This is a genomic window from Gordonia oleivorans, from assembly GCF_040044975.1.
Taxonomy (GTDB): domain Bacteria; phylum Actinomycetota; class Actinomycetes; order Mycobacteriales; family Mycobacteriaceae; genus Gordonia; species Gordonia oleivorans.
Map to the genome: position 1 here is coordinate 1 of NZ_JBDZDI010000010.1, position 115,343 is coordinate 115,343.

The 115,343-nt window shown below is 67.5% G+C and carries 86 protein-coding genes and 5 pseudogenes (1 of these 91 running past the window's edge); 51 read left to right on the forward strand and 40 right to left on the reverse strand.

What is annotated here, in order from left to right:
- The first annotated feature begins 149 nt into the window (after nucleotides 1–149).
- Both ABLE92_RS15260 and ABLE92_RS15265 read left to right on the forward strand, forming a co-directional pair.
- The gene (locus ABLE92_RS15260; protein WP_496560814.1) at nucleotides 150–431 is read left to right on the forward strand and encodes a hypothetical protein; all 282 of its coding nucleotides are present in this window, start codon (nucleotides 150–152) and stop codon (nucleotides 429–431) included.
- A gap of 119 nt (nucleotides 432–550) precedes the next feature.
- Nucleotides 551–937 carry a DUF4189 domain-containing protein gene (locus ABLE92_RS15265; protein WP_348805653.1) on the forward strand — a complete coding sequence of 129 codons (387 nt, stop codon included), beginning with the start codon at nucleotides 551–553 and terminating at the stop codon, nucleotides 935–937.
- Nucleotides 938–1,048: 111 nt separating this feature from the next.
- On the opposite strand, the gene ABLE92_RS15270 is transcribed toward ABLE92_RS15265, so the two are convergent.
- Nucleotides 1,049–3,205 carry a DUF2254 family protein gene (locus tag ABLE92_RS15270; protein ID WP_348805654.1) on the reverse strand — a complete coding sequence of 719 codons (2,157 nt, stop codon included), beginning with the start codon at nucleotides 3,203–3,205 and terminating at the stop codon, nucleotides 1,049–1,051.
- A gap of 119 nt (nucleotides 3,206–3,324) precedes the next feature.
- Nucleotides 3,325–5,037, reverse strand: a complete 1,713-nt coding sequence (locus tag ABLE92_RS15275; RefSeq protein WP_348805655.1) for a flavin-containing monooxygenase — start codon at nucleotides 5,035–5,037, stop codon at nucleotides 3,325–3,327.
- A 119-nt stretch (nucleotides 5,038–5,156) separates the two neighbouring features.
- Here ABLE92_RS15275 and ABLE92_RS15280 point away from each other — a divergent pair, with 119 nt between their 5' ends.
- The 6 genes and pseudogenes from ABLE92_RS15280 (at nucleotide 5,157) to ABLE92_RS15305 (ending at nucleotide 10,607) form a co-directional block, all read left to right on the forward strand.
- On the forward strand, nucleotides 5,157–6,143 hold the full coding sequence (locus tag ABLE92_RS15280) for an alpha/beta hydrolase (protein ID WP_496560816.1): 987 nt from the start codon (nucleotides 5,157–5,159) through the stop codon (nucleotides 6,141–6,143).
- 305 nt (nucleotides 6,144–6,448) lie between these two features.
- A pseudogene (locus ABLE92_RS15285) lies at nucleotides 6,449–7,606 on the forward strand (AMP-binding protein); the annotation flags it as partial.
- A gap of 84 nt (nucleotides 7,607–7,690) precedes the next feature.
- A complete protein-coding gene (locus ABLE92_RS15290) occupies nucleotides 7,691–8,743 on the forward strand; it encodes an alpha/beta fold hydrolase (RefSeq protein ID WP_348805767.1) in 1,053 nt (350 codons plus the stop codon).
- Nucleotides 8,740–9,831 (forward strand): annotated as a pseudogene (locus tag ABLE92_RS15295) (glycosyltransferase); the annotation flags it as partial. The gene ABLE92_RS15290 and the pseudogene ABLE92_RS15295, both read left to right, overlap by 4 nt.
- A gap of 167 nt (nucleotides 9,832–9,998) precedes the next feature.
- Nucleotides 9,999–10,046: pseudogene (locus tag ABLE92_RS15300) on the forward strand (hypothetical protein); the annotation flags it as partial.
- A gap of 6 nt (nucleotides 10,047–10,052) precedes the next feature.
- Nucleotides 10,053–10,607, forward strand: coding sequence for a glycosyltransferase family 2 protein (locus tag ABLE92_RS15305; protein WP_348805657.1), 555 nt, complete (start codon nucleotides 10,053–10,055; stop codon nucleotides 10,605–10,607).
- Nucleotides 10,608–10,629: 22 nt separating this feature from the next.
- On the opposite strand, the gene ABLE92_RS15310 is transcribed toward ABLE92_RS15305, so the two are convergent.
- Genes ABLE92_RS15310 through ABLE92_RS15320 form a run of 3 tightly spaced genes read right to left on the reverse strand, consistent with a single transcriptional unit; the run spans nucleotide 10,630 to nucleotide 13,300 of the window.
- A complete protein-coding gene (locus ABLE92_RS15310) occupies nucleotides 10,630–11,481 on the reverse strand; it encodes an ABC transporter permease (protein ID WP_348805658.1) in 852 nt (283 codons plus the stop codon).
- Nucleotides 11,478–12,311, reverse strand: coding sequence for an ABC transporter permease (locus tag ABLE92_RS15315; RefSeq protein ID WP_348805659.1), 834 nt, complete (start codon nucleotides 12,309–12,311; stop codon nucleotides 11,478–11,480). The genes ABLE92_RS15310 and ABLE92_RS15315 overlap by 4 nt, the downstream gene beginning before the upstream one ends.
- Nucleotides 12,308–13,300 carry an ATP-binding cassette domain-containing protein gene (locus tag ABLE92_RS15320; protein ID WP_348805660.1) on the reverse strand — a complete coding sequence of 331 codons (993 nt, stop codon included), beginning with the start codon at nucleotides 13,298–13,300 and terminating at the stop codon, nucleotides 12,308–12,310. The genes ABLE92_RS15315 and ABLE92_RS15320 overlap by 4 nt, the downstream gene beginning before the upstream one ends.
- Before the next feature lie 394 nt (nucleotides 13,301–13,694).
- On the opposite strand from ABLE92_RS15320, the pseudogene ABLE92_RS15325 reads away from it, so the two are divergent.
- From ABLE92_RS15325 to ABLE92_RS15350, 6 genes and pseudogenes are all read left to right on the forward strand, one after another.
- Nucleotides 13,695–31,145, forward strand: a pseudogene (locus ABLE92_RS15325) (amino acid adenylation domain-containing protein); the annotation flags it as partial.
- The gene (locus tag ABLE92_RS15330) at nucleotides 31,145–32,008 is read left to right on the forward strand and encodes a glycosyltransferase family 2 protein (protein WP_348805661.1); all 864 of its coding nucleotides are present in this window, start codon (nucleotides 31,145–31,147) and stop codon (nucleotides 32,006–32,008) included. The pseudogene ABLE92_RS15325 and the gene ABLE92_RS15330, both read left to right, overlap by 1 nt.
- Before the next feature lie 121 nt (nucleotides 32,009–32,129).
- A complete protein-coding gene (locus ABLE92_RS15335) occupies nucleotides 32,130–32,768 on the forward strand; it encodes a response regulator (protein WP_348805662.1) in 639 nt (212 codons plus the stop codon).
- Nucleotides 32,765–34,039, forward strand: a complete 1,275-nt coding sequence (locus tag ABLE92_RS15340; RefSeq protein ID WP_348805663.1) for a sensor histidine kinase — start codon at nucleotides 32,765–32,767, stop codon at nucleotides 34,037–34,039. The genes ABLE92_RS15335 and ABLE92_RS15340 overlap by 4 nt, the downstream gene beginning before the upstream one ends.
- A 190-nt stretch (nucleotides 34,040–34,229) precedes the next feature.
- Entirely contained in the window at nucleotides 34,230–34,715 is a 486-nt protein-coding gene (locus ABLE92_RS15345) for a hypothetical protein (protein ID WP_348805664.1), read from the forward strand.
- Nucleotides 34,716–34,879: 164 nt separating this feature from the next.
- On the forward strand, nucleotides 34,880–35,704 hold the full coding sequence (locus ABLE92_RS15350; RefSeq protein WP_348805665.1) for a PIG-L deacetylase family protein: 825 nt from the start codon (nucleotides 34,880–34,882) through the stop codon (nucleotides 35,702–35,704).
- A gap of 24 nt (nucleotides 35,705–35,728) precedes the next feature.
- On the opposite strand, the gene ABLE92_RS15355 is transcribed toward ABLE92_RS15350, so the two are convergent.
- Entirely contained in the window at nucleotides 35,729–36,154 is a 426-nt protein-coding gene (locus ABLE92_RS15355) for a DUF779 domain-containing protein (protein WP_348805666.1), read from the reverse strand.
- Between the two features lie 15 nt (nucleotides 36,155–36,169).
- Nucleotides 36,170–37,693, reverse strand: coding sequence for an acetaldehyde dehydrogenase ExaC (gene exaC, locus ABLE92_RS15360; RefSeq protein WP_348805667.1), 1,524 nt, complete (start codon nucleotides 37,691–37,693; stop codon nucleotides 36,170–36,172).
- Nucleotides 37,694–38,176: 483 nt separating this feature from the next.
- Here exaC and ABLE92_RS15365 point away from each other — a divergent pair, with 483 nt between their 5' ends.
- Nucleotides 38,177–38,386, forward strand: coding sequence for a hypothetical protein (locus tag ABLE92_RS15365; RefSeq protein ID WP_348805668.1), 210 nt, complete (start codon nucleotides 38,177–38,179; stop codon nucleotides 38,384–38,386).
- 4 nt (nucleotides 38,387–38,390) lie between these two features.
- On the opposite strand, the gene ABLE92_RS15370 is transcribed toward ABLE92_RS15365, so the two are convergent.
- Entirely contained in the window at nucleotides 38,391–39,674 is a 1,284-nt protein-coding gene (locus ABLE92_RS15370; RefSeq protein ID WP_348805669.1) for a GAF domain-containing protein, read from the reverse strand.
- A 90-nt stretch (nucleotides 39,675–39,764) separates the two neighbouring features.
- Nucleotides 39,765–40,022: a hypothetical protein gene (locus tag ABLE92_RS15375; protein WP_348805670.1), complete on the reverse strand. Its 258-nt coding sequence runs from the start codon at nucleotides 40,020–40,022 to the stop codon at nucleotides 39,765–39,767.
- A 115-nt stretch (nucleotides 40,023–40,137) separates the two neighbouring features.
- On the opposite strand from ABLE92_RS15375, the gene ABLE92_RS15380 reads away from it, so the two are divergent.
- From ABLE92_RS15380 to ABLE92_RS15430, 11 genes are all read left to right on the forward strand, one after another.
- Nucleotides 40,138–40,560, forward strand: a complete 423-nt coding sequence (locus ABLE92_RS15380) for a YccF domain-containing protein (RefSeq protein ID WP_348805671.1) — start codon at nucleotides 40,138–40,140, stop codon at nucleotides 40,558–40,560.
- Nucleotides 40,561–40,665: 105 nt separating this feature from the next.
- Nucleotides 40,666–42,210, forward strand: coding sequence for an NAD(P)/FAD-dependent oxidoreductase (locus tag ABLE92_RS15385; protein WP_348805672.1), 1,545 nt, complete (start codon nucleotides 40,666–40,668; stop codon nucleotides 42,208–42,210).
- A complete protein-coding gene (locus tag ABLE92_RS15390) occupies nucleotides 42,207–42,992 on the forward strand; it encodes a DUF1365 domain-containing protein (RefSeq protein WP_348805673.1) in 786 nt (261 codons plus the stop codon). The genes ABLE92_RS15385 and ABLE92_RS15390 overlap by 4 nt, the downstream gene beginning before the upstream one ends.
- Nucleotides 42,989–44,317, forward strand: a complete 1,329-nt coding sequence (locus ABLE92_RS15395; RefSeq protein WP_348805674.1) for a class I SAM-dependent methyltransferase — start codon at nucleotides 42,989–42,991, stop codon at nucleotides 44,315–44,317. Before ABLE92_RS15390 ends, ABLE92_RS15395 begins: the two co-directional genes overlap by 4 nt.
- Nucleotides 44,314–45,180: a DUF1295 domain-containing protein gene (locus ABLE92_RS15400; RefSeq protein ID WP_348805675.1), complete on the forward strand. Its 867-nt coding sequence runs from the start codon at nucleotides 44,314–44,316 to the stop codon at nucleotides 45,178–45,180. Before ABLE92_RS15395 ends, ABLE92_RS15400 begins: the two co-directional genes overlap by 4 nt.
- A 158-nt stretch (nucleotides 45,181–45,338) precedes the next feature.
- Nucleotides 45,339–45,911, forward strand: coding sequence for an ECF RNA polymerase sigma factor SigK (gene sigK / locus ABLE92_RS15405; RefSeq protein WP_348805676.1), 573 nt, complete (start codon nucleotides 45,339–45,341; stop codon nucleotides 45,909–45,911).
- Complete coding sequence (locus ABLE92_RS15410) at nucleotides 45,904–46,674, forward strand: anti-sigma factor (protein ID WP_348805677.1); 771 nt, start codon at nucleotides 45,904–45,906, stop codon at nucleotides 46,672–46,674. Before sigK ends, ABLE92_RS15410 begins: the two co-directional genes overlap by 8 nt.
- Nucleotides 46,675–47,249: 575 nt before the next feature.
- Complete coding sequence (locus ABLE92_RS15415; RefSeq protein ID WP_348805768.1) at nucleotides 47,250–48,746, forward strand: aldehyde dehydrogenase family protein; 1,497 nt, start codon at nucleotides 47,250–47,252, stop codon at nucleotides 48,744–48,746.
- The gene (locus tag ABLE92_RS15420; protein WP_348805678.1) at nucleotides 48,743–50,347 is read left to right on the forward strand and encodes an APC family permease; all 1,605 of its coding nucleotides are present in this window, start codon (nucleotides 48,743–48,745) and stop codon (nucleotides 50,345–50,347) included. Before ABLE92_RS15415 ends, ABLE92_RS15420 begins: the two co-directional genes overlap by 4 nt.
- Before the next feature lie 8 nt (nucleotides 50,348–50,355).
- The gene (locus ABLE92_RS15425; protein WP_348805769.1) at nucleotides 50,356–51,921 is read left to right on the forward strand and encodes a GMC family oxidoreductase; all 1,566 of its coding nucleotides are present in this window, start codon (nucleotides 50,356–50,358) and stop codon (nucleotides 51,919–51,921) included.
- A gap of 4 nt (nucleotides 51,922–51,925) precedes the next feature.
- Nucleotides 51,926–53,791: a putative nucleotidyltransferase substrate binding domain-containing protein gene (locus tag ABLE92_RS15430; RefSeq protein WP_348805679.1), complete on the forward strand. Its 1,866-nt coding sequence runs from the start codon at nucleotides 51,926–51,928 to the stop codon at nucleotides 53,789–53,791.
- 8 nt (nucleotides 53,792–53,799) lie between these two features.
- Here the strand turns inward: ABLE92_RS15430 and ABLE92_RS15435 are convergent, their stop codons facing one another.
- Nucleotides 53,800–55,326 carry an ATP-dependent DNA ligase gene (locus tag ABLE92_RS15435; RefSeq protein WP_348805680.1) on the reverse strand — a complete coding sequence of 509 codons (1,527 nt, stop codon included), beginning with the start codon at nucleotides 55,324–55,326 and terminating at the stop codon, nucleotides 53,800–53,802.
- Nucleotides 55,323–57,077: a SulP family inorganic anion transporter gene (locus ABLE92_RS15440; protein ID WP_348805681.1), complete on the reverse strand. Its 1,755-nt coding sequence runs from the start codon at nucleotides 57,075–57,077 to the stop codon at nucleotides 55,323–55,325. The genes ABLE92_RS15435 and ABLE92_RS15440 overlap by 4 nt, the downstream gene beginning before the upstream one ends.
- A gap of 508 nt (nucleotides 57,078–57,585) precedes the next feature.
- Here ABLE92_RS15440 and ABLE92_RS15445 point away from each other — a divergent pair.
- A complete protein-coding gene (locus ABLE92_RS15445; RefSeq protein ID WP_348805683.1) occupies nucleotides 57,586–58,848 on the forward strand; it encodes an HNH endonuclease in 1,263 nt (420 codons plus the stop codon).
- Between the two features lie 355 nt (nucleotides 58,849–59,203).
- Here the strand turns inward: ABLE92_RS15445 and ABLE92_RS15450 are convergent, their stop codons facing one another.
- Nucleotides 59,204–60,586, reverse strand: a complete 1,383-nt coding sequence (locus ABLE92_RS15450; RefSeq protein ID WP_348805684.1) for an L-serine ammonia-lyase — start codon at nucleotides 60,584–60,586, stop codon at nucleotides 59,204–59,206.
- 424 nt (nucleotides 60,587–61,010) lie between these two features.
- On the opposite strand from ABLE92_RS15450, the gene ABLE92_RS15455 reads away from it, so the two are divergent.
- From ABLE92_RS15455 to ABLE92_RS15500, 10 genes are all read left to right on the forward strand, one after another.
- Entirely contained in the window at nucleotides 61,011–62,342 is a 1,332-nt protein-coding gene (locus tag ABLE92_RS15455; RefSeq protein ID WP_348805685.1) for an aromatic ring-hydroxylating oxygenase subunit alpha, read from the forward strand.
- The gene (locus ABLE92_RS15460; protein WP_348805770.1) at nucleotides 62,339–63,385 is read left to right on the forward strand and encodes an FAD-binding oxidoreductase; all 1,047 of its coding nucleotides are present in this window, start codon (nucleotides 62,339–62,341) and stop codon (nucleotides 63,383–63,385) included. The genes ABLE92_RS15455 and ABLE92_RS15460 overlap by 4 nt, the downstream gene beginning before the upstream one ends.
- Before the next feature lie 10 nt (nucleotides 63,386–63,395).
- Complete coding sequence (locus ABLE92_RS15465; protein WP_348805686.1) at nucleotides 63,396–64,730, forward strand: sarcosine oxidase subunit beta family protein; 1,335 nt, start codon at nucleotides 63,396–63,398, stop codon at nucleotides 64,728–64,730.
- 36 nt (nucleotides 64,731–64,766) lie between these two features.
- A complete protein-coding gene (locus ABLE92_RS15470; protein ID WP_348805687.1) occupies nucleotides 64,767–65,048 on the forward strand; it encodes a sarcosine oxidase subunit delta in 282 nt (93 codons plus the stop codon).
- Nucleotides 65,045–67,861, forward strand: a complete 2,817-nt coding sequence (locus tag ABLE92_RS15475; RefSeq protein ID WP_348805688.1) for an FAD-dependent oxidoreductase — start codon at nucleotides 65,045–65,047, stop codon at nucleotides 67,859–67,861. The genes ABLE92_RS15470 and ABLE92_RS15475 overlap by 4 nt, the downstream gene beginning before the upstream one ends.
- The gene (locus ABLE92_RS15480) at nucleotides 67,854–68,459 is read left to right on the forward strand and encodes a sarcosine oxidase subunit gamma (RefSeq protein ID WP_348805689.1); all 606 of its coding nucleotides are present in this window, start codon (nucleotides 67,854–67,856) and stop codon (nucleotides 68,457–68,459) included. Before ABLE92_RS15475 ends, ABLE92_RS15480 begins: the two co-directional genes overlap by 8 nt.
- Nucleotides 68,456–69,304 (forward strand): formyltetrahydrofolate deformylase, encoded by an 849-nt coding sequence (gene purU, locus ABLE92_RS15485; RefSeq protein WP_348805690.1) that lies wholly within the window; start codon nucleotides 68,456–68,458, stop codon nucleotides 69,302–69,304. Before ABLE92_RS15480 ends, purU begins: the two co-directional genes overlap by 4 nt.
- A gap of 235 nt (nucleotides 69,305–69,539) precedes the next feature.
- On the forward strand, nucleotides 69,540–71,996 hold the full coding sequence (locus ABLE92_RS15490) for a GcvT family protein (protein WP_348805691.1): 2,457 nt from the start codon (nucleotides 69,540–69,542) through the stop codon (nucleotides 71,994–71,996).
- Nucleotides 71,997–72,004: 8 nt separating this feature from the next.
- A complete protein-coding gene (locus ABLE92_RS15495; protein ID WP_348805692.1) occupies nucleotides 72,005–73,702 on the forward strand; it encodes a BCCT family transporter in 1,698 nt (565 codons plus the stop codon).
- 83 nt (nucleotides 73,703–73,785) lie between these two features.
- Nucleotides 73,786–74,601, forward strand: a complete 816-nt coding sequence (locus tag ABLE92_RS15500; RefSeq protein WP_425476224.1) for an IclR family transcriptional regulator — start codon at nucleotides 73,786–73,788, stop codon at nucleotides 74,599–74,601.
- A 170-nt stretch (nucleotides 74,602–74,771) separates the two neighbouring features.
- Here the strand turns inward: ABLE92_RS15500 and ABLE92_RS15505 are convergent, their stop codons facing one another.
- From ABLE92_RS15505 to ABLE92_RS15540, 8 genes are all read right to left on the reverse strand, one after another.
- Nucleotides 74,772–75,227: a DoxX family protein gene (locus ABLE92_RS15505; RefSeq protein ID WP_348805694.1), complete on the reverse strand. Its 456-nt coding sequence runs from the start codon at nucleotides 75,225–75,227 to the stop codon at nucleotides 74,772–74,774.
- An 85-nt stretch (nucleotides 75,228–75,312) separates the two neighbouring features.
- Nucleotides 75,313–75,942, reverse strand: a complete 630-nt coding sequence (locus ABLE92_RS15510) for an MBL fold metallo-hydrolase (protein ID WP_348805695.1) — start codon at nucleotides 75,940–75,942, stop codon at nucleotides 75,313–75,315.
- Entirely contained in the window at nucleotides 75,939–77,033 is a 1,095-nt protein-coding gene (locus ABLE92_RS15515) for an S-(hydroxymethyl)mycothiol dehydrogenase (RefSeq protein WP_348805696.1), read from the reverse strand. The genes ABLE92_RS15510 and ABLE92_RS15515 overlap by 4 nt, the downstream gene beginning before the upstream one ends.
- Before the next feature lie 177 nt (nucleotides 77,034–77,210).
- The gene (locus tag ABLE92_RS15520; protein ID WP_425476223.1) at nucleotides 77,211–78,479 is read right to left on the reverse strand and encodes a helix-turn-helix transcriptional regulator; all 1,269 of its coding nucleotides are present in this window, start codon (nucleotides 78,477–78,479) and stop codon (nucleotides 77,211–77,213) included.
- A gap of 74 nt (nucleotides 78,480–78,553) precedes the next feature.
- Nucleotides 78,554–79,429 (reverse strand): Rho termination factor N-terminal domain-containing protein, encoded by an 876-nt coding sequence (locus ABLE92_RS15525; protein WP_348805698.1) that lies wholly within the window; start codon nucleotides 79,427–79,429, stop codon nucleotides 78,554–78,556.
- A gap of 185 nt (nucleotides 79,430–79,614) precedes the next feature.
- The gene (locus ABLE92_RS15530) at nucleotides 79,615–80,538 is read right to left on the reverse strand and encodes an ABC-2 transporter permease (protein ID WP_348805699.1); all 924 of its coding nucleotides are present in this window, start codon (nucleotides 80,536–80,538) and stop codon (nucleotides 79,615–79,617) included.
- A 36-nt stretch (nucleotides 80,539–80,574) separates the two neighbouring features.
- Complete coding sequence (locus ABLE92_RS15535) at nucleotides 80,575–80,928, reverse strand: DUF2218 domain-containing protein (RefSeq protein WP_348805700.1); 354 nt, start codon at nucleotides 80,926–80,928, stop codon at nucleotides 80,575–80,577.
- Nucleotides 80,929–80,942: 14 nt separating this feature from the next.
- The gene (locus ABLE92_RS15540) at nucleotides 80,943–81,116 is read right to left on the reverse strand and encodes a hypothetical protein (RefSeq protein WP_348805701.1); all 174 of its coding nucleotides are present in this window, start codon (nucleotides 81,114–81,116) and stop codon (nucleotides 80,943–80,945) included.
- Between the two features lie 205 nt (nucleotides 81,117–81,321).
- On the opposite strand from ABLE92_RS15540, the gene ABLE92_RS15545 reads away from it, so the two are divergent.
- Nucleotides 81,322–83,034 (forward strand): subtype B tannase, encoded by a 1,713-nt coding sequence (locus tag ABLE92_RS15545; protein ID WP_348805702.1) that lies wholly within the window; start codon nucleotides 81,322–81,324, stop codon nucleotides 83,032–83,034.
- Nucleotides 83,035–83,238: 204 nt separating this feature from the next.
- Entirely contained in the window at nucleotides 83,239–83,523 is a 285-nt protein-coding gene (locus ABLE92_RS15550) for a DUF7218 family protein (protein ID WP_348805703.1), read from the forward strand.
- On the opposite strand, the gene ABLE92_RS15555 is transcribed toward ABLE92_RS15550, so the two are convergent.
- Genes ABLE92_RS15555 through ABLE92_RS15565 form a run of 3 tightly spaced genes read right to left on the reverse strand, consistent with a single transcriptional unit; the run spans nucleotide 83,498 to nucleotide 85,518 of the window.
- On the reverse strand, nucleotides 83,498–83,824 hold the full coding sequence (locus ABLE92_RS15555; protein WP_348805704.1) for a hypothetical protein: 327 nt from the start codon (nucleotides 83,822–83,824) through the stop codon (nucleotides 83,498–83,500). The two genes, ABLE92_RS15550 and ABLE92_RS15555, sit on opposite strands and share 26 nt — an antisense overlap.
- Complete coding sequence (locus ABLE92_RS15560; protein WP_348805705.1) at nucleotides 83,821–84,318, reverse strand: flavin reductase family protein; 498 nt, start codon at nucleotides 84,316–84,318, stop codon at nucleotides 83,821–83,823. The genes ABLE92_RS15555 and ABLE92_RS15560 overlap by 4 nt, the downstream gene beginning before the upstream one ends.
- 33 nt (nucleotides 84,319–84,351) lie before the next feature.
- Nucleotides 84,352–85,518, reverse strand: coding sequence for an LLM class flavin-dependent oxidoreductase (locus ABLE92_RS15565; protein WP_348805706.1), 1,167 nt, complete (start codon nucleotides 85,516–85,518; stop codon nucleotides 84,352–84,354).
- Nucleotides 85,519–85,709: 191 nt separating this feature from the next.
- On the opposite strand from ABLE92_RS15565, the gene ABLE92_RS15570 reads away from it, so the two are divergent.
- Nucleotides 85,710–86,468, forward strand: coding sequence for a helix-turn-helix transcriptional regulator (locus ABLE92_RS15570; RefSeq protein WP_348805707.1), 759 nt, complete (start codon nucleotides 85,710–85,712; stop codon nucleotides 86,466–86,468).
- A 150-nt stretch (nucleotides 86,469–86,618) separates the two neighbouring features.
- Here the strand turns inward: ABLE92_RS15570 and ABLE92_RS15575 are convergent, their stop codons facing one another.
- Nucleotides 86,619–87,425 (reverse strand): LuxR C-terminal-related transcriptional regulator, encoded by an 807-nt coding sequence (locus ABLE92_RS15575; protein ID WP_348805708.1) that lies wholly within the window; start codon nucleotides 87,423–87,425, stop codon nucleotides 86,619–86,621.
- 354 nt (nucleotides 87,426–87,779) lie between these two features.
- Nucleotides 87,780–88,430 carry a pyridoxamine 5'-phosphate oxidase family protein gene (locus tag ABLE92_RS15580; RefSeq protein ID WP_348805709.1) on the reverse strand — a complete coding sequence of 217 codons (651 nt, stop codon included), beginning with the start codon at nucleotides 88,428–88,430 and terminating at the stop codon, nucleotides 87,780–87,782.
- A gap of 142 nt (nucleotides 88,431–88,572) precedes the next feature.
- Here ABLE92_RS15580 and ABLE92_RS15585 point away from each other — a divergent pair, with 142 nt between their 5' ends.
- On the forward strand, nucleotides 88,573–89,124 hold the full coding sequence (locus tag ABLE92_RS15585) for a DinB family protein (protein WP_348805710.1): 552 nt from the start codon (nucleotides 88,573–88,575) through the stop codon (nucleotides 89,122–89,124).
- A gap of 226 nt (nucleotides 89,125–89,350) precedes the next feature.
- Nucleotides 89,351–90,988: a DUF6777 domain-containing protein gene (locus tag ABLE92_RS15590; protein WP_348805711.1), complete on the forward strand. Its 1,638-nt coding sequence runs from the start codon at nucleotides 89,351–89,353 to the stop codon at nucleotides 90,986–90,988.
- 63 nt (nucleotides 90,989–91,051) lie between these two features.
- On the opposite strand, the gene ABLE92_RS15595 is transcribed toward ABLE92_RS15590, so the two are convergent.
- The 4 genes from ABLE92_RS15595 to ABLE92_RS15610 all read right to left on the reverse strand — a co-directional run bounded on the left by ABLE92_RS15595 (nucleotide 91,052) and on the right by ABLE92_RS15610 (nucleotide 95,730).
- Entirely contained in the window at nucleotides 91,052–92,218 is a 1,167-nt protein-coding gene (locus ABLE92_RS15595) for an N-acetylglucosamine-6-phosphate deacetylase (RefSeq protein WP_496560815.1), read from the reverse strand.
- A gap of 11 nt (nucleotides 92,219–92,229) precedes the next feature.
- The gene (locus ABLE92_RS15600) at nucleotides 92,230–93,249 is read right to left on the reverse strand and encodes an SIS domain-containing protein (protein ID WP_348805772.1); all 1,020 of its coding nucleotides are present in this window, start codon (nucleotides 93,247–93,249) and stop codon (nucleotides 92,230–92,232) included.
- Nucleotides 93,250–93,367: 118 nt separating this feature from the next.
- The gene (locus ABLE92_RS15605; RefSeq protein WP_348805712.1) at nucleotides 93,368–94,315 is read right to left on the reverse strand and encodes an N-acetylglucosamine kinase; all 948 of its coding nucleotides are present in this window, start codon (nucleotides 94,313–94,315) and stop codon (nucleotides 93,368–93,370) included.
- Entirely contained in the window at nucleotides 94,312–95,730 is a 1,419-nt protein-coding gene (locus tag ABLE92_RS15610) for a sugar porter family MFS transporter (RefSeq protein WP_348805713.1), read from the reverse strand. The genes ABLE92_RS15605 and ABLE92_RS15610 overlap by 4 nt, the downstream gene beginning before the upstream one ends.
- Before the next feature lie 106 nt (nucleotides 95,731–95,836).
- Here ABLE92_RS15610 and ABLE92_RS15615 point away from each other — a divergent pair, with 106 nt between their 5' ends.
- Nucleotides 95,837–96,577 carry a GntR family transcriptional regulator gene (locus ABLE92_RS15615; protein ID WP_348805714.1) on the forward strand — a complete coding sequence of 247 codons (741 nt, stop codon included), beginning with the start codon at nucleotides 95,837–95,839 and terminating at the stop codon, nucleotides 96,575–96,577.
- A 309-nt stretch (nucleotides 96,578–96,886) separates the two neighbouring features.
- On the opposite strand, the gene ABLE92_RS15620 is transcribed toward ABLE92_RS15615, so the two are convergent.
- Nucleotides 96,887–98,449 carry a flavin-containing monooxygenase gene (locus ABLE92_RS15620; RefSeq protein WP_348805715.1) on the reverse strand — a complete coding sequence of 521 codons (1,563 nt, stop codon included), beginning with the start codon at nucleotides 98,447–98,449 and terminating at the stop codon, nucleotides 96,887–96,889.
- Nucleotides 98,450–98,579: 130 nt separating this feature from the next.
- On the opposite strand from ABLE92_RS15620, the gene ABLE92_RS15625 reads away from it, so the two are divergent.
- Entirely contained in the window at nucleotides 98,580–99,785 is a 1,206-nt protein-coding gene (locus tag ABLE92_RS15625) for a PucR family transcriptional regulator (RefSeq protein WP_348805716.1), read from the forward strand.
- Nucleotides 99,786–99,918: 133 nt separating this feature from the next.
- Here the strand turns inward: ABLE92_RS15625 and ABLE92_RS15630 are convergent, their stop codons facing one another.
- Entirely contained in the window at nucleotides 99,919–101,106 is a 1,188-nt protein-coding gene (locus ABLE92_RS15630; RefSeq protein ID WP_348805773.1) for a lipase family protein, read from the reverse strand.
- 137 nt (nucleotides 101,107–101,243) lie between these two features.
- On the opposite strand from ABLE92_RS15630, the gene ABLE92_RS15635 reads away from it, so the two are divergent.
- A complete protein-coding gene (locus tag ABLE92_RS15635) occupies nucleotides 101,244–102,041 on the forward strand; it encodes a M15 family metallopeptidase (protein ID WP_348805717.1) in 798 nt (265 codons plus the stop codon).
- A gap of 86 nt (nucleotides 102,042–102,127) precedes the next feature.
- On the opposite strand, the gene ABLE92_RS15640 is transcribed toward ABLE92_RS15635, so the two are convergent.
- The 4 genes and pseudogenes from ABLE92_RS15640 to ABLE92_RS26180 form a co-directional block, all read right to left on the reverse strand.
- The gene (locus ABLE92_RS15640) at nucleotides 102,128–102,403 is read right to left on the reverse strand and encodes a WhiB family transcriptional regulator (RefSeq protein ID WP_348805718.1); all 276 of its coding nucleotides are present in this window, start codon (nucleotides 102,401–102,403) and stop codon (nucleotides 102,128–102,130) included.
- A gap of 33 nt (nucleotides 102,404–102,436) precedes the next feature.
- The gene (locus ABLE92_RS15645) at nucleotides 102,437–102,937 is read right to left on the reverse strand and encodes an HNH endonuclease (RefSeq protein ID WP_348805719.1); all 501 of its coding nucleotides are present in this window, start codon (nucleotides 102,935–102,937) and stop codon (nucleotides 102,437–102,439) included.
- Nucleotides 102,938–103,310: 373 nt separating this feature from the next.
- Entirely contained in the window at nucleotides 103,311–103,532 is a 222-nt protein-coding gene (locus ABLE92_RS15650; RefSeq protein ID WP_348805720.1) for a GNAT family N-acetyltransferase, read from the reverse strand.
- A gap of 24 nt (nucleotides 103,533–103,556) precedes the next feature.
- Nucleotides 103,557–103,800: pseudogene (locus ABLE92_RS26180) on the reverse strand (hypothetical protein); the annotation flags it as partial.
- Nucleotides 103,801–103,861: 61 nt separating this feature from the next.
- Here ABLE92_RS26180 and ABLE92_RS15660 point away from each other — a divergent pair.
- The 4 genes from ABLE92_RS15660 to ABLE92_RS15675 all read left to right on the forward strand — a co-directional run bounded on the left by ABLE92_RS15660 (nucleotide 103,862) and on the right by ABLE92_RS15675 (nucleotide 108,369).
- A complete protein-coding gene (locus ABLE92_RS15660; protein ID WP_348805722.1) occupies nucleotides 103,862–104,686 on the forward strand; it encodes a class I SAM-dependent methyltransferase in 825 nt (274 codons plus the stop codon).
- A gap of 129 nt (nucleotides 104,687–104,815) precedes the next feature.
- Nucleotides 104,816–105,220, forward strand: coding sequence for a hypothetical protein (locus ABLE92_RS15665; protein WP_348805723.1), 405 nt, complete (start codon nucleotides 104,816–104,818; stop codon nucleotides 105,218–105,220).
- Between the two features lie 82 nt (nucleotides 105,221–105,302).
- On the forward strand, nucleotides 105,303–106,808 hold the full coding sequence (locus ABLE92_RS15670; RefSeq protein ID WP_348805724.1) for a flavin-containing monooxygenase: 1,506 nt from the start codon (nucleotides 105,303–105,305) through the stop codon (nucleotides 106,806–106,808).
- A gap of 160 nt (nucleotides 106,809–106,968) precedes the next feature.
- Nucleotides 106,969–108,369: a cytochrome P450 gene (locus ABLE92_RS15675; protein ID WP_348805774.1), complete on the forward strand. Its 1,401-nt coding sequence runs from the start codon at nucleotides 106,969–106,971 to the stop codon at nucleotides 108,367–108,369.
- A 26-nt stretch (nucleotides 108,370–108,395) separates the two neighbouring features.
- On the opposite strand, the gene ABLE92_RS15680 is transcribed toward ABLE92_RS15675, so the two are convergent.
- From ABLE92_RS15680 to ABLE92_RS15690, 3 genes are read right to left on the reverse strand one after another with little or no spacing between them, the layout of a single operon-like run.
- Nucleotides 108,396–109,094 carry a glycosyltransferase family 2 protein gene (locus ABLE92_RS15680; protein ID WP_348805725.1) on the reverse strand — a complete coding sequence of 233 codons (699 nt, stop codon included), beginning with the start codon at nucleotides 109,092–109,094 and terminating at the stop codon, nucleotides 108,396–108,398.
- A complete protein-coding gene (locus ABLE92_RS15685; protein ID WP_348805727.1) occupies nucleotides 109,091–110,446 on the reverse strand; it encodes a PIG-L family deacetylase in 1,356 nt (451 codons plus the stop codon). Before ABLE92_RS15685 ends, ABLE92_RS15680 begins: the two co-directional genes overlap by 4 nt.
- A complete protein-coding gene (locus tag ABLE92_RS15690; protein ID WP_348805728.1) occupies nucleotides 110,443–111,483 on the reverse strand; it encodes an acyl-CoA dehydrogenase family protein in 1,041 nt (346 codons plus the stop codon). Before ABLE92_RS15690 ends, ABLE92_RS15685 begins: the two co-directional genes overlap by 4 nt.
- Nucleotides 111,484–112,094: 611 nt before the next feature.
- Between ABLE92_RS15690 and ABLE92_RS15695 the strand changes: the two genes are divergently transcribed.
- Nucleotides 112,095–113,657: a class I adenylate-forming enzyme family protein gene (locus ABLE92_RS15695; RefSeq protein WP_348805729.1), complete on the forward strand. Its 1,563-nt coding sequence runs from the start codon at nucleotides 112,095–112,097 to the stop codon at nucleotides 113,655–113,657.
- Between the two features lie 54 nt (nucleotides 113,658–113,711).
- On the opposite strand, the gene ABLE92_RS15700 is transcribed toward ABLE92_RS15695, so the two are convergent.
- Both ABLE92_RS15700 and ABLE92_RS15705 read right to left on the reverse strand, forming a co-directional pair.
- Nucleotides 113,712–114,248 (reverse strand): hypothetical protein, encoded by a 537-nt coding sequence (locus ABLE92_RS15700; protein WP_348805730.1) that lies wholly within the window; start codon nucleotides 114,246–114,248, stop codon nucleotides 113,712–113,714.
- Nucleotides 114,245–114,955, reverse strand: coding sequence for an NUDIX hydrolase (locus tag ABLE92_RS15705; RefSeq protein ID WP_348805731.1), 711 nt, complete (start codon nucleotides 114,953–114,955; stop codon nucleotides 114,245–114,247). The genes ABLE92_RS15700 and ABLE92_RS15705 overlap by 4 nt, the downstream gene beginning before the upstream one ends.
- A 97-nt stretch (nucleotides 114,956–115,052) precedes the next feature.
- Between ABLE92_RS15705 and ABLE92_RS15710 the strand changes: the two genes are divergently transcribed.
- Nucleotides 115,053–115,343: the start of a vWA domain-containing protein gene (locus tag ABLE92_RS15710; protein WP_348805732.1), read on the forward strand. 981 nt of this gene lie beyond the right edge of the window; only the first 291 of its 1,272 coding nucleotides appear in the window; the start codon lies at nucleotides 115,053–115,055; its stop codon lies off the right edge, out of view.

Below are 115,343 nucleotides of genomic sequence, written 5' to 3' on the forward strand. Positions count from 1 at the left end.
TCCCCGCCATGCTCGGCCAACATCCGCAACGCACGCGCCTTGACCTCCGGATCAATCTTCTTGGGCATACCGCTCATCCTTCCTGACTCAAAAGGAAGCGGCACGAAACCCGGGGGGATTCACTGAGCGATCAGGTCCCCGCCGCCGCGGTGGATCAGGGCCTCATCAAGAAGCTGCTGCCCATCCTCGCCCCCATCGTCATGAGTTTCCTGGCGTCGAAGATCCTCAACAAGGGTGGCGCATCGTCCACCACCGCGTCCGGCGGTGCCGGAGACCTCGGCTCCATCCTCGGCGGCGCCCTCGGTGGCGGCGCGGGCGGCGGGCTCGGATCCATTCTCGGCGGTGTTCTCGGTGGTGGCTCGAGTGGCGGCTCGGGCGGTGGCGGTGGCCTCGGGGATCTGCTCGGCAGCATCCTCGGCGGCCGCAAGTAGCGCTGGGCACCAGGACGTCTCGGACGGCGGCACCCGACCGGCTCGACGCGTCGCTCGGGCAAATGACACGCGCCGCTCGCGATGAGAAACACCTGAGGATTCGTTGTTAACCTCCCGGCATGTTCGCACGACGCATCCTCGCCGCCCTGACGCTGACCGTTTCCCTCACCGGCGTCGGCCTGGCCCTGTCTCCGGCCGCGCCGGCCGCAGCCTACGACTACAACTTCGGCGCCATCGCCTACGACAACTACGGCGGAACCGCCGCCGCCTGGAACTACCCGACGGCTCAGGCGGCGGCCGACGTGGTCGAGGCGCAGTGCGGCGAGGAGTGCGGCTACTTCACCTTCTACAACTCCTGCGGTGCGGTCGCCTACTCCAACGACGGTGAGTCCGTCGCCTGGGCCCGCGGTTACGACACCCACGAAGGGGCGCGTCGCGCAGCGTTGCGCAAGCTCGGCGCCGGCGTCCCCGGCCACATCGCACGGTCGGTCTGCACCGACCGCTGACACACGCGTCGATCCGTCAATCATCAAGCACCCCAGCCCGTCACGGGTCTGGGGCGCTTGATGTCTGCCCGCTCGGTGTCTACTCGCGCGGTGTCTGCTCACTCGTGGCGGCTACAGTGCCGTACCCCGTTCGGAGCCGTATCCCTGCCGGTCGGGGTCGGCGGCGAGCCGACGGTCGAGCGGCACCGTCCATTCCTGGGCGAGTTGCACATCGAGGGCCTCGAGTCGTTCGAGAATCGGCGATTGCTGATCGTCGGCGCACTGCGCGGCGAGCGTTTCATAGAGGGCGCGTAGCCGACGGTGTACCTGCGCCTGGCCATGGCTGTGGCGGCGGATCTCGTCGGTGCCGATGGCCACGTAATCGGCCCAGCTGCGCCGATAGCCACGCACGAACCGCGACTGGCGGGCGGCGCGTACCCGTGGTGCCAGCATCAGCAACAGATCCTCGATGTGATCGAGGGCCAGGACCGCACTGCTCGGATCATTGCCCGCGGTGGAGATCGCCTTGAGCGCGATGTCGGTGATCGCCTGCAGCGCCGCCGCCGGACTCACCGACGGCTGATGGGTGTCGCCGAAGAGAAGGCAGGCCAGCACTTTACGCTGGAACTCCGCGTCGCCTCCAGGCTCGCCGCCGGTGCTCGGCCCGATGACGGCGATCACCCCGACGTTGTGGGAGACGTTGTCGCCCACCCGGACCAGCAGGTCGAATCGCACCTGCCGCGACGCGGCGTACCGCTCCAGCATCGGCACGTTGACGGCCAGGAGTATCCGGCCGCGGGCACCGAGTTCCGGAAGTGTGATGGTGGTGCGCGATTCAGTTGCGGCACTGGCCCATTCGTCGAGTTCGGAGCCGTGGTCCGTGGTCTGCCCACCGACGACGGGATACTGCCGCCGGATCGCCGAACGACCGTCGGCGGCAATCCACCGCAGCAACTGGGCGGAGTTGAGTACCGAGCCGACCTTGGTCACCAGGGCGATGAACAGGATCGCCGACACCACGGTGAGGAAGGCCGCGATGGCGGTCGACGCGCCGGGGGTGCCGTCGTCGGGCCCCGACAACGCCAGGTCCATCGCGATGATCACGCTGAACACGAAGGTCGCCAGGAAGAAGCCGATGGACCAGCGCATCACCGGTTCGCGCTGCAGCATCGGGATCACCCGCACCGAGATCTGCGACGCCCCGAACTGCATCGCGAGGGTCACGGCGGTGAAGACCAGACCGGTGAGTGTCGCAGTCGCACCGGCGATCACCCCGAGCACGGTCGCCAGGGTGCCGGAATCGACGTCGAGACCCAGGTTTTCGTCGATGGTCACGCACGCGATCGCCGCGATGATGGCCAGCATCACCAGGATCACCGGAAGCCGCCAGGTCGGCACCACCGCCAACTCCCGTCGGATGCGGCGCCAGCGGATGGCGGTGGCGATCCGGTTGGGCATCTGCACGGACGGGGATTGCGCGATCGGGGCGGGCATCGGCACGACCGGTTGCGATGCCGGCGGGGCGTCGGGCACCCCGAATCTGCCGGCGAGCGCCTCCTGCACGACGATCTTCCACCGGATCATCGGTTCACGCAGTCGTCGCTCACGCCGGATGGCCTTCTGGTGCTTGGCGTCTCGACCGCCGTAGAACCATCGCGCCCACGGGGAGGCCGGTCGCGCCACCCGGATCGCACCGACGATCAGCAGGACCGGGATGAACATCCCGATGAGCCCGGTCCACAACTTGCCCTTCACCAACGTGATGATGGCGAGGACGACATTGACGGCGATACCCGCCACCAGGGTGATGCGACCGACGACATTCGGATCGTCACGGAATTCGCCCACCGCCGAGGAGAAGTCGAGTGGACGAAACCCCATCAGGAACAGCAGCCCGATGGCGATGGCGACGAACACCGCGTCCACCGACGCGCGTCCTTCCTTCTCCCAGTAGACGTCCCGCAGATGCAGGATCAACGCGAACTCGTCGAGCACCAGCGCACATCCGACGCCGAACAACGACGCGAGCACAGCGTCGGCGATCGGGGTGTCGAACCGTGACACGGAGATCAGCCCGAACCCGGACAGCGTCATCACGATGACGCCGAAGAACTCATGATGCAGATGCAGACCACCGGGGGTCACGTTGCCCGGCCACCACCGGACCTGCGCCCGAATCATCCGGACACTGAATCGGATGAACAGGAAGGTGAGGATGAACGCGACCAGGAAGACGAACAGCGGCAACCGCCCCGGATCGACGATGGTGCGGGTGAACCACGAGGTCACCGCGCCGACCTCGGATGCACGATGGGGCGTCGGCAGTTCATGGCGGTGAGTCTAATTCGCCCGCCGACCGGCCACCGACCGTTTGGCACCCCCGGCCCCCGATTCCGGGCGCAGCCGCCTCACATCATGTGTTTGGGATGCACGTTCTTCGGCATCAGTTGCAGCAGCGACATGTCCCACACCGCGTTCCGGAGTCGGCCGACCGGCTCGGCGTAGAGATCCTCGAGGGCGGCCTTCCCCAGATTGTGGGGGCCGACGATCCGGTAGCACGACTGGTTGAAACTGCCGAACCACAACTGCTTGAACAGCTTCGGGTTGATCAGCATCCGCCACATCGGGACCAGGACACCCATCTCCTTCGCGATCGAGTCCAGGTAGACCACCTGCGAGGGAATCGATTCGGTGTGCCGGGGACTCAGCGCGGTCCAGTACTCCTCCCACTGCTTCTCGCGCAGGATGCGATCGGCCACGTCCGCCGGGAGCTTCTGCTTTCCGCTGCACAGTCGCGCGAAGTAGCGGGCCTGCATCTCCGCGCAGATCGGGATACCGCCGGAGAAGGGCCGCACGAACCCGATGAACGCGGCGGTCCCGTCGTGCTCCGGCGGAATCGAATGCTTGTAGAGGTTGCGGACATTGCCGTCACGGACCGTCAGGTCGCCGATCGCGAGTCGTTCGGTGGTGAATCCGGTGCACAGCACGACGGTGTCGAAGTCGGCGGCCGTCGCATCCTTGAAGAAGACCTTCTTGCCGTCGGACCGATCGATCCCGGCGTCGTTGAGCGTGACCTTCCCGGACACGAGGCTCGGGATGAAGGTGACGTTCTTGCAGAAGATTCCCCGCTGGGTCCAACTCCCGTCGGGATGCGAACGTCGGTTCCAGGTCCGCAGCATCTCCCAATTCGCCTCGTCCTCAACCGTTCCCAGATCCATCTTGAACGGGCGGACCGGCTCGCCCATGGGATTGAGGGCGGGTTCGTCCGGTTTCCGTCCGGTCCGGCGGGCGAGTTCACCGCGCAACCCGCCGACGCCGGCCGTGATGAACCCGAGGATCACCGAGGCTGCGAGGAACACCGCCTTGGCGAACCTGTTGCGTCCCCAGAACGTCTGCAGCGGGAACGGGTAATCCGTTGAGCGACGCAGCATCTCATGGTGGTGGGAGCGGACCGTACCGTAGTCGGTGGTCTTGTCGCCTTCGAACACCCGGGGCAGCAACCACGTGTAGGAACGGATCGACAGCGTGGCGGACTCGGCGACGTCGCCGATCTCGCGGACGATGTCGGCGCCGGATTCGGCGAGGCCGACGATCAGGACGCGCTTACCCCGGAAGCGTTCGTTGTTGCGGTACTGGGCGGAGTGCACGATCTCACCGTCGAAACCCTCGAGGCCGGCGATGGCACGGTTGGGAGTCTTGAACGGGCCGGAGCAGATCGCGACGGCGCCGAACTCCTCGCTCGACTCGACACCGTCACGGCGCACCGACACCATCCACGACCCGCCGGTCTTGCGGACGTCGGTGACCTCGCTGCCGAACCGGATGTGATCGCGCAGCCGGAAGCGGTCGGCGTAGTCGCGCAGGTAGCCGTAATACTGCTTGCGTGAGTAGAAGACCCGGCCGCCCTTGAACGGATGGTCGGAGTAGGCCATCAGTTTCATCGAGATGGTGAGCATCAGGTTGTCGAAGGCCTTCATCTCGTCATCGTCGCCGGCGTGCCGGAGCCAGATCCCGCCGATGTCGGCGTTCTTGTCGAAGCAGACGACCTCATGTCCTTCGTCGCGGAGTTGCTTGATGGTCGTCAGGCCGCAGGGGCCCGCTCCGACGACACAGACCTTCATGGACTACCTCCGCCTGACTCACGCGCATGCTGTACCGCCGACCACGGACAGTTTCCGCAGTGTAGGCTTACCTTACTATGCGTTCTTCCGTGTCGACCGGCCCAGGCGGCTTCCGCACCATGATCGGGACCTTGGTCCTGGCCGTCGTGTCCGCCTTCGCGATGGCGCCGTGGGCCACCGCCGCGCCGCAGCCGAGCACCGGGTCGACCGGTGGGTTGACATTCGTGGAGCAACTCGACGACAACCTGTGGCTGGCCACCGCCCATTCGGCGGCGATGAACGCCGACATCCCGCTCCAGGTGATCCGACCGGCGGGCAATCCGGCCGACGCACCGACGCTGTATCTGCTCAACGGCGCGGGCGGCGGGGAGGACGGCGCCAACTGGCTCGCCCAGACCGATGCCCGGACGTTCTTCGCCGACAAGCTCGTCAACGTCGTCATCCCGATGAAGGGCATCGGCAGCTACTACACCGACTGGGTGGCCGACGACCCGAAGATCGGCCGCCCGATGTGGGAGACCTTCCTGACGCGGGAACTACCGTCGGCCGTCGACGCGACGTTGAAGACCAACGGACGCAACGCGATCGCGGGCCTATCCATGTCGGCGACATCGGTCCTCACCCTCGCCGGCGAGACCGGTGACCTCTACCGGTCGGTCGCGTCCTACAGCGGTTGCGCACGGACGAGCACTCCCGAGGGCGCGGCCGCGGTTCGGGGCATCGTCTACACCGCCGCCGGCGCCAATGTCGACAACATGTGGGGACCCACCGGCTCCGCCGACTGGATTCGTCACGATCCGTACATCAATGCGGCCAAACTCCGCGGCCGGACGCTCTATCTCTCCGCCGGCAGCGGCCTCGCCGGGCGCTACGACACACCCGAACACCAGGCCCCGGGCGCTCCGCCGGTGGCCAATCAGATCGTCGTCGGCGGGGCACTGGAGGCCGCGGCCCGTCAGTGCACCGAGCAGATGGCGCAACGACTCCGTGATCTGAACATCCCTGCGACGGTGAATCTCCCTGCCACCGGCACACATTCGTGGATGTACTGGCAGGACCAACTGCATCGATCCTGGCCGACGATCGCCGCCGGCCTGAACTCATGACCCACTGCGCCCACGGTGCCGACGACGACTCGCCGCCGGTCGACCTCGACACCGTCCGCCGCGGGCTACCGGAAACGGCCGTGGCGCACTGGCGGGCCGTCGCCGCGGCCCGCGCCGACGAGATCGCGATCCTCACCCCCGAGGCGTCCATCGGCTTCGCGGAGGCGTTGGCGCACACCGAGGATCGCGCACGGGCGATCGCCGCGGTCACCGACGCGGGCCGCCCGGTGGCCGTCGACACCGAATCCGACGTCGACTCGGTGCTCGCCCTGCTGTCGGTACTGATGTCGGGACGCCCGGTCATCATGCTCGACCCGCTACTGCCCGACGACCGCCGCGAACACATCCTGCAGCTGTCCGGTGCAATCCCGATGAGTCCCGCGCGGATCAACGAATTGCCTTCCAGTGCAGAACCATTGGCAGATCCGGCACCCGATGACCCGGCCGTCGTCATCTTCACCTCCGGTTCCACCGGAAAGCCGAAGGGCGTCATCTATTCTCAGCGCGGCTGGGTCAACCAGGCGGTCGACGCACACGAGTTCATGGGCCTCGGACTGGCCGACCGCGCCGCGGTCCTGCTGCCACTGAGTTTCGGAGCCGGATTCGACTGCCTGATCATGACGCTGCTCAACGGCGCCACCATGATGCTGTAGGATGTCCGGCGCCGCACCACCACCGGCCTGCGAGACTGGCTGGACACCACCGACGCCACCACCCTGCACTGCACTCCGTCGCTGCTGCGTTCCTGGCTGCCCGATCTCGACGACCCCGACCTCGACGACACCTCGCTGCACTCGCTGCGACTGGCCTCCACCTGCGGCGAGCCGGTCACCGCCGCCGACGTGGCACTGCTGCGGCGAACGGTTCTGCGCCACGGCGTCTTCTGCAGCTGGTCGGGTTCGTCGGAGATGGGCGATCTCGCCTTCAATCGCTTTCCGCCGGAACGGGATCTGCCCAGCGGTCCCATCCCCGTCGGCACCCCCGCATCGAATAAGCAGGTTCGGATCGTCGGTGAGGACGGAGGTGACCTCCCCGCCGGGACCGCGGGTGAGATCGTCGTCGAATCCGCTTATCTCGCACTCGGTTACCTCAATGATGCCGATCTGACCGCCCGCCGGTTCGTCGCACTCGACGACGGCCGGACACGGCTGCACACCGGCGATCTCGGCCGTTTCGACGACGCCGGTCACCTCCATCTGCTCGGTCGCCGTGATGACGCGGTCAAGATCCGCGGATACCTCGTCGAACCGATCGAGGTGGAGGCGGCGCTGCGGGCTTTGCCCTGGACCGTCGACGCCGTGGTCACCGGCGACCGTGACGCCGGCCGGCTCATCGCCCACGTGGCGGTGGACCGGGAGAAGTGGTCGCCGTCGCCGGCCGAGATCCGCATCGCGTTGGCAAAGACGTTGGCCCCGTGGATGATTCCACGTGACGTCGTGGTGATGACCGAGTTGCCACGCACCGAACGAGGCAAGGTGGATCGTGCGGCGCTGCCGCCGGTTCCCGAGCGCGGCGATGTCGTCGGACCGCACGGCCCGACGGAGGCGATGCTCACCCTGCTGTGGCAGGACACGCTCGGTATGAACCCCGTCGGACGGGACGAGGACTTCATCTCCCTCGGCGGCGATTCCCTCGCCGCGCGCACCATGCTGGCCGACCTCGAGCACCGCTTCGGGGTGCGGCTGGACACGGCGATGCTCTCGGCCGCCCCCACCATCGCCGAGTTCGCCCGCGTCCTCGACGCCGCCAACGATGAACGAGCCCGCACGGCAACCGGAAACACCATGGTGCAGTTGCGGACCGGTGCCAGTGAGCCGATCTTCGTCATCGCCGGAGCGGGGTCCCTCGCCACATCACTGACCCCGCTCGCCCGCGCCCTCGACACCGAACGTCCGGTGTACGGAATCCAGGCCCGCGGCATCGAGGGCCGTGGCCGCACCGACCATTCGATCGCGGCCGCCGCACGCCGCGCCATCGCCGACATCCGTTCGGTCCGGCCCCGCGGCCCCTACCGCATCTGCGGATACTCGATGGGCGGCTTCATCGCGATCGAGGCGGCGGCCGCCCTGACCCGGGCCGGACACGCATGCGAGCAGGTGATCGTCCTCGACCCACTCATCGACCCGATCCTGGCCGATCGGCTCGTCGGTCGCGAGATCGGTGGCCTCCGCCGCCTCCGAGCCGAATTCGCCGCATTGACAGCCGATCACGCCGTCCTTCCGGACCGTTCCGCGACGGCGGCGGCCTCCACCCGGACTCGGTTCCAGCAGGCCTGGAATCTGCTCGCGATGAACGTCCTGATGATCACCGCTGGGCTGGTCCGGTTGCCGACCACCCTGCAGTGGACGGTCTTCTTCGACCTCGGCACCCGGATGATCCGGCGCTACCGCCCCAGCGGTTACGGCGGTCCGATCCACATCATCCGGGCCCGCACCAATCACGACGACCCGGCCCTGTGGACGCATGTGACCTCCGGTGAGGTGACGTTCACCGATGTCGCCGGCGACCACCACTCGATGGTGCGCGCGCCGTACGTCTCCGAGACCGCGACGGCCTTCGACGAGGCGTTGTCCGACGTGCCGGCGGGTGCGCCGTCATGACCATCGCCCCCACCGGCGTCGCCGCCGTGATCAGTGCGTTCGAACCCGACGAGGCCCTGGTGGCCACCGTCGACTCGGTTCGCGATCAGGCCGGCCAGGTGATCATCGTCGACGACGGATCACCCTCTTTGTCAACCGATCCCGACGGTGCGGTCGCACAGATCCTGGAGAAGTGCGCCGCCGCCGGCGCGACCGTCCTGCGCTCCGGTGACAACCGCGGCATCGAACTCGCCCTGCAGGAGGGCGCCGAGGCGGTCCTCACCCTCGATCAGGACACCGACCTGCCCACCGACTACGTCTCCCGCATGCTCGATCACCTCGCGTTGACCCGGTCACTCGACATCGACCTGGTGATGCTGTCGCCGAGCCTGATCAACGACGACGTCGCACCATTCTGGTTCGCCCACAAGGGTGTGACGTTGGCATTCGAACCGATCCAATCAGGCATGATGTTCCCGCGGGCGCTGCTGGAGCGGGTCGGTCTCTTCGACGAGGGACTCTTCATCGACTGCGTGGAGACGGAGTTCTATCTGCGGGCCCGCGCGCTCGGAGCCCACGCGGTGATCGTGCCGGGTACGCGCATCACCCACCGGCTGGGCCGGGCGGCGCAATGGACACCGCCGCGCCCGCTCCGCTGGATCCTGCGGGGCCGTGCCGCGGGCGCCATCGAGTTCACCGAGGACGCACCGTTCCGGCATTACTACATCGCGCGCAACCGGCTCACGCTGTATCGCAGATATGCACGCAGCGAGGCGCTGTGGAGCGCGGCATCGATATCCAAGGACGTGTTCCTCCGCTGCCGTGCAATGGCGATCGGAACGGATCGACTCTCCCGGATCTATCTCACCGGCAGCGGACTACGCGCATCCCGACGTGGCGAGATGGGACGCATCCCACCCACCGTCCTCCGGCGTGCAGAACGGCTCCGTCGCGGCGGCAAGTCGCCGACGGCACCGCGTGAGCGACATTCGAATCGATCGCGGCAGTTGCCCGAGCTCGTATCGGTGGTGATCCCGGTGTTCAACGCCCGCAACGTCATCGATCTGCAGCTCGACGCGCTGGCCGATCAGACCTACCAACGCCCCTTCGAGGTGATCGTCGCCGACAACGGCTCCACCGATGGGTTGCGTGACCACCTGTCGGATCATCCGCTCCGAGATCGGCTGCGGCTCAGTGGGTCGATGCCGGCGCGACGAAGGGCAGCGCGCACGCCCGCAACGCCGGGGTCGCCGCGTCCGATGGGGACTTCGTCGCCTTCTGCGACGGGGATGATCGCGTCGATCCGGCGTGGCTCACCGAGTTGACGAGGGTGGCAACCTCCTACGATGCGGTCGGCGGAGCGGTGGAGACATCGACTCTCAATTCCGTTCGCGCCCAGAGCTGGCGGGGCATGCTCCCGCCGGAACAACCGTACGAGTTCCCCGGATTCCTGCGCGTCTCACCGACCTGCAACCTCGGGGTCTGGCGCGACACCTTCGACCGGGCCGGCGGATTCGACATCGCGTATGACCGCGGCGGTGAGGATTCCGACTTCACCATCAGGGTCCAGCTGACCGGCGGAGCGCTGGGCCACGCGCCCCGAGCGCTGGTCGCGTACCGACTGCGCGATACCTTGGCGGGCATCTGGGATCAGTCGGTGATGTGCGGCGAGGGCGACGCCCGCCTGTACTCCGACTACCGTCACTACGGAATGCCGCGGCGCCCCTGGTACGCGACGCTCGACGTGATCGCCTACCTCCTTCTGCGGAATCCCCTTCTACCGACCCGTCTGACCCGTGTTCCGCTGGGTCGCTGGCTCTTTCATGCCGGGAACCTCCTCGGCAGGGCGAAGGGCAGCATCCGACACCGCAGCCTCTACATCTGAACCGATCCGCCACCGTCGAGAGCTACCGACGGGTGGCGGCCACCCGGTAGCCGACGACCGCAGGGCCTGCGCAGATGACTGCCACACCGACCGACCACGCGAGGGTCGGCAGCAGCGGCCCGACGATCGGGCCGCCGTCGGCGAACGCGCGGATGGCGTCCACCGCGCAACTGAGCGGCTGGTATCGAACGATGGGCTGCAGCCATTGCGGATACGCGTCGGCGGGTACGAATCCGGTGTTGAAGAACATCGCCAGATTGGTTCCGATGGCGGTCCACTCGACGATGTGCGAGTCGCGGCTCAGCAGCGCCATCGCAGTCACCATCATCGAGAACGACAGCCCGAACAACAGCGCCACGCCGATGATCGCCGCGTAGCCGAGTACGCCTGTGCTGATGCGGAATCCGATGATCGTGCCGACCAGCAACACGGCGCTGACGGTGACGACGATCCGGACCGTCTCGGCCGCCAGCCGGCCCACCATGGCCGAGGCACGATGGACCGGCAGCGTCCACGTCTTGGTCAGCAACCCGGATTGGACCTCGCGTCGCAGACCCAGCCCGCTGATCGACGCACCCGACATCGCGCCGATCAGGGCCACCATCGGCACCATGCCGAAGACACTGGACGATCCGGCGTGGTCGGTCACCGAACGGTCGAGTACCAGCCAGAACAACAGCACCATGAGCGCGGGGAACAACAACGATTGCAGCAGGGTCACCGGGTCCTTGACCCACTTCACCAGGATCCGTTCGCACTGAATCCGAGAACACCGCACCAGTGCCCGCACAGTGGCTTCGGGAGCCCACGCGTGGCGGTCCGGGAACGGCATTCGCACGCCCACCACCACACCGTCGTCGATCCGAGAGCTCACGGTTCCAACCGCCGATGCGTCTCGACGTAGTAGGCGGTGATCACGAAGACCCCCGCGAGAGCACCGAGCCAGATCAGCGCAGGCATTGCGGCCTGCCACGTCGGATCACCGGCGGCCAACTCCCGCATCGTGGTGGCGAAGTGCGAGATCGGCTGATTCCGCGCGAAAGGTTGTGCCCAGTCCGGGAAACCGGATTCCGGGACGAATCCGGTCGACAGCAACCCGAGGACGAGCTGGGGCAGCACCAACAGTTGCGACGTCGCCTCCGGCCCGCGCGCGACCAGACCGAGGGAGTCCGCACCGAGGGCGAAGACGAGGCCCACGGCAAGTGCGAACGCCACGAAGGCCACCGTGTCGAGCACACCGCCGTCGAACGAGAAGCCCAGCATCGCACCGAAGATCAGGGCGGCCACCACCGACACGGTCGACCGTGCCAGCGATGTCGACATCCGCGACAACAGCGGCACCAGCGGACGCAACGGCATCGACGCGAGCCGCCGGGTCATTCCACGGATTCTGTCCAGGCTCGCGCGTTGTGCCGCGGCAACCGCCGTGAATGTCACCGCCTGCAGCACGATGATCGGCATCAGGAACTGCGCGTAGTCGATCCCCTGTTCGGCCATGATGAGCCGCAGCGGCAGATAGAAGCCGAGCGCGAAGACGAGCGGCATCACGATGGCGATCGTGAACTCGCCCTCCTTGTGCGCCGACCGAATGGCCCTGGCGGTCATCGTCTTCCACTGCCGAAGGAAGACCCAGCGGGTTGTCACGACGGCCGGATCGTCGCGATCCGGCCAGGTCAACCGGGGTTGCGGGACCTGTGTGGTCACGGCTCGTCTCCGGTGCGTGCGTTGTTGCCGGTGAGGATGAGAAAGGCATCGTCGAGTGACGGACTGCGCAACGACACATCGTCGAGACCCACCCCGGCCGTACGGGCGATCTCGATGACCGCGGCCATCGTGTCGACGCCGTGCGGAGCGGTCAGGGTCACCGCGGAGTCGTCATCCACCGCGACCCGGTATTCCGGACCGAGGTGCCGGGCGAGCGTTGCGGAGAAGTCGGCCGCCACCACCAGGTCGGACATCACAACCCGGCAATGGGTGCCACCCACCTTGCGTTTGAGGGATTCCGCGGTCCCCTCGGCGATGACCTCACCACCGTCGACGACGATGATGTTGTCGCTGAGGCGATCCGCCTCGTCCAGGTACTGCGTGGTCAGCAACGTGGTGATGCCGTCGGCCTTCAACTCCTCGATCAACGACCAGACGTCCTGCCTGCTGCGGGGATCGAGGCCGGTGGTGGGTTCGTCCAGGAACACCACCGACGGCCGCACCACCAGTCCGCAGGCGATGTCGAGGCGTCGGCGCATCCCGCCGGAGTAACCCGAGACCGGCCGGTCGGCGGCGGCGGTCAGATCGAATCTCTCCAGCAGGTAGTCGGCGCGCTCACGAGCCGACCGACGACGCAGACCACGCATGCGGCCGAAGAAGATGAGGTTGTCGCGACCGTCGAGCGTCTCGTCCAGTGCGGAATACTGCCTGGTCATCGAGATCAGCTCACGTACCGCCGCACCGTCGGTGACCACATCATGTCCGGCGACACTGGCCGAACCCGAGTCCGGCGCGAGCAGGGTGCACAGGATGTCGACGAGCGTCGTCTTACCCGCGCCGTTGGGTCCGAGAACGCCGAGCACGCTGCCCGGCGGCGCCTCGAACGAAATACCTCGCAGGGCATGAACATCGTCAAAGGATTTGGTGACCGCGTCCACTTTCAGCGCGGGCAGATAGCCGGCGGAGTCGTCGAGGATCCCGGCCATCATCGATCACCTGGCTTTCCCGTCGAACTCGAACGGCGACTTTGCACCGACTGACATCATGTTAAGGTTAGCCTGTGCTAATTCATACGTGCGAGTCCACCCCGGAATGGGCAGCCGGACTCACCACCGATGATGCCGCACCGGACGAGGCACCGATGTAACGCCCCCGTCCACCAACCGTCGACGACGAACCCCGCCGCGGCGATGTGCGCCAGGAAAGGCACCTCACACCACGGGCCGCAGAGCCCGCCATGTGGCGTGCCCACATAGTCCAGAAGAGTTGACACAGCGTGACCATCAACGACATTCGCGAGTCATCGCGAACGGATGAGGCCCCGGAGGAGCCCCGTCCACACGGCGATCTCGTCGTACCCCTGTCAGCTGCACAGCGCAGCATCTGGTTCGCGCAACAGCTCACGCCCCACGTCCCGTTCTCCATCGCCCAATACGTCGACATTCACGGTGATGTGGACACCGACCTGTTCACCGACGTCGGACGGCGGGTGATTCGGGAATTCGGCACGGCAATGGTCCGATTGATACCGGATGCCGACGGTTCCGGCGAACCTGTGCAATTCCTGGACGATTCCTTACGGGACGAAATGGTGCACATCGATTTTCGTGATCGACCCGATCCGGAGGCCGCCGCACATGAATGGATGAATGCGGAATTCCGCCGCCCCCTCGACCTCTTCACCGATCGTCTGATCGAGTCGGCAACGCTGCGCGTCGCCGATCACCGCTACTTCTGGTACACCCGCGTCCACCACATCCTGCTCGACGGCTATGGCGCCGCCGCCTTCGCCGAACGCGCCGCCGCGGTCTACACCGCCCGCGCCACCGGGACGGAGATACCGCCGAACCGGGCCGGGACGCTCACCGATCTGCATGCCGACGACGTCGCCTACCGGTCCTCGACCCGCTTCGACCGCGATCGCCGGCATTGGGACGAGCGACTTGCCGAACTCCCCGATCCCATCCGCCTCGCCGATCCGGTGACCGGCAGCCGAACCGACGTTCCGGCAGCCCAATCACATACCGCCGGTGGCTCACTCGATCCCGCATTGCGCACCGCGATCGATGCCTTCTGCACGGCGCGCAACTCCACCGTCGCGGCGGTCGTCGCCACGGCGGCGTCGGTGTTCATGGCCCGGATGTCCGGCAGCGACGACGTGGTGCTGAGTCTGCCGGTCTCGGCACGCACCAACGCACTGCTCCGCCGATCCGGTGGCATGGTGTCCAACGTCGTTCCGGTCCGCACCCACATCGACGCGCACACCACCATCGGTGACCTGCTGGCCGCGGTGACCACCGAACTCAGTGGGGCACTGCGTCATCAGCGTTATCGCTTCGAGGACATGCGGCGAGCCCTGCCACGATCGGCCGCCGACACCGCGGGCCGCGGATTCTTCGGACCCGCGATCAACGTGATGATGTTCCGCAACGAACTCACCCTCGGCACCAACACGGGGCGCAGCCACATCCTGAGCACCGGCCCGACCGAAGACCTCGCCTTCACCGTCCACACCGGCACGGGCGAACTGCTCATCGACCTCGAGGGCAACGCGGCGGCCTATCCCGCCGAGGATCTCGCGGCCCTTCGCACCCGGTTCCTCACCGTGCTCGCCGCGCTGGTCGACGCAGATCCGGCCGCCCCGGTGTCCACGCTCAAGGTGCTCACATCGGCCGAGAGCAGCCGCGTCGTCCCGGCCCGAGGTGCCATCCCCGCCGTGCCCGAGATCCTCCCGGATCTCCTCGCCCGGGTGGCCGAGACCAACTCGTCGGTCACCGCCCTCGTCGCGGGCGACACCGATCTGCGCTACGACGAACTCTGGAACCGCGTGTACCGCATCGCGCGGGTCCTCATCGCCCACGGCGCCGGACCGGGATCGATTGTGGCGGTGCTTCTCCCGCGGGGCACCGCGTCGATCGCCACCGAACTCGCCGTGCTCACCGCCGGTGCCGCCTTCGTTCCCATCGACCCGTCCCTGCCCGAGGAGCGCATCGCCTATCTGCTCGCCGACAGTGGCGCCGGCCTCGGTATCGCGTCATCGAAGGCGGATCGCCGTCTCGACGGGATCGACGGTCCCGCAACATGGTTGCATCTCGACGACGACCGCGTCCGGATGGCCTACCGGCACGCCCCGGCCGAGCCGATCACCGACGCCGACCGCATCCGGCCCCTGCACCTCGACGATCCCGCCTACCTGATCTACACCTCCGGGTCGACCGGCACACCCAAGGGCGTCCTGGTGCCCCACCGCGGTCTGACGTCGTTCATCGCCGAACAGCGACGCCGATACCGGGTCGCTCCCGGGGAGCGCACCCTGCACTTCGCCTCTCCCAGCTTCGACGCCTCGATTCTCGAACTGCTGCTCGCCGCCGCGTCGGGCGCCACGTTGGTGATCGTCGATCCCGAGATCTACGGCGGCGCCGAACTGGCGCGGCTGCTCCGCGTCGAACGCATCACGCACGCCTTCCTCACCCCCGCCGCGCTGGCGTCGGTACCCGACGGCGACTTCGACGATCTGCGTACCGTGATCGTCGGCGGTGAGGCGTGCCCGCCGGATGTGGTGGCCCGATGGGCTTGCGGGCGTGCGATGTTCAACGCCTACGGCCCCACCGAGACCACCATCATGGCCTCCCTCGCCGGCCCGCTCGACCCGCATGCCCCGGTGACGATCGGCTCGCCGATCACCGGCACCACCGCCGTCGTCCTCGATCACCGCCTGCAGCCCGTGCCCCTCGGCGCCACCGGCGAACTCTATGTCGGCGGCGTCGGCGTCGCGCTCGGATATCACCGCCGGATGCCGCTCACCGCGTCACGCTTTGTGGCCGATCCTCACGGCCCCAGTGGTTCTCGGCTCTATCGCACCGGCGACCTGGCGCGCTGGTCACCCTCCGGCGAACTCGAGTACCGGGGTCGCGCGGACCGCCAGGTCAAGATCCACGGATTCCGAATCGAACTCGGCGAGGTGGATGCGGCGATCGGCGGGGTACCCGGCGTCGACTTCGCGGTCACCGAGCCGCAGGTCATGCCCGGCGGGCAGCGGGTTCTCGTCGGCTATCACGTCGGCACCGCCGATTCCGACGACATCCGTGACCGGCTGCGCGCCACCCTGCCCTCCCACATGGTGCCGGCGGCGATCGTCGCCCTCGACGAGCTGCCGATGACCAGTTCCGGAAAGCTGGATCGTCGGGCGCTACCGATCCCGGTCATCCGCACCGCACCGTATGTGGCTCCCCGCGGAGAGACCGAAGAGATTGTCGCGCAGGCGTTCGCGGAATCCACCGGCACCGACCGGGTGGGCCGCGACGACGACTTCTTCGCCATCGGCGGCAACTCGCTGGTCGCCACCGCACTGGTCGGCACCCTGGCCGCCCGGCTCGGCATCGACGTCCCGGTGAGACTGGTCTTCGAGGCGCCGACGGTCGCCGCCCTCGCCGCCCGGCTCGCCACCTCACCCCGGCGTAGCACCCCGCTCCTGCAACGCAGCGCCGACACCGACACCGACGCCGACACCGTGACGGTCTCTCCGCAGCAGAAGCGGATGTGGATCATCAACCAGCTCGACCATCGGTCGGCGATCTTCAACATCCCACTGGCACTGCGCCTTCGGGGAGAGCTCGACACCGCTGCACTGGCCGCCGCCATCACCGACGTCATCGGACGCCACGAACCCCTCCGCACCGTCTACCCCGACAGCCCCGACGGTCCGGTGCAGCAGGTACTCGACGCCGCACCCGTGAACCTCCTCGGTGACATCGAACAGGTCACCGCCGCTGCCGTCGACGAGCGACTGGCCCAGTTGGCCACCATCGGTTTCGACGTCGCCGCCGAGGTACCGCTCGCGGTCCGGCTGCTCCGACTCGACACCGACCACCACATCCTGGTGTGCATCGCCCACCACATCGCCGTCGACGGATCGTCGACCGCGCCCCTCGCCCGGGATCTCGCCGTCGCGTATCACGCTCGTCGGCAAGGACTTTCACCGCAATGGGCACCACTGCCGGTCACCTACCGGGATTACACGCGCTGGCATCACCAGCTCATGGGCGCCGAACGCGACGAGAACTCCCTCGAGTCACGTCAACTCGACTTCTGGCGGCACCACCTCGACGGACTGCCCGAGTTGCTCGCGCTGCCCACCGATCGCCCGCGCCCCGCAACGGCCGGCGGCCGGGGCGGCGAGGTCCACCGCGAAATCGATCCCGCAGTCGCCGAACAACTTCGGGCGCTGGCCGCCGAGTCGGGAACCACCCCGTTCATGGTCGCCCATGCCGCGCTGGCCATCACACTGGCCCGGCTGGCCGACACCGCCGACATCGCGGTCGGCACCCCGGTGGCCGGGCGTGGGCACCCCGATCTCACCGAACTCGTCGGAATGTTCGTCGGAACGGTGGTGCTGCGCACCCGCATCGCGCCCGAATCAACCGTCCCCGAACTGCTCCGGCAGATCCGGGAGACAGACCTCGCAGCATTCGAGAACGCCGACATCCCCTTCGACCGGCTGGTCGACCTGATGCGGCCACGCCGCTCACCGGCCCATCATCCGCTGTTCCAGGTCGGCTTCTCCTATCAGAACATCGCGCTGTCCGGCTTCTCCCTCGACGGGCTCGACGTCGAACTCCTCGCACCGTCGCTGGGTGTGGCGAAGTCGGATCTGCATCTCACCCTGGTCGAATCGAGCGGGCCGGACCCCGCCACCGGTACCGCCGCCGACCGGCTTCGGGTGCAATGGGATTACGACCGGGATCTGTTCGACCACAGCACCATCGAACGCTGGCATGAGTTCTTCGTCGACGTTCTCACCGCCGTCGTCACCTCCGGGGACACCCCCGTCGGCGACCTGGCCACCGGTGGACCCGCGTCGGCCGGTTCCGGTGTGCTCACCGGTCCGGTCTCGGGACGCGTCGAGACCACCCTGACCGCGCTCCTGCAGGCAAGCGCGGCACGGCATCCGGACGCCATCGCCACCCTCGACGATCGGGATGGCCGAGCCGCCACGTACCGGGAGACCTTCGGCCGGGTGAACCGGTTGGCCCGCAGGCTCATCGCCACCGGGGTGGGTCCCGAGACACGCGTCGCCGTGGCCATCGGACGCTCCCGCGAACTCGTCGAGGCGATACTCGCGGTGCTGATCGCCGGCGGCGCGTACGTCCCCGTCGATCCGTCGGCGCCCCGGGAGCGGACCCGACTGATTCTCGATTCCGCCCGTCCGACACTGATTCTCACCTGTGGCACGATCTCCGCCGACGAGGTGGACCCCGCCGGACTCCCGGTGATCGACCTCGCCGACATCATCCCGGAGTCCGGGTTCTCCGACGCGCCGGTCACCGACGCCGACCGTCGACGCCCGCTGCGGCCGGACAACACGGCCTACGTCATCTACACCTCCGGATCCACCGGGACCCCGAAGGGCGTCGCCGTCGAGCACCGGGCCATCGCCGCCCAGTTGCGGTGGAAATCGGAGACGTTCCCGGTCGGTCCCGACGACACGCTGCCCCTCAAGACGCCGGTCACCTTCGACCTGTCGGTGTGGGAGTTGTTCTGGCCGTTGATCAACGGCGCGCGATTGGCGATCGCCACGCCGGACGGTCATCGGGATCCCCGCTATCTGGCCGGATTCTTCGCCCGCGCCGGGGTGACGTCGGCGCACTTCGTTCCGTCCCTGCTCGACGCCCATCTCGACGCGATCGGCGACGGCGCGGCACCCGCGCACCCGCTCGCCGAGATCCTGTGCATCGGCGAGGCACTGAACCCCACCACCGCACACCGTGCCGCCGATGTTCTGCGTGGGCGGGCGATCAATCTCTACGGTCCGACGGAGGCGGCCGTCGGGATCACCTACACGCCGGTGGTCTCGGAGACGGTGGCATCGAAGACTGTGGCATCGGAGACTGTGGCATCGGAGACGCCGGCATCGGGGAGAGCTGTGTCTGCCGTGCCTATCGGCGTCCCCGTCGACGACGCCGCCGTGTCGATTCGCGACCGCCGATTGCACCGCGTACCACCGGGGGTCGTCGGTGAGATGTATCTGCACGGACCGCAACTGGCCCGCGCATACGAGGGACGGCCCGATCTCAGCGCCGAACGCTTCGTGGCCGATCCCGATGCCGACGGCCGGCGCATGTACCGGACCGGCGACCTCGCCCGCATCGACGGCGACGGGCACCTCGACTATCGGGGCCGCAATGACTTCCAGGTCAAGATCCGCGGTCAACGGATCGAACTCGGTGAGATCGAGGCGGCCCTGTCCGTCGATCCCCGGCTGGCCGCCGCCGCCGTCATCGTCCACCGCGACACCCTCGTCGCGTACCTGGTGCCCGCCGGCCCCGACAGCGATCCCGACACCGATCCCGACGAATCCCCGGCACCACAGCTGGATTCCGATGCCGTCCTCACCGATCTCCGGCTACGCCTGCCCGCCTACATGGTGCCGTCGGCGGCCATGGTGCTCACGACGCTGCCGCTCAGCGCACACGGCAAGATCGATCGCGCGGCGCTGCCCGTTCCCGAACACGTCGAGCGGGCCCATGTCGCGCCGCGCACCGCCACCGAGCACGCGCTCGTCGACATCCTCACCGCGCTCATCGAGCCCGAACCCGGCCGTCGGATCGGCTGCGACGACGACTTCTTCGATCTCGGCGGCAACTCGCTGCTGGCAGCCCGGCTCGTCGGCCGCATCTCCGACGTCCTCGGCGTCACCGTGCCGGTTCGCGAGGTGTTCGAGGCACCGTCGGTCGGCGACCTCGCCGCCCGCATCGACACCTGCGCGGGCGACAACCGCCCGGCCATCGTGCCCACTGATCGGAGCACTCCGATCCCACTGTCCCGAGCGCAGCGACGTATGTGGCTGCTCGATCAACTCGATCCGGGTAGTGGTGTCTACAATCTGCCGCTGGCCCTGCGTGTTCGCGGCCTGAGTGCCGAGCGACTGCACCTCGCGCTCCGGGCCCTCCTCACCCGGCACGAGGTGCTCCGCACCACCTATCCCGCCGCCGACGATGTACCCCACCAGCGGATCCACGACGTCGACGACGCGCTCGCCTTGCTCGAGCTCGACGACAGCGGTTTCGACACCACGGACTTCCTCGCCGAGGACGCCGCAACCGACCACCTGACCGCCACCGCGGCCCGCGGCTTCGACCTGACCGAACGACTCCCGCTGCGTGTCACCGTCTCCCGGACCGGGCCCGACGAGCACCTTCTGCTGCTGGTGATCCATCACATCGCCGCCGACGGCTGGTCGCTTCGTCTACTGCTCGCCGAACTCCTCACCGGCACACCCCCGGAGTCCGAATCTGGCACCGGCACGGTGCAATACGCCGACTACGCGCGGTGGCAGGCCCGCATGCTCGGCGATGACGGCCACCCGCGCCACCCCGCGGTGGCCCGCCAGGACGATTTCTGGGCCGCCCGGCTCGCCGATCTTCCGGCACCACTCGACCTCTCGCCCGACCGGAAACGACCGGTGGATCCCACCCACCTCGGTGGCACGGTCGACATCGAGGTGCCGCCCGAGCTCACCGGATCGCTCGTGTCCTTCGCACGCGGACAACGTATCTCGCTGTTCCATCTGGTCCACGCCGCTCTCGCGGTGGTCCTCGCACGTCTGTCCGGGTCGACCGACATCGTGATCGGTACCCCGGTGGCCGGGCGGCCGAGCGCCGTCCTCGACGACGTCGTCGGGATGTTCGTCGAAACCCTCGTCCTGCGTACCCGGATCGACGAGTCCCTTCCGATCACCGACTTTCTCGGCTCGGTGCGCGACGGGGATCTGGCGGCGCAGGCCAATTCGGAGATCCCGTTCGACGAACTCGTCGATCGATTCGAACCCGACCGCGCCGGCGGGCACCATCCGATCTTCCAGGTGATGCTCGCGTTCGGCGATCCCGCACCCGGACCGATCCGCACCGAATCGCTGGCCGTCGACGTCGTCGAGGTGGAGCTGCCGCTCTCACGCTTCGATCTGCACCTGACGGTGGATGTCCCGGCAGATCCGTCCACCCGGAACACCCCCATCCGCACGCGATGGACCTACTCGCGGGACCTCTTCGATCACTCGACCGTGTCGAAGGTGGCCGCGGGACTGCTCCGGGTGCTGCGGGGAATCGTCGACCGCCCCGACCGGCGGGTTCAGGACATCGACGTGATCGACCCGGCCACCCTCACCACCATCGAACGGTGGTCGGGCGCCGCCACACTGGCAGCGGGCATCCGGGAACCGGCCACGCTGCCGGATCTGCTCACCCGGCGTCCGGTCGGCGACGCCTCCTTCACCTCTGCCCCCGTCACCTGTGCAACCGTCACCGATGCGACCGGGTCCATCGACGCCGCGGAGTTCGACCGCCGCGTCGTACGCGCCGCCCGAGCTCTCATCGCCGCCGGCGCCGGTCCCGAAACCACGGTGGCCGTGCTGATTCCGCGGTCGATCGACATGCTGGTCGCCATCCACGCGACCGTCACCGCCGGCGCCGCGTACGTGCCGGTCGATCCGACCGTGCCCCTCGCCCGGATCGAGACGATGCTCACCATCACCGATCCGGTCGCCATCTGCGCGAGCGCCTCGAGCCGGGCGGCGATCCCGGCGGCATTCGCCGACCGCCTCGTCGATCTCGAAACGGCCGGCCGGGCACATCCCTCACATCCGGTCACCGACTCCGACCGCCGCTCACCGTTGCGTCCGGACCATCCCGCCTACGTCCTGTTCACCTCCGGCTCCACCGGGGTACCCAAGGCGGTCAGTGTGCCGCACGCCGCCATCGTGAATCGGCTGGGGTGGATGCAGGACCGGTACCCCATCGGCGGTGATGACGTCGTCGCCCAGAAGACCCCGATCACCTTCGACGTGTCGGTCTGGGAATTGTTCTGGCCGTTGGTATCCGGGGCTCACCTGGTCTGGCCGCACCGGCCGCCCACCGCGACCCACTCGAACTGTCGACCTTGATCGCCGAACACCGCATCTCGGTGATCCATTTCGTCCCGGCGATGCTCGACGTGTTCGTGACCGCGGCGATCGACGACGCCGACCTGCGTTCGCTGCGTCTGGTGTTCACCAGCGGTGAGGCACTCGGATCACATTCGGCGACAGCGATCCTGGAGCGCACCGACGCCGGCCTGCACAATCTCTACGGCCCCACCGAGGCCGCCGTCGACGTGACCGCCGCGGAGATCACCACCGAGCTGCTGAAGGTCGGGCCGGTACCGATCGGGCGCCCCACCGACGGCAACACCACCCACGTGCTCGACGCCCGGCTGCGCCCGGTCCCGCCCGGTGTCGCCGGCGAGCTGTATCTCGGCGGCGTGCAACTCGCCCGCGGGTATCACGGACGTGCCGACCTCACGGCGACCCGCTTCGTCGCGGCCCCCTGGGGAACGGGTGAACGTCTCTATCGCACCGGCGATCTGGTGCGGTGGCGGCGGGTCGCCGACACCGACTCGCCGACGCTGGAGTACCTCGGCCGCACCGACTTCCAGGTCAAGATCCGTGGTCAACGCGTCGAACTCGGCGAGATCGAGACCACGCTGCTCACCCATCCCGGCATCGCCGCCGCCGTCGTGATCCGGCACGACGACGACCGGTCGGGCCCGCAGCTCGTCGCCCACATCGTCCTGTCCTCGCCGCGTCCCGATCCGGGAAGCGCGTCCGTCGACGTGCGCGCATATCTGCGCGAACGACTCCCCGACCACATGGTGCCTGCCCATGTGCAGATCGCCGACCGGTTGCCGGTCACCGCCAGCGGCAAGATCGATCGCCGGGCGCTGCCCATCCCCGCCCTCCCGTCGCTCGGCAACGGAGTCGAGGCCCGAACCCGCACGGAAGCAACGGTTCTCCGGATCATCCGGGATCTCCTGGGCGACGAGGTCGGTGTCGACGACGACTTCTTCACGGTCGGGGGCAACTCGCTGATGGCGACCCAGGTGGTCGCCAGAGTCGCCGACCACCTCGGTGTGCGGATACCGGTGCGATCGGTGTTCGACGCACGGTCGGCGGCGGGTATCGCGGCCGTCGCCGATCGGGCGGAGCGTATCGCCCCGCGCCGCGCGGTGGTGCGTCCGGACCGAATCCCGTTGAGCCCGTCTCAGCTTCAGATGTGGCTGCACAATCGGATCGATCCCGGCTCGACCGCCTTCGTGATCGTGGCCCCGATCCGGGTACCCGGCACCCTGGATGCCGACGTCATGGCCGCAGCCATGACCGATGTCGCGGTCCGCCACGAGGTGCTGCGCACGATCTACCCGGAAAGCCCGGCGGGACCGTATCAGCAGGTCCTCTCCGTCGACGACGATCGTCTGCAGCGGATCGTCACCTTCCTCGACGACGCGGTGGCGCAAAGTGTTTCGCCGGTCCAGGCCGCCGTGGACGCCGCACTCGCGTCGGGGCTGGACCTCACACGCGACCTACCCGTCCGGGTGTTCTGCCGCCCGGCCGACGACGAGACGGTCCTGGTACTCGCCATCCATCTCGTCGCCGCCGACGGGTGGTCCCTGCGGGTTCTCGCCCGCGATCTCGACCGGGCATATGCCGCACGCACCGCCGGTCACGCACCGGACTGGGCACCGCTGCCCCTCCAGTACATCGATCACGTCCTCGAGAGCGAGCGGCGTCGCGGTGACGCCGACGATGCCGATTCCCTACTGGCACAGCATCTGTCGTACTGGGGGCAGGTGCTGTCGGAAGCGCCGGCCCAGTCCGGACCGCAGTTCGATGGCGATGAGCACACCCCCGGCGAGGTCCATCACCACCGTCTCGATCCCGCGCTGACCGCGGCCATCCACACCCTGGCCACCGAACATCGGAGCACCGCCTTCGGCGTCCTGCATGCCGCACTGGCGTACACGCTGAGCCGATTCGGCACCAACTCGGACATCATCGTGGGCACACCGCTGGCCGGTCGTACCGATCCCGCCGTCGCCGACCTCGTCGGCATGTTCGTGACGGTGGTCCCGCTGCGGAGCCAGGTCGATCCACTGCGCGGGTTCGGTGCACTCGTCGACGCCTCCCGCGACGTGATCGTCGGCGCGCTTGACCACGACGAACTCGACGTCGAGGAGATCGTCGAGCGGCTCGGGATTCCGGGTGACGGTTCCCGGCATCCGCTGATCTCGGTGACCCTGACCGTCGACGGCGACGAGCACCCCGCGATGGGCAACGCGCCGGCCGATCCGTCTCGGACCGCGGAACGCCCGGACATCCCGGTCGCCCGATTCGACCTCGAGTTCACCGCCACCACCACACCCGACGGCGGTCTCGACATCACCCTCGTGCATCGTGGTGCGTCCTACCGTCCGGAAACCGCCGCCCGGCTGCTCGATCACCTGGGTCGGGTCCTGCGCGTCGCGGTCGCCGATCCCACCACCGCGCTACGACACCTGGACACCCTGTCGCCGGCCGACCACGACGTCCTCGGACGCCTCGAGCGCTCCGCGTCGACGACACCTCCCCCGGCCACGCTGGCCGACATCCTCACCACCCCCGGACACCGGCTGGTGGCCACCACCGCCACCGGGCAGCGCAGCGAGCTGTCCGCCGAGGAACTGGACGCACAGGCCAACCGCCTGGCGCGCCTGCTCATCGCGCACGGGACGGGACCGGAAACCGTTGTCGCGCTCTGTCTGTCGCGATCGATGTCGTCGGTGACGGCGATCCGTGCGGTCGCGGTCACCGGGGCCGCGTTCGTGCCGGTCGACCCGTCGTATCCGGCCGACCGCATCGCCTACATGCTGGCCGATTCCGGCGCACCCATCATCGTGACCACGACCGCCGATCGCGCCCGCATGCGCACTGCGGAGATGGCCGCGACGGTGATCGTTCTCGACGATCCGTCGGTCGCCGGTGACCTGGCCGCCCTGCCACCGAAGCCGGTCGGCGACGCCGAACTGCTCGGCACCCGCCACCTCGATCACCTCGCGTATCTGATCTACACTTCGGGATCGACAGGCCGCCCCAAGGCGGTGTCCGTCACGCATCGGGGTCTGGCCTCCTTCGTCGCCGAGCAACGTCGGCACGGCGTCGAATCTGCCAGTCGTGTCCTGCATTTCGCGTCGCCGAGTTTCGACGCCGCCATCCTGGAGATCCTGCTGGCCGCGGCCGCAGGCGCCACCACGGTGATCGCCGCACCCGACATCTACGGGTCCGCCGATCTCGCCGAGGTGATGATCCGTGAGGAGATCACCCACGCCTTCCTCACGCCGGGCGTCCTCGAATCGATCTCGCCCGCATCCTCCGATGGCCATCCGTTCCCGGCGCTGCAGACCCTCATCGTCGGTGGTGACGCCTGCGCCCCGGAGACCGCCCGACGCGCAATCGGCTGGGGCACGGCGTTGTTCAACGCCTACGGGCCCACCGAGACCACCATCATGGCGACCATGTCGGGTCCGGTCGGCATCGCGCAGACCGATCCGATGACCATCGGCGGCGCCATCACCGGCACCGGATTGCGTGTCCTCGATCCCGCCCTGACGCCGACACCGCCCGGCGTCGACGGCGAATTGTATGTTGCCGGAGCAGGTCTGGCCCGCGGATACCATGGTCGCGCCGGACTCACCGCGGCCACCTTCGTGGCCGACCCCGACGGGCCGCCCGGTTCGCGGCGGTACCGCACCGGAGACCGGGTCCGCGCAGTGGTGGGCGACGAACCCGCACTGACCCACCACGGCCGGCTCGATCAGCAGCTCAAGATCCGTGGCATCCGGATCGAGACCGGTGAGATCGAGGCCGCCCTGCGCTCGCATGCGCAGGTGACCGGCGCGGTGGTCGTCGGTCAGCGCCGACCCGACGGTAACGTCGCGTTGGTCGCCCAGGTGACCGTCGCCGGCGACACACCTCTCGATCGCGACTCACTGCACGCCCATCTGCGGGCCGCGCTACCCACCCACGCCATCCCCACGGCCATCGTCACCACCCATGCCCTGCCCCTCACGCCGTCCGGCAAGGTCGACCGTGCCGCGCTGCCCGACGCCGAATTCACCTCCGCCGCATACACCGCGCCGCAAACTCCCGAGGAAGTGCTGATCGCGCACGCCTTTTCCGAGGTGCTCGGCACCGAGCGCGTCGGCGCCCACGACGACTTCTTCGCCGCGGGCGGCAACTCGCTGTCGGCGGCCCGGGCGGTCGCCCGCATCCGGGAGGTCAGCGGACGTGACCTCGGTGTCGGTGAGCTCTTCGACGCGCCGACACCGGCCGCTCTCGCCGCACGCCTGGCGACCTCCGCCGACCACACTGGACCAGTTCTGGGTGAACTCGCTCGCCCCGAACGCATTCCGCTGTCGCCGGCGCAGGAACGCATGTGGTTCCTCAATCGGTTCGATCCGGATGCGCTCACCGAGAACATCCCGCTCGTCGTCCGGATGCGGGGGACACTGGATCCCGACGCACTGACCACCGCCCTCGCCGGGGTGCTCGAGCGGCACGAGGCGTTGCGCACCTTCTACCCGGATTCCGACTCGGGACCGCATCAGGTGATCGTGGCGACCACCGACATCCCACCGGTCCTCGAACGCCATTCAGTGTCGGCCGAGGATCTACCCGCCGCCGTTGCGTCGATCACCCGCACCCGCTTCGACGTGACCGCCGCGCCACCGGTCCGGGCGGCATTGTTACGCATCGCTTCTGACGACGCCCTGGTCGAGGAGCACATCGTCGTGTTCACCGCCCACCACATCTGTCTCGACGGCACGTCGGTGGTGATCCTCGCCGAGGAACTGTCGCGGCGCTACGCCGCGGCACGGGCGGACCGGCCGGTCGACATCGAGCCGCTGTCGGTGCATTACGCCGACTTCGCGGTGTGGCAGCGCGCCCGGCTCGACGACGCCACCGGCACCTCGGGTGTGCTGCTCGACGCCTGGCGTGACCGCCTCGCCGACGCCCCGGCGGTCATCGATCTGCCGCATGATCATCCTCGCCCGCAGGCCCCCACCCATCGCGGTGCCCGGGTCGACTTCACCATCGACACCGAGTTGCACTCGCAGATGGCGGCTTTCGCCGAACAGCACGGCGCGACGGTCTTCATGGTGGCCCACACCGCCCTTGCGGTCCTGCTCGGCCGGTTGGGTGACAACCGTGACGTGGTGATCGGTACCCCGGTCGCCGGACGTGGTGACCCACGCCTCGACCTGGTGGTGGGCATGTTCGTCAACATGCTCGCCCTGCGCACCGTGATCGACGCGGGGACGACCGGCGAATCGGCACTGGCCGCCACCCGCAGCGCCGCGCTGCACGGCTTCGCGCACTCGGAGGTTCCGTTCGACCGCATCGTCGAGGCGCTCGACCTGCCGCGCACGACCGCCCATCACCCGGTGTTCCAGGTGGCCTTCTCGTTCCAGAACATCGGACCGCTGCAGCTGTCGATGCCCGGACTGGACGTCGAGGCGATCGACGACGACCAACACATAGCCGAGTTCGATCTGCATCTGTCCCTTGCCGATTCGTGGGATCTCGGCGGCACACCCGCCGGCATCACCGGCCAGTTGGTCTATGCGACCGACGTGTTCGAGGCCGCGACCGCGAAGATCATGGCGCAACGCTACCTTCGGGTCATCACGGCACTGCTCGCCTCACCCGGAACACCGGTCGGTGACCTCGACGTCCTCACCCCGGCGGAACGGACCGCGCTCACCGCCACCGCACCGACGCCGCCCACGCTCTCGAGGGACCTGGCCGCGGGCTTCCACGCGCAGGCGGCACGGACGCCCGACGCCGACGCGGTGATCTCCGCGGATCGGACCCTCAGCTATGCGGAGATGGCGCGACGGGTGCTGCGACTCGCAACAGTGCTGTCTCGCAGCGGAATCGGTGTCGAAGACCGGGTGGCCGTCACCGCACCCCGCGGCCTGGCCCAGCTGACCGCGCTGTACGCGGTGGCGACGGTCGCCGCGGCGTATGTGCCGGTCGACACCACCGCATCCGCCCGGGCCGAGGTCATCCTCGACACCGCGGCACCGACGCTGGTTCTCGGGATCGGCACCGCGGGACCCGTCGGGGACCTGCCGTATCTCGACCTCGACGACCTTGATCTCGATGACCCGGTCGGCGGCGCCGAAAGCCCCACCGACATCGAGTCCTTCGCTGCCATCGGCCATCCCGATCAGCTCGCCTACGTACTGTTCACCTCCGGCTCCACCGGAACCCCGAAGGGTGTGGGCGTCTCCGTCGCCGCCGTCGGTGAACAGCTGCGCTGGATGGCCGAGCATCATCCGATGGGGACGGGCGACACCGTCCTGGTGCGTACCGCGGCCGGTTTCGACCTGTCGGTCTGGGAGTACTGGTGGCCATTGCAGACCGGGGCCCGCATCGTGCTGGGCGAGAACGGAATCGAACGCGATGGCCGTGCCCTTCTCGATTCCCTGCATCGCCATGCGGTCACGACGCTGCCGACCGTCCCGTCGGCGTTGTCGATGCTGCTCGACGTGGGTGCGCTGCCCGCGTCCCTGCACACGGTGCTGTGCATCGGCGAGGAGTTGCCCGCCGACCTCGCCACACGCGTGCGGCAGTTCCTCGGTGACACCGTCTCCTCGACCACCGGCCTGTACAACCTCTACGGCCCGACCGAGGCCGCGGTCAGTGTCACCGGATACCGCGTCACCACCGACGAGCACCGGCGGGTGGCCATCGGCGCACCCCAACCGTCGGTCACCATCCGCATCCTCGACGAGCGTCTGCGGCCGGTGGCACCCGGCACGGCCGGCGAACTGTATCTCGGCGGCGTTCAACTGGCCCGCGGCTATCACGGCGAATCGGCACGAACCGCAACCGCATTCGTTGCCGATCCATTCGGCCCGGCCCACGGCTCGGGCGCCCGGATGTACCGGACCGGCGACCGGGTCCGACTTCGTCACGACGGCAACCTGGAGTACCTCGGCCGCACCGACCGGCAGCTGAAGATCCACGGATTCCGCATCGAACCCGGCGAGGTCGAGGCCGCATTGCGCGGCTGCACCGGTGTCGTCGACGCGGTGGTGACCGCCCTTCCCGGACCCGACGGCAATGCTCGTCTGGTCGGCTTCGTCACCGGAGAATCGCTGTCACTCAACGCGGTCCGGCGCGACGCCTCGCGACTGCTTCCCGCCTACCTGCGTCCGGAACTCCACACCATCGACGCGGTGCCCTACACCTCCAACGGCAAGGTGGATCGCGCCCGACTCCCCCACCCCGAACCGGCCGAACGGTCCTACGTCGCACCCCGGACCGACCTGCAACACCGGGTGGCCGATGCCATCGCCGAGGTGACCGGAGCGGACCGAGTCGGTCTGTCCGACAACTTCTTCGCCGTCGGCGGCACCTCCCTGTCGGCGACCCGGGTGGCGGTGGCGCTGGAATCCGCACTCGGCGTGCCGGTTCCGGTGCGACTGTTGTTCGACAGTATCGATGTCGAGGACCTCGCCGACGCCATCACGGCCGGCACACCGGAGGAGTCCGCGGAAGGGCCCGCACTGGTCCGGACCGACGACCGGTCACCGGTGCCGTTGGCGCCGGCGCAACGTCGGATCTGGGAAGCCGTACGGGCCGGCGCCGGCCACGACTGGAATGTGCCGATCGCCCTGCGATTCACCGGCCCCATCGACGTCGACGCCCTGCGGTGGGCGGTTCTCGACATCGTCGAGCATCACGAGGCCCTGCGAACCGGTCACCGCGACAACGGGAACGGCCCCGAACTGCATGTCCTTCCGACGTCGGCGGTCACCGGCATCATCGACGACGGCGTGGTGCCCCGGGACATCACCGAGGCCGACCTCCCCGGTGTCACCGCCGAACTGGCCTGGGCTCCGCTGGATGTGGTGTCCGCCGCGCCGATCCGGGTGCAGCTGTTACGCCTCACCCCGCAGACCCATGTGCTGGTGTTGGTGATACATCACCTGAGTGCCGACGGTCAGTCGATGGCGACATTGGCGCGCGACATGCTCATCGCCTTCACCGCACGCAGCGGCGGCCACGTGCCCGAGTTGGCCTCGGCGGCCGTGCGATTCACCGACTACGCACGGTGGCGGTCGGAGGTGCTCGGCCGACCCGGCGCCCGCACGCCCGAGTACGCGCGTCAACTCACCCACTGGGCGCACGTGTTCGGTGACCGCGTGCCGGCGCCTGGGACCACGGCCGGGACAGCCCCGTCGTTCCACCGAGCACCGTTGTCGGAATGGGAGTCACGCGGCGCGACCGTGCAATTCGAGATCGATGGCGATCTGCACGCCGCCCTGGAGCGATGTGCCCGCTCGGCCCGCGTCGGGCTGTTCTCGGTCCTGCAGGCGGCATTCGCGGTGATCCTCGCCGAACGCACCGGTTCCACCGACGTGCACGTCGCCACCGCGAACGCCAATCGGCCACATCCGGCGCTGGACGGGGTGGTCGGCAACTTCGCCGAGGACCTCCCGATGCGCCTCGACGTCGACGACGCGATGCCCGTGGTCGACCTGATGCGGGCGGTCGCCCGGCAACTCGCGGACGGTCTGGCCCATCCCGACATCTCGGTGCCCGATCTGATCGACGAGTGGGACCTGCGACGCGACCCGGCCGGACCGTCCGGTGATCCGTTCTTCGCCGCGACCCTCATCCTGCAGCAGGCCGAGCTCGGGCAGACCGACACGGCCGCCATCGACCTCGGTGGCATCCTGGTCGCGCGGGAACCAGTGGACGACACCGTCGCCAAACACGATCTGGAGTTCACCCTGGTGGAACTCCGCGACGGTGACCGACCGGCAGGCATCACCGGCACGTTGCTGTATCCGCTTGCCCGCCACGATGACGCCACCACGGCGGCGGTCGTCGACGGACTGCTCACCATTCTGCGGGCAGTGGCCGCATCCGGCGCCGACGACCTGCGCGTCGGCATCCTGCGGGAGTTGCTGCGATGAGCGTGTCGGTCGTCATCGCCTGTTATCAGGGGCTGCCGGACCTCGACGTCCAGTTGTGGGCGCTGGCGCGTCAGGATTACACCGGGGACTTCGAGGTGATCATCAGCGACAACGAGGGCAGCGCCGCGTTACGCCGGCACGTCGACACCCATCCCCTGCGGGAGCGGCTGTCGCTGCGGTGGGTCGACTCGTCCGACGTCGCCGGCACCTCGCACGCCCGCAATGTCGGAACACGCTGCGCCGTATACGACTTCATCGCCTACTGCGATCAGGACGACGCGGTGCACTCCACGTGGCTGCGCGCCCTCTCCGATGTGGGCCGCAACGCCGATCTCGTCGGCGGGCCGCTGGAACGCGACACCCTCAACGATCCGGTGGTGGCGGCCTGGCGCGCCCTGCCCGACCCGTCGGAGCCGGTCGTGCTCGGACGTCATCTGCCGATGACCTTCGGCTGCAACCTGGGTGTGCGGCGCGCGGTGTTCGACGCGGTCGGCGGCTGGGACGAGACCTACCCGACGGCCGGCAGCGACATCGAATTCTGTTGGCGTATCCAGGAAGCCGGATTCCGATTCGGCTTCGCCCCCGACGCGATGGTGGCCTACCGGTACCGCACCGACATCGTCGACACCTGGCATCAGGTGATCGACTACGGCCGCGAGGAGGCCCGGGTGGCCAAACAGTACGGCGCACCCGGCCGGCAGTGGTGGTGGCTGCCGATCCACGCCGGTGTCGTCATCGCGTTGTGTCCGCTGTGGCCGTGGGCGTGGTCACGCCGCCGCCGAGGCGAATGGGCCTGGGTCACCGGCAATCTCGTCGGCCGTATCCGGGGCAGCATCCGCTATCGGATCTTCTATCCCTGACGCCGGGAGCCACAGAAACCGCGCACAGTATGGTCCGGAGCGTCGCCCGCCCGCGATCGTTTCACCGCCGGATTTCGCGCGACGGCCCGTCTCGGGTGCCCCGGGCGAATACCCTGGGCAAATGGATCCCCTGGTGACGGCCGTCGTGATCGATGATCACCCGTTCTTCCGCGACGGCGTGGCCCGCGGGCTGACGCAGAGCGGACGCATCCGCGTGCTGGGGGAGGCGTCCGACGGCGAGACCGGGCTCGCCCTGATCAAACGGGAGCTGCCCGACGTGGCCGTCGTCGACTATCAGATGCCCGGCATGACCGGTGTAGACGTCGCGCATGCGGTCACCCGCGACGGACTGGCCACCAAGGTGTTGCTGCTCTCGGCGGTCACCGACTCACCCATCGTCTTCCGGGCGCTCGAGCAGGGCGCATCGGGATATCTCGCCAAGGACGCCGACCGCGACGAGATCGTCGGCGCCGTCACGCGGGTGGCCAAGGGTGAGACGGTCGTTCCACCGGAGTTGGCCGCCGGTCTGGTGGGCGAGATCCGGTCCCGGGCGACCTCGGACGCCCCGATCCTCAGCGAACGTGAACGCCAGGTGCTCGACGGCTTCGCGCGCGGCCTGTCCATTCCGCAGCTCGCCGCCGAGCTGTACATCGGCGCGTCGACGGTCAAGACCCACACCCAGCGTCTCTACGAGAAACTCGGCGTCTCCGACCGCGCGGCCGCGGTCGCCGAGGGCATGCGACGCGGGCTCCTCGAGTGACATCGGCCGACGGACCGGCCGACGCGGCACCACTCCTGGGCCTCGCCGAGCTCGCCGACGAACGCCGCATCTCCCGCATCCTGCTGGACAACGCCCGGCGCGGGGTCCGCATCCAGGTGACGTTGCGTCTACTGCTCGCGATCTTCGTCCTGCTCACCGTCACCGTCGACGCCCCCGCCGAGCATGCGGCGGCCTGCATCGCGATCGCAGTCGCGTATGCGGCGTGGGCGGTGGTGGGTGTCGTCCTCGCACCGCGCGGCGGCATGGACGTCATCCGCTGGTCGTGGACGGCGTTGTTCGTCGACCTCGCGGTACTGGTCGCGGTCACCCTGATCGCGGGCGCATCCGATGAGACCAGTTGGACCGCGGACATTCTCGTCGCCGGATTCTTCGTGGTGCCGATGATCGCGGCGGTCGGGTTGCGGCCGGGGGTCTGTGCGGCGGTGATGATCCCGACCGTCGTGGTCTTCTTCGTCGCCAGTGCGCTGGCCAAGGACCCCAACGGCCGGCCGTGGTCGTACATCCTGCTGAGCACCCTGGCCCTGGCGACCCTGGCCGTCGGCGCCGTGGCCCTCTCGCGTCTGCAACGCTCCCGGGTGGTGACGATCGGTTCGCTCGCCGCGGCACGGGCACGTCTTCTCGACGACGTGATCCAGATCGAGCAACGCGAACGCCGCGACCTGGCCGAACACCTGCACGACGGCGCGCTGCAGTACGTCCTCGGGGCACGGCAGGAGTTGGCGACCCTCCGCGACGGTCCCGCCGACCCGGAGACGGTCGCCCGCATCGACGAGGCGCTACGCGAGTCGGGGCAACTCCTGCGCTCCACCCTCGGGGAGCTCCACCCGGCCGTGCTGGAGCAGTCCGGGCTCGCGGTCGCACTGACCGACCTGGCCCGCTCGATAGAGCATCGCTCCGGCATGCACGTCGCCGTCGACACCGCCGGCTGGCCCGCCCGCACCACCACTCCCGCCGACTCGGTGCTCTTCTCGACCGCCCGTGAACTGCTCACCAACGTCGTCAAACATGCGCGTGCGAGCACCGTGGAGGTGACCGCCGAACTCGACGACGGCCGGGCACGACTCGTCGTCCTCGACGACGGCATCGGCATCGACGACGCCGCGGCCGCCCGGCGGATCTCCGACGGCCACATCGGATTGGCTTCTCGTCGAGCACGTCTGGAGGGTCAGGGCGGCAGCCTGGAGATCATCCGCCGCCCCGACGGTGGCACCGTGGCGATCGCCGTCCTCCCGGTGACCTCGCAGAGGTGAGCCGCCGGGGGACGAGTCGGTCCCCCGATCGGTGGAGGGCGGTTTCCACCATCGCATCCCCCGGTCGGCCGAAACCCGGAGCAGACGATCCACGGCAGAGTCATCGGTGTCAGCAGGACACGGGCCACACCACCGAGGCCCAGACCGAAAATCCGCACGGGACACCGTGATTCACTATCAGGAGACATTCATGACCAGCACCGCCCACCTCAGCACCGCACGCCTCGCCGCCGCCGGAGTCGGCGTCGCCTGCCTCACCGCCGGCGCCCTCGCACTCACGGCACCCGCCGCGCACGCCGGCACCCTGCCGGTCACCCACCCCGGCGAGCCGACCATCGCGATGACGATCACCAACCACACCGACAAGACCGAACACCTCCTCAACGACGGCACCAGCCCCAACGGCATCTGGGTCAACGCTCCCCGCCAGACCCTCGCCCCGGGTGCCACCGAGACCGTCACCGCCGTCGCACCGCACGGCACCACCCTCGACATGCACGTCGCCTACCGCGTCGGACTCGCCGGACCCACCGCGACCTACGAGGTCAGCAACAACCAGCACAACGCGAACATCGCCAACACCGGGGTGACCGGTCCGTTCGCGAAGAACTACTGGATCAACCACACCTTCTCGAGCCACTACCCCAACACCAACATCGGTTTCGATCTCTGGTGAGGACATCACCGACGACTCCGCTCACGCGAGCGTTCCGCATCCACGCGGCACGCCCGCGTTCGCGCGCTCAGTGCAATGACCGCGCAAGTGAACAGGTGCCGCGCCGAGCAGAGCACCCGCGTCCACCAGAGTCGCCCGCGTCAGTCAGGTGACATGATCGACCGGTGAGCACCATCGTCTTCGTCCACGCCCACCCCGACGACGAGGGAACCGGCACCGCGGGCAGCATGATCCGCGCCTCCCGTGAGGGGCACCGGGTGGTCGTCGTCTACTGCACCGACGGCGATCCGGGCGACGTGCCCGACGATCTCGCCCCCGGCGAGACGGTGGCGAGCCGACGACGCGGCGAGGCCGAGGCATCCGCGGCCATCACCGGAACCGAACGGATCGTGTGGCTGGGTTACGCCGACTCCGGGATGACCGGATGGGCGCAGAACGAGGCCGACGGCGTGTTCTCCCGCGCCGATCTCTCCGAGGCGGCGCGGCGGCTGGCCGACATCCTCGACGAGGAGAGCGCCGACGTCGTCGTCGGGTATGACTGGCACGGCGGCTACGGCCATCCCGATCACATCATGTTGCACAAGGCGACTCGCGCCGCGGCCGATCTCGCGGCGACGACGCCCCGCTATCTCGAGGTCACCATGAACCGCGACCTGATGCGGGAGTTGTTCGTCCTCGCGACCGCGGCGGGCATGGACGGGTTCGACCCGGACACCGCGGGCGACGACGGCAACCCGATCGGAACGCCTGAGGCAGAACTGCATTGGGCCGTCGACCTCGGTGACGACGTGATCGCCAAACGCGAGGCGCTGGCGTGTCACGCCAGTCAGACCGACGTCAGACAACTCCTGGAGATACCGGTCGAGATGTTCCCGTTCGCCTTCGGTACCGAGCACTACCTGGAACCGGGCCGACCGACCGGCATGGTCCGCGCCTGGTGGCTCGACGAGACGGCCACCGACGCCGACACCGACGCGCCGACCGGGTGACCGGCCGGCGCGTCGCAGGTGGATTCAGACGCCGACCGCAGCCCCGGTCAACGGCGGATTCTGCTCGAGGACGACATTCTCGTCCTCGGTGAATGCCCGTGCCCGGGAAAGGAATCGGACGCCCTCGGGTGATTCGAGACTGAATCCGGCGCCGCGTCCCTTGACCACGTCGAGGATGAGCTGGGTGTGCTTCCAGAGTTCGAACTGGTCGCCGTTGATCCAGACCCGCACCGCCGGTAGCGGTTCCGGGAGCGTGATCTCGCCGACCAACACATCACGTTGTCCCACACGGTATTCCCCGACCGGATAACACATCGGGGCCGAGCCGTCACAGCATCCACCACTTTGGTGGATCATGAGTCCGCCGTGCAGCTCCGACAATTTCGTCAGGAGCTGCACGGCGGCGTCTGTGGCGACCACCCGATCAGGCACTTGCTGTTCGGTGGTCATCGATTACCTCACTTCTCAGAAGAATCCCTTGGCATTCTGAGCGTAACCAACCAAGAGGTTCTTGGTCTGCTGGTAGTGCTCCAGCATCATCAGGTGGGTTTCGCGGCCGATACCGGACTGCTTGTACCCGCCGAAGGCGGCGTGTGCCGGGTAATCGTGGTAGGTGTTCGTCCACACGCGACCGGCCTGGATCTCGCGGCCCGCGCGGTAGGCGGTGGCACCGTCACGGCTCCACACACCGGCACCGAGGCCGTAGAGGGTGTCGTTGGCGATGTGGATGGCGTCGGCGTAGTCCTTGAAGGTCGTCACGGCCAGCACCGGGCCGAAGATCTCCTCCTGGAAGATGCGCATCTTGTTGTGGCCGTCGAAGACGGTCGGCTTGATGTAGTAACCGTCGGACAGATCGCCACCGAGGTCGGCGGCCTCGCCACCGATGAGCACCTTGGCACCCTCTTCCTGACCGATGGCCAGGTACGACTGGATCTTCTCGTACTGGTCGTTGGACGCCTGCGCACCCATCATGGTCTCGGTGTCGAGCGGGTTGCCCTGCTTGATCTTGCTGACGCGCTCGACGGCCTTGGCGATGAAGTCGTCGTAGATGTTCTCCTGGATCAGCGCGCGGCTCGGGCAGGTGCAGACCTCACCCTGGTTGAGGGCGAACATCGAGAAGCCCTCGAGGGCGCGATCGAGGAAGCCGTCGTCGGCGCTCATCACATCGTTGAAGAAGATGTTCGGGCTCTTGCCACCGAGTTCCAGGGTGACCGGGATCAGGTTCTCCGAGGCGTACTGCATGATCAGGCGGCCGGTGGTGGTCTCACCGGTGAAGGCGATCTTGCGGATGCGGTTGCTCGAGGCGAGCGGCTTGCCGGCCTCGACGCCGAAGCCGTTGACGATGTTGATGACACCGGCGGGCAGCAGGTCGGCGATGAGGCTCATCAGGTAGAGGATCGACGCCGGGGTCTGCTCGGCGGGCTTGAGGACGACGGCGTTGCCTGCGGCCAGCGCCGGGGCCAGCTTCCACACGGCCATCAGGATCGGGAAGTTCCACGGGATGATCTGGCCGACGACGCCGAGCGGCTCGTGGAAGTGGTAGGCGACGGTGTCCTCGTCGACCTCGGAGATCGAGCCCTCCTGGGCGCGCAGGGCGCCGGCGAAGTAGCGGAAGTGATCGATGGCCAGCGGGATGTCGGCGGCCAGGGTCTCACGGACGGCCTTGCCGTTGTCCCAGGTCTCGGCGACGGCGATCTTCTCGAGGTTCTCCTCGAGGCGGTCGGCGATGCGCAGCAGCACCAGCGAACGCTCGGCCACCGACACCTTGCCCCACTGCGGGGCGGCCTTGTGGGCGGCGTCGAGCGCGAGGTCGATGTCCTCGGCGGTGGAGCGGGCGACCTCGCAGAAGACCTTGCCGTCGACCGGTGAGGGATTCTCGAAGTACTGACCCTTGACCGGCGGGGTCCACTGGCCGCCGATCCAGTTGTCGTAGCGCGACTCAAAGCTCATCACCGATCCATCGGTTCCCGGCTTCGCGTAAACAGTCATGTGTCTCCAGCTCCTCAGTGCCAGTGTCGGGGTGTCACACGGCCGCTTGCCGCGGTGTGTGTGATCTGTTGCACAGAGTAGGAGGCCTGTGGTTGCAGCCACGTTGCAGCGGCGTTCGCAACGTTGCATACCCTCATTTCCGCTGTTCACAGCCACCGCCGGAGGGCAATCCCGGGGTGTGGTCGCCGGCGTCGGCGACGACGTTGCAACGTTGCGGCACGAAGAATCGATCGGACGGGGCCGCGGGCCGGGCATGGCATGCGCGGCGGGTGGCGAACGGGGGACGACGACGTCCCCTGAGGAACTGAAATCCCTCTACCGAAGAGATGAACTTTCCGGTCCGGACAACTACTCCATCGCCGTGAGCTGCAACGATGGCAGCGATCATCCCAGAGCTGTTCGCGATGGCGCATGTTCTTGCGTCAGATGAAAGATGTCCGTGTACGAGAACATCCGCGTCAGGTATCCCGAGAGGTTTCCGCCATGAGCACCCCCCGCTCGTCGACCGATCGATCCGCGTCGCCGCTCGTCGGCGTACTGCTCGTTCTCGCATGCGTGGTGGCGGCGACGCTGATGGCCGTCATGCTGATCACCGCGGTCGACACGGAGATGACCCCCGACCGGCCGATCGTCCCGACGATGAATGCCGATCCGCAGCAGCCGGGTGACCCGGCGGCGACTCAGACCCCGTGACGACTCAGGCCCCGTAGCGCCGATCCAGCAGCCGGATCCGGCCGCCGACCACCGCGCGATCCGGGTGTCCCACCGGAAGCCGGTGCTCGAGCCGACGCCACGCGACCAGATCATCGCGACCATGCGTCGACGACGTCCACGTCCGCAGCGCACCCACCTCGCCCTCGGCGATCACCCGCGAACGCACGTCCTCGCGGATCTCCTCGAAGATCTCGGTGATGCCGGGGGCGGTCGATTCGACGAGCAGTCCGCCGCGGCCGAGGGCCTCGACGACGGCGCTCAGATCCCCACCGTCGGCGATCCGCCGGCGGATGTCACCGATGTCGGAGGTCATGTCGACGGTCAGACGGTACGGCCGCGACGACACCACATCGGTGCCCAGGTCACGCCGCAGCCGGGAGATCTCCGCGCGCACCGTCACCGGGTCGATCCCGTCACCGGCCAGCTGTATGGCCAGTTGTTCGGTGTTGAGCCCCTCCGGGTAGGCCTGCAGCAGGATCAGGATCTCGGCATGGCGTCGTGACAGGGTGCGCTCACCGGCGGCGTCGCCGTCCCGTCGCCATCGGTAGGTGTTGTCGCCGAGGACGGTCAGCCGCGCGCCCCCGCTCTCGGCCGGTGCGGCAAAGGTCGCCGGGTCGGCCAGGTTCACCGCACGCGACTGCAGTTCACGCTCCACCGCGGCGACGACGGAACGCACCGCCGCCAGCGCGAACGGTGCGGCCACCTCCCGGCCGCCGGTCACGTCGATGACGCCGATCACGTGCCCGGTCAGCGGGTCGTGCACCGGGGCCGCCGCACAGCTGTAGTCCTGCACCGCATCGGAGAAGTGTTCCGGCCCGATCACCTGCACACCCTTGTCGACGGCCAGGGCCAGACCGGGCGCGTTGGTCCCCACCACGTCCTCGCTCCACACCGAACCCTCGACGAAGTTGATCGTGGCGGCCCGGTCGCGGGCCTCGGTGCTGCCCTCCACCCACAGCAAGCGGCCGACCTGGTCGGTCAACGCCACCACGACGCCGGAATCGGCGATGTCGTCGAGCATCAGGTTCTGCACGAGCGGACGCACCGAGGTGATCGGATGGTCCTGGCGGTAGCGGGAGAACTCGGCCATCGTCATGGTGGCGCTGTCGTCGTCCTCGGGGAGAGGATCGACCGGATCGATGCCGCGATCACGGGACCGCGACCAGGATTCACGCACCACCGAACGCACCGCGTCCGTGGGCGGCGTGATCCCCGACAGAAAATCCTCGTAGGCACGCCGGATACGCGACGTCCCGAGTTCCGTCATAGTTCTTCTCTCGCTAGCACCTCTGTCGCCCCGATTATGCCAACTTCGCTGTGAGGTGGGCTACACACCACGGTTTCAGCCACCGATATGTCACGGAAGCCAACCGTTCCGGCGCGGATATCGGGCCCGGAGATGACTGTAAAGATAGGTGCTGACCAGCAATGCGGCAGCACATCCGACCGCGGGCCAGAGGAAACCGTTGTTCATCGACGACGATCCCATGGCCGCCACCGCCCATCCGATCACCAGCAGGATGGTGGCGATGGTGGCGAGCAGTCGCACGACGAGCACGAAGGTCGTGATGATCCACCAGAGCGTGACACGGGCGGACTCCGCGGCGGGTGCCATGGCAGCAGCGTACCGAGGTCGCGGTACGCAGCCCCATCTCTCGGAGAACCTGCGGCCCGCCCCGGCCCGGGTTCGGGGCTGCCCGATATGCCCTCTTGTCGAGCACAATGGGGATATGCGCACCCTCCTGAACATCATCTGGCTGCTCTTCTGTGGCATCTGGATGGCCCTCGGCTACGTCGTCGCCGGCATCATCTGCTGCATCCTCATCATCACGATCCCCTTCGGAATCGCGTCCTTCCGCATCGCCAACTACGCCCTCTGGCCGTTCGGCCGCACCGTGGTCCGCAAGCCGACCGCCGGTGCGGCGTCGACGATCGGCAACATCATCTGGATCGTGTTCGCCGGACTGTGGCTGGCCATCGGCCACATCACCAGCGGTATCGCCATGTGCCTGACCATCATCGGCATCCCGCTGGGCATCGCCAGCTTCAAGATGGTGCCCGTCTCACTGCTACCGCTCGGCGCCGAGATCGTCCCCGCCGACCAGGCGACACCCGGCTACATCGCACCACCCCCGCCGCCCGTCCGGTACTGACCCGGGCGGTTTGCGCACCGAACCCTCCCACTCGAGGGCACGACCGCCGGGCACCGACCGCCCGTCACGACCCATCCGAACGTGCTCCGGGTCCGAACATCGGGCATGACCACCTTCGGTTCCGACGGGTCCCCGGCGACCCGCGTCCCGCACCACCGCCCACGCGTCGCCGTGGTCGGGAGTGGCGTCGCCGGACTCACCGCCGCCTACCGACTGTCCGCCCACGCGGCGGTCACCCTGTTCGAGGCCGATGACCGGCTCGGCGGGCACGCGCACACCCACCTCGTCGATGTCCCGGCCACGGCCGAGAGCCCCGCCGGCACCCTGGCCGTCGACTCCGGATTCATCGTCCACAACGACCGCACCTACCCCACGCTGCAGGCGATGTTCGCCGAACTGGGTGTCGCGACCCAGGAGACCGACATGTCGATGTCGGTGCGCTCGGAGATCACCGGCCTCGAATATGCGGGCGCACTGGGCGTATCGGGCCTGTTCCCCACCATGCGCACCCTGACCCGTGGCCGCTACCTGCGGATGCTCGGTGAGGTGGTCCGCTTTCATCGGGCGGCCCGCAAACTCCTCGACGATTCCGCTGCCGACGATTCCGCTGCCGACGGTTCGGCGGACGTGGCGCTCGCGGATTTCGTACGCCGCGAACGCTTCTCCGACTACTTCGTCGAGAACTTCCTGCTGCCGCTGGTCGCCGCGGTGTGGTCGTGTGATGCGCAGACCGCGGCGGAGTACCCGGCACGCTACCTGTTCACCTTCCTCGACCACCACGGCATGCTGACGGTGTTCGGCTCACCCACCTGGCGCACCGTCGTCGGCGGATCGGTCACCTACGTGAACGCGATCGCCGACCGGGTCGTCGCCCGTGGCGGACAGATCCGGCTCAACACCCCGGTGCGACGCATCGACGACCTCGCCGCGTCGATCGCCATCGCCACCGACGACGGCGAGTTGGAGATGTTCGACGCCGCCGTCGTCGCCACACATCCGCATCAGGCCCTGCGCGCTCTCGCCGCTCCCACACCGGACCAGCACAGCGTCCTCTCGGCGATCACCTACGACCCCAAACCGGCCGTGCTGCACACCGACATCTCGCTGCTTCCGCGCGCCCGGCGTGCGTGGGCGTCCTGGAACTACCAGATCCGCCCAGACTCGGTCAGCCCAGACTCGAGCAACCGAGACTCGAGCAACCCGGGCTCGAGCAACGCCGACTCGATCAGCGCTGCCCCGAACCCCACCCCGGACACCGTCGAACGCGCCGCGACCACCGTCCACGGCGACGCGCTCGATGGGTCCGGGGTGGCCGTCACCTACGATCTGACCCGGCTGATGCGGTTGCCGACCACCGCGCCGCGCATGCTGGTGACCCTCGGCCGCACCGATCTCGTCGACCCGGCGTCGGTGATCGCGGAGATGACGTACGAGCATCCGGTGTACACCACCGAATCGGTTGCCGCGCAGCGTCGTCTGGCGCAGATCAACACCGACCGGCTCGTGTTCGCCGGCGCCTACCACGGGTGGGGTTTCCACGAGGACGGTGCCGCATCCGGCGCGGGCGCCGCCGAACTCCTCATCGCCACGCTCGGCGAGAATGACCGTCGGGAAGCGAATCATCGCATGCTGCAACAGGACCCGACGTGAACGCCTATGCGGCCGCGCACGGGGCCCGGATCGTGGAAACCCGGATCACCCACACCCGCCGATCACCCCTGCACCATTCCTTCACCTATCGATCCTCGTCCTGGCTCATCGACGTCGACCGGCCACCCCGGTTCGACGGCCCCGGGGCATGGTTCGCCGAGTTCCGTCCGGCCGACCACTTTCCCGAACCGGTCGCCGACGGAGAATCGTTGCGCGAGAGGCTCAATGGTCATCTGTCCGGCGCCGGGGTCACCCCCGCCGACGGATCGGTGCTCGCACTGTTGTCGCCGCGGGTGGCGGGCTACGTGTTCAACCCGTTGAGCGTGTTCTGGTGTCACCGCGGCGACGGCAGCCTCGCGTATGTGGTGGCCGAGGTGCACAACACCTACGGCGAACGGCACTGCTACGTCGTCACACCCGACGACCACGGACGAGCCATGGTGGACAAGGAGTTCTATGTCTCACCGTTCCACGACGTGTCGGGCCACTACCGACTGCGGCTCCCCGAGCCCGATCCGTCCGGCCGGGTCGCCGTCTCGATCACGCTCGACCGCCCCGGCGCCGAGCCCTTCGTCGCCTCGTTGACCGGCCACGCCGTCCCGGTGACGCGGCGGACATTCCTTGCCGCACAACTGCGCACACCGTTGTCCCCGCTGGTGGTCTCGGCGCGGATCCGGTGGCAGGGCATCCGGCTCTGGGCGCGACGCCTGCCGATCAGGCCACGACCCGACCATGACCACACTTCGACCATCGCATCGACCGTGACGGAAGGACGCCGATGAGCACGCACATCCCGAACACCGATCACACCCACACTCACGATCTGACCCCCGAGGACGCCCACCGCTGGCCCGATGTGGCAGCGGTGCCGACCGGCCGGGCGGCCCGCCTGCGCGGACTGGCCGCGGGCCGGTTGTTCCGGTACGCCGCAGCCGATCTCGACGTCCGGATCGAGTATCCGGACGGCAGCCGCAACGGACGGTACGCCCAGTCGGTGCAGCCCCGGATGATCCTGCGTCGACCTGACGATTTCGCGCGCCGGGTGGGCAGCGGCGGGCTCATCGGTTTCGGTGAATCATTCATGGCCGGCGACTGGAGCACCGACGACCTCGTCGGCGTGCTGACCCCCTTCGCGTCGCGGGTCGCGCGCCTGGTGCCGCGCCCGCTGCAGGCCCTGCGGCCGCTGGTGCTGCCGAAACACCCTGCCGAGGAAGAGAACACGACCGCCAACACCCGGTCCAACATCGCCCGGCACTATGACCTGTCCAACGAGTTGTTCGCCACCTTCCTCGACGAGACGATGACGTACTCGAGTGCCCTGTTCGCCGATCCTGCAACCACCGATATCGACGATCTGCCCGCACCGGATTGGGCCGATCTGGCCGACGCCCAACGCCGCAAGGTGGACCGTCTCCTCGATCTCGCCGGCGTGCGTGAGGGCACCCGGCTCCTCGAGATCGGTACCGGCTGGGGTGAATTGTGTCTGCGCGCGGCTGCTCGCGGCGCCACCGTACGTTCGGTGACGCTGTCCTCCGAACAACGCGATCTCGCGCTGCGTCGCGTCGCCGAGGCCGGAGTGGCCGACCGCGTGCAGATCGATCTGCTCGATTACCGCCTCGTCGAGGGCACCTACGACGCGGTCGTGTCGGTGGAGATGATCGAGGCGGTCGGCGAAAAGTATTGGCCCACATATTTTTCTACCATCGACCGGTTACTGGCACCGGGGGGTCGGGTGGCCATCCAGGCGATCACCATGCCGCACGACCGGATGCGCGCCTCACGCCACACCTACACATGGGTGCACAAGTACATCTTCCCGGGCGGACAACTGACCTCCCTGAAGGCGTTGCGGTCGGTGACCGCCCAGCACACGTCGTTGCGGCTGACCGACACCATGGCGATGGGCACGCACTACGCGGAGACATTGCGGCTGTGGCGGGAACGCTTCACCGCCCGGCGACGTGAGGTCGCCGAACTCGGCTTCGACGCCACCTTCATGCGGATGTGGCAGTTCTATCTCGCCTACTCCGAGGCCGGTTTTCGGGCCGGGTATCTCGATGTGCATCAGCTGGTCTTCGCCCGGCCGGACCGGGGTGAACCGCGGTGACCGGCTGGGCGGGCTTCGGGATTCTCACCGCCTGTGCGCTGCTGCTCGTGGTGGTCCTGCAGGCGGTGACCTTCGCCATCGGCCATCGGATCGGGCGGTTCAACGTCGTCGACGTCACGTGGGGCCTCGGTTTCGTCGGGGTGGCCTGGCTGTCGCTGATCCTCGGTGGCGGCGACCCGGTCCGCCGATGGTTGCTGGCCGTCGGCGTGAGCGTATGGGGTCTGCGCCTGGCCTGGCACATGGTGGGCAAGTCCAAGGGCAAGGGGGAGGATCCCCGGTACCAGGAGATGCTGGAACGCTCCGGCGGCAACGGGCTGTGGGTGGTCGCCCGCAAGATCTTCGCCACCCAGGGTGCGGCGCAATGGTTTGTCTCCCTACCCATTCAGGTGTCGGCCGTCGCAGGTCCCACACCCGCCCCGGCCTGGATCGTGGCGGCGCTGGGCATCGTGGTCTTCCTCGTCGGACTGGGCTTCGAGGCGGTCGGCGACGCCCAGCTGCGGGCCTTCAAGGCCGATCCCGCCAACAAGGGCGCGATCATGGATCGCGGTCTGTGGGCGTGGACCCGTCACCCCAACTACTTCGGCGACGCATCGGTGTGGTGGGGCATCTGGCTGGTCGCCGCGAGTTCGGGTGCCATGACCACCGGAGCGACGGTGATCGGATGCCCGGGTGTGCTCACCGTGTTGTCACCGGTGGTGATGACCTACTTCCTGGTGTACGCGACCGGCGCCCGGCTCCTGGAGAAGTCGATGAGCCGCCGGCCCGGCTATCCCGAGTATCAAGCCCGCACGTCGTACTTCCTTCCCCGCCCACCGAGATCGCGGGGCGACGCATCCACCACGGCGACCCGGCCACGGCCATGATCTTCGGGGTACCGGCCACCGCGCCCGGACTGTGGGCGCCGAGCGGACCGGATTCGTTGAGGCGGCGACGGACACCCACTAGGGTGAGCCTCGATGAGCACAGACGCGAACGGCACCGGCGCGCGCTGCACCGGAGTCAACGGCCCCGGGGCACGGATGTGACCGCCCGCGACACCGACGGTGTGGCCGTGCTGTCGGATCTGCTGGCGCGCATCGCCGACGGTGACACCGCCGCCTTCGCCGAGTTCTACGACCTCACCGCGCGGCGGGTCTACGGCATGGTGCGGCGGGTGCTCCGGGATGCGGGATACAGCGAGGAGACCACGCAGGAGGTCTATCTGCAGGTGTGGCGTTCCGCGCACACCTTCGATCCCGCCGCCGGGTCGGCATTGAGCTGGCTGATCACCCTGGCCCATCGGCGGGCGGTCGACCGGGTCCGGTCGGAGACCGCCGCCACCCGACGCGACACCGACTACTCCGCGGCGGACTTCGTGCGGTCCTTCGACGTCGTCAGCGACGAGGTCGCCGGCCGGGAGACGCGCGAACGCGTGCAGGGTTGCCTGGACGGCCTGACCGACCGCCAGCGGGAATCCGTGGCCCTGGCCTACTACAACGGTCTGACCTACCGCGAGGTGGCGGAGCTTCTTTCGGTGGCCCTGCCGACCATCAAGAGTCGTATCCGCGACGGCTTGACGCGTCTCCGCAACTGCTTGGGGGACAACGATGTCTGACGACGAACTCCTCGATCTGGCGCCGTTGCTCGGCCTCGACGCGCTTTCCCCCGCGGAGGTGGATTCGGTCCACCGCCGCCGCGCGCGGGCCGATGCCGCCACCCGCGCCGAGTTCGACCGTCGAGTCCGCGACACCCGGGAGGCGATGGCCTCGGTCAGTTCGGTCACCGAGACCGCCCCGCCCGCGGCGTTGCGCGAGCAGATCCTGGCCGCGACGCGGGCCGAGATGACCGTCGTGCGTCGCCCTGCCGAACCGGTCGCGGCCGAGGACACCGCGGACGTGCCGGCGTCCGAGGCGCGGGTGTACTCGCTGACCCGGCGCCGCTGGGCATATGCGGCCGCCGCCGCTGCGGTGGCCGTCGCGGTCGGTGGGCTCGGATGGGCGATCGGCTCGGGCCTGTCCTCGGACACCACCCCGCAAACGCCCACGGCCGAAAAGGTCTTCACCTCCGAGGACGTCCGCACCTCCTCGGGGGCGGTCGCCGGCGGAAGGGCAACCATCACGTTCTCCGAATCCGCGGACGCCGGAGTTCTCGTGATGAACGATGTTCCGCCACCCCAGCCGGGTACGGTCTATCAGATGTGGCTGTTGAGTCCGGACGGTGCAACGTCGGCGGGCACCATGACGCAGGACGACGTCGCGCCGTCGACCACCGCCGTGATCCCACACCTCGGCGACGCCACATCGCTGGCCTTCACCGTGTCCCCACCCGGCGGCTCCACCGCGCCCGGCGACATCGTCGCCCAGTTGCCGCTGGGCTGACCATGCCCGGCGCGCAGGTGTTCCCGCTGGTCGAGCACATCCCGCCCATCCCTGCGGTCGAGCCGGTGAGGAGCGCTGGCCGCCGCGTCGGGCTCCGTCGAAACGACGAGCCGAGTCGAGAGCTCTCGTCGGTCGAGCCGGTCCGGAGCGCTAGCCGCCGCGTTGAGCTCCGTCGAAACGGAGGACCGAGTCGAGACCTCTCGTCGGTCGAGCCGGTCCGAAGCGCCGGCCGCCGCGTTGAGCTCCGTCGAAACGGAGGACCGAGTCGAGACCAGGTGAGGTCAGGCTGGAACACAACACCACGCCCCGCCGATCACGGCCCCACGCTTGACAGGTCACCGCCCATTCCGCACACTTGTTGCATTGGATGCAGCGGGTTGCGCAATACGCAACAGCCATTCGAGGGCGGCCCGCATCCCCGCTCGACAGCACGACGCAGCGTCGCGTCATCTCTCCCCATCGCCAGTTCTCCCCAGTCCCCTTTCCGCGCCGGTCCCACCGCCGGCGCAGAGATCAGGTGCCCTGTGACCGCATCCGGCTCGACATCCCTTCCCACCGCCTTCGACTCACCGCTCCTGCCCGACGCCCACCTCCACATCGCCGGCCGATGGCGTCACGCCGCCGACGCCGGCACCCGCGACGTCGTCAATCCGGCCACCGGATCGGTGTTCACCCGCGTCGACGAGGCGACGCCCGCCGACGCCACCGCCGCGATCGCCTCCGCCCGAGCCACTTTCGACGACGGGGCGTGGCCGGGCACGCCGGTCACCGAACGAGCGGCCCTGTTGCGCCGCATCGCCGACCTGCTCGTCCTCAACAAGGCCGAGATGGCCCGCATCGAAACCCTCGACACCGGGAAGACGGTGGCGGAGAGCGAGATCGACATGGACGATGTCGAGTCCGTGCTCCGCTATTACGCCGCACTCATCGAAACCGAATCCGATCGCGTCGTCGATGTCGGCGTCCCCGGCGTCATCAGCCGCGTCGTGCGCGAACCCATCGGCGTGTGCGTGATGATCGCACCCTGGAACTACCCACTGCTGCAGATCTCCTGGAAGATCGCACCCGCGCTGGCCGCCGGCTGCACCATGGTCGCCAAACCCAGTGAGGTGACCCCGCTGAGCACCATCGCCTTCGTCGAACTGTGTTCGCGCGCCGGGGTTCCACCCGGGGTGCTCAACCTCGTCCAGGGTGCGGGCTCCACGCTCGGCGACGCCCTCACCGACACCGACGACGTCGACTTCATCTCCTTCACCGGCGGACTGGCCACCGGCCGCATCATCTCCGAGGTCGCCGCCCGCCACGTCACCAAGGTGGCCGTCGAACTCGGCGGCAAGAATCCGCACATCGTCTTCCCCGACGCCGACTGGGAATCCTCGGTCGATCAGGTGCTGACCGGGGTGTTCCTGCACTCCGGCCAGGTGTGCTCGTCGGGCACCCGACTCATCGTGCACGCCTCGATCGCCGACGACTTCGTCGACGCACTCGTCGCCGGCGCCGAGCAGATCGTCATGGGTGACGGCCTCGACCCGGCCAGCAAGACCGGACCGCTCGTGTCGGCCGCGCAGCTGGCCAAGATGGAAGAGTTCGTCGAATCCGCGAAAGCCGAAGGCGCCGTGCTCCGCACCGGCGGTGGGCGACCCGACCGCGACGGGCTCGACCCGGCCGGATACTACTTCGCGCCCACGATCTTCGATCACTGCGACGCGACGATGCGCATCGTCCGCGACGAGACCTTCGGACCGATCCTCACCGTCGAGCGATTCGACACCGAGGAGCAGGCCCTGGCACTCGGCAACGACACCGACTACGGCCTGGCCGCCGGTGTGCGCACCTCCGATGCGGCGCTCGGCGAACGCATGGTGCGGGGTCTGCGTCATGGCACGGTGTGGCTCAACGACTTCGGCTACTACACCCCCGCCGCCGAATGGGGCGGCTTCGGCAAATCCGGCAACGGACGTGAACTCGGACCCACCGGGCTCGCGGAATATCAAGAAACCAAACACATCTGGCACAACACCGCGCCGGCGCCGTCGCGGTGGTTCACTTCGACCGAGGACGGCGTCCAATGAGCACCTCCCCCACCACCCCCGGTTCCAGCGGCCTCGAGGACTTCGGCTACAAGGAATCCCTCGACCGCAGCATCGGCAAGTTCGCCAGCTTCGCCGCCGGTGTCAGCTACATCTCCATCCTGACCGGCACCTTCCAGCTGTTCTACTTCGGTTTCGGCACCGCCGGCCCCGCCTACCTGTGGTCGTGGCCGATGGTCTTCGTCGGACAGCTGTGTGTCGCTTTGTGTTTCATGGAACTTGCGGCCAAGTACCCGGTCGCCGGATCGGTCTACAACTGGGCCAAACGACTCGGCAGCCAAGGCGTCGGCTGGAGTTCGGGATGGCTGATGTTCACCGCGTCGGTCGTCACCCTCGCCGCCGTCGTCCTGGCCCTGCAACTCAACCTGCCGCGACTGTGGAGCGGCTTCCAGATCTACGGCAGCGGAGACGATCCCACCGACTACGCGGTGAACGCCGTCATCCTCGGCGCCATCATGATCGGCATCACCACCGCCATCAACGCGTGGAGCGTACGGCTGATGTCGTTGATCAACAGCATCGGCGTGTTCGTCGAGTTGATCGCCGCGGTCCTCATCGCCATCATCCTCGCGTTCAACATCACCCGCGGACCGCAGGTCTTCTTCTCCACCAACGGATACGGGGCCGGTGAGAGCGGCGGCTATCTCGGCGCATTCCTCGTCGCGTCCCTCGCGTCGGGCTATGTAATGTACGGCTTCGACACCGCCAGCTCACTCGGCGAGGAGACCGTCGAACCCCGCCGCACCGCACCCAAGGCGATCCTGCGGGCCATTCTCGCCTCCTTCGTCATCGGCGGCGCCATCCTGGTGTTCGCCATCATGAGCGCCCCCGACCTCGACGATGCGAAACTCGGTGAACCCGAGGGCGGTCTGCAGTACATCGTCGAGCAGGTCATGTGGGGCCCGGCCGGCAAGGTGTTCCTGTGCGCCATCGTCGTCGCGGTCATCGTCTGCTCACTGGCCGTGCACACCGCCGCCATCCGGCTGATGTTCGCGATGGCCCGCGACAACGCGCTGCCCTTCGGTGAGCGCCTGGCCACCGTCAACCCCAAACGACAGACGCCGGTGGTGCCGGCCATCGTGATCGGCATCGTCGCGATCGCGATCCTGGTGATCAACATCGGTCAGGCACAGATCTTCACGGTGCTCACCTCGATCGCGATCATCATGATCTACCTGGCCTACCTGCTGGTGACCGGACCCCTTCTGGTCAAACGGTTCCGCGGCGAGTGGCCGCCGGCCGACCTCGCCGAGGGCGGCTACTTCACCATGGGCCGCTGGGGCATGCTCGTCAACATCGTCGCCGTCGTCTGGGGGATCGGCATGGCCATCAACCTGGCCTGGCCGCAGTCGGAGGTGTACGGCACACCCTGGTACAACACCTGGGGTGCCTTCGTCTACATCGGCATCATCTTCGGCGCCGGCTTCCTCTGGTATCTGACCATCGGACACCGCAGTGTGGGTGTGCTGCAATCACATTCGAGCACACCGGGTGATCCCCTGGTCCCCGACACCCCGATCCCCGACACCCCGGCCACCGACACGTCTCCGACCACCGACCCCACTTCGACCGAGAAAGCGTGACCACCGCCATGCCAACGTTCGACTATGTGATCGCCGGCGGCGGCACCGCCGGTTGTGTTCTGGCAGCACGACTGTCGGAGAACCCGGACACCACCGTCTGTCTCATCGAGGCCGGACCGTCCGACGTGGACGACCCCAACATCCTGGTGCTCAAGGAGTGGATGCATCTTCTGGACTCCGGATACGACTGGGACTACCCGGTCGAACCGCAGGCCAGCGGCAACAGCTTCCTGCGGCACGCCCGGGCCAAGGTCCTCGGCGGCTGTTCGTCACACAACTCGTGCATCGCGTTCTGGCCACTGGCGCAAGGGCTTCGGGATTGGGAGGCGATGGGAGCCACCGGCTGGGGACCCGAGGGTGTGCTGCCCTTCGTGTCGCGGGTGGAGAACAATGTCGCCGACGGCGACTACCAGGGGTATCCCCACGGCCACGCCGGACCGGTCCGGTTGCGCGATGTGCCGCCGGCCGATCCGTGCGGGCAGGCGGTTCTCGACGCGGCCGCCGCCGTGGGCTTGCCGACCGTCGCATTCAACCGTGACGACTGGCATCTCAACGGCGCCGGATGGTTGCAGATCAACGCCAACGAGGCCGGCGAACGTATGTCGTCGTCGCACGCCTACCTGCATCCGATCCTCGCCAAACGCGAGAACCTGACCGTCCTCACCGACAGCTGGATCTCGGAGATCCTCATCGACGACGAGTTGCGCGCCACCGGCGTCCGATACCTGCGACCGGATCTGACCGGCTACGACGAGGTCACCGCCGCCCGCGAGGTGATCGTCACCGCCGGCGCCATCGACACCCCGAAGCTGTTGATGCTCAGCGGTATCGGACCCGCCGATCATCTGCGGGAGATGGGGGTGACCGTTCGGGTGGACTCACCGGGGGTCGGTGAGAATCTCGACGATCACGTCGAGGGACTGGTGTTCTGGGACGCGAACCGGCCGATGGTCGCCGACTCCACCCAGTGGTGGGAGATCGGCCTGTTCGCCACCACCGTCGACGGTCTGGATCACTCGGACCTGATGATGCACTACGGCAGTGTCCCGTTCGACATGAACACACTTCGGTGGGGTTACCCGACCACCGAGAACGGCTTCTGTCTGACCCCCAATGTGACACAGGGACTTTCCCGCGGGACGGTGCGGTTGCGGTCGCGCGACTTCCGGGACCGGCCCAGGGTCGACCCACGCTACTTCACCGATCCGGACGGTCACGACGAGCAGGTGATGCTCGCCGGGGTGAAACTCGCGCGCCGCATCGCCGAACAGCAACCCCTGAAGGACTGGGTGGCCCGTGAACTCGCACCCGGTCCCGACGCCGTCACCGACGACGACCTCATCGACTACATCCACAAGACCCACAACACCGTCTACCACCCTGCCGGAACCGCCCGGATGGGTGCCCTCGACGATCCGCTCGCCGTCCTCGATCCGACGCTGAAGGTCAAAGGTGTTCGGGGACTGCGGGTCGTGGACGCCTCGGCGATGCCGAAGCTGCCGGTGGTCAACCCGAATATCACCGTCATGACCATGGCGGAGAAGTGTGCCGACCTGATCGCCTCCGGGACGTGAGGTGATGGCCGACGCCGGCGACGTCGACATCGCGGCGTTCCTGGCCGATCGGTCGCCGTTTCAGGAGCAGACCGAATCCGAGGTGGCGCGGATCGCCGCGCACGCCCGGGTGGTGGCGGTGGCAGCCGGTGAGGTCGTCGCGGAGTACGGCGACCACGCCGCCGACGCGATGTGGATGGTGCTGCGTGGACGGGTGGATCTGTCTGCGCCGGAGGATGATCCGGTCGGACCGTTCGAGACCGTCGGTCCCGGCGACCTGTTCGGGTACATCCCGCTGATCATCGGTCCCGGCGTCCGATTCATCGCCCGCGCCGCCGGCCCCGCGACGCTCATCCGGCTGCCCGCCGATCAGGTGCGCGACATCTTCGAGAAGCGGGCCGGGGTGGCGTTCGTCGCCGAGTCCGCGTGGCAGACCATCTCCGGGCACTCGGTCACCGGTCGTCCTCCGCGCAAACCGGTGTGGTCGGCCGCCACCCGCGTGGGCGAACTCGTCGTGGCACCTCCGGTTGTCGTCGATGCGGACACCTCGGTGGCGGACGCGGTGCAGGCGATGTCGGACGCCGGACAGTCCTGTGTGGTGATCCAGATGCCCGATGGTTCCCTCGGCATCGTGACCGAAAGCGATGTGGCGCACCGGGTTGTGGGTGCCGGGTTGGGTGGCGGCGTGCCGGTGTCCGCGGTGATGACGGTACCGGCCCGCGCCGTCGACGCCGATCGGTATGCGTTGACCACCTGGCTGGAGATGCTGGAGGCCGGTGTCCGCCACATGCCGGTGCTCTCCACCCGCGGCCGTGCCATCGGCGTCCTCACCGAGACCGATCTGCTGGTGGCCGCCAGTCGGGGTGGCTCGGCGCAACGGGCCATCGCCGAGGCCACCGACATCTCCGCTCTGCGCACCGCCACCGCGGTTCTGCCGCGTCTGGCCGACGAGCTGTTCGGTTCCGGCCTGGACGCCGAATCCACCTGCGGTGTCCTGTCTCTGGTGGTGGACACGACCGCACGACGTGCGGTGGAACTCGCCGCGCAGAAGGTACCCGGCGTCGACCTCACCGGCGGCGGTTTCTCGTGGATCTCGCTGGGCAGCGTCGCACGTCGTGAGGCGATGCCCTCCTCCGACGTGGACTCGGCGCTGAGCTGGTCGGTCGACAACGACGGTGACGCCGACACCTACCGCGCACTGGCTCGGGACACCCACGCCATTCTCGACGCCTGCGGCCTTCCGGGCGACAGCAACGGCGCCCTTGCCCACACGACCCGTTTCTCGCGCTCGGCCGACGACTGGCGGCGCGCAGCGCGGCAGTGGCTCGACGCACCTCTCGACGATCACGGACTCATCATGTCGTCGCTGCTCATCGACGGTCGGGTCATCGTCGGGCCGTCGTCACTGCACACCGCACCGGCCGTCTATGCGGCGATGCGCGCGGAGCATCCCGAGGCGCTGCGTCTGCAACTCCTCGACGCGCTGTCCCGACGGCCCCGCATCCGCGGTCTGCGTGACATCCTGTCGCGGCGGGGCGGCACCGTCGATCTCAAGAAGCACGTCGTGACACCCATCGTGAATCTGGCGCGCTGGGCCGGCCTCACCGCCGGAATCACCTGCGCCCCCACCCCGTCCCGGCTGCACAGTGCCGTGGACGTGGGCACCCTCGCCGCCGCCGACGCCACCATCCTGCACGACGTCTTCGCCCTCACCCAGCGTCTGCGCCTACGCCATCAGATCGAGCAGATCCGCGCCGGCCACTCCCCCACCGACGTCATCGTGATGAGCGCTCTGAGCCCTCTCGATCGCAGCATGCTCGCCGAGGGGGTGCGGGAGGTGGTCGGCATTCAACGCCGGGTGCGCACCCACGAAAGCCTCACCAACGGCTGATCTTTCACCTACCGCAGCAGTCCACGCACCGTATCGATGTCGTCGCCCTCGGCGGCCGTCTTGTCCGGCCGATAGCGCAGGACGCGGGCGAACCGCAACGCCACACCGCCCGGATATCGCGAACTGCGTTGCACCCCATCGAGTTCGATTTCCACGACGATCTCCGGGCGCAGGTATACGGTGTGCGAATCCCGGTGCGCCTCGTGCCTGGGGAACTCCTCGGTCTGCCACCGCAGCAACGCGTCGGTGAGTCCCTTGAAGGTCTTGCCGACCATCACCGGGTCGCCGCCGTCCGGATCACGGGCGCCCAGATGCAGATTGGACAGGTACCCGGTGCGTCGCCCCGATCCCCACTCGGCGCCCAGTACGACGAGATCCAGCGTGTGTACGGGTTTGACCTTCTGCCAGGACTTTCCGCGTCGGCCGGCGGCGTACGGACCTGTCAGCGATTTCACCATCACGCCCTCGTGGCCGGCCGCCAGTGCCGCGTCCAGGACCGCCTTGGCCGCCTCGGGTGTCGGATGTCGCTGTGAGGTGATTCGGAGCTGGGCCGCAACCGAATCCAGGGCGTCGAGCCGATGGGCGAGTGGCTCGTCGATCAGGTCCTCGCCGTCGAGGTGCAGGCAGTCGAAGAAGAACGGGCGCAGCAGTCGGGGTTCGTCGGCGACGTCCGGATCGGTGTGGACCATCGATCCGAAGCGGCTCATCGTCTCCTGGAACGGTCGCGGCCGCCCGTCGTCGTGCAGGGTCAGTGTCTCGCCGTCGAGAATGGCCGACGTGAGCGGCAGTTCACGCACCACCGCAACAAGATCCGGCACCCGTGACGTCACGTCGTTGAGGGTGCGGGTGAACACCGCGACGTCGTCGCCGTCCCGGTGAACCTGGATGCGCGCCCCGTCCAACTTGTGGTCGACGACGAGATCCGGCCCGAGGTCGGCCAGTGCGGCATCCAGGCCGTCTGCGGGGGTCGCCAGCATCGGCGACACCGCACGGCCCACCTGCAGGCCGACGTCAGCGAGCGCCTGCGCGCCGCCGTCGATGGCCAGGGTGGCCGTGTCGGGGAGTGATCCGGTGAGCATGTGGGCGCGTCGGACCAGGGCCGCCGGTTGACCGGACACCGCGATGATCGCCTCGACCATCACGCCGGTCAACGCACCCTGGCGCAGTTCGCCGGTCAGTAGTCGGAAGAGGAATCCCTGCTCGGCGTCGGTGGCGCGGCCGAACAGTCCGCGCAGCAACTCGGCGCGTGCGGCCACCGATCCGGTTCCGGTCGTTCCGGCCAATCGGGTGAGGGTGGCGTCGACCTCCTCGACCGTCAGGATCGACGCCGCCACCGGCGGCACCTGCAGATCGCGCAGGGTCCGCCAACCGATCCCCAGTCGCCCCTGGGGGATGTCTCCGGACAGCCACGCGACCACCACGGGGACCTCTGGGCCGGCGGCCGACAACAGCTCTCGCAATGCGGCGGACTTGGCGTTGCGTGATCGGGTCGCGCCCACCGTCGTCGACGTGGCCACCACATCGGCAAACCTCACGCCGGTTCCTCGGGGTGATCACTGTCCAGGTGCGGGAGTACACCGTCGGGTGGTGCGGCGTCCGGGAACTTCGCCACGTAGGCGCGCAGCGCCGCCCCGACCGTAGAGAAGACGTGGTCGGGGTTGAGGACGGCGAGGATGCCCTCCGCCCGCAGCGTCTCCTGCAACTCGGGATCGACGCCGGCGAGGACGAAATGCGCCCCGGCGGAGTGGATGTACCGGATCAGGTCCTCCAGGACGGTGGATGCCGAGTAGTCGACGTCGGTCATCACCGTCGTGTCGAGCACCAGCCACCGAACGGGTTCGGGTGCGCCTTTCACCAGTTCCATCACGTCGTCGGCGAATCGTCCGGCGTTGGCGTAGAACAGGTCCGCGTCGTACCGGAAGACGATGAGGCCGGGCAGCGACTGGCGGCCGGGTTCTGCGGTCTCGTAGCGTCGGCTGCCGCGCGCCCCGACCCCGATGACGAATCGCTGCGGACTGTACTGACGTCGAACGAGTTCGAGCAGCGACACCGCCATGGCCGCCACGATACCGACCTGCACGCCGAAGACGATGACGATCACCGCGGTCAGGATCGCGATGCCGAACTCGATACGGCGGACATGCCAGACCCGTCGGAACCGGTGCACGTCGATCAGCCGGAGCGCGATGAGGAACACGATCGCCGACAGCACGGCGTGCGGTAGGTCGGCGAGTGCGCCGTCGAAGAACACCACCACGGCCAAGGTGATGGCGGCCATGGTCAGATTCGCCACCTGGGTGCGGCCATGCTGCTCGTCGAGCAGTTGGGTCTTGGTGGGACTTCCGTTGACGACGAACGTCCCACTGAACCCCGCGATCAGATTGGCACCCGAGAGCCCGAGGATGTCCCGGTTGATGTCGGCGTTCTGACCGTGCCGTTGCGCGAAACTTCGCGCGGTCGCCGCACTTTGGGTGAGGACGACGAGCGCGCACCCCAGGGCCACCGTCGTCGCCGTGACCACGTCGCCCAGCTCCATCCCGTCGGGCCACCCGAAGCTCGGCAATCCCGCATGCACCGTGCCGATCACCGGGATGTGTTCCGACCACCCGAACACGGCCACCGCCACGATGGAACAGATGACGACCACGACCGCCACCGGGAATCGCGGCACGAATCGCACACCGCCGATGAGGAGCGCGAGGGTGACGCCCGCGAATGCCGCAGCACCCCAGTTGATGTCACCGAGATGGCGAACAATGTTCCACCAACGCTGCCAGATTCGGTCGCCGTACGCCTCGAACCCGAGCATTCCGGGTATCTGACCGGTCATGACCGTGATCCCTGTTCCGGCGAGGAACCCGATGAGCACCGCGGTCGACAGGAAGTCGCCGAGGAAGCCGAGCCTCAGCAACCGCGCGATGGCGAGCAGGCCCCCGGTCACGATGGCGATCAGGCACGCCCACTGCAGCCACGCCGTGGAGTTCGGCACGAGGCCCACCACACCGATTCCCGCGATACCGGACGCCAGCAGGGCGGCGGTCGCCGAGTCCGCACCGACCACCAGGAGCCGCGACGATCCGACGAAGGCGAACACGACCGCCGGCAGGATGATCGTATAGAGCCCCGCCACCACCGGTACCTGCGCAATCGAGCTGTAGCCCATGCACTCCGGAATGGCGATCGCCGCGAGGGTGATCCCCGCCAGGATGTCGGCGCGGAGCCACTGTCGCCGATACCCGGCAAACGCAGGCGGCGCCAGCCGCGACAGGACAGTCCTTCCGCTCATTGTCACAGGCTATCCCCAACGAGTCCCTTCTCAGCGCAAACAGCGCCACCACCTCACCGCCCGGTTGACAGCGCTCTCGGCACCGTTGACAGCGCCCGCCACCTCACTGACAGCGCCCTGTTCTACGTTGACAGCGCTCGCCGCACCGTTGACAGCGCCCGCCACCTCACTGACAGCGCTCTGCACCTCATTGACAGCGCTTTGGATTCCGTTGACATAACTTCGATTTCGCTCGCGTCGACCTCTTCCCGCCGGTCGAGCCGACCCATCCCCCGCCGGTCGAGCCGACCCGGAGCGCCAGCGGAGGGTCGTGTCGAGACCACGCAACACGACGCTGGAACACCCACCACCACAACATCTCCCGACAGAACCGCAGCGCATACCACACCCCACCGACAAGAAGATTCCGCCACGAACAAGTTATCCACAGGCGAAACGTTATGCACAGCAACAGGATTCACGAAATCTGCCCTTGCGCCGACCGCCAACCGGGCGTACTGTGGTGGACATGACATCGGGGGAACTTGACACCACCATCGACTTCTTATCCGAACTCGACTACACCAACAGCAGCCTCACCCGCGACGACGCAAAGAGCGCACTGCACGCCATCCTGCTCATCCGCAACCTCGTCGATCACCACGCCAGCATCCTTGTCGGACTCTGTGATCACCTCAAGGTCGCAGAGAACGAAGGCCGCAAACTGCAAGAGCTCCTGCACGAGTTTGGTGTCGCGCCCGCGTCCGCATCTCGCATGATCCGTCTGGGCACCACCGCCGACATCGAGCGAGTGCACCGCCACACCTCACTGGGCACACTGTCCGCCGAACACGCCGACGCCATTGTCCGAGGAGTGACGCACATCGAGAAACGTTCCGGCGAGCCTGTCGCCGCTGAAGAACGCGACGCACACAGCATCGCCCTCCTCGGCCACGCCACCGCCGGATTCACCCCCGCCGAAATCCGTGACTACGCAAAAAGCCGAGGAAATCAGCAGGCCGACGACACCGACGGTCTACCCGCCGCTGAGGACCGTTCCATCAACACCCTGGACTTCCACGATTCCGATGACGGACGCCTCACCGTCACCGGCGACCTCCATGCCGTACTCGGGGAGAAACTGAGGACCGCGATCGAAGTACTGTCAGCGCCACGACCCCAACCCGACGGATCCCGCGATCCGCGCACCGCAGGTCAGATGCGAGCCGACGCTTTGGAGATCATCCTCGACACCGCCGCCCGCGCTGCCGCAGGCGAACACAGCGACGACGGACCACGCATGCCCACCGAACTGGTCAACCTCACCATCCCCACCGGCACACCATCATTGGCGTCGCTGCAGTTCATGGGATCGGTCACCGAAGCCACCGCCCGAAAACTCTGCTGCGACGCCACCGTCGGCGTCATGATCGTCAGCACAGACGAAGTACCACTGTCACTCGGACGCACCATCCGACTGTTCAACCGGGCCCAACGACGAGCCCTGGCGCACCGCGACAAAGGGTGCATCAAGTGTGGAGCGCCGCCCTCACGAACCCAGGCGCACCACATCGTCCACTGGATCGACGGCGGCGAAACCTGTTTGGAGAACGGCGCTTTGCTCTGCACGGCATGTCATGACGACGTCCACCATAACGGATGGGACGTCGTCATGGGAGCCGACCACCACCCCTGGTTGATCCCACCGGAAACGGTTGACCCGCAACGACGATGGTTGCGGTCCTATCACCGCAGGACCATGACGTTGGATGGATTGCCGGGTGCGGCATGATAATTCGGGTTCCAGCGTCGGCGAAAGAGGTCTCGACACGGACTTCGTTTCGACGGAGCTCAACGCGGCGGCTAGCGCTCCGTCCGGCTCGACCGGCGGATGGGGACACGACCGGCGGGGTAGGCCGCGGGGCAAGGGATCGACCGGCGAGATAGGGGCTCGCATCGAGCAGCTGGATAAGGGAACTACCAGCGCCCGATCAAGCCCACAGATAGATAACAGACCAACCAACCCGCACCCGGCTCTGGCCGGGACCGCATCTGTTCCTTGACAACTCCACAGTGAACTCTTTACGGCACCAACAGGTGTCGCATGTTCGACGGCTGCCTCATCGGCGGTGCGGAACGTGCGGCACCTAGCATTCGACCACACTCAACGGCACGTGGATGGCCAATCCGCCCGTGGCGGTTTCCTTGTACTTGGCATGCATGTCGTGACCGGTGGCGCGCATGGTGGCGATCACCTGGTCCAGGCTGACGTGATGACTGCCGTTTCCGCGCAACGCCATTCGCGCCGCACTGATCGCCTTTCCGGCGGAGATCGCATTGCGTTCGATGCACGGGATCTGCACCAAACCACCGATCGGATCGCAGGTCAGGCCGAGGCTGTGTTCCATCGCGATCTCGGCCGCGTTCTCCACCTGGGCGGGCGTGCCACCGAGCACTTCGGCGAGCCCGGCGGCGGCCATGGCGGCCGCCGACCCGACCTCCCCCTGACAGCCCACGTCGGCTCCGGATATCGAGGCCCGCTCCTTGATCAGCCCACCGATCGCCCCGGCCGTCAGCAGAAATCGAACGGTCACATCGTCACGATCGCCTCGTCCGGCCTTCGTGTAGTTGCGCGCATAGTGCAGGACCGCCGGAATGATCCCGGCCGCACCGTTCGTCGGCGCGGTGACCACCCGCCCACCGGCCGCATTCTCCTCGTTCACGGCAAGCGCCACCAGGTTCACCCAGTCCTCGGCGAACTCGGCCGATCTGCATGGATCGTCGGCGACGAGCCGATCGTGCCAGTGCCGCGCACGTCGTGCCACACGAAGTCCGCCGGGCAACGTTCCGTGCGTGCGCATTCCACGTTCGACGCAGTCGTCCATCACCGCAGCGATATCCAGGAGGCCCGCGTACACATCGTCGGCGGAACGGTCCCGTGCCTCGTTGGCCCAGACCACCTCGCTGATGGCCAGGTGCTCCCGGGTGCAGATGTCCAACAGTTCCTCGGCACTGCGGTACGCGTACTCCGGTTCGCCGGCGCCGGCGCCGATGTCCGAATCGCTCTCGGCGAGAACGAATCCACCCCCGACCGAGTAGAACACCTCCCGAGCCAACACATCGCCATCCGCACCGAGTGCCCGCAACTCCATGGCGTTGGGATGGCGTGGCAGGCATCGGTCACCGTGAAGTCCGATGTCCGCCACGGTGAACGGCAGGTCGACCGACCCCGCGACCAGCACGCGACCCGTCGCGGCGATGCGGGCCAGCGCGTGATCCTTGACCTCGGAGGTGATCGACTCGGGTCGGTGACCCTCCAACCCCAGAAGCACCGCGGTGAACGTCCCGTGGCCCGCGCCGGTCGCGGCCAACGACCCGAACAGGTCCACCTCGACATCGGCCAACTCGAGGAGCAGGCCACGCTCGGCGACCTCGGCAACAAACCGCGCCGCCGCCCGCATCGGACCCACCGTGTGCGAACTCGACGGTCCTATCCCCACCGAGTACAGATCGAAAACACTGACACACATGGACGTCACATCTCCAAACAGGGCGGATGGCGGTGGTAGGGAACTCCGACGACGCAACTCCTGCTTCGTCGGGGACCTGAACGGGACGGATAACAACGTGGGTGGTTGCTCCGTCGGCTGCGCGCGTGGCGACAGCTCCCGCGCACTCGATGGCATATGACCTCGCCTGATGCGAGGTGTCGTTGTCGTCGGGAACTCCGTCGTCGCTGCGTCGGCTCCCACCAAAAAGGTGACACACCGCGGTTGACATCGCAAGCCCCAACCCCCACACTTGTTGCATATCGTGCGCAGCGTTGCGCACTACGCAACATAGATTCTCCGCTCGAGAGTCACTCCACACATCCGGTCGCCGACGATCCGGTTGTGGCCACATCACACATCACCACATGCGAAATACGCTGGCCAAGAGAGGCTTTCCACGCCGATGACCGCACACTTCATCGCCGGCTCCGCCGACCGGGCAACACCCGCCGACTCTCTCGACCCCGACACCCGTGACCTGATCGTCGGACGTGTCGCCGACGAGAGTCTGCCCGCCGCGTTCTACACCTCACCGGAGTTCTTCGACCGCGACATCGACGAGATCTTCTCCAAACAATGGATCTTCGTCGCCGCCGAGGCAGAGATCGCCGAACCCGGCGACTACGTCACCATCAACTTCGGCCGCCGCTCGGTGATCGTGACCCGGGACGACAACGACGTGGTCCGCGCCCACCACAACGTCTGTCGCCACCGCGGTGCGCGCCTGCTCACCGACCCCAACGGCTCCACCGGAACCATCGTCTGCGCCTACCACTCGTGGACCTACGGCATGGACGGGCGGCTGATGTTCGCCGACGCCCAGGCCCCCGAGTTCGACAAGACCTGCTTCTCCCTCCGATCCGTGGCGGTCCGCGTCATCGCCGGCCTCGTCTTCATCTGCCTCGCCGAGCAACCGCCCACCGACATCGACGACGTCGCAGCCATCGTCGAGCCCTACCTCGCCCCCCACCGGATCGCCGAGGCCAAGGTCGCCGAGCAGACCGACCTCATCGAGAACGGCAACTGGAAACTCGCCATGGAGAACAACCGCGAGTGCTACCACTGCGGCGGCCACCCCGAACTGCTCAACGTCTTCTTCCCCGTCTGGGGATACAGCGACACCGACGCCGTCCCCGACCGCCTCGGACCGGTCACCGAACGCTACCGCCAGGCCACCGCCGAGATGATCCAGACATGGGACCGACTCGGACTTCCCTACCCGAGAATCCAGCAACTCGACACGCGCCCAACCGGTTTCCACATCGAACGCGAAGCGATGGACCTCGCCGGCGAATCGTTCACCCTCGACGGCACCATCGCCTGCACCCGCCCCCTCACCGACGATCTCCCGGACCGCCGGCTCGGCCGACTCTCGATGCACCTGCAGCCCAACATGTGGTTACACATCACCAGCGACCACGCACTGCTGTTCTCGGTGATCCCCGTGGCACCCGACCACACCCTCGTCCGCACCACCTGGCTGGTCCACGCTGACGCCGTCGAAGGCGTCGACTACGACCTCGACCACCTCACCAGCGTCTGGGAGATCACCAACCAGCAGGACGCCGACCTCGTCGCCCTCGCCCACCAGGGCATCGCCGACCCCGCCTACGTACCCGGCCCCTACGGACCGTCGGAGTTCCAGGTCGAAGCCTTCATCAACTGGTACATCACCACCCTGCGCACCAATCTCGGACTCCCCCAACCGGTTACCGGCATCGCGGAGAGCGCCTGATGCGTGAGCACCTGCTGATCTGCATCGACCGCGTCCCCCTGACCCGAGACATGGCCACCTTCACCTTCCGCACGGTCGAACCCCACACCTTCGTGTTCAACCCCGGCCAATTCCTGACCATCGCCGTCACCATCGACGGCCGGACCGTCCAACGCTGCTACAGCATCTCCTCACCCCCCACCCGACCCGACACCCTGTCCATCTCCGTCAAACGCAAAGCCGGCGGGCACGTGTCGAACTGGTTGCACGACAACATGACCCCCGGAATGACCATGACCGCCAGCGGCCCCGTCGGCCGGTTCAGCTACATGGGCAAAGGCGCACAACGCTACCTGTTCATCTCCGCGGGCAGCGGCATCACCCCCGTCATGTCGATGGTGCGCGCCGCCACCGACCCCACCACCGATCACCCCTACCGCTCCGGCGACGAAACCGACATCGTCTTCATCCACAGCGCCCGCACCCTCGACGACATCCCGTTCCGCGCCGAACTCGAAGAACTGTCCATCGCCCACCCCGGCCTCGACGTCGCCTTCGCCCTCACCCGCCTCTCCAACGACGACACCACCGCCGCCTGGTCCGGGCACCGCGGCCGACTCGACGCCGACACCCTCCTGCGGATGTGCCCCGACCTCGCCGCCCGCGAGGTCTTCCTCTGCGGCCCTGGGCAATTCCGCAGCGGCGTACGCTCCGCACTCGTCGCCTCCGGGGCGAGTCTCGCCCACATCCACGAGGAGAGTTTCGGCTTCGTCCTCCCCACCCCCGGCGCCGACGACGCCGACGGAGTCACCGTCGACTTCACCCGACGCGCCCGCCGCGTCACCGTCACCGCCGGAAGCACCATCCTGGCCGCCGCGGCCGCCGCAGGCGTCACCCTTCCCTCCTCCTGCGGCGTCGGCCTCTGCGGCTCCTGCAAGGTCACCAAGGTCTCCGGCGACGTCGTCATGAACCACCAGGGCGGCATCCGCCGACGCGAAATCGAACAGGGGAAGATCCTGCTCTGCTGCTCCGAACCCATCTCCCCCGTCGTGATCGACTACTGAGGACCACACCATGAACACCCAGCAGACCCAGCAGACCCGGCCCGCTCGCTCCGCTCCCGGCGCCGCACCCATCCGGCCCGCTCGCTCCGCTCCCGGCGCCGCACCCACCCGGCCCGCTCGCTCCGCTCCCGGCGCCGACCTCCCCGAGCACCCCGACTTCCTCTGGCGCAACCCCGATCCCCGACCCAGCTACGACGTCGTCATCGTCGGTGGCGGCGGACACGGCCTGGCCACCGCCCACTACCTGGCCCGCAATCACGGCATCACCAATGTCGCCGTGCTGGAACGTGGTTGGCTGGCCGGCGGCAACATGGCCCGCAACACCACCCTCATCCGGTCCAACTACCTGTGGGACGAGAGCGCCGGGATCTACGAGCACTCCCTGAAACTGTGGGAGGGACTCGAGAACGAACTCGGCTACCCGATCCTGTTCAGCCAGCGCGGCGTACTCAACCTCGCCCACACCGAACAGGACGTCCGCGACTCCATCCGTCGCGTCGAGGCCAACCGGCTCAACGGAATCGACGCCGAATGGCTCGATCCCAAACAGGTCGCCGAGGTCTGCCCCATCGTCAACACCGCCGACAGCATCCGCTACCCGGTGATGGGTGCCACCTTCCAGCCCCGCGGCGGGATCGCCAAACACGACTGGGTCGCCTGGGGTTTCGCCCGCAGCGCCAGTGACGCCGGCATCGACATCATCCAGAACTGCGAGGTCACCGGCTTCGAAACCACCGACGGCACCGTCACCGCCGTCAACACCACCCGCGGACGCATCGGCGCGGGCACCGTCGCACTCTGCGCCGCCGGCCACACCTCCACCCTCACCGACCAACTCGGCTTCGGCCTCCCCCTGCAAAGTCACCCGCTGCAGGCCCTTGTCTCCGAACTCCTCGAGCCCATCCACCCGACGGTCGTCATGTCGAATGCGGTGCACGTCTACGTGTCCCAGGCCCACAAGGGTGAGCTGGTGATGGGCGCAGGCGTCGACTCCTACAACGGTTACGGCCAGCGCGGCGCCTTCCACATCATCGAACGGCAGATGGCCGCGGCCGTGGAACTCTTCCCGATCTTCGCCCGCGCCCGACTGCTCCGCACCTGGGGCGGCATCGTCGACGTCACCCCCGACGCCTCCCCCATCCTCGGCGCCACCCCGTACGACAACCTGTTCGTCAACTGTGGCTGGGGCACCGGAGGTTTCAAGGCCACACCGGCGGTCGGCTGGTGCCTGGCCCACACCATCGCCACCGGCACGCCGCATCCGATCAACGCCCCGTTCACCATCGAACGGTTCACCACCGGCGAACTCATCGACGAACACGGCGCCGCAGCGGTCGCCCACTAGCCAACTCCCTCAGCCCATCCCAGCCCGGAGAACCTCATGCAAATGATCCCCTGCCCCCACTGCGGGCCGCGTGAAGAGACCGAATTCCACTACGGTGCCGCCGCCGGTATCGCCTACCCGGCACAGCCGGAGTCCCTCGACGACACCGACTGGGGTGCCTACCTCTTCTACCGCCCCAACCCGAAAGGTGCACTCGCCGAACGCTGGTGCCACAGTGCCGGATGCCGCCAATGGTTCACCATCACCCGCGACACCGTGACCTACGCCTTCACCAGCAGCCCCACCGCATCAGCCACCAGCCCCGAGGCCCACTCATGACCCGCTCACTCACCGGCATGCGCACCCCCACCGGCGGGCGCATCGACCGCACCCGGCCGATCGACTTCGTCTTCGACGGCGTCACCTACTCCGGATACGCCGGCGACACCCTCGCCTCCGCGTTGCTCGCCAACGGTATTCACACCATCACCAGCAGCGTCAACCTCGGACGCGTCCGCGGCGTCACCGGTTCCTGGTCCGAGGACGCCACCGCACAGGTCGGCATCGACGCCCCGTACAGCGAACCGATGGTGCCCGCCACCACCGTCGAACTGTGCCCCGGACTGGTGGCGCACGGTGTCCCCGGATGGGGCAAGCTCTCCGCCGACATCGACACCGCCCGTTACGATTCCCTGCACCACCATCCGGACGTGCTCGTCGTCGGCGCGGGTGCCGCCGGTCTGATGGCGGCACTCATGGCCGGCCGCGCCGGAGCACGCGTCATGCTCGTCGACGAACGCCCCGAGGCCGGCGGCGTGACCCCCGCCGCACCGTGGGTGGCCGACGCTCTCGCCGAACTCGATGCACTACCCACCGTCACCCGCCTGCAGCGCACCACCGCCTTCGGCGCCTACGACGACGGTTTCATCCTCGCGGTCGAGCGCCGCACCGACCACCTGCAGCGTGCCGACGACGCCCCGCAGATATCCCGCCAACGCATCCACCGCATCCGGGCCCGCCGCATCGTCGTCGCTGCCGGTGCCCATGAACGTCCGATCGTGTTCGCCGACAACGATCTTCCCGGCGTCATGCTCGCCGGCGCCGCCGCCGACTATCTGCACCGCCACGGCGTGCTGGTCGGACACCGCGCCGTCGTGTTCACCGCGGGCGACGCCGCCTACGCGGACGCCTTCGCACTGGCCGAGGCGGGCGCCACCATCGCCGCCATCGTCGACGTCCGGGCCCAGGTGTCCGATGATCTGCACGACACCGCTTCCCGCCTCGGCATCACCATCCGCACCGGCGACGCCGTGACCTCCGCGCTGGGTACCGACCATGTCAGCGGTGTCGAACTCCGCGACGGCACCCGCCTCGACTGCGACACCGTGTTGGTCTCCGGCGGCTGGAATCCGGCCGCTCACCTGTGGAGTCAGCTGCGCGGAACCATCGCCTTCGACGACGCCGCGGCCGCCTTCCTGCCGACGGGCTCGGTGCCCGGCGTCGAGATCGCGGGTGCTGCAGCCGGTTTGCTCACGATCGGGTCGTGCCTCACCGACGGTCGTCGCGCCGGCCTCGCCGCCCTACGCTCGCTTCGGATTCCGCTTCCGGAGTTGCGGGTCGTTCCCCGTACCGTCGACCGCACCCCCGCGGCCACGGCCACCTACTGGCGTGTCCCCGAGGCCGACCCCACGATCTCGTTCGTCGATCTGCAACGCGACGCCACCGTCGCCGACGTCGAACGCGCCGTCGGGGCCGGGATGGCCTCGGTCGAACATGTCAAGCGCTACACCACCATTGGTACCGCCCACGATCAGGGGAAGACCTCCGGCATCGTGGCCTCCGGCATCGTCGCCGAACTCCTCGGCATCGACGTCTCCGACGCCCGCACCACCACGTTCCGCCCGCCCTACACGCCGGTGTCCTTCGCCCCGCTGGCCGGCCGCGACCGCGGTGACCTCTACGATCCGATCCGGCGCACGCCGCTGCACGAGTGGCATGTGGACCGCGGCGCGGTCTTCGAGGACGTCGGAGCGTGGAAGCGGCCCCGCTTCTATCCGCGCGGGGGCGAGGACATGGACACCGCCGTGCTGCGTGAATGTGCCGCCGTCCGTTCCGGTGTCGGCATCCTCGACGGTTCCACCCTCGGCGTCATCGACGTCGCCGGCCCCGACGCACCCGCCTTCCTCGACATGCTCTACACCAACCTGATGAGCAGCCTGAAGGTCGGCAAGATCCGCTACGGCGTGATGTGCGGACCCGACGGCATGGTGAAGGACGACGGCACCGTGATGCGGATCGCCGAGGACCGCTACACCGTCTACACCACGACCGGCAACGCCGCGGCCATCCTGGACTGGATGGAGGAGTGGCATCAGACCGAATGGCCGCATCTGCAGGTGTTCACCACCTCGCTGACCGATCATGTCGCGACCTTCCCCGTCGTCGGGCCACGTTCCCGCGACGTCGTCGGCGCGGTCTTCGACGACCTCGACGTCACCAACGAGGCCTTCGCCTTCATGGACTGGCGCGACACCACATACCGGGGCGTCCCGGTACGGATCGGCCGGGTCAGCTTCTCCGGTGAACTCGCCTACGAGGTCAACGTCGCCGCCGAGTACGCCGAGGTGCTCTGGCGTGCCCTGATCGACGCAGGCGAACCGCACGGCATCACCCCGTACGGCACCGAGACCATGCACGTGCTGCGCGCGGAGAAGGGCTATCCGATCATCGGGCAGGACACCGACGGCACGGTCACTCCCCACGATCTGGGTATGGGGTGGGTGGTGTCGAAGAAGAAGCCCGACTTCATCGGCAAACGCTCCTTCTCCCGGCCGTCCAATCAGGACCCATTGCGCAAGCACCTGATCGGACTGCTCCCCGTGGACGGACAGACGAAGCTCCCCGAGGGATCGCAGATCATCGCGCACTGCGCCGACCGCCTCCTGCCGCCACCGCCGGTACCCATGCTCGGCCACGTCACCTCCGGTTACCTCAGCGCCGAGCTTGGCCGGCCGTTCGCCCTCGCCCTCGTCAAGGGAGGTCGCGACGTGATCGGCACCCGCCTCGACGTTCCCGTCGGGGACCGCCTGATCGAGGTCGAGGTCACCTCACCAGTTTTCGTCGATCCCGAAGGAGCCCGACGCGATGGCTGACGCCACTTCTGCACCCCTGCAACCGGTTTCGCCACTCACACGGTGGCGCGACAGATTCTCCGCCCTTGCCCCGGCCATCCTCCTCGCGGAATCGCCGGTCGCGCAGGTCATCGTGCGGACCACCGACGTCACCGCGATCGCCCAGCTCGACCTTCCCGCCGCATGCCAGGTACGTCGCGCCGACGACGAGAGCGCGATCTGGCTCGGACCGGACGAATGGTTGCTGTGTCGTCCCGGCGTCACCGGCCACGACTACCTCGCCGAGGTCGCGTCGAGGCTCACCGACGCCACCGGCGTGTACCTGATGGACGCCACCGGCCAGCGCACCCGGCTCCTCCTGGGCGGCCCGTTCGCCACCACCATCCTCGCCCACGGCTGCGCCATCGATCTGCATCCGCAGTCCTTCGGACCGGACGAGGCCGCGCAGACGCTCCTCGCGCAGGCCGGAATCATTCTGCACCGCAACGGCACCGGCGACGAGGAGACCGATCCGCAGTTCGCGGTGTTCGTCCGCTCGTCGTTCGCCGACTACCTCGCGCACTGGCTCGTCGACGCGTCGGTGGAGTACGTGACCAGCCCGGAAAGCGCACGCTCATGACCACCACCTTCACCCTCACCCTGCGTTGCCCGTCGCGCAGCGGCATCATGCACGCCGTCTCGTCGTTCCTCTACAGTCACGGGTGCGAAGTCCTCGATCACCGGCAGTACGACGACCCGGTCACCCACACCCTGTTCGTCCGAACGGAATTCGCCTCCGCCCGGGAGTCCAGCGCGGCGGACATGACCCGCGCCTTCGATCACCTCGCCGCCGGCATCGACGCCGAGTTCGAGATCAACGACCAGTCACCGCAACGTATCCTGGTGATGGTCTCCAAGCTCGGTCACTGCCTCAACGACCTCATCTTCCGGTGGCGGGCCGGCACCCTCGGCGGTGACCTCGTCGCCGTGGTCTCCAATCACACCGACCTCGAACCGATGGCCACCTCGGCCGGCCTTCCGTTCCATCATGTGCCGGTCACCCCGGACACCAAGGCGCAGGCCGAGTCCCGGCTCCTGGAACTCACCGACACCCACGACGCCGACCTGGTGGTACTCGCCCGCTACATGCAGATCCTCTCCGACGAGACCTGCACCGCCCTGCGTGGCCGCGCCATCAACATCCACCACTCCTTCCTCCCAGGGTTCAAGGGCGCCAAGCCGTATCACCAGGCACATCAGCGCGGCGTCAAATACGTCGGCGCCACAGCGCATTACGTGACGCCCGACCTCGACGAGGGACCCATCATCGAGCAGGAGGTGATCCGCATCGATCACACCCACGATCCCCGGCGCCTCGCCACCGTCGGCAGCGACGCCGAAGCCCTGGCGCTGTCCCGGGCGGTGCGCTGGCACAGCGAGAACCGGGTCCTCATGAACGGCACCAGCACGGTGGTGTTCAGTTGAACGGCATGAATGGGGCGTGGCGGGTTCCAGCCTCACCTCACCGGGTCTCGACACGGCTCGTCGCTAGCGCTCCTCACCGGCTCGACCGGCGGAAGGGGGTCTCGACACGGCTCGTCGCTTGCGCTCCTCACCGGCTCGACCGGCGGTTGGGGCGAGCGGCGAGTCGTTTCGACGGAGCTCAACGCGGCGGAGACCACCGCAACACGACCACCCCACCCCACCAGAAAGCCCTCCCATGAGCACACCGAAAGTCGTGATCGTCGGCGCCGGCATCGTCGGTACCTCCCTCGCCGACGAACTCACCGCGCGCGGCTGGACCGACGTCACCGTCCTCGACCGCGGCCCCCTCTTCGCCACCGGCGGATCGACCTCGCACGCACCGGGTCTCGTCTTCGCCACCAACCCGTCGAAGACGATGACCGAACTCGCCTCCTACACCTGCGAGAAGTTCTCCGCGCTCGAACACCCCGACGGGTGGTGTTTCAACCACGTCGGCGGACTCGAGGTCGCCACCACCGACGTCCGGTGGGGCGACCTGCACCGCAAGGCGGGTTGGGCCGCCTCCCGCGGCGTCGACCACGAACTGCTCACGCCCGAGCAGTGCGCCGCGAAGTACCCGCTCCTCGACCCCGACCTGATCGTCGGCGGCCTGTTCACCCCGCGTGACGGCCTGGCCAAGGCGATGCGCGCCGTCGAGGCCCAGGCCACCCGCGCCGCAAGCCGCGGTGCCCGCTTCGTCGGGCATCAGGAGGTCATCGACGTCGTCGAGGAGAACGGCGAGGTGCGGGGCGTGCGTACCGCCACCGGCGTCGTCGGCGCCGACATCGTGGTGTGCTGCACCGGATTCTGGGGCAAGGAGTTCGGGCGGCGTGTCGGTTTGACGATCCCGCTGGTACCGATGGCCCACCAGTACGCCTACACCACACCGCTGGAATCCCGTGCGGGCGTCAACTCCGCACTCGCCGAGGCGTCCCTGCCCATCCTGCGTCACCAGGATCACGACCTCTACTACCGCGAACACGGCGACCGCCTCGGCATCGGCTACTACGGTCATCGTCCGATGCCGTCGGATGTGACTGCCCTCGACTACGATTCGACGATCTCCCTCGACGAGATGCCGTCGAAGCTGATGTTCACCCCCGACGACTTCGCCGAGGCGTGGGAGCAGACCACCCGCCTCATCCCGGAACTGGCCACCGGCAAGGTCGACGAGGGTTTCAACGGCATCTTCTCCTTCACACCCGACGGGCACTCGGTGGTCGGTGAGCACCGCGACCTGTCCGGATTCTGGGTCGCCGAAGCCGTGTGGGTCACCCACTCCGCAGGCATCGCCCGCACCCTGGCCGAGACGCTGGTCGACGGCACCCCCTCGGTCGACACCCACGAGTTCGACCTGTACCGCTTCGAAACGGCCGCCCTCACCGACGATTTCATCCTCACCACCAGCTCCCAGTCCTTCGTCGAGGTCTACGACGTCATCCACCCGCACGACCAGCGCAAGGCACCCCGGCAGGTCCGCACCAGCCCGTTCTACGATCGCCAGGCCGCGCTCGGCGCCGAGTTCTGGGAGGCCGGCCTGTGGGAGCGTCCGGCCTGGTTCGAGTCGAACCGGCATGTGCTGGACGCGCTCGTCGCCGACGGAGTGACGATCCCGCAACGGGATTCGTGGTCGGCGCGGCACTGGTCGCCGATCTCGGTCGCCGAGGCACTGCACACCCGCAGTCACGTCGCCCTGTACGACATGACACCGCTGACGCGCTACGAACTCGCCGGGCCCGGTGCGCTGGAACTGTTGCAGCGGCTGACCACCAACAACCTCGCGAAGTCGGTCGGATCGGCCACCTACACCCTGATGCTCGACGAGAATGGCGGTGTGCGTTCGGATCTCACCGTCGCGCGCCTCGCCGAGGACGTGTTCCAGATCGGCGCCAACGGCCCCATCGACTTCGACTGGATCAGCCGGCACCTCCCCGCCGACGGCACCGTCACCCTGCGCGACATCACCGGCGCCACCTGCTGTCTGGGTCTGTGGGGACCACTCGCCCGCGACGTCCTGGCACCACACACCCCCACCGACCTCACCAATGACGGACTGAAGTACTTCCGCTGCGTGGCCACGACCATCGGATCGATCCCGGTGACGCTGATGCGCGTGTCCTACGTCGGCGAATTGGGTTGGGAGATCTACACCGACGCCGAGTACGGACGCGGCCTGTGGGATCTGCTGATGACCGCCGGCGCCGACCAGCAGATCATCCCGGCCGGCCGTATCGCGTTCAACGCGCTGCGCATCGAGAAGGGTTACCGGTCGGCGGGCACCGACATGACCACCGAGCACACCCCCGACGCCGCCGGTCTGGGCTTCGCGGTGCGGATGACCAAGGACGACTTCATCGGCAAAGAAGCACTCGCCGAACGGCAATCGTCGGTTACCCTGCGTACCATCGCGTTCACCGACCCCGCCGCCGTGGTCCTCGGCAAGGAACCGGTCAGCGTCGACGGCACCGTCCGCGGCTACGTCACCAGCGCGGGCTGGTCACCCACCGTCGGCGCATGCCTGGCCTACGCGTGGCTGCCCACCGACACCGCCGACGGCACCACCGTCCGGGTCGCCTACCTACAGCACACCTACGAGGCCGTCGTCACCGCCGACCCGGTCGTCGATCCCCAGATGAATCGAATCCGGAAGTAGGACAACCCATGACGAAACCCGTCGGCACCGACCAACCGATCACCGGGCGATTCCGGTCGATCACCCGACCACAACTGGACCCGACCGTCTTCGGTGTCACCGCCGCCCTCGTCGTCGGATTCCTCATCTGGGGTCTGCTCGCACCGGACAACCTGGCGTCGGTCGGCGCCACCGTGCTGGCCTGGATCACCGCCAACCTGGGGTGGCTATTCGTCCTCGCCGCAACCGGTTTCGTGATCTTCGCGGTCTGGTTGGCCGTCAGCAGGTACGGCCGCATCCCGCTCGGGAAGGACGGCGAGAAACCCGAGTACCGCACCATCAGCTGGATCGCGATGATGTTCAGCGCCGGAATGGGCATCGGCCTGATGTTCTTCGGCGCCTACGAACCGCTGTTCCACTACGTCGAGGCGCCACCCAACACCGACGTCAACGACATCGGCGTGGCGATGGCGACCACGATGTTCCACTGGGGATTTCACCCGTGGGCGATGTACGCCGTCGTCGGCCTGGCCATCGCCTACAGCACCTACCGCCTCGGCCGCACCCAACTGATGAGCGCGGTGTTCGCCCCGCTGCTCGGCGGTTCCACCAACGGGCCGGTCGGCAAACTCATCGACATCCTGGCGATCTTCGCGACCCTGTTCGGCACCGTCGCGTCGTTGGGACTCGGTGCCCTGCAGATCGGCTCGGGCCTGAGCAAGATCGGCTGGGTCGACGAGCCGTCGACGATGCTGCTGGTGGCGATCATCGCCATCCTCACCGCCTGCTTCGTCGCCTCGGCCGTCTCCGGCATCTCCAAAGGCATTCAGTGGCTGTCGAATACGAACATGGTCCTCGCGGTGATCCTGGCCGTCTTCGTCTTCGTCGTCGGCCCGACCGTCTTCATCCTCAACGTGCTGCCCACCACCCTGGGCGCCTACGCCAACGACATCACCGCGTTCTCGGCACGATCGTCGGCCACCGTGGACGCCGACGGTGCGGCCTGGTTGTCGAGCTGGACGATCTTCTACTGGGCGTGGTGGGTGTCATGGACCCCGTTCGTCGGGATGTTCCTGGCGAAGATCTCCAAGGGCCGCACCATCCGCGAGTTCGTCGTCGGCGTGATGGTGGTGCCGACGGCGGTCTCTCTGGTGTGGTTCGCGATCTTCGGTGGCACCGCCATCCGTGAACAGATGACCGGCGTCCTGGGATTCAACGCCGCCACCGCCGCCAGCGAGGACACCCTCTTCGACGTGCTGTCGCACCTGCCGTGGACCGGGATCGCCTCGGCGTTGGTGATGATCCTCGTCGCGATCTTCTTCGTCTCCGGCGCCGACTCCGCGTCTCTGGTGATGGGGACACTGAGCGAACGCGGGGCGCACGAGCCGACCCGCGCGGTCACCATCTTCTGGGGCACGGTGACCGGCGCGGTGGCCGCCCTGCTGCTGGCGATCAGCGGCGACGACGGCCTCAACGGCATCAAACAGATGGCGATCATCGCGGCGTTGCCGTTCCTCATCGTGATGATCGGGATGTGTGTGTCGCTCTACCTCGACCTGCGGCGCGACCCGCTGATCGTGGCCCGGACCCAACTCACCGAGCAGGTCGACGAGCACGTCCGCCGGCAGGCCGAGTCGATCGCCACCGGCGAGATGGACGTGGTGACCGTCGTCGACGACGAGGTCGTCGCCGTGGCGGAGACCGTGACGTCCGCGGAGACCCCATGACGCTGGCCCACCCACCACGCACCCGCAACGGCGCGGGCGCGTTCCCGGGGGTGCCGCCGCGGTCGTCTACAGTGGGCACCATCATGGCCACGCAGGAGAACAGGACCGGCGACGAGGCCGCCCCCGCCCCGTCCGGAGCCACCCCGTCCGGAGCCGTCCAATCCGTCGACCGTGCGCTGGCCGTTCTGGAACTCATCGGTGCGATGGGGTCGGCGGGCATCACCGAACTCGCCGCCGAACTCGGGGTCCACAAGTCGACGGTGTCACGCATCGTGGGATCCCTGGAGTCCCGCGGCTTCGTCGAACCCGAACCCGGTAGCCGCAAGTACCGCATCGGTTTCACCGTGGTACGCCTGGCCAGTTCGACCAACGCCTCACTCGATCTGTCCAAGCAGGGGCAGGAGATCTGCGAGAAGCTGGCCGGCGAGTTCGGCGAGACCACCAACCTCGCCGTCCTCGGCGGCAATCAGGCGGTCAACATCGTTGAGGCACAGGGCACCTCGAGTGTCGCCCTGCAGACGTGGGTGGGTCAGACCTCGCCGGCGCATGCCACGTCGTCGGGCAAGGTGCTACTGAGTGCCCTGTCCGACAACGAGATCCGCGAACTGTTCGCCGGCGGCCTCACCCGCTACACCGATCACACGATCACCGACATCGAGGCACTCCTGACCGATCTGGCGCAGGTCCGCGAGCGCGGGTGGGCCATCGCCGACGAGGAACTCGAGGTCGGCCTGGTCGCGATCGCCGCGCCGATCCGTGATCAGACCGGTGCGGTGATCTCGGCGTTGAGCGTGTCCGGGCCGCGGTACCGTGTCGACCCCGACCATGCCGCGGACATCGCCGCCCAGGTCACCGCCGCGGCGTCAGAACTGAACTCGCGCTTCGGTTTTCGGGGTTGACACCAACCTCGCGGCAGTTCGCCACACCATTAACCGGAATCGATGACAGACGGCGGACCCGACCACCCCTCGCCCGTCCTCAGTCATTCGGCACAGTAGACCGGACCGAAAATCCCAGGTCAGCGAATGTCGGTACTCGGTGCCATGACTGAGGACGGGCGAGCAGATCGTCAGTTCGCGACCGACGGCACCTGCTGCACCGACGAACCCGGCACTCGATCACCGGCATTGCGGAACAGCACCGATTCCAGCGCCAACCGACCGGAACCGAGGAAGACGAGCAGCAGCAGCGACCAGCAGAACAGTGCCGCCGAGTCGCCGTCGTTCTGAATCGGGAGCATCCCGTCGCCGAGATGCTTCCAGAAGTAGGCCACGGCCATCGACCCGGAACCGATGAATGCGGCGATCCGTGTTCCGACGCCCAGCATGATCGCCAACCCGCCGACGAGTTGAATCGCCGCCGCCCACCAGGACGGCCACGCCCCGAACGCGGCGGTGGAACCGCCGTAGGGCGCGACCGGCCAGGCGAACAGCGTCGACGTGCCGTGGCAGAAGAACAGGAAGCCGACGACGATCCGGAAGATCCCGATCGCGCAGGGCGCAGCCTTATCAAGTGAGGTAAGCATTGCCTAACTATTGCAATGCTTGCGGGATCAACCAATAGCTGTGAGGTAACTGTGAGCCACCTCACGGGGAGCGGATCGACCGCCGTCAGCTCCCCCGCTTGATCCATTCCTCCAGGTGCGGAGCCTCCTCCGCGATCGTGGTGCCGTCTCCGTGCCCGGTGTAGACCTTGGTTTCGGGATCGAGGACGAAGATCTTGTCGCGGATCGATTCGATGATCGTCGGGAAGCTCGAGAACGACCGACCCGTCGCCCCGGGTCCACCCTGGAACAGGGTGTCACCGCTGAACAGCACACCGGCCTCGGGGACGTAAATCACCGACGACCCCGGCGAATGCCCGGGCGTGTTGATCACCGTCAACGTCGTCCCCGCGACCTCGATCTGCTGCCCGTCGGACAGGTCCTCGTGCTCGACGTCGGGATGGGTGTCGTTCCACAGCATGTCGTCACCGGGATGCAGCAGGATCGGCGCGCCGGTCTCCTTGGACAGTTCCGGTGCCACGGTCACGTGGTCGTTGTGGCCGTGGGTGAGTACGATCGCCTTGACCGTGCGGTCGCCGACCGCCGCCAGGATCGGCGCAGCCGAATGCGCGGCGTCGATGATGACGACCTCGTCGTCGTTGCCGACGAGCCAGATGTTGTTGTCGACATCCCAGGTTCCGCCGTCGAGCGAGAAGGTCCCCGACGTGACGACATTGTCGATACGCAGATCGCTCACTGCTTGACCTCGACCACCGAGCGCAGCACCTTGCCGGCCTCCATCGCCGAGAACGCGGCCTCGACGTCGCCGAGTCCGACCCGTTCGGTGACGAACTTCTCCAGCGGCAGCCGACCCTGCTCGTAGAGGTCGATGAGCATCGGGAAGTCACGCTCGGGCAGGCAGTCGCCGTACCACGACGACTTCAGCGAGCCGCCGCGGGAGAAGAAGTCGACCAGCGGCATCTCCAGGGTCATCTCCGGGGTCGGCACCCCGACCAGGACCACGGTTCCGGCCAGATCCCGCAGGTAGAACGCCTGCTTCCAGGTCTCCGGGCGGCCCACCGCGTCGACGACCACGTCAACGCCGAAGCCATCGGTGAGGTCCTGCACGGCGGTGACGACATCGTCGACCTCGGCGCCGTTGACCGTGTGAGTGGCACCGAGATCCTTGGCCCACTCCAACTTCGAGGCGTCCCGGTCGATGGCGATGATCGTGGTGGCACCGGCAAGTCGTGCGCCGGCGATCGCCGCGTCACCGACACCACCACAGCCGATGACGGCCACCGAGTCGCCGCGGCCGACGTTGCCGGTGTTCATCGCGGCGCCGAGGCCGGCCATCACACCGCAGCCGAGGAGCCCGGCAACGGCCGGGTCGGTGTCGGGGTTGACCTTGGTGCACTGACCTTCGTGGATGAGGGTCTTCTCGATGAAGGCCCCGATGCCCAGGGCGGGGGTGAGTTCGGTGCCGTCGGTCAGCGTCATCGCCTTGCTGGCGTTGTGGGTGTTGAAGCAGTACCACGGGCGTCCACGCTTGCAGGCCCGACATTCGCCGCAGACGGCTCGCCAGTTGAGGACGACGAAGTCGCCGACCTCGACGTGGGTGACGTCGGAACCGATCGCCTCCACGACGCCGGCCGCCTCATGGCCGAGGAGGAAGGGGTACTCGTCGTTGATGCCGCCCTGCTTGTAGGCGAGGTCGGTGTGGCAGACGCCGCAGGCCGCGATCTTGACGATCACATCGTGCGCACCCGGGTCGGGAACCACCACGTCCACCAGTTCGGTCGGCGCATTCTTGCTGCGCGAAATGACTCCCTTGACCGTCTGCGACATATCCGCTTTTCAATCCTCTCGATGACAGAAACCGTTGACACCTGCGACATGCACGTGCCTTAACCCAGTGTTGTCGGCGTCGGGAACACATGCATCCATCCGAATGGATGGTTCTACCTAGACGAAAGTACAGCCCGCCCCGACCGTGTTCCTTCGGCCCGCTGTCATGGCCCGCTGTTATTCGGCGACGATGCCTGCACTCGCCGCGAGCAGGCCCGCCTCCCCACGGTTGGACACCTTGAGCTTCTGCAGGATCGCCGTGACGTGGAACTTCACCGTGCTCTCCGACACCCCGAGCGCCGCGGCGATCGCCTTGTTGCGGCGGCCGAGTGCGAGGTGCCCGAGCACCTCCACCTCACGCGGGTTCAGTGCCGAGAGCCGATCCTCGTCGGGCCGGGCGGCCGACGCCGCGAGCGGAATCCGCGCCGACACCCGCGTCCCCCACCCGGGGATCGACTCCACCTCGAGCTCCCCGTTGAGCGCCTGCAGCCGACCGGCCAGCTGCCGGGCGAGCAACTCACCGTCGAGCTCACCCGGTCCCTGATCACGGATGTCGACGACGAGGTCATCGCCACTGCTGTCCCATTCGATGCGCACCCGTGCCAGCCCCGGTTGGGCGGCGACGGCCACCGCCGCCGCGCGCACGATGGCCCGCGCACCGTGTGCGATCTCCCCGGGCAGCGGACTGCCGTCGACCGACGGGCCGACGTAGTCGACGTCGGCGGCGAGATGACGCAAGGCCGGTTCGAGTTCGGCCTGCAGCCGGCGAAACGCCGTGGTCACCGCTTCGGTGGCGAGCTTGCGGTCGGTGTCACCGACCGCGCGCAGGGTGATCAGCGCCGACGATGCCGTCTCCGCGGCCGTCGACCGCGCGGTCCGATCGTCGAGGTCGCGGGAACGCAGGGTGCCCAGCACGGACGCCAGGGTGTCCTCGTGTGCCTCGGTGAGCTGCGCGATCGTCCGGGCGCGCTCACTGGACGCGGCCCGGGACTCCGCAAGGTAATCGGGACTGGCCTGGGCGACCTGCTGACGGATCGACACCGCGACGATCGCGAACCAGGCCGCCAGCAACTCCTTCGACGTCCCCGTCCCCGATCTGCTCCGTTTGGGGACCAGCACCAACAGGGTGTCGCTCGCGTCGCGAACGGCACGGATCGGCCGGGACGCTCCACCGAGGACGGCGTCGAGTTCACTCACCTCGCCGACGCCGACGGTGTTCTTGATCTGATCGAGTTCGTCGATGGTGGCGCGCTCGACGATGTCCGGGGTCCCGGCCACCTTGCGCGGTCGTCCGGTGCATTCGCGGGTGAAGATGATCAACGCCTCGTGGGCATCCGTCGGCGCGAGGAATCGCGAGAATCGCACCGCGATCTCGGGCAACGGACCGTCGAGGACGGCGCACAATTGCTGCCACTGCCCGATGGGCGGGGCGAGACGCGGTTCGATGCTCACCGGTCCATTGCACCCCGCCGGCGGGCCGGGTGCCAAACGTCGGGCTACCGCGGCATCGCCTCAGCGGGTCACTTCAGTGCGGCGATCAACTGCGCCTTCGTCATCGACGAGTACCCCTTGATGCCCTTGGCCTTGGCCTGCGCACGCAACTCGGCGACGGTGGGACCACTCCGCGACACGCGCTGTGTGGCCTTGGCGGGGGCGGGCTTCGCGGGGGTCTGCTTGGCGGGGGTCTGCTTGGCGGGGGCGGGTGTGACGGGAGCAGCCTTGGGAGCGGGTTTGACGGGCGCCGGCTTGGCCGGATCGGGTGTCGCGGCGGCGGGCTTCTTCTCACCCGGTGCCGCCACACCCCATGCGGCGGTGGCCTTCTGCGCCGGACTCTTGCCGTCCGACGACGGTGGGGTGGACAACGTCGACGACGCCGGCGGGGTGGACGGCGCCGCGGTCGGCGGAGTGGTGGGAGCCGACTTCGATTGCGCCGCAGGCTTCGTGGCGGGCTTCGGCTCCGCCGGTTTCTCGGCGGCGGGTTTCTTCTCGGCAGGCTTGGACTCGGCAGATTTGGACTCGGCAGATTTGGACTCGGCGGGTCTCTTCTTGGCCGGCTTCGTTTCGGCCGGTTTCGGTTCGGCCGGTTTCGTGTCCGCCTTCGGCTCGGCAGATGTCGGCTTCGAGTCCTTGTCGGATCCCAGTCCGACGGCCTTCAGCAGTTCGGTACGCAGATTCGCGACGTCACGTTCGGAGCGTTTGATGCGTTTGCGGGCCGCCTTCTCCACTCGCGCCAGTTCGGTGGTCAGGCGACCGATCTCGGACTCCAGCCGCGCAATGGCCTTGTCCTTCTTGCTCTCACCGGTCTTGGTGATCTCACCCTTGGGTTCGCCGGTCTTCTTGGGTTCACCGGTCTTCTTGGGTTCGCCGGCCTTCTTGCCCGCATCCTTCTTGCCCACGCCCACATTCCTCCCATACCCGCCTGCCTTGGCCGGGTCTCAGGGTAGTACCCTTCGTGCGCACGAGGCAGGTGTCTACGGCGTTCGGCGTGTTCCCCCGACGCACCCCGCTACGCCGCCGGACTCGATCGCCACAGGTACACCGCGCAACCGATCACCGACCATCCGGCGAGCACCAGAAACGGTCAAACATATTGGTGATCCGGGAAATACACGGCGGTGTGCTGTGCGTTGACCGATGCTCCGGGCGGTAACCATCCGCCGATGGTGGCCAGCAGTCGCGGGAGCAACGGCCACGACACCGCCCCTCCGGAGGACGGATTGCCCAGCAGCACCATCACCAGCCAGGTCGGGATCATCACCCACCGACCGAACAAGGAACTGAACATCGTGAACACCATGCCGCAGGTGAACAGCGTCAACGTGAGGATGAACCACGACTCCACGAACGGCAGGTCCAGCGCACCGAGAAGCCAGTCGACGACCGCGGCCATCCCGAACCCACCGAATATCGAGTACGCCGCTGTGAATCCGATTCTCTCCCAAGGTCGTAACGACCTGGCGTGCACACCTAACTGTACGTCGCCGACGAATCCGACGATCACCGACGCGAGCGTCATGTAGAAGATGGTGAGCCCGTGCGGATCTCCGTCCTGCAGCGGCTTGATGTCGGTGACGGTGACGGTGAATCCGGCCTTCTGAAGGACCGGCGGCATCGATTCCTCCAGCAGGGTGGCCACCGTCTGGCCGGAGGCTCCGCTCACGTCGAGAGCGAGATGCGTCGACCCCGATCGTGTCTCGATGATCGCGAACACCTTTTGCTCATTGATCATCTCGACGGCCTGCGATCGGTCGTCCACGTGCTGCACCTGGAGCGAACCGCCGAGCGCGCCTTCGAGTTCGGGTTCCAATGCTGCGGCGGCCGACGGTGCCAGGGTACCGACGACGACGATCGGGATGTTCTCCGGTTTGTCGTTGGCCGCCGCGTAGGTGTAGGACGCGACGAACTGTGTTGCCGCGCAACTCAGGATGAGCACCAGCACGGTCGCCGGCAGAAACCGGGAGTCACGGAATTCGTCCCATGCCCGACGCGCTCGGGTGTCAGTCATCGACAGCCGAGTCGGCACGCGATTCGGCGCCGTCACTCACGGCGCGTCCGGCCCGTCCTTCCCATGCACCTGGGTCGTACCCGTGCTCCCGTCCGACCGCGTCCAGGACGCCACGAGTTCGTCACGGTGGCCGAAGCGAACCAGGTGGCGCCCGATGACATCCTCGTATAGATCGGCGTTGTCCGGCGCGGTGGTCAGGGTGATCACCAGCGCTTCCGGTGTGCTCACGAGATCGGCGTGGGCGGCGCCGTCACCCATCTCGAGCGTTCCGGTGCCGGTCGACGCATCCCAGTGGGTGACCGACCGCCGACTCAGATGCGAGGCGAGTTGTTTGCCGTAGCGGGCCGCGCGATCGGTGGCCACCGTCGCGGTACTGGTGATAGTGCTCAACGCGAATTCCTTTCTCACAGTGCTGCGGTCGGCACCTGCGCCGACATCCGCGGGTACACCGGCCGGGCGTTGGCTTCGAAGATCGCGTGTCGTGTGTCGTCGTCGAGTGTGGCGGTGTCGATGCCGCGGCGGGCGTCGTCGACGTCTCGCCCGGTCGTCGGGTTGATGTGGCGGACGGCACCGATCATTTCTGGGGCGCACAGAACGTTACTCGTGGGGATGACATCGAGGAGCGGATCGACGGCGCGACGTTCCCCGGTTCCCGCAGATAGATCTCCTCCCCGTGGGTAGGCTCTGACAGATCGTTGATCAATGTCGATCGAGAGGGCTATTCCTGATGAGCTCCGCGGCCCCGCACGATTCCACCGTTCCGCCCGGCCAAGGAGTCACCGAATGAACCCGATCGATCGTCGTCTCTTCCTCGGCGGCGCCGCCGTCGTCGCCGCCGGATTTGCCGCGGCCTGCGCCACCTCGTCCAACGATTCCGGGACGTCGTCGTCGGCCGGCTCCAGCGGCGCAGTGGGCCCCGGCGGCGCGCTGACGTTTGATCCGAACGCCTTCACCGAGAAGACCACGACCGTCACCACCGGCGCCGGCGACAAGCAGGTCACCTACCGGTTCTACGGTCCGATCACCTACGTCGCGAAACCGGTCAACGCCGAATACCAGAGCCTGATCATCAGTGTGCCCACGAGCATCGACGGCAAGGCCGTGGATGCCACCAACGCGCCGATCGTGTTCGCCAACTCGGTGGGCGGCTACATGCCGGCATCGGTGAAGGACGCGACCGGCGTCGGCGGGTCGATGGGATCGGGTATGGGTGGGGCGGGCATGAGTGGCGCACCGGGCGGCATGCCCTCCGGCGCGATGCCGTCGGGCGCCCAGCCGTCGGGTGCCGAGCCGTCCGGTGAGATGCCGTCCGGTGAGATGCCGGGAACGAGTGAGACCCCTCAGGGCTCGTCGTCGCCGAGCAGCGAAGTGCAATCCGGCGGCAACGCGATGCTCGGCGGTGCGGGCCAGATGGTCAACCTCGCCCAGCTGGCCGTGGCCGCGGGCTATGTGGCCGTCGAACCCGGATGTCGCGGAAGAACTCTCGTGAACGGTGATGGCGTGTACTACGGGGTGGCACCGGCCGCGATCGTCGACCTCAAGGCGGCCGTGCGATACCTGCGTGCCAACGGTGACGCGATCCCCGGCAACACCGACCAGATCGTGTCCACCGGCACGTCCGCCGGCGGCGCACTCTCGGCACTGCTCGGCGCGTCGGGCAACAGTGATCTGTATCAGAGCGAACTGGACGCGCTGGGCGCTGCCGACGCCGACGACTCGATCTTCGCCGTCGGCGCCTGGTGTCCGATCACCGATCTCGGCCACGCCGACGGCGCCTACGAGTGGAACTGGGGCACCAATCCGGTCGCGTCCACCGGCGCCGAACCCAATCAGACACTGTCGGGTCAACTCCGTGACCAGTTCGCCGCCTACATGCCGACCCTGAAACTCCAGGGCCTCAACGACTTCGGGAATCTCACCGCCGCCAACTACAGCGACTACCTGCTGCAGCAGTACCTGCAACCGTCGGCGACGAAGTACCTGACCGCATTGTCCGAATCCGACCGCGCCGCATACCTGCAGGACAATCCGTTCATCGCCTGGCAGAACAACAGGGCCACCTTCCCCTGGCAGGGATACCTCACCCATGTGGGTGCCCGAAAGAAGACGCTGCCCGCCTTCGACGCGTTCGACCTGTCGGCCGGTGAGAACAATCTCTTCGGCCACGACACCACCAAGGCCCGCCACTTCACCGAGTACAGCGCTCAGCGCACCACCGCCGGTGAGGGCACCGTCGACGCCGACATCCCGCAACTGCTCGATCAGATGAATCCGATGTATTTCCTCCAGACGAGCAATCCCGATCGGAGCAAGCGTTGGTGGATTCGGTTGGGCACCAACGACACCGACACCGCACTCACCGTGTCGTGCAACATCGCGGCGAACGCGGCGGGACTCGGCGACCAGGTCAATCACCTCATGTACTGGGATCAGGGGCACGGCGCCAACACCGATGCGGACGAATTCATCGCCTGGGTGGATTCGATCGCGGGGTGACCTCACCCCACTGACAGCGCTCTCGACCGCGTTGACAGCGCTCACCCCACCACTGACAGCGCTCACCTGAGCGCTGTCAACGTCGTAGCGAGCGCTGTCAACGTCCTGGCAAGCGCTGTCAACGTCGAACCGGATACCTCGACCGACCTCGAACGAACCACTTCGCCGAACACTCGGCGTAGCGTGGTGCCAGAAGGAGGCACCATGGCCGCAGACAACAAGCCCGCCGCCGACCCCGGACCGTCGGTGAAGGACGACGAACTGTACGAGAAGCTCCGCGATGAGGGGAACTCCAAGGAGAAGTCCGCCCGCATCGCGAATGCCGCAGCCGCGCAGGGCCGTTCGAAGGTGGGCGCGCGTGGCGGACACTCCGGCTCCTACGAGGACTGGACCGTCGACGAGCTGCGCTCGCGCGCAAAGGAACTCGATCTGACCGGCTACTCGTCGATGAAGAAGGACGAACTCATCGAGGCGCTGCGAGAGCACTGACCTCGACGGCGCCTGCGGCACCGATCAATTCGTCACCGCACCGTTCCCACCCCCACAGGGTCGCGCACGCCAGGAGCACCGGGAACCATCGGTCGCTGAACGCGTGCACGCCACGCAGTTCGGCGGCCAGCGCCCGGGTGTTGATCCGTACCCGGCCACCCTCATCGACGCGGCCGAATGCTCTACGCCGCAGTCCCATTCGGGAATCGGACGATCCCGCCGCACCGTCCCCCACCCGCAGACTGGTGTAGTCGTGGGGATCGTGCAGCGTCAGTCCTTCGGCGTCGACGACGATGATCATCGGTGTCCCCGGTGGGTGCCGAACACCCGGCGGTGATAGGTCAGCGGTTCGGCGACCGCGTGATCCGCGCCGATCACCTCACCGAAGATCACCGTGTGATCGCCACCGACAGCGAAATCCGTTGCGGTGCAGGCAACCCAGCCCGAGATTCCGTCGAGGGCAGGCAGGTCGTCACGTCGCCGCCAGCCGACACCGTTGAACTTGTCACGGCCCTTGCGAGCAAACGCCAGCGCCACATCCGATTGAGCCGACGCCAGCACGTTGACCCCGAATCGTTCCGATTCCCGGATCAGTGCCAGCAGTTCGGAATCACCGTCGAGCGCGACCGCCACCATCGGCGGCCCCATCGACAGCGACATGAACGCACTGACCGTGGTGCCGTGCGGCCGGTCACCGTCGAAGGTCGTGATGACGGTGACCGGCGTGCACACATGAGCCATCGCCTCACGGAAACCCAGCGCGACCGAATCAGGTTGCGTAAGTTGCGGACTCATCCACTCAATTCCTCTGACTCCGAGTCTGCCGCGTCAGCCCTTGGCCGACACTTCCTGCTCATACTTGCGGGTCATGTGGTCGACGGCCTCCATCTGTTTCTTCGCATGCCCCTCGCGCACCGACCGCGCCAGCGAAGCGGCGTCGAGGGTGGGCTGGGCCTGCTCCTGGAAGTGCGGGAACACCTCGTCGGCGAACAGTTCCGCCGACCTCTTGGTGTCCTCCGGGTTGGCCCAGTCATGACCCATCTGCAGCATGCAGCCGAATCCGCCGGACTGATCCCATAGCCGCTGCACCTGTGCACGCGCCTGCTCGGGGGTGCCGATGACGCCGATGCCGGCCTCGTTGATGAAGTCGATCATTTCCGTCAGCCGACTGCCCGACACGGCCATCTGCGGGAATGCGGCCACGTGCTGGAAGTAGTCGAACCATTCCTCGATGCCGTACTCGACCTGCTTGCGGGCCTGAGCCTCGGTCTCGGCGATGTGGAACGGCCCGGCCAGACGCCACTGTGACCGGTCGACGCTGGTGCCGTGGGTCTCGGCTCGCTCCTCCATCACATTCCAGTGATGGGCGAGCGCGTCGAATCCATCTGCCGAGAGGGTGGCACCGATGGAGATCAGCCCCAGTCCGTAGCGGCCGGCCAGCCGCGGCCCCGTCGGCGAGGCGACCGCGGCGAGCGCGATCTCGATGCCGCCCGGCGAGAACGGCGCGAGCTGCAGCTTCGCGTCGAACAGCTCATGAGTGCGGGTCTTGGCGCTCACCGTCTCACCCCGCAGCAACCGGACGACGATGTCGAGGTTCTCCGACAGCAGTTCGCGTGTGTCGGTCGGGTCGAGACCGATCATCGCCGAGTCCGTCGGCAACGAGCCCGGCCCGATCCCGAACACCGTGCGCCCCCGCGTGAGGTGATCGAGTTGCATGATCCGATCGGCCGCCCACAGCGGATTGTGATACGACAGCGACGTCACGCCGGTCCCGAAGGTGATCCGCGGGGCCCGCTGGGCGGCGGCGGCGATCATGATCTCCGGAGACGCGATGATCTCGCTGCCCGCCGAGTGATGCTCGCCGTACCAGACCTCGTCGTAGCCGAGTTTGTCCAGGTGGACTGCCATCTCCAGATCACGCTCGAGAGCCGCGGTCGGATTGCGTCCGGGAACGTGGAACGGGGCCATGAAGTAGCCGAAGCGAAGTCTGCTCATCGTGTGTTTCTCCTGGTCATGCGGTAGTACGTGGAGTGTCGCGCCGGAGTCCGGTGCGCTGAGATCACCGTAGACGGGCTGTGATCGGCACCACAGTGCACCAAAGTGGACAGCTTTCCTTGCACCTGAATCCCGCGTCGAGTTTCATGGGTTCGGGGCACCTATGGCATGGATCACAGGAGGCGCACCTGATGCACGACGTCGACACCCGCGAGTCACTGCCGAGCGCGGAATACGAGCGGATCTTCGCGGTGCTCGACATGTGCGGGCAGGCGGCCACACTCGACGACTTCAAACACACGCTGATGGACGCCCTGCACGCGCACTACGGATTCCCCAACACCACATTTCTGGCGGGGCCGACGTTCCGCAGTGCGTTTGCCGACCCGGACCCGATCACCACGGGCAGGATCACGCCGATCATCGACGAGTACCAGACGGGGTGGTATCGGACCGACATGTTCGCCTCGGCCGAATCGTTCTCCGCCCTGCAAGGACCGCGCGCGATCTCCCATCGTCAACTGCGCCGCTTGCCATCGACGGCGATCGAGTACCTCGAGCGGTTCCTCTATCGACGACGACTGCACAGTGCCGCCGTCCTGCACCTCGGACTCGCCGGCGAGTGCCATGGGCTGGTCGGCATCTTCGACTCCGAGGGCAAAGACCTACCGCCGACTCGGGTACACGCACTGGGGTTGTTGGCGGGGCAGTTGTCGGCACAGGCAAAGTCGCTGCCCGGGAACCCGGTGCCCGACTGGCGCACCCACCTCACCCCGCGTCAGCAGGAGATCGGCGCCCTGGTCTCCGACGGCCTCACCAATGAGGAGATCGCCGCCGTGCTGCGCTTGGAGGTCGACACCGTCAAGAAGTACGTCAGCCGGATCTTCGCCCTCACCCACGTCCGCAACCGGGCCGAGTTCGTCAAGCTGGTCTACACAACACCGGCCTGACCTCGCACACCAGAGCTGTACGCGCCTGCTTCTCGTCCGCGCGGTGCTCTCACGTAGGCGCGGTCTGGGCAATGACCGCGCGTAGGGGCGGGCACCGCGCGGACACGGAACACCCGCGCCGACACCGTGTTTGACTGTCTCAGGGCAGAATCACGGCAACAGCCCGCACCGCCGCGCGATGACGACCGCTTCCAACCGGCTCGTCGCACCCAATTTCCGCATCGCATCCTTCATGTAGCCCTTGGCGGTCTGCACGCCGATTCCCAACGACTCGGCGATCCGCGCATTGGGATACCCCAGCGCAGCCAACGCCACCACGTCCCGCTCCCGCGAGGTCAGTTCGACGACGTCGGTGTCCGGACCCGCGTCGAGCAATCCGTCGGTGATGCGGGCGATCGCGTCGGCGAGGTCGGCGTCGTCGACCGACCTCGCCAGTTCCCGTAACTGCGTGTACGCCTGCGTCATCCGGATGCGCAGCGCATCGGCGTCGGGGTCGGCGGCCGCGGTCTCCACCGACGTCCGCGACGCCACGATCTGTTGTTCGAGGGTGCGGGCCTCCAGGGCCAACGCATCCAGAGCGCGGTCACCGAGCGGGTCGTCGGTGTGCAGCGCTCCGTAGATCACCGCGACGGGTTCGCGATCGACGATGACCGGCGCCGCCGCCATCGCACGAAGTCCCTCGGTTTCGATGACGGCGTTGTAGCGGTGCGTGATCCGCGGGGTCCGCAGGTAGTCGTCGACGACGAGCGGCCGGTTGGTGGCCACGACCTTGCCGCCCAGCCCGTGCCCGATGTCGACGGCCACACCGTTGAGGGCACCGACGGTCGGACCGACGAACTGGCTCAGCCGCAGCGCCCGACCCCGCTGCACGATGCCACCGAAGGCGAGCGACACCCCACTGACCCGACGCAGACGACGCAACGCATCGGTGACCGGCGCAGCCAACGACTCGGGCATACGTCACCTCCTGTGCTGTCTGCCGACCCTCTCCGGGGTTGGCGCGGTGCGGCCGCACGCCCGGACACCGACCGGCAAGTGTGACCCAGCTTACTCGGGCCGACCACCACCATTCCGCCCGCCGGATACCGATATGAACGCGGCGTGAGAGGGCGCCCGTGTCGATATACGACGCGAGTGCCCCCTGACACCGCGTTTGTATCGCTGCTCGGCCGGACCATGCGATATAACCGGGACCGCTCAGCCGAACGGAACCAATAATCTCCTTCGATGCCCTGAGCCATCCCGTTTATATCGGCACTCCGATCAGTTCACAGCCGGCGAGACGAAATCCGGAGGGCCACGGGCCTCACGTCAGCCACCGACCAGCCGCCGGACCGATTCGGGAATCAGGTGCCCGGTGGCGGTGATCGGGTCGTCGAAGACGGTGCGCGTCGGCACCACACCGGTCCAGTTGTCGGTCTCGACGCCGGGACCACCGCTGCGCGCCTTCGCAATCCACTGTCCGTCGACGATCGGGATGCGCAGGGCGATGGTTGCCGCCCGTTCCTTGCGGGTGATCTCCGGCGACTCGGCGACACGTCCGGGAATCAGCTTGTCCGACAGCACTTCCAGTGCCGCGACCTCATCGTCGGCGCGTTCGGGGATGCCGCGGATGACCGCCGACCGATAGTTCGCGGAGTGATCGAACAGCGCGTCGGCGACGACGATGCCGTCGAGAATGAACACGGTGAACGTGGACGGCACGCCTTCGGCGACATGACGCAGGGCGCCGGCGGCGATGGAACCGTGCAGCAGGATCGCGTCGCCGGCGCGGGCGAACAGCATCGGCACCGACCACGGCCAACCCTCGATCACCGTCGACAACGTACCGACCAGCGTGGTGTCGAGGACCTCGTCGAGCAGCGCCCGATCACCGCCGCGATGCGGTTTCCGGCGCAGACCGGCGAGCGCCACCGGTTCGTCGGCGTAGCGGTCCGCAGGTGATGTCGGGTCGGAGGTCATGCACGCATCGTCGCCGTGCAGCCAGGACGCCGCAACCGAATTCACTCCGGAACCGCCGGAATATCGCGGACCCGAATTGTCCGCAATCACTCCTACCGTCGACAGCGTCAGTTCACTTCACCCCACCCCAGAAGGACGCATCATGGCCGGCACCTACACCCCCGTCACCCTGTCCGTCGACGTCACCGGCGAGAAGGAGGAACTGCTCACGCTCCTCGATGATCAACGTCAGGTCTTCCTCGTGACACTCCGCAACCTCGACGACGCCCAGGCGAGGACGCGCACGACCGTCAGCGAGCTCACCCTCGGCGGGCTGCTCAAGCACCTGACGTTGGTTGAGCGCGGCGCCACCGAGACGATGACGGTCCGCGACGAGGAGGCCACCTTCGACATGTCACTGATGGAGCACGCCTACGAACTCACCGACGACGAGACCCTCGACGACTGGCTCACGGCCTACCGCGAGGCGGCGGCCGCCTATGACGCGGCCGTCGCCGGACTCGACCTCGACGACCAGATCCCCCAAGAGACCGCGCCGTGGCAGCCCGAACGCGAATGGTGGTCGGCGCGCAAGATGGTGCTGCACATGCTGCGGGAGACCGCCCATCACAGCGGCCACGCCGACATCATCCGCGAGGCACTCGACGGGCAGACGACGATGTCGACATTGTTCGACTTCGGCGACGCGTTCTGAGAAGGGACTTCGGCAGAGTGGCCGGTGCGTATACATCGCACCGGCCAATCCCGGCGTTACTTTCCTGTAGTCCGATCGGGTGGAATTGTCGGACGGTCAGCCGAATACCCCTATTCTTGGTTGCTCCTGCTGAGAGCGGCTCCCGATACTGATGGCTCGGGGATCACCACAACGCCGTTCATTCGTGTTCATCCCACCGTGAACGCGAGCCGACGCAGGAGACCAGATGTCGTATTACCCGCCCGGGCCACCCACGTACCCGCCGTCAGTGCCCTTCGGGGCCGTGCCGCCGGAACCGCAACCTCGTAATCGCCGCAACCTCACGATCATCCTGGCGGCCATCGTGGCGGTGCTCGCGCTGGTGTTCTCCGGTGTCGTGTTCTACGTCTACAAGCACAACAAGGACGGCTTCGAGCTTCCGTTCCTGTCGTTGACGTCGGCGGACGCTCCGGGCGACCAGCCGTTCATGGCGCAGCCGAACCTGACCAACCGGCCGATCGACAACGGCCTGCGGCTGTCGGCGAACACCGGCGCGCAGGATCAGGGCACCCGGACGGTCAGCGGCACCACGCCGGGTCTGTACATGGGTGGGTCCACCACCTGTGATCCGGCGGCGCTGGGCAACTATCTCGCGCAGAACCCGAGCCAGGCGTCGGCGTGGGCGAGCGTGTACGGCATCAGCCCGTCGGCGATCCCCTACTACCTCGACTCGTTGACCCCGGTCGTGCTGACCGCGGACACCTGGGTGACCAACTACAGCTACGCCGGGGGTTCGGCGGTGCCGTTCCAGGATGTGCTGCAGGCGGGCACCTCGGTGCTCGTCGACAGTTCCGGTGTGCCGCGGGTGCGCTGCCAGTGCGGTAACCCCCTCGCACCGCCGGCATCGGTGCCGATCGGTGGATACCGCGTGCGTGACACCGCGTGGCCCGGCTACCAGGTCAACTACATCACCCGCGTCGCCTACAACACGCAGAACGTCACGGTCATCAACAACACGACGACCATCGTGAGCCAGGCGCCGACGCAGGCATCGGCTCCCGCCGGAACCTCGCCGTTGCTGACCCTGCTCAACCCGGACACCCGTCAGCTGGTCGAGCGGACCGTCGGCGGACTGCTGGATCTGTCGGGTCAGCCGCCGCTGGCCGAGCCGCTGCCCACTCCGGCCGCGCTCAATGTGCCGTTGCAGGTGAACAACGACGAGGGTGCCGCGGACAACGGTCTGGCCGGCGCAAACGAAACCGCCGCCGCGCCGCGCGCACTGTCGATGGCCGAGAGCAACGGCAACGTCCCGTCGGTCGAGAGTGAGACCACCGACGAGAACGGTTCGACCAACGCCGCGGGCGAGACCACCACTCCCGGTGAGTCCTCGGAGTCGTCGAGCTCGTCGTCGACGGAGTCGAGTTCGTCGAGTTCGAGCAGCAGTTCGTCCTCGTCGGCAGCGCCGTCGCCGACCAGCTTCAGCGGCAGTGGTGACTCGATCGGCTACTTCACCTTCGAGGAGGATGGTTCGACGGTCAGTTGCTCGGCACCGTCGGAGGAGACGACCGGTTCGGTCAGCCTCAGCTGTAACGACGGGGTGTCCCGGACGGTCTATCAAAGTTCGCTGTCGCAGTCGTCGGTCAGCTCGGCCACCGATTCGACCGGCGTGTGGCATGTGTCCCTGTCGGGCGGTTCGACGTCATCGGCGGCGGTCATCTCGGCCTCGTGGCAGACGCTCATCACGCTGACCACCACGACCGAGACCACCGAGGAGACGACGACGTACGAGACGCCGGAGACCACCACGGAGACGACCACCGAGGAGGAAACCACCACGGAGGAGACGACCACCGAGGAGTTGCCGGAGACCTCGCCGGCGGGCTGACCCCGGGCAAGACCGAAAAACAGCAACGTCCCCGTGAGCCACGCTCGCGGGGACGTTCTGCTGCTATCGGCGGGCGGTGGTCCCGACCTGCACCAGCCGGGCGTGATCGTCGACGACGAGGACGTCGGCCGCCAGGCCCGGTCGGAGATCACCGACACCATCGAAGCCGAGGGTGCGTGCCGGTGTGCGCGAACACATCTCGACCGCGGCGATGAGTGCTTCTGCGGCTACGACGTCGCCTCCGGACAGGCCCTGGGCGGCGCGGCGGAACAGTAGGGCCATGGTCGCGGTGCTGCCCGCGATCGCCCCGGTGTCACGGACCCGCGCGACACCGTCGACGACGTCGACGTCGAGAACGCCGAGCCGGTAGGACCCGTCGGACATGCCGGCCGCGGCCATCGCGTCGGTCACCAGCGCCACGCGGCCCACGCCGGCGACCCGTTCGACGTAGGTGGCGAGGTCGCGGTGGATGTGGACACCGTCGCCGACGAGTTCGACGGTCACCCGCTCGTCGGACAGCAGGGCCAGCACCGGTCCGGGTTCCCTGTGGCGCAGGGGCCGCATCGCATTGAACAGGTGGGTACCGACCCGCGCGCCGGCGTCGATGGCCGCACGGGTGCGGTCATAGGTGGCCTCGGTGTGACCGAGGGCCACCACCACACCGGCGTCGGCGAACTGCCGGACGGCGTCGATGCCACCGTCGAGTTCCGGTGCCAGCGTGACCATTCGGATAGTTCCCCCGCCGACACGCAGGATGTTCGCGATCTCGGCGGGATCCGGGTCGCGCAGGGTGGCCGGGTCGTGGGCACCGCACCGCGCGTGCGACAGCCAGGGCCCCTCGAGGTGGATGCCGGCCACCACGCCCGCCTCGACCAGTGGGCGCAGCCGCCGGACGTGCGTGATGAGGTCGTCAGGGGAGGCACTGACCAGACTCGCCAATGTTGTTGTGGTTCCCCTTGATCGGTGGAAGTCGACGGCGGTGTGAACGTCGACGGCCACTCCGTCAGTGTAGCTTCCACCGCCGCCACCGTGGACGTGCATGTCGACGAAGCCGGGGACGAGCGTGGCCTCTGGAAAACCACGATCGGCTGGGCGCGGCGGGAGTCCCTCCCCGACCTCGGCGATGCGTCCGTCCTCGACGGCCAGCCACCCCGGTTCCAGGGCGCGGCCGCCGCTGATAATCCTTGCCGCCGTAACGATCTCGCGGGAAGCCATATCGCGGGAAGTCATCTCGAAGGAAGTCACAGTGTCTCCGTCACCTTGCGCAGACCGCGCGGGGTGTCGGGGTCGCCGCCCCGCGCGATGGCCAGGTGCAGGGCCAGTTGCTGGAACGGAATGATCTCCAGCAGCGGCGAGAGTTCCTCGGGAGCGCCGACGGGAAGTTCGACGCCGCCGGTCAACTCGGACACGTATTCCGTTGCGCCCACACCGAAGACATCGGCGTTACGTTCGGCGAGGCGGTCCAGGACCTGGACCATCGCCGCGCCCCCGGCGCCGTGCGGCACCACGGCGAGCACCGGGACCTGCGGGTCGACGGTGGCCAGCGGTCCGTGCAGGAGGTCGGCGCCGGAGAAGGCCGGCGCCGACAGGTACGAGGTCTCCATCAGCTTCAGTGCGGCTTCCCGCGCGGTCGGATAGGAGTAGCCGCGGCCGGTGGTCACGAGCCGTTGGGCGAACCGATAGCGTTGCGCCACAGCACGAATGCGCAGCTCACCGCCCAGTACCGTGGCCGCCAGATCGGGCAGGGCGCGCGCATCGGCCCCGTCGCGGCCGGCCATCCCTTCCGACAGCAGGTACAGCGCCAGGAGTTCGGCGGTGTAGGACTTCGTTGCGGCAACGGACTTCTCGGCTCCGGCGTGGACCCGGAGGTCGAGTTCGGCGGCATCGGCCAGCGGTGAGGAGTCGGCGTTCGTGATGGCGAGGGTCATCGCTCCCTGTTCGCGGGCCACCTGCACCGACTGCACGAGATCCGGCGATCCCCCGGATTGGCTGACGGCGATGTAGAGGACGTCGCGCAGATCGGGGCGGGCGCCGTAGACCGTCATCGTCGACGGGGAGACCAGTCCGGCGGGCAGTCCGTGCCGGATCTCGATGAGGTACTTGGCGTAGAGGGCGGCGTGATCGCTGGTGCCGCGTGCCACGAACTGGACGAAGCGGGGCTTCTTCTCGGCGATATACCGTGCGACGGACAGTATTTCGGTGGTTCCGTCGCGGAGCAGTCGTTGCCAGGCGTCGGGTTGTTCGGCGATCTCGGCGGCCATCAGGTGGCCGGGCTGGTCGGTGACGGGTGTTCGGGTGAGGGTGTTCATGAGTGTTCTCCTTCGGTGTGGGCCGACGTCCGATGCGAGACGTAGGTCGCCGGACCGGGCGGCCGGTCGGTCAGTGGCTGTCGAGAAGTGCGGCGGCGAGGCGTGCGGCGCCGTGCACCGGGTCGACGCGCAGCACCCGGATGTCGGTGATGTCGCGGGGTGTGACGAGGTCGCGGATGCGGCACTGGAGTTCGGGTTGGTGGACGACCTGCCCGCCGGCCAGGACCACCGGACCGGTGGAGCCGAGACGGTCGGCGACCTGGCCGATCAGCTCGGCCAGGGCCGCGGCCGCGGCGTCGATGATGTCGTTGCTGCGCGAATCCCCTTGGGTGGCAAGCTCGAAGACGACGTGTGCACGACGCGCCCAGTACTGGCGGTCGGCGCGGGTGTAGAAGAGGTCGTGCAGGCCGGCGACGCCGTCGACCTCGCATTCAGCGGCCAGGCGCGTCGACAGCGGGGCCGGTGATCGTCCGGTGTCGTTGTCGCGCAGGGCTCGTCGCACCACTTCGCGGGCCACCCAGTAGCCGCTGCCCTCGTCGCCGAGGAGGTGGCCCCACCCGCCGGCGCGGGCGTCGGCCTCACCGGTGCGGCCCCAGGCCACCGATCCGGTGCCGGAGATCAGGGCGATCCCCTCGTCGAGGCCGGCCGCCGCCAGGATCAAATGGGTGTCATGCACGACGCCGATGGCGGCGCCGGGGATACGTTCGGCGAGAAGCTCTTCCAGCCGTGCGACGCTGGCCGGGGTGTCGACGCCCGCGGAGCCGGCCATGGCCGCGTGGACGCCGGCGGCGCCGCCGAGTGCCTCGATGGCGTCGTCGAGTTGCCGTCCCGCCTCGGCCACGCCCATCGACGAGACGTTGGCGCTGCCGACGATGGTCTCGGCGACCACCTCACCGTCCTCGGTGCGTATCGCCTGGGTCTTGGAGCCGCCGATGTCGAAGGCGAGGGTCACGACCGCTCCACCCGCTGCCGGGATGGTGGTGGCCTTGGTGGTTTCGGTGGATGGTGCGGTCTTCATCGTGACACCTTTGTCCGAGGCGTGTTCTCGACGACGGTCGTGTCCGGCCAGCGCCCGCCGTTTTGCCAATAGTGTTGGATGTCTTCGAGTTTACGGCCCTTGGTCTCCGGGGCCAGGAAGTAGACGAAGACCATGCCGATGAGCGCGAATCCGCCGAAGACGGCGAAGGTTCCGGCGCCGCCGATCGCGTTGATGAGCGAGAGCGTGAATGCCGCGACGATGGCGTTGGCCACCAGGTCGGAGGTGAGCATCGCCGACGATCCCTGCGAGCGCAGCCGGGCCGGGAACGCCTCGCCGGCGTAGACCCAGACCAAAGCGCCGAAGCCGAAGGAGAATCCCATGGTGAACACGACGAGTCCGGTGAATCCGAGGATGTGCGCGGGGGTACCGGCGCCGTGCATCGGGCCGTAGGTGACGATGAGCATGCCGGTGGCGATCACCATCGCGCCGATGCCGCCGAGCAGGATGGGGCGTCGTCCGGCTCGGTCGACGGACAACAGCGAGATGATCACCGCGGCCAGGCCGGCCACCTGCACCAGTGCGGGCAGCATGAGGGTGCCGAAGTCGCCGGTGAAACCCATGTCCTCGAACAACTTCGGGCTGTAGTAGACCACCGCGTTGATGCCGGTGATCTGGATCAGGAAACCGAGGCCGACGACGAAGACGGTGGCGCGCAACCACGGGCGGCGGAACATCTCGGTGATGCGGCCACCGGACTCCTCGGTCAGCGCGCGCTGCATCTCGCCGATCTCGGTGTCGACGTCGGCGTCGGGGTCGATGGCCCGCAGCGTCGCCCGGGCCTCGTCGACCCGGCCCTTGGAGATATACCAGCGTGGGGTGTCGGGCATCGTGATCAGCATCAGCATGACCAGCAGGGCCGGGATGGCCGCGAGACCGAGCATCCAGCGCCACGCGCCGTGACCGGCCAGGAAGTAGCCGATGACGTAGCCGCCGATGATGCCGAGGATGGTCGCCACCTGATAGGCGACCAGCATCGCGCCGCGGGTGCGTGGGGGTGCGGATTCGGCGACGAAGACCGGTACCACCACGATGGACACGCCGACGGTCACCCCGAGCAGCAACCTCGCTCCGAGGAGGGTCGCATTGGTCGGCGCGAAAGCGCTGAACAGGGCGAACAGGCAGTAGGTGGCGCCGACCGCGACCATCGACCGCTTGCGGCCGATGCGGTTGGCGAGCCAACCGGCGAGGATGGCGCCGACGATCTCGCCGATGACGACGGCGGTGGCCAGTGCCTGTTTGCCCGCGTCGCCGAGTCCGAAGTCGGCGGCGATGAACTTGAGTGCGGCGCCGATGTTGCTGCTGTCGTAGCCGTAGATGATGCCGATGCTGGCGGCCGCGATCCCGACGAGCAGGCCCGACGACCTCGCGTGTGCCGGGGGTGTGAGTGTTGCCATGTCGAGTGCCTCTCGAGCGGAGAATATTATTGGTGTAGACCAATCCAGGGGGTGCAGTCAGATTGGCATATACCAATATGGTCCGTCAATGGGTACGCTCAGATTCATGTCGACGTCCTCCGTCCGGACGGCATCCGCTTCCGGTGACCGTGCCCCGCAGCCACGCTATTTCCAGGTCAAGCTTGCGCTCGAGAAGCGCATCGCCGAGTTGGAACCGGGGATGTCGCTACCGCCCGAACGCAAACTCGCCACGGAGTTGGGAACCTCGCGCACGACATTGCGCCGAGCGCTGGCCGAACTCACCGCCGAAGGCGTCCTGAGCAGCACCCAGGGCAGCGGAAACTACGTCGCCCCACCGAAACTGGTGCATGTGCGGCAACTGACCTCGTTCAGCGACGACCTCGGCGCCGCCGGTCTGACCGTGCACTCGGAGATCATCGATGCCGATCAGCCGTCCGCCGACGCCGATCTCGCCACCCACCTCGACATCGACAAAGGCGCCCCCGTCGAACGCCTGGTCCGCCTACGTATCGTCAACGACGAACCCCTGGCACTCGAAACCGCCTGCCTACCAATACCTTTGGACGGACTCGTCGACGCCGTCACCACCAGCGGTTCGCTCTATGCGACACTCCACCGGTTCGGCATCGAGATCTGCGACGTCGAGGACAGCGTGCAAACCGCGCTGGCCACCCCCGATCAGGGACGACATCTCAAGGTCGCGACCGGAACCCCACTGCTGCTGATCGAACGCACCTCGCGCGACGCCGACGGCCGCATCGTCGAGTGGACCCGTTCGTTCTACCGCGGCGACCGCGTCAGATTCGTCGCCCGCGGGACCCTCTGACCCGAGGGGCCGGGGGCAACCGCTCGAACTCATTCCTCGCCAGTCGAGCCGCAGCGAGCCCCCCAGGGCGAGCCGCGAGTCGTTTCGACGGAGCTCAACGCAAGGAGACCACCGCAACCAGCGCCGGAACCCGCCCACAAGTCCCAGCCCACCCCACCAGGCCTCGCCACGGCCCTCCGTTTCGACGGAGCTCAACGCGGCGGCCATCGCTCCGAACCGGCTCGACCAACGAGCGAGTTGTCGGCCCAATCACCAAAACCGACGAGCCCTCCCCGACCACCGGCCGGGGAGGGCTCGTCTGGATACCACTCAGGCGCTGGCCGACTCCAGTGCGTCCGACGACGCGGCGGCGGCGACCGGCTTGGTCCGGGTGAAGTCCAGGTGCGGGTCTGCGACGTCCATCGCGAACGACTTGCGGTCCTTGTAGTAGCTCATCGACATCGACCACGGTTCTTCGACACCCTGCTTGGGCAGGTTGGCCAGCGACCGCTGCACGTATCCGGCGCCGAAGTCCAGCAGCGGTCGCGTGTCCATGTTCGGGTCGGCGACGGGCCGCACGGCCGGGTAACCGCGGGCGTCCATGTAGGCGAGCAACCGGCAGAAGTGCTCGCACAGCAGACCCACCTTGAGGGTCCACGACGAGTTCGTATACCCGATGGCCAGAGCGAAATTCGGGATTCCGCTGAGCATGAAACCGCGGTAGCAGATGGTCTTCGACATCTCGACGGGCTCACCGTCGACGCTCAGACCCACCCCGCCGAACAGCTGCAGGTTGAGTCCGGTGGCGGTGACGACGATGTCGGCCTCGAGCTCCTGCCCGCTCTCGAGCAGGATGCCCTTCTCGGTGAAGGTGGCGATGCGGTCGGTGACGACCGACGCCTTGCCCTCACGGATCGAGCGGAACAGGTCGCCGTCGGGCACCGCGCACAGGCGCTGATCCCACGGGTTGTAGGGCGGGTTGAAGTGCTTGTCGACGTCGAAGCCCTCCGGCAGCAACTTCTTGTTGATGGCCCGAATGACCTTGCGCGATGCCTTCGGGAACCGTTGGCAGGCCTCGTACAGCAGGCGCTGCTGCGCGATGTTCTTCGCCCGCGCCAGCGCGTAACCGCGCTCGTCACCCAGCACCGCACGACCGATGTTGGCCACCGGGTCATGCTTGGGTAGCGGAACGATGTAGGTCGGCGTCCGCTGCAGCATCGTGATGTGACCGGCCTTGTCGGCCATCGCCGGCAGCAGGGTCACCGCGGTCGCGCCCGAACCGATCACCACGACCTTCTTGCCGGCGTAGTCGAGATCCTCCGGCCAGTGCTGCGGATGGATGACCTGACCGCCGGCACCGTGCCCATTCGGCCCGCTCGCTTCGCTCCCGGCGCCGGTGAACCGCTCCACGCCCTCGAACTGCGGGGTGAAACCCTCGTCGTAGTTGTAGTAGCCGGCACCGGAGAACAGCCAGTTCGCCTTCATCTGGATCCGCTCACCGGTGTCGGTGCGGTCGATCTCGACCGTCCACAGGCATTCCTGCGACGACCACGACGCCGAGATCACCTTGTGGTGGTAGCGGATCTTGTCGCCGAGGCCGTCCTCGTCGATGGCCTCGTGCAGGTAGTCGAGGATACGGTTCGCGTCGGCGATGGACTGCTTGTCGGTCCACGGCTTGAACGCGAAACCGAAGGTGTGCAGATCGGAGTCCGACCGGATGCCCGGGTACTTGAACAGGTCCCAGGTACCACCCGGGACGTCGCGGCCCTCGATGATCGCGAAGGTCTTGGTGGGCACCTCCTTGGTCAGGTAATGGGCGGCACCGATACCGGAGATGCCGGCACCGATGATCAGGACGTCGACGACATCGACACTGGGGGCTGTCTGGGGCACCTGTTGACTCCTCACACTGGCCAGGAATATGACACCCGGCGTTGTTACATTCCAGCATGCGACTGCAGCACAGATCACACCAGGGACATAGTGCCCATACTACTGGCCAACAGAAGGGCATAATGCACCAATGGACGTTGACTGGCCCCCGGTATCGCCCGCGGTTCGGGATCTGATTCGTCAGGCATCCCTGCTGATCACCGATCCGCCGGCGGATTGGGTCAGCCTCCTGCACGACGCGTCGCTGTCCGGCGTCCGGATGAAGGCGATCGCCGACGACCCGGTCCTCGCCGAGGGCACCCGACGCACCAACCTGGCCAACACGATGCGGTGGGCGCAACACAACGTCGACCACCCGGGCGACCGCGTCCCCGCCCAACTCACCCCGGAGATCATGACCGCCGCGCGGGATCTGGTCCGCCGCGGCCTCGACGAATCCTCCCTCGACGCCTTCCGCACCGCGCAGAGCGCCGCGTGGCGCATGTGGATGGACATCTGCTTCGGACTCACCGACGATCCCGCGGTACTGCGGGAACTGCTCGACGTCACCTCGCTGTCGATCTCCACGTTCATCGACGACACCGTCACCGCGATGAGCGAACAGATGCGTGCCGAGCGGGAGGAACTCGCCCGGGGCACCCACGCGCAGCGGCAGGAAGCGGTGTCGCTGGTGCTGGAAGGCGCGCCCATCCCGCGCACGCGGGCGGAGTCGCAACTCGGCTACCGCCTGTCGGGCCCACAGACCGCACTGATCTTGTGGAGCGTCACCCCCGGCGCCGCAACGCAACTCGAGGCGGCGGCGCAGGAACTGTCACGGGCGACTCCTACCGGCCGCTCACTGCCCATCGTCGCGGGCGCGTCGTCGTGGTGGATGTGGTTGCCCACCAACGGTATCGGCAGCCCCGACCTGTCGGGCTTCGTCGACATCCGGGTCTCGGTGGGACGTCCCGGAACCGACGTGGAAGGGTTCCGGTCGAGTCACTTTCAGGCGCTGAGCACCCAACGTCGCCACGCCCGGCTCGGCGCGAGCCGCCAGATCGTGCACTACGACGACATCCGGCTGGCCTCACTGTTGACCACCGACGAGGCGGCCGGCAACGAGTTCGTCGCCGACACCCTCGGCGCCCTGGCCACCGCCGACGACGAACTCGTCGATACCATCCGCACCTGGATTACCCTGCAGTGCAACACTTCTCGTACAGCCGAGGTCATGTACACCCACCGCAACACCATCATCCGGCGGTTGGCCCGCGCCGACGAACTGCTCCCCCGCCCGCTGGCCGACAACCTCGTCGACATCGCCGCGGCGTTGGAGATCACGCGATGGCGGGAGTGACGAATGGGCACGACCGACCCTGGACGCGGGCGCTTCTCGTCGGCGCGGCACGCCCATGGTCGCGCGGTCTTTGCAATGACAGCGCGAGTGAGCAGATGCCGCGCCAGCAAGAACCCACCGCATCCAACCCTGCTCAGCCGCAACCATTCACCGTTTGCCCGGCGAACCGCGCGGCGAGGAAGGTGACCGCATCCGCACTCCACGGCACGATCGCCTCGGTGTGGCTGCGCCCCGGATAGGTGCGGAAGGTGGTCGCAACTCCACGGCGGCAGTAGTCTGCGGCCAGGGCTGCCACGTCACCGGTGATCATGATTCCGTCACCGGTGTTGTCGGACTTGCCGATTCCGAGGAACATTGGTGACCGGGGTGTGCCCATCGATCCCATGACGTTCTGCCGGACCGCGGCCCGCATGCCGGGCACATTGATGAGGCCGCCGACGCCGGGCTTCAGTAGTGACTCGTCGGTGAGTCCTGGGTACTTCGACGCGAAGTCGATGATGCACTCGCCACGGACCTCGCCCAGCACCTGGACCCCCTTGGGGGAGAGGTAGTTCGACAGCCCGAGGTCGAAGGTCTCGTTGTAGACCGTCATCAACGCGGGGATGACTCCGGCCCACTTCTGGCTGCCGTCGACGTAGGCGAGGTTGTTCTCGGGATTCACCAGCACACCACCGGCGGCCGCGCCGACGATGTGCAGTTCCGGTGCGTACCGTGGTGCGATCTCGGCACCGAATCCTGTGGGTATCGATCCGCCGGAGTACCCGTAGAGTCCGACCGGAGTAGTGGTGGGCGCCTTCAGATATCGCAGCGCGGCGCGCACCCCGTCGAGTGCGGCGTGACCGGATTCCAGGCCCATCGTCCAGCGCAGGTTCTCCCCCTCGTAGTCGGGTACCGCCACCGTGTAGCCGGCGGTGACGAGACCGCTGATCATCACCGCGTCGAGGGATGCGTTGGAGGTGTCGCCGCCGCGCAACGAGTACGACGGGTCACACTGCGCGCCCAGCGCATCGTAGAAGGCATGGTAGGAGATGAGCCGTCGCGGTGCGCCGGCGGCGACGCCGGGCGGAGAGATCACCGTGGTGACCGTCGCCGCGGGGTCACCGAACTGGTCGGTGGTGCGGTAGAGCAGTTGCGTGGCCGTCGCGGGCAGCCCCTGTCCGCGAAGGCCGAGTTGCACGTCCCGCGACCGCAGGACCGTGCCGGGTGCGGCACCCGGCAACCCGGCGCCGGCAATGTAGAACGGGTCGGAGGTGGGCAGCTCCGGTGGTGCGGCCGACGCGGGCGGCGCGGTGAGAACGGCCGTCGCGACCGCCCACACCATCACAACGACGAGGACACACCGACGTACCGCCGGACCGGGTGAACACATGCAAGTGATCATCACCCACCGAGCCGCCGTCGGCAGCGGAAGCGTCGAGGATCGCGTCCACCTCGGCGGCACGTGCTACAAACACACAGGTGAACCGATACCGACGGGTCATCCGGGGGCTGCCCACCCTCACCGGGGCGCTCGTCGTCGCACTGACCGTGGCTTGTTCGGCGCAGGCCGGCAACGGCCCGGCCGCCGCAGACCCCACGCGGTCGCCGACGCGGACCACCGCCCCGGCGTCGGTTGCCGCGACACACGCCGCCACGCCGGTGCCCCTGCCGCCGATCTCCGAGGCCGCCCGCGCGGTCGGTTTCGTCGACGTGCGGACCGTGGTCCCCGATGCCGTCATCGACCTCCGCTATGCCACCACGAACAACTTCGTCGGCGTGCGGCTCTATCCGGCGAACGCCCGGTGTCTGATCCACGAGTCACTCGCCGCCGGTCTCCGCGCGGCCGCCGCGCGGCTGCGCACCTCAGGCGAGACGCTGGTCTTCTGGGACTGCTACCGCCCCCATTCGGTGCAGGTGACCATGTTCCAGGAGGTGCCGAACCCGGCATGGGTGGCCGCGCCCGGACCGTATTCACGCAGTCACGAATCCGGCCGGTCGGTGGACGTCACCCTCGCGACACGACGCTCGGACTGCCCGGCGGATCGCCGCGTCGACGGCCACTGCCTCGTCGACATGGGCACCGATTTCGATTCCTTCACGCCAGCCGCGACGGCATTCGCGACCGAGGGCGTGTCGCCGGCGGCGCAGCGGTCGCGAGCACGGTTACGCGACGCCATGGCCGCGGGTGGACTGTCGGTGTACAGCGGCGAGTGGTGGCATTTCGACGGTCCCGGTGCCGGCGTGCACCGCCCGATCATCGACGTGCCGCTGACCTGAGAAGTCCTCAGATCAGACGCGGATCGACGAGTCGACGGGCGTGGCGATCGGTGGTCGCCACGCCCGTCCTTGCTCACCGGTGTCGTTCACCGCTGTCGGCCGTTCTCCAACCGCACCCCACCCCACACACCGCTCATGCGGTGGGCACGGCCGTGCGCCTCGCAGTCGGGACGGATGGGGCAGCCGGCGCAGACCTGCGCGGCATGGGTGAAATCGTCGGTGGGGAACGGAAACCAGTCCTCCGGGTCCTCCCATGCCGCCGCGCACCGGGCACGACGCCAGTCGGGGTCGCCGGGGTGGTGCGCGCCGAGCAGGTCGGTCGGGGGCAGGACGGTCGGAGGCCGCTGATCCATCGTGGTCATCGGCGGCCTCCTTCCGTGAGCCGCTCCCTGCGGCTACTCGATCGCGTATCCGAGAGCGAAGAGCTCCCAGACCTCCTTCTGGTCCTGCGCCCACGGGTCGTGGACGAAGGGTGCGTGGCGCAAGGACATCGCGGCTTCCCGCGGGGTGCGGTCGGCCTTGAATCCGTTGCAGGACTTGCACGCCGCCACCTGGTTGCCGAAAGTCGATCGGCCACCCCGTGATTGGGGAACGATGTGGTCGACGGTGTCGGCCGGCCCCTCGCAGTAGGCGCAGATCCACTGGTCGCGACGCAGGATGGTGGCGCCGGATGCGTAGGAATCCATCGACTTGCCCGCAAACGGACGGTAGGCGTCACGTTTGATCGCAACGACCTTGTGGATCGGCTGGCTGATGCTCGGTGAATGCACCACCCGAACCAGCGGTGTGCCCTCGACGTTGCGGGCGACACCGGTGGTGAGCAGCACCGCCGCGCGACGCCAGGTGACGCGGGCGAGTATCTGCAGGCTCGCGTTGGTGACGAAGATGGTCGTCATGGCCACTCCTCTTCGGTGGGGCGGATTCGTGTCCTACGAACCCGCTATGCACCACCGTCGGGAGGTCAGCCTTCGAGCAGGCCTACTCCGGTGGCACAGTGGATGAACAGACTGTGAATGGGTGCTGGGTCGTGCTGCTGATCGAACGTGCGATACGTCGATAGCTCACGCCGACAACCGAATCCGCGATCAGCGCGTCGCCGTGATTCGTTGGCGGTCATTCGTGCCACCTCCTTCCAGTGATGCTCGCATTGTGCTGCGCTCAGTCATTGGTGAGATTGTTCCCACCAAACGCGCCCAGGGTACCGCCGCTGCGGGGTGCCGTCCACGCATTTACCGTCGGCCTCGGCGGGTCGGTGCCGACGATGACGCCTCACGTGTAGGGCGAGCCGGGCGAGGTGGTGTCGAGGATCAGGCCCATCACGATGGCATCCCACAGTTCGCCGCTGCGTCGCCGGTAGTGCCGATACAGGCGGCCTTCGGCTACGCAGCCGAACTTCTCGTACAACGCGATGGCCACGCGCCCGCCGACGGTCGCGATGAACTCATCGGCGTCATCGGGCACGGCCGGGCGGATCACCCAGTGGTGCGGCATTGCTCCGGTCGCCCGCACCGCGGATCACCGATCCCCGCCCAGAATCTCGCGGATGTCACTCGCGGTGAGGGCAGCGCCGAACATGTCGCCGTCGTCGACCACTGCGGAGAACAGCGCACGCTTCTTGGTCTGCAGTTCGACAACCCGTTCCTCGATGGTTCCCGCCGACACCAGGCGATAGACGGTGACACCTGTGCTGCCCGATGCGGTGCATACGGTCCACGGCCTGCGCCTCGGCGGCCGTATTCCACCACGGGCCGCGGACGAAGCGATCAGATCAGGCCCCCATACCCTGGCTAATTAGGTAACCCTAAGTTAGGCTGGGCGGCGTGGCACCCCCCGACCTCGGCGACATCCAGGAAACCCTTCTCATCCCGCTGTACGGGCGGGCCAAGGACGCCCGTCGATCCGGTGGCGGCATCCTCGGTGACCGAAAAGCGATCGAACTCGTCGACGCCATCGACTACGACTTCGCCAAGTTTCGCGGCCCGTCGCTCGCCGGGGCGGTCCTACGTGCCGACATCTTCGACGGCTACATTCGCGATTTCCTCGCCGAACACCCCGAGGGCACCGTCGTCGATCTCGGATGCGGACTGTCGACCCGGTTCGACCGCCTCGACAACGGGCGGGTGCGCTGGTTCGATCTCGACGTCGACGACACGATGTCGTTGCGCCGCCGGTTCTTCGATGATTCCGACCGCTACACGATGGTCGCGGCATCGCTGTTCGACGACGCCTGGCACGCCATCGTCACCGAACGTGGCGGACCGATCATGCTGGTCACCGAGGCGGTACTGCTGTACTTCGACGAGTCCGAAGTCGTCGACGAACTGCGCTCCCTGGCAACAGCTTTCCCAGGTTCGCCGATCGCTTTCGATACCGGCGGCTCGCTGATGATGAAGAGCCAGGATCGCAATCCGGTGTTCAAAGCCGTTCCGGCGCGGATGAAATGGATCTGCGACGATCCCAGGACCCTGGAGCCCTACGGTCTACGGCTCGTCGAATCGAGAACGCTCGCCCAGCCACAACCGACCGTGGCCCGCACCTGGCCGGCGATCTACCGCTACGGCATGCGGGCCATCGGGTGGACACCGATGGTCACCGGATATCGCATCAATCTGTTCACCGCCGACGCCGGTTCGGCGTCGGCGTAGGTCCGGCGGCGTCGGCGCAGGTCCGGGTTCGCTCCGAAAGACTCTCGGCGTCAGCGATTCTGTGCCATCGTAGAAGGCAGGGTCGGACAACCATCTGATTCCGGGCACCACCCCCGGTGAGGAGTCATCATGTACCGCACCAGTATTCGCGCGTTCGTCGCCATCATCATCTCCACCGCCGCCGTCGCCATCGGCCTGTCGGTCGCATCGCCTGCCGCAGCGGCATTGCCGATGCCGAGCGGGTACTACGCCGGCAACGTCACGAGCTTTCCGCCCGGTAATACGGTCTGGTACGGCAAACGCTTCACCGGTGGTGCCGTCATCAACAACACCGCGATCGGGTGGGCGTTCCCCGGGCGCGCATACCCCGGCCGTTCGGTACTGAACAATGCACCGGTGATCGTCGTGGACTACAGCGGGACGTCGATCGGCTTCGTCCGGGATGAACTGACACCCGACGGGCGGGGCGGGTACTGGGGCGACACCATCAACGGTCGGGCAGTGTTGCTGAGGTTCCATCTCGCCCGCGGATGAGCTGATTTCGGCGAACGCCTGCGTACACCGTGTCCGCGTGTCAACCATACGAGGGAGCCACACGCGAAGGAGACGGGTCAGTATGAGCGACGCTGCCGAGGACAACCCCACCGAAATCCGCACAGACGTCGTCATCATCGGCGCGGGCCTTTCCGGGATCGATATCGCCTACCGACTACGGGAGCGCAACCCCGAGGTCACCTACGCCATCCTCGAACGCCGCGAGCGGATCGGCGGTACGTGGGACCTGTTCCGCTATCCAGGGGTGCGTTCCGACAGCGACATCTTCTCTCTCAGTTACCCGTTCGAACCGTGGCGGCGTCCCGAGGCACTCGCCGACGGCGAGCACATCCGCAGCTACATCGCCCACACCGCGCACACTCATGGCATCGATGACCACATCCGGTTCGGTCGCCGCGTCACCTCCGCGGACTGGGATTCGGCCACCGACACCTGGACGCTGACGGTCACCTCCGATGCCGGCGACGAGAAGCATCGATGCGGGTTTCTCGCGTTTGCGACCGGTTACTACGACTACGACCACCCCTACACTCCGACCTTCGCCGGGATCGGCGACTTCACCGGCCGGGTGGTTCATCCGCAACATTGGCCGGAGGATCTCGACTACTCCGGGAAACCGATCGTGGTCATCGGCAGCGGCGCGACTGCGGTCAGCCTGATCCCCGCGCTGGCCCGAACCGCGTCACACGTGACGATGTTGCAGCGATCGCCGTCCTACATCTACTCCTCACCGCAGAAGCAGTACTTTGCCCCGTTGGTCCGCAAACTCCTGCCGGAGAACGCCGCGCACCGCGTCGTGCGGTCGCGCTACGCGTTGCAGACCGCCGCGCTGGTGCACGCCACTCACCGGTTCCCGAACTTCGGCCGGAAGATGATCCGCGCGGGGGTCGTCAAGGAACTTCCCGAGGGCTATCCCGTCGACGTGCATTTCAACCCCGATTACGACCCGTGGGATCAGCGGATGTGCATGGTGCCCGACGGTGACCTGTTCGCGGCCATCTCCGACGGTTCGGTGGACATGGTCACCGACACGATCGATCACTTCGAGCGCACCGGCATCGCTCTGACCTCGGGTCGCCATCTCGACGCCGACATCGTCGTCACCGCGACAGGCCTGACGTTGCAGGCCTTCGGCGGGGTCGTCATTCGTGTCGACGGTGACGAGATCAAGCCTCATGACCGGTTCCTGTTCAAGAGCCATCTACTCGAGGATGTCCCGAACATCGCCTGGTCACTGGGCTACACCAATGCGTCGTGGACGTTGCGGTCGGACCTGACGGCACAGTCGATCGCCCAGTTGGTGGAGTACATGCGAGACCGCGGCTACACCCACGCGTACCCGCATCTGGGCAGCCAGTCGATGCCCAGCAAGTCGGTGTGGGACCTCGAGGCCAACTACGTCCGGCGCAGCCCCGAGGCGCATCCGAAGTCGGGTACCCGCGGTCGGTGGCAGGTGCGGCACAACTACTACCGCGACCTGCTCGAGCACCGTTTCGACAAGGTCAACGACGGCCTCGTCTTCGGGCGTGTTCCCCGGGTCGTGGACAGTGGCATCGCCGGGCGTTAGTCGACACCGAACCCCGGAAAACACGGGCGTGACGTCGGCCACACCGCGCGGTACACTCAGCCTCATTGACACACTTAATGCAGTTTGTGTCTAAGCTCCGGCGGAGTTCCCGCCGACCGAGCCAACCGAGGAGCCGGAGGATTTGACGATGTCGACGGTGATGGCCAAACGATTCCAGCACGCCTTCAACAAGGCCACCTCCTACTACCCCGATCCGGCCAAGCCGCTCGCCGAGCCACCGGCCGACTCCGGCCTCAAGCCGGTGATGGGTGACGCAGGCATCCCGTTCCTCGGCCACACCGTCGACATGCTCGCCGACCCGCTCGCCAGCGCGATGGAGCGCTTCGAGAAGTACGGCCCGGTGTCGTGGTCGGGCTCGCTGCAGGACAACATCGTCACCCTGGTCGGACCCGAGGCCGTGGAATGTGCATGGATGAACCGGGAGAAGGCGTTCTCCAGTGAGCAGGGCTGGGAACCGATGATCGGCCCGTTCTTCCGTCGCGGCATCATGCTCATGGATTTCGGCGAGCACATGCATCATCGCCGTATTCTCCAGCAAGCCTTCGCCAAGCCGCGATTGCTGGGCTACCTCGATCTGATGACCCCGCACATCGAGAAGACGCTCGCCAATTGGGATGTGGGTCAAGGATTTCCGATGTACACACAAACCAAGGAGCTGCTGCTCTCGCTGGCGTCGGAGGTGTTCGTCGGATCGACCCTCGAGGGGGCCGAGAACCGGCGCCTCGAAGTCGCCTTCGAGGCCGCCGTACGCGGCGGGCAGGCGATCATCCGGGCAGACGTCGGCAACTTCACCTGGGCCCGCGGCCTCCGCGGTCGTGAGACCCTGCAGGAGTACTTCCGGTCCGAGATCGGCTCGCGCCGAAGCGATCCCGGCGACGATCTGTTCAGCGTGCTGTGCCACAGCGAGGACGACGAGGGCAATACCTTCACCGATGAGGACGTCGTCAACCACATGATCTTCGTCATGATGGCCGCACACGACACCTCGACCATCGCCCTGTCGATGATGGCGCACTATCTGGGGCGCAATCCTCAATGGCAGCAACGACTTCGGGATGAGTCGCTGGCGTTGGGCAAGGCAACCCTCGACTACGACGACCAGGACAAGCTGCCCAGCCTCGACCTCGCGTTCAAGGAGACCCTGCGCATCAATGCGCCCGTCGGCATGCTCTTCCGCAAGACCATCACCGACACCGACATCCTCGGCCACTTCGTCCCCGCCGGTACCGTCATCGCGATCCACCCGTGGGCGACGATGCTTCGCGAGGAATGGTGGCCCAATCCAACCGTCTGGGATCCGGAACGCTTCGCCGCCGAACGCCGGGAAGACAAGGTGCACCGCTTCGCGTGGTCACCCTTCGGCGGCGGCGCCCACAAGTGCATCGGCCTCTACTTCGGCGGCATGGAAGTGAAGTCGATCATGCATCAGTTGCTGCTCAACTTCGAATGGTCGGTCCCCGCCGATTACCGACTCAGTCTCGAATACGGAACGGGCCCAACCCCTGCCGACGGCCTGCCGATCGACATGCGACGACGGTAGGACTGCGTCGACGATAAGCCGACCCGTCACCGCGAAGCGCTGTGCACCCATTCGGCAAAACCGTTGGGCGCGCGCGAATATCGACGCGCGGAGGTGCTGACGATACCGCGGGCGGTGGCCACCGTGATCGCACCGAGCACGCCGGCCGCCGCAACCAGTGCCCGGTCCTCGCCGGTGGCCAGTGGTTCGAAACCTCCGATCGCGCGGTAGATGTCGCCGCGAATGCCCAGGTTGGCACCGTAGATCTGGGAGTGCCCGGACTCTACCGGATGGGCGAGATGCCAGCGAGTTCGCTGATGCGGTGTCAGGGGAGCTTCGTCGGGCGTGACCAGTCCCGCGACAAGATCTGCACCGGCCGAAGCGAGTTCGGCATGCGCGATCAGCCAGTCATGCGGGACCGCAGAATCGGCGTCGGTATTCGCGATCCAGTGATTGGCGAGTTCGCTGTCTCCGACGCTGCCCAGCGCCGCGGTGACGCCGAGATGGCGTGCCCCTCCGACAGTCCCGGCGTCGCATTCCACCAGCCGGGCACCATGTCGATGAGCGATCGCGGCAGTCCCGTCGTCGCATCGATCGAGCACCACGGTGACACTGACGGCCATCGGAGCACGCTTGGATACGAGTTCGTCCCGACACCTCGCGATCATGCTCAGACAGCGATCGATGAGACCTTCCTCGTTTCGGGCAGGCACCACAACATGGATGTGCGTCAGTTGGGTGTTCATGGCATCGACGACGGGGAGGAGCGGTGCCGCCAGAGACCGAGGAGATAGTCGGGGTCATGGGCTGCGTCGACGATCTCCAGATGGGAGGTGCTGTCGATGGCGGCGTGTACGGCGGCACCGTCGAGGGGCCACCCACGGATCGGGTGGCTCCAATGACAGGCGACGAGATATCCTCCAGGACTGAGGATTTGCTGAATGACAGACAACGTCCGCGCGAGCTGTGACGCACTCAGGTAGTAGCCCACTTCGGACAGGACCACGAGATCGTAGGGGCCCGTCGGGAGATGATCGGGTGCCCATCCCTCCGAGACGGTGACGTTTCGGTGCTCGGAAGTACGTCGACGGGCTGCCTCGACGGCGGCCGGCGCAGGATCGATGGCATCGACATAATCGCACATGTCGGCCAGGTCTCCCGCCAACGCTCCCACCGAACAGCCGATTTCGAGGACGCGGTGGGGTCGTGGCAGGTCGTCGAGCAAGGCCAGGGTGGCACGGCGTTTGGCGACTTCGTAACCGGAGGACACCCGCCATGGATCCCGGTGCCGACGATGCAACTCGTCGAAGGCCGAGACATCGGTGGGCGTCGGATCGAGGATGACGACCTCGAAGTCGCGGTCGAAATGATCGAGTACGTGAGCGGGAAGGATCGGAGTATCGCCCGGCTCGTCGGAGAGCCGCCGAACTTGGGAGACATGGCAGGAGATACCCGATTGCTTTGCTGAGTGTTCTGCCGCCGACAGTCGATGTATCGCCACTCCGGTACGGGGCAGTTGTTCGGGTGTTCCCCAGTGCCAGAACCAGATCGGGTACTCGCCGAGCACGCACCCGGCACGCGCCGCTGCGGCGGCGGCCGCCATGCCTGCCGCCACGTGATCGGGATGACCGTCGTGTCGCCACGGTGCCACGATGAGGGTGCTGCCGCCCATGCACATGACGGCGTCGACGATCGCCGCGGTGAGGTCTGCCCGATACGCGTCAACGCGTCCGTCAGGAAAGCCGAGTGCGGTCAGATCGATCGTTGCGCCCGTGTCACTTTCAAGGGCTGCCAGAGCACTGCGCATCTCGTTCTGTCGACGCAGGCCCAGAGCCGCCGGACTGATCGTGTTCGAACTGGGATGCGACGCCTCACCCCAGGTGGCCAGGATGACGGTGACGGTGGCTCCTGAGCTCAGGGCACGGTGGATGAGACCACCGCAACCAAGGACTTCGTCGTCGGGATGCGCGGCCACCACGACCATATTCCGGTATTTCTCGATATCGAGGACCAGCTGCGACGACGAGGCAAAGTGGTTGCGCCAGTGAACTTCCAGCGTCCCGGGGTCCGCTGGATCAAAGTCCTCGGCGGTCGTCATATCACCAGGCCCCGTCCGTCGGCGACCGCCTGCCCCAGCGCCGCGGCATCACGGTCGGCATGCTCCTGCTGCAGGTAGACGCTCAGATCTGCGACCAGCGCCGCGTAGCGGGCGTCATGTACCGCAGGCCCGGGCCCCATCGCATGAGCGGCCCGTGTCATGACCTCCTCGGCGACACCGCGCATCCCACGGCGAACATGCCAGGCCAGTACCGCACCGTCGGTGTCGTCGGCTTCGACACGGGCCGCCGCGTCGTTCAAGACGCAGCGGCCCCGATGCAGTGCCTCGTCGACAGCGCCCAGATGCATCCTGCCTATCTGATCCAGATCGTCACGGTCACTGCGTCTTCGGAGGACTCTACCGATGCCGACCGCGCCGCCGAACCACACCGCCGCGACCCGAATCCCCCCGGTCGCAAATCCGGCTCGTGTGAGGTACCAGCCATCCCCGCCCACCGGTATCGCCGCGGCTGACTCACAATGGATACTCGGCGATGCCACCGCGGTGAGGCCTCGCGCCACCCATGCTTCGGTGCCGACGGCGATTCGCGGATCGGTCAGGTCGATCGCAAACAGCCGCCTCGTGTCGGGCGAGGTCCAGGCCGTGACCAACGCGCGGTCGAGACGGTCCGCCAGAGAGCACCACGGCTTGATGCCGGAGAGCTCCCATCGATTGCCGGAATGATTCGCGTACAAGCGTTCTGGTCCTTCGGCAGCGTAGACACCCCAGCGCAGGCCATCGGCATCGAGGGCCACCGGGGAGTGGGCCTCGTCGAGGATCGTGAGCGCGTCAAGGTGTGGTTCGAGTACTCGGGCGACGGTGAGATCGATTGCCGCCACGGTGGCGAGCAGCGACCAGCGGGAGACCTCATTCGCGTGTGCTCGTGTTGCGCGGCCCAGCTCACACAGATGCTCGAGGATGGTGTTCACGGGCACCGGAACGTCGTCGACCAACGCCCTGAGGCAGTCGAGGCTCTCGCCGTCCGGCGGATCACCGGCAAGCACCACCGGCTCAAGACGCTCAGGCTGGACGGTCATGCCGCACCGTGGATCGACGATCGGACCGTGGTTCGACGTCGGAGGGTGCCGACCGTTGATGTTTCGTGGACCTCAAGAAAGTCACCTACCGCCGATGTCGGTTCAGCTGTGGCGCTCCCCGAGGCTGGAGGAACACTTCTGTGGCAGTCGCCACCTGATCATGATAGCCCGGCTACCACCGTCGGCGTGGTGAGGGCAATCGTGCGAGGCGAGACGAGACCGCACAGGGATGCGGTGCAACGAGTGTCGTCGATCTTCTGCCGCTGCCCGAGCTGATGGGCCGCTTCGGTGACCTCGCGTATGACGTTGTCGAGATGAACCCGTCCGACCGGAACAGCTGGGATCGCCACGCGGCAGCGCAAAGGCTGCCCATCCGCCGCTGCCTCGACGGCAATCCGGACGCTGTTCGCGGTGCATGCGGGAGCACCTCGGCTGGGGTGTGTTCACGCTGCTGCGACGCTGATCTGACGGTCAGTGGGTGGGGGGTGCCGCCTGGTGCACCCCCGCGCACGCCGTCACACCATTGCCTGTTGCCCCTGGTCCTGATTAGGTATGGAAATAGGACGTATCAGGCGTCGTCAGCTGGGAGAGGCTCGCGCATGACCGGTTCGATGAGTACGGCCCCGACGATTCCTGCCGTATTCGATGACGTCGTCGAGCGCACTCCAGACGCGCCGTTTCTGGTGACCAACGAACGCACCTGGACATACCGCGAGGTCGCCGACGCCGCCGACAGCCTCGCACGAAGCCTCAACACCATCGGGGTGAGCCGTGGTGATCGCATCGCGATCGCAGCGCCCAACGGTCCGGAATGGATCCTGACCCTGATTGCCGCCACCCGACTCAGTGCGACGGTGGTGGCCCTCAACGTTCTGTACCGGGAACGCGAGCTCGACTTCATGCTCAACGAGTCCGGAGCATCGGTGCTGATCTGCTCCGACAGAACCCGAGACTTCGACTTCGCGAGGTTCCTCGAGCGTTTCCGCAATCGACTCCCCGGGGTCAAGCATTTCGTGTTTCTCGGCGACGGCGGATTCTCGACCAGCCGCACCTGGAATCACCTGATCACGGCCGCACCGAAGACCAAACAGCAGTGGGCCCCCGTGCATCCGATGACACCCGCGTTTCTGCTCTACACCTCCGGTACCACCGGAGCCCCCAAGGGCGCCATGCTCACGCACGCAAGCATTCTCGCCTCAGCTCGTGCGCAGGCGCAGCACCTGGGTCACACCGCCGACGATGCCTTCCTCGCTCACATGCCGATGAACCATGTCGGGGGTCTGACCTGCACGGTGGTCGCCGCCCTGACCATCGGCGCGCGGCTGATCCTGGTGCCGGAGTTCCATCCCCAGCATTCCCTGGAGGCGATGCTGACCCATCGCGCCACGGTCTGTCTTGGCGTGCCGACCATGTATCAGCTGATGATGGCGCACCCGAAGTTCGCCGACTCGGACCGGTCGGCAGTAGGGACCTGCGTGGTCGGTGGCGCGAATCTCGAACCGGCGCTGGGTGCCCGAGTGGCCGAAGCGTTCCCGACGGCACGACTGGCCAATCTGTACGGCCTGTCGGAGACCTCGGGCGGCGCCGTGATCTCGGGGACCGGCGACGACCTCGACACGCTGATCACGACGCTCGGTGTCCCCGTCGGGGACACCGAGGTGCGGGTCATCGATGGCGACGGCCACGACGTTGCGCCCGGCGACGACGGCGAACTCCTGATCAGCGGCAGCATCACCGCCGCTGGATACTGGCAGCGGCCCGATGCCACCGCAGCAACCTTCGGCGACGACGGGTGGGTACGTACCGGTGACATCGTCGCGCAGCGCGACGACGGCCACCTCGTGTTGCGTGGCCGTCGCAAGGAGATGTACGTCCGCGGCGGGTACAGCGTGTACCCCGCCGAGATCGAGAACCTCCTCACCTCCCATCTGCATGTCACGGCAGCGGCAGTCATCGGGATACCCGATTACAGCTTCGGTGAGGCGGGACTGGCATACGTCTCCGTCGACGAACCCGTCGACGTCGAGGAACTGTACGAGTTGTGCCGTACAAAACTCGCACCCTATAAGCAGCCCGAGGAGATCACCATCCTCGACAGGCTACCGACGACGCCGACCGGCAAGATCAACAAGTCCGAGCTCCGACGCCGGCATGCGGTGCCCGTGCGGCTGTAGCCGGTTGTCCCGGTTGTCGGGGCGTCGTCCACCGTTCACCGTCCACCACGACCATCACGGCGTGTAGGGCGTCGACCATCCCACGGGTGCGGTGATCTCCTGGTTGCTGACGCTGATCGTGCCGTCGGTGTACACGGTCATGACGCAACTCGCGGAGTCCGTCGGCGCGTAGCTCGAATTCTTCGGTAGCGGTTGGGGAATGGTGACCGTGGTCGACATCTCCCAGACCGTGTCGACGTCGGAGTCCCGACGACCGTCGCTGCTGATCGCGATCTGGAGGTCCTCGCTGATGATGGTCTTCCGGACATCCCCACCACTGAAGCGCACCGCGGCCGCCCGGTCGGCGGCGGCACCGGCGTCGATCCCGTTGTTCTGCTGATACTCCGCGGCGACCTCGTGCCGGAGCGCCGCCTCACACGCGGTGACGGACTCGGACTTCTTGGCGCCGGAGTCTCGGTGTGCAACCGCCCAGCAGACCGCTGCGATCACCACGACGACCAGCACCCCGATCGCGGCGACCACGATGCGCCGACGCCGGGGGTGCGGGTGCGGGGAGTCTGAGAGCCGGGAGTCTGAGTGCCGGTTGCTCATCCGTCGTCCCTGCTGGGCAGCTTCCATCCGAAGGTCGCGGTCGGTGGTCCGTCCTTGGCGTACAGGCGTGCCGGGCGGCCCCCGGCCGCCCGGGTGACCGGCGACCCGGTCGCGTCGGTCTGTGGTGCCAGCAGCGGCTGCACCCGTCGGTTGAATGAATCCCGCATCAGCCGCCTGCCGAGGATGGCCTCGTGGAGTTCACGCAGTTCACTGAGGGTGTAGGGCTGCGGCAGCAGGTTATCCGGATCCGGGCGGTCCTCGTAGCGTTCCCGAAGACTGTCGGTGGCGGCTGCAATGATCTGCGTGTGGTCGTAGAGCAACACCTCGCCTGAGGTGAGCGTGCCGGCGGGCGTCACCGGCACCAGCTCACCGACCACATCCGTCAGCTGCGCGGCAGGCAGAGCGACGGCATGCGCGATCGAGATCGTCCATCCCCGAGGATCTCGATCAGGATCATCGAACACCCGCAGCAGGTGCGGATGGATGTGATCGGGCGAGAGCCCCAGTTTGAGTTGGAGTACCTCACCGACGGTGTCGGCGACAGTGCGTCGTTCACGGATGAATCGCCCCGGCAGCATCGCGGTGCCGTCGTCGTCGCGTTGCACGACCACGCACAGGGTCGCATCGACGACGCTGAGCACAGCGATGTCGACGGCGACATTGGGTCGCGGATAGTCGGTCAGTCGACTGGTTCGCGCAGCAGCCACGGAAACACCCTATGCGAGAATCTGCGTAAAGTAATAATCTCATAATCGCGCAAAGTCGCCTCGGTCGGATGCCGGGGCGGAGAGAAGGAGTCAGACCATGAAGTTCTCCGCCGCCCTCGATGTCGATGTCGTCGCCCACGAGACCGCCGACGAGGTGACCGTCATGCTCGAACTGCAGGCCCCCGCAGCGCCGGCCGCCGATGCGCCGCGCCCACCGACCGCACTGCAGATCGTGCTCGACCGCAGCGGCTCGATGTCCGGACCGCCGCTGGAAGGCGCCCAGAAGGCGCTGACAAGTGTTGTCGCACAGCTCGATCCGAAGGATGTGTTCGGCGTCGTGGCGTTCGACGACGCCGCGATGGTCGTGGTCCCCGCGGCACCCCTGGCC

Coding starts and splice junctions, on each gene's coding strand:
- ABLE92_RS15265 (WP_348805653.1), top strand. CDS start 551: ATGTTCGCACGACGCATCCTCGCCGCCCTGACGCTGACCGTTTCCCTC.
- ABLE92_RS15275 (WP_348805655.1), bottom strand. CDS start 5,037: ATGAAGGTCTGTGTCGTCGGAGCGGGCCCCTGCGGCCTGACGACCATC.
- ABLE92_RS15280 (WP_496560816.1), top strand. CDS start 5,157: ATGATCGGGACCTTGGTCCTGGCCGTCGTGTCCGCCTTCGCGATGGCG.
- ABLE92_RS15290 (WP_348805767.1), top strand. CDS start 7,691: ATGCTCACCCTGCTGTGGCAGGACACGCTCGGTATGAACCCCGTCGGA.
- ABLE92_RS15320 (WP_348805660.1), bottom strand. CDS start 13,300: ATGATGGCCGGGATCCTCGACGACTCCGCCGGCTATCTGCCCGCGCTG.
- ABLE92_RS15330 (WP_348805661.1), top strand. CDS start 31,145: ATGAGCGTGTCGGTCGTCATCGCCTGTTATCAGGGGCTGCCGGACCTC.
- ABLE92_RS15335 (WP_348805662.1), top strand. CDS start 32,130: ATGGATCCCCTGGTGACGGCCGTCGTGATCGATGATCACCCGTTCTTC.
- ABLE92_RS15345 (WP_348805664.1), top strand. CDS start 34,230: ATGACCAGCACCGCCCACCTCAGCACCGCACGCCTCGCCGCCGCCGGA.
- ABLE92_RS15355 (WP_348805666.1), bottom strand. CDS start 36,154: ATGACCACCGAACAGCAAGTGCCTGATCGGGTGGTCGCCACAGACGCC.
- exaC (WP_348805667.1), bottom strand. CDS start 37,693: ATGACTGTTTACGCGAAGCCGGGAACCGATGGATCGGTGATGAGCTTT.
- ABLE92_RS15365 (WP_348805668.1), top strand. CDS start 38,177: ATGAGCACCCCCCGCTCGTCGACCGATCGATCCGCGTCGCCGCTCGTC.
- ABLE92_RS15370 (WP_348805669.1), bottom strand. CDS start 39,674: ATGACGGAACTCGGGACGTCGCGTATCCGGCGTGCCTACGAGGATTTT.
- ABLE92_RS15375 (WP_348805670.1), bottom strand. CDS start 40,022: ATGGCACCCGCCGCGGAGTCCGCCCGTGTCACGCTCTGGTGGATCATC.
- ABLE92_RS15380 (WP_348805671.1), top strand. CDS start 40,138: ATGCGCACCCTCCTGAACATCATCTGGCTGCTCTTCTGTGGCATCTGG.
- ABLE92_RS15385 (WP_348805672.1), top strand. CDS start 40,666: ATGACCACCTTCGGTTCCGACGGGTCCCCGGCGACCCGCGTCCCGCAC.
- ABLE92_RS15395 (WP_348805674.1), top strand. CDS start 42,989: ATGAGCACGCACATCCCGAACACCGATCACACCCACACTCACGATCTG.
- ABLE92_RS15410 (WP_348805677.1), top strand. CDS start 45,904: ATGTCTGACGACGAACTCCTCGATCTGGCGCCGTTGCTCGGCCTCGAC.
- ABLE92_RS15420 (WP_348805678.1), top strand. CDS start 48,743: ATGAGCACCTCCCCCACCACCCCCGGTTCCAGCGGCCTCGAGGACTTC.
- ABLE92_RS15425 (WP_348805769.1), top strand. CDS start 50,356: ATGCCAACGTTCGACTATGTGATCGCCGGCGGCGGCACCGCCGGTTGT.
- ABLE92_RS15430 (WP_348805679.1), top strand. CDS start 51,926: ATGGCCGACGCCGGCGACGTCGACATCGCGGCGTTCCTGGCCGATCGG.
- ABLE92_RS15440 (WP_348805681.1), bottom strand. CDS start 57,077: ATGAGCGGAAGGACTGTCCTGTCGCGGCTGGCGCCGCCTGCGTTTGCC.
- ABLE92_RS15445 (WP_348805683.1), top strand. CDS start 57,586: ATGACATCGGGGGAACTTGACACCACCATCGACTTCTTATCCGAACTC.
- ABLE92_RS15450 (WP_348805684.1), bottom strand. CDS start 60,586: ATGTGTGTCAGTGTTTTCGATCTGTACTCGGTGGGGATAGGACCGTCG.
- ABLE92_RS15455 (WP_348805685.1), top strand. CDS start 61,011: ATGACCGCACACTTCATCGCCGGCTCCGCCGACCGGGCAACACCCGCC.
- ABLE92_RS15465 (WP_348805686.1), top strand. CDS start 63,396: ATGAACACCCAGCAGACCCAGCAGACCCGGCCCGCTCGCTCCGCTCCC.
- ABLE92_RS15470 (WP_348805687.1), top strand. CDS start 64,767: ATGCAAATGATCCCCTGCCCCCACTGCGGGCCGCGTGAAGAGACCGAA.
- ABLE92_RS15475 (WP_348805688.1), top strand. CDS start 65,045: ATGACCCGCTCACTCACCGGCATGCGCACCCCCACCGGCGGGCGCATC.
- ABLE92_RS15480 (WP_348805689.1), top strand. CDS start 67,854: ATGGCTGACGCCACTTCTGCACCCCTGCAACCGGTTTCGCCACTCACA.
- purU (WP_348805690.1), top strand. CDS start 68,456: ATGACCACCACCTTCACCCTCACCCTGCGTTGCCCGTCGCGCAGCGGC.
- ABLE92_RS15490 (WP_348805691.1), top strand. CDS start 69,540: ATGAGCACACCGAAAGTCGTGATCGTCGGCGCCGGCATCGTCGGTACC.
- ABLE92_RS15495 (WP_348805692.1), top strand. CDS start 72,005: ATGACGAAACCCGTCGGCACCGACCAACCGATCACCGGGCGATTCCGG.
- ABLE92_RS15500 (WP_425476224.1), top strand. CDS start 73,786: ATGGCCACGCAGGAGAACAGGACCGGCGACGAGGCCGCCCCCGCCCCG.
- ABLE92_RS15505 (WP_348805694.1), bottom strand. CDS start 75,227: ATGCTTACCTCACTTGATAAGGCTGCGCCCTGCGCGATCGGGATCTTC.
- ABLE92_RS15515 (WP_348805696.1), bottom strand. CDS start 77,033: ATGTCGCAGACGGTCAAGGGAGTCATTTCGCGCAGCAAGAATGCGCCG.
- ABLE92_RS15530 (WP_348805699.1), bottom strand. CDS start 80,538: ATGACTGACACCCGAGCGCGTCGGGCATGGGACGAATTCCGTGACTCC.
- ABLE92_RS15540 (WP_348805701.1), bottom strand. CDS start 81,116: ATGATCGGTGCCGTCCGCCACATCAACCCGACGACCGGGCGAGACGTC.
- ABLE92_RS15545 (WP_348805702.1), top strand. CDS start 81,322: ATGAACCCGATCGATCGTCGTCTCTTCCTCGGCGGCGCCGCCGTCGTC.
- ABLE92_RS15550 (WP_348805703.1), top strand. CDS start 83,239: ATGGCCGCAGACAACAAGCCCGCCGCCGACCCCGGACCGTCGGTGAAG.
- ABLE92_RS15555 (WP_348805704.1), bottom strand. CDS start 83,824: ATGATCATCGTCGTCGACGCCGAAGGACTGACGCTGCACGATCCCCAC.
- ABLE92_RS15560 (WP_348805705.1), bottom strand. CDS start 84,318: ATGAGTCCGCAACTTACGCAACCTGATTCGGTCGCGCTGGGTTTCCGT.
- ABLE92_RS15565 (WP_348805706.1), bottom strand. CDS start 85,518: ATGAGCAGACTTCGCTTCGGCTACTTCATGGCCCCGTTCCACGTTCCC.
- ABLE92_RS15570 (WP_348805707.1), top strand. CDS start 85,710: ATGCACGACGTCGACACCCGCGAGTCACTGCCGAGCGCGGAATACGAG.
- ABLE92_RS15575 (WP_348805708.1), bottom strand. CDS start 87,425: ATGCCCGAGTCGTTGGCTGCGCCGGTCACCGATGCGTTGCGTCGTCTG.
- ABLE92_RS15580 (WP_348805709.1), bottom strand. CDS start 88,430: ATGACCTCCGACCCGACATCACCTGCGGACCGCTACGCCGACGAACCG.
- ABLE92_RS15585 (WP_348805710.1), top strand. CDS start 88,573: ATGGCCGGCACCTACACCCCCGTCACCCTGTCCGTCGACGTCACCGGC.
- ABLE92_RS15590 (WP_348805711.1), top strand. CDS start 89,351: ATGTCGTATTACCCGCCCGGGCCACCCACGTACCCGCCGTCAGTGCCC.
- ABLE92_RS15595 (WP_496560815.1), bottom strand. CDS start 92,218: ATGACTTCCCGCGATATGGCTTCCCGCGAGATCGTTACGGCGGCAAGG.
- ABLE92_RS15600 (WP_348805772.1), bottom strand. CDS start 93,249: ATGGCCGCCGAGATCGCCGAACAACCCGACGCCTGGCAACGACTGCTC.
- ABLE92_RS15605 (WP_348805712.1), bottom strand. CDS start 94,315: ATGAAGACCGCACCATCCACCGAAACCACCAAGGCCACCACCATCCCG.
- ABLE92_RS15610 (WP_348805713.1), bottom strand. CDS start 95,730: ATGGCAACACTCACACCCCCGGCACACGCGAGGTCGTCGGGCCTGCTC.
- ABLE92_RS15615 (WP_348805714.1), top strand. CDS start 95,837: ATGTCGACGTCCTCCGTCCGGACGGCATCCGCTTCCGGTGACCGTGCC.
- ABLE92_RS15625 (WP_348805716.1), top strand. CDS start 98,580: ATGGACGTTGACTGGCCCCCGGTATCGCCCGCGGTTCGGGATCTGATT.
- ABLE92_RS15630 (WP_348805773.1), bottom strand. CDS start 101,106: ATGGTGTGGGCGGTCGCGACGGCCGTTCTCACCGCGCCGCCCGCGTCG.
- ABLE92_RS15640 (WP_348805718.1), bottom strand. CDS start 102,403: ATGACCACGATGGATCAGCGGCCTCCGACCGTCCTGCCCCCGACCGAC.
- ABLE92_RS15645 (WP_348805719.1), bottom strand. CDS start 102,937: ATGACGACCATCTTCGTCACCAACGCGAGCCTGCAGATACTCGCCCGC.
- ABLE92_RS15650 (WP_348805720.1), bottom strand. CDS start 103,532: ATGCCGCACCACTGGGTGATCCGCCCGGCCGTGCCCGATGACGCCGAT.
- ABLE92_RS15665 (WP_348805723.1), top strand. CDS start 104,816: ATGTACCGCACCAGTATTCGCGCGTTCGTCGCCATCATCATCTCCACC.
- ABLE92_RS15670 (WP_348805724.1), top strand. CDS start 105,303: ATGAGCGACGCTGCCGAGGACAACCCCACCGAAATCCGCACAGACGTC.
- ABLE92_RS15675 (WP_348805774.1), top strand. CDS start 106,969: ATGGCCAAACGATTCCAGCACGCCTTCAACAAGGCCACCTCCTACTAC.
- ABLE92_RS15680 (WP_348805725.1), bottom strand. CDS start 109,094: ATGAACACCCAACTGACGCACATCCATGTTGTGGTGCCTGCCCGAAAC.
- ABLE92_RS15685 (WP_348805727.1), bottom strand. CDS start 110,446: ATGACGACCGCCGAGGACTTTGATCCAGCGGACCCCGGGACGCTGGAA.
- ABLE92_RS15690 (WP_348805728.1), bottom strand. CDS start 111,483: ATGACCGTCCAGCCTGAGCGTCTTGAGCCGGTGGTGCTTGCCGGTGAT.
- ABLE92_RS15695 (WP_348805729.1), top strand. CDS start 112,095: ATGAGTACGGCCCCGACGATTCCTGCCGTATTCGATGACGTCGTCGAG.
- ABLE92_RS15700 (WP_348805730.1), bottom strand. CDS start 114,248: ATGAGCAACCGGCACTCAGACTCCCGGCTCTCAGACTCCCCGCACCCG.